Raw genomic sequence first — 115343 nt, 5'->3', positions numbered from 1 at the left:
TTAAAAGCTAAACGTATGAAAATTAAAAATATATTGATATGCGGACTGGTTTTGTTGGGTATGGTTGGATGTGATGATTTCGAAAGCGTAAATACAAATCCCGACTCAACTAACAAAGTAACATCTGCGATGTTGGCAACAGAACTGTTACGTGATATTACCACTTATAAAAATGGGAATGGAAAGGATTTTATCCGGGATGAATTGTTAGCTAAGTATTTGTCGTGGACAGAGGCTAATGATATAGATCTGGCATTCAATTTGTTGGGTGGAGCGAATTATGATGCTTTGAGAGATTTGCGGAATGCCTCGAAGATGATTGATTTTGCGACGAATGATGAGTTGAAAAACTCCTATACGGCATTGTCTCATTTCGTACGGGTTTTCTTTTTCTTCAATTTGACAATGCAAGTGGGGGACATACCTTATTCTGAAGCTTTAAGAGCTGAGGATGAAGAGGTGTATTTCCCGAAATATGACTCTCAAAAAGATGTTTTTCTCGGGTTATTGAATGAATTGGATGAGGCGGACCGTCTCTTTAGTGCTGGCACTAATTTTGAGGGTGATTATATTTATGGAGGGGATGTGACGAAATGGCGTAAGGCTGTGAATGTTATGCAATTGAAGTTGCTTCTTAATTTGTATAAAAAGGTCGATGATCCGGATTTAAAGGTTCGGGAAAGAATCAATGAGATTATCAATAACAGACCTGTTTTTGAGTCGAGTGCGGATAATTTCCAAGTTGTGTACTCTAATAAGGCTGGACAGAAATATCCTTATTTTAAGGAAATTAATAGTTTTGTGAATAATGACAGGATGACTAATCTTTTTGTTGATAAATTGAAAGCCTTGAAAGATTATCGTTTATTTTATTATGCGAAACCGACACCGAGCTCAGAAGAGGCCAAGTTGGATCCCTCGGAATGGGATGCTTATGGTGGAGTTGACCCGACCTTACCGGAGTCTGAGATCTTGACTTTTGTGAGTGGGGGAACTGTTTCTCAAATAAATGATCGCTACGAGGAACTGCCGGAGGGCGAGCCTGTATTTTTCTTGAGTTATCAAGAACAAAATTTTATACTGGCTGAGATGGCTCTGAGAGGTTTTATCTCAAAAAGTCCCAAAGAGTATTATGAGGAAGGCGTTCGTTCTTCAATGCGGTTTGTGGCGGATAATACACCCGATGATGTTATGTTCCATCATAATCGAAAAATAACAGATGTCTATATTCAAGAATATCTCGGAAACCAAGGCGTTAAGTTCGCTAGTGATTTTCAAGAACAGTTGAGTCAGATTATTTGGCAAAAGTACATATTGACGTTTCTTCAAACACCTTACAATGCTTTCTTTGAATATCGTAGGACAGGTGTACCGAATATTCCGATAAATCCGAAATCGAATAGGAATATACCTTCTGATAAAATGCCGTTAAGATGGATGTATCCATCGGAAGAGTTGGATTACAATATGGATAATGTCTCAAAATCAATTAGCGACCAGTATGGAGGGTCGGATGACTATATGGGTGTCATGTGGATTTTGAAATGAGAATGTCATGCATATAATTTTCCGGGTCATTTCAAAGGAAAAAAGTGCTCTTTTTTTGTTATTTCTATAAAGATATTTACCTTTGTCTCTATGTTAAGGATAATAACACATATTGAACGCTTGTTGTTGACGCACGATTGTGTGATCTTGCCGAAGTTTGGTGGTTTCGTGCTGCAAACTTTGCCGGCGACGTATCAGGAAGAGGAACATTTGTTCCGGCCGATGCGTAAAGAGGTTATGTTTAATGTCACGCTACAGCATACAGACGGCTTGCTTTGCGAGTCATATATGCAGACGTATGGCGTTGATTACCGGAAAGCTCAGTTGATGCTGGAAGAGGATATCGAGGCTTTGAATGTTTCTTTGGAACAAGACAAGCGGATAACATTGGGGAGAATCGGGACTTTCTCTATAGGAGAGGAAGGGCAGACCATTTTTACGCCGGGCGATTCTGGGGTATTCAATGCGGATTCGTATGGTTTATCATCGTTTCATTTTCCGGTTTTGCGATCGTTGGAGGAAGAGCGGGAAGAGGTTACTTTACTTACGGGTAAGAAAAAGAAAGATGTGTTCTATATCCCGGTTAGTCGTAAGTTGATCCGGGTTGTCGCGGCATCAGCTGCTGCTGTCGCATTATTCTTTGTGGTTTCAACTCCGGTGAAAGAAGTAAACCTGTCCGCTTATACAGCTAGTTTTGTTCCTACGGAGATGATAAATTATAGGTTCGAGGAACCTATTTCTCAGCCGGAGGAAATTCAAATATCTCAAGTGGACGAGATGGTAGCGGAGGTAACTCCCAAAATAGAAGCGACTAAGGAGACTGAGATTGCCAAAGCGCCTTCTGCCCCTGAGGTAAGGAAAGAAGTCGCTGTCCCCGCTCCGAAAGCGGAACTCGTGGCGACGAAAAAGATGTATCATATCGTAATAGCGAGTTTCCCGACAGAGGAGCAGGCGAATGAGTATATATCCGGTGTAGACCGCACGCAATGTAAGAATGTAAGCAAGGTGGTTCGTGATGGTAAATATCGTATTTATGCGGATAAGTTTAATAACCGGGCGGATGCCGAGAGCTACATGGCGACACTTCGAAAAATAGAAAAGTATAAAGATGCTTGGCTGTTCATTAGCCGTTAATAAAAAAGCCTGATCGAAAGATCAGGCTTTTTTTATGACTTGTCGTCGTTTTGTGGCCGGGGCAGTCTTTTCTTCTTCAACCGTCCTGCCTTTCGTAAGGCTTGGTCCAGAATGTACTGGATTTGGCCATTGGTGCTGCGAAATTCGTCCGCAGCCCAAGCTTCGATAGCTTCCATCATATCAGCGTCCACCCGAAGGATGAAGCTTTTGACAGTATTATCTTTTTTGGCCATATACTAGTATTAATATTAAATTCTTACATTAATGATGTAGGGTCCCGGTATTTACGACAGGTTGCGCTGCCTCGTCAGCGCAAAGGACAACCAACAGGTTGCTAACCATTGCGGCCTTCCGTTCCTCATCCAATTCCACAACATTGTCTTGATCCAGTTTGTTCAAGGCGAGTCGAACCATGCTGACCGCTCCCTCCACGATCCGTTCTCTTGCGGCGATAATGGCTTCCGCTTGCTGGCGGCGTAACATGACTCCGGCGATCTCGGAAGCATACGCTAAGTAATTGATACGAGCTTCCAATACCTCAATGCCTGCTATTGCCAAACGACTGTTTAATTCCTCCTCCAGTTTTTGAGCGACCTCCCCGTCATCGGATCGTAAGGTGACGGGATCTTTGCTCTCGTTATAATCATAGGCATACATGCCAGCTATCTTACGGATGGCGGCGTCACTTTGTATCTGCACGAAATTCTCATAATTCTGCATTCGTTGGGATAATTCAGAGGATTCTCCCAGTGATATGAATGATTTATTCGAGGAGATACTAATGGACGAAGAATCGATGTCGAACATCGCTTTATAAGTATCCTTGACTTTCCATACCATCACGGCCCCGATCATAACCGGATTACCGACCTTATCGTTAACCTTGATAGGAGGGACATCTAAGTTACGGGCACGTAACGTGATTTTCTTTTTGCTGTAAAGTGGATTGACCCAGAAAAATCCGTTATCAGTAATTGTCCCTTTATATTTTCCGAAAAAGAGCATTACTCGGGCATTGTTGGGTTCGATTTCCATGAATCCCAATAAACAAACCACTAACAGGCAGAGTCCGACGATGCCGGTGATTACGCTCCAAGTCTCGTTGGTGCCTGCGATTAAATAGCAGCAGAGACCCGATAGAGCCAATAGGAGAAAAAGGGCAATAAACCCCGAGATTCTCAGTCCGTTGAATGTCTTTTCGGTTGCTTTCATGATGATTTGTTTTTGATATTAATTTGATATCACAAAATAAGTGATTTTTATGGAGACTGCCAAATATTTTGAGGGATATTATTAGAGTGATCTGTAAATATTTTCATAGCTTTGTCTCATCTAAAAATTATATACTTGGACTTTCAGTTAGACACGAACAATAAGGAGTTTCAGGATGCCTTGCAACTGATCACCCACACTCGCCAGTCTGTTTTCCTGACAGGGAAAGCAGGGACCGGCAAGTCTACTTTTTTGAAGTATATTTGCAATCATACGAAGAAAAAGTATGTGGTGCTGGCTCCTACCGGAATAGCGGCCATAAATGCGGGCGGCGTTACCTTGCATTCCTTTTTCAAGCTCCCTTTTCGGCCGATGTTGCCGGATGATCCGGATTTAAGTTTGTCTCATGGTCGTATCTTTGAGTTTTTCAAGTATCCGAAGGAGAAACGGAAAATTATCGCGGAGGTCGATTTGATCATCATTGACGAGATATCGATGGTGAGGGCGGATATTATTGATTGTGTAGATCGTATCTTGAGGGTCTATTCCGGTAATATGCGATTGCCTTTTGGCGGAAAGCAGCTATTGTTCGTGGGAGATGTCTTCCAGTTGGAACCGGTTGTTCCGTCGGATCAAAAAGAGATATTGAGTTTGTTCTATGCGAGCCCTTTCTTTTTCTCGGCTCGTGTGTTCAAGGACATTAATTTAGTGCCGATCGAGTTGCAAAAAGTGTATCGCCAGACCGATTCTGTTTTTATCAATATATTGGATCGGATTCGTAATAATGCCGCTAGAAAACAAGAGTTGGATACGTTGAACGGTCGTTATTTTCCGTCTTTCGAGCCTCAGAATGAGGATATGTATATCACGTTGGCCACTCGCCGGGATCAGGTTGATTTTATCAATGAGAAGAAGTTGGCCGAGCTTCCCGGAGAAGAGTACGTCTCCGTGGGAAAGATCGAGGGGGATTTTCCGGAATCCTCACTACCTACCCAGCTGAATTTATCCATCAAGGAACAGGCGCAGGTTATTTTTATCGATAATGATTATGAGCGTCGTTGGGTGAACGGGACGATCGGTATGGTATCGGGTATCGATGAGAATGGAAATGTTTATGTCTTGCTGGAGAGCGGTGTAGAGCATTTGGTCGAACCTACCTCATGGCGAAATTATAAATACAAATATAACGAGAAAGAGAAACGGATCGAGGAAGAGATTGTCGGTACGTTCGAACAATTGCCGATTCGTTTGGCTTGGGCGATCACGGTGCATAAGAGTCAAGGCTTGACTTTTAGCCGGGTGGTAGTTGATTTGACCGGAGGGGTATTCGCCGGGGGACAAACCTATGTGGCGTTGAGTCGTTGTACTTCATTGGAAGGATTGGTGCTAAAAAGCAAGATCTCTTCCCGGGATATCTTTATCCGGAAAGAGATCGTAGAATTCAGCCAAATATTCAATAACCAAGCATTAATAGAGAAAAGTATCAAAGAGAGCGAGGCGGAATTGCAATATGGTCGGGCGGCTCAGGGTTTTCGGCAGGGTAATATGAAAGAGGCGGTCGAGGCTTTTGCCGCCGCCGTATCTAAACGGAATGAATTGGATAATCCGATGGTGCAACGGCTGCTTCGTTTGAAATTGCAAGCGTTGAATAGTCAAAAGGCACAGATTAAGGCTCTGAGGGAAGAATTGCATTTGCTTCGTGAGACCCAGAAAGAGTATGCGCATGAATATTACTTGATGGGTAACGAGTGCATAACGAAGGCCCATGACGCGAATGCCGCTATTCGTTGTTTTGATAAAGCCTTGAATTTGAATCCGAATTATGTGGAAGCTTGGGTACGCAAAGGGGTTACTTTATTGGATATAGGTGAGGACTACGACGCTCAGGTTTGTTTAAACAAAGCGGTAAAATTAAGTCCGAAATCTTTTAAGGCCCGCTATAACCGTGGAAAATGCCTATTGAAGCTCAAATATTACGATGAAGCTATTCTGGATTTCCAGCAGGCGATAAGTATCAAGCCTAAACATGCGGCTTCCCACGAATATCTGGCGGAGGGTTTCCGGGCGATCGGAGAGGACGAATTAGCCCAGCGGCATCAAGATATAGCGGATGCCTTGCGAGGAGGAGAGGATATATGATGAAATAGAAAAGGCGGGAAAATTTGTTCCCCGCCTTTTTTATGGAGTTATATCTCTTGATTAATTAAAGATGTAACGGATACCAACCTGCATTTTCCAGCATTCAGTATAGATACGGTTATAAGAATAAGTCTCGGTCGGATATTCACCATTGATCTTATACATGGAGAAAATTGGAGTCTTATTATCATCCATACCTTCATATTTCAAGATACGGCAACCGTTGGAAGAAGATGCGTTCTTCATTACACCCCATTTCGAGTTGATCATATTACCGATATTCATGAAATCAAGGCTCAATTGGAAATGATGTTCGGTTTTACCTGCCTTGAATGAGAAATCTTCCGTTATACGAAGGTCGAAACGATGTACCCAAGGTGCACGTGCGGCATAAGCCTCAGCGTATTCTCCCTTGTGATTCTTTAAATAAGAATCTTGGTCTACGAAGTTCCAGAAAGCGGTTCTATCTGCTTCATTCTTGAATTTGATTTCACTATCATCTTTCGGGATATACATCATATCATTATTGATACCGTCACCATTCATATCATTTGTATAAGCGAAGCTATATCCGGAAGCGGAATAACCGGAATAGAACAGATTTAAGCTTGTTTTTCTGAGCAGACCTTTATGGCGGAAGGGTAGATTGTAATTGACCGCTGCGATTACCTTGTCGGGCACTACATACCGTGAACGTTGTACGGTCGCGAAATTCGGTCCGTCTATCGTTAACATTCCCTGCCATGTAGATACAGGGTCGCTACCCGGAAGACCGGAAATTTCTTTGGATTCCGTGTGCGTATAAGCCAACATCATGTTCAAATCCTCTACGGGTTGAGCGTTAACCGTAACATTGGCGGTATAACCATGTCCTTTGGATGTGTTAGTTAATACAACCGCATTCTTACCGGATACATACGTATAATCAGATGGATAAATCAAACGGTTATCTGCTCCGTTAAAATGTTCCCAATTTGACGGGTCCTTGATGTTGATATTCTCAAGGGTTACGGCATTGATGTTCTTGTTATAGATGAACTCGCCGGTTACGGATAATGGGAAGGAAGTTGGGAGCTGATAATCTACAGCCAAGGAGGTTTTCCATATTTGTGGCATCTTGAAGTTGTCCTTTACGCCAGAGATCTTAGAACCGGCAACCGGATTCTCTATCGTGGTAGGAAGGCCGAATTTCTTGATCGCATCGTCTACATTCGTAATCATGCCGCCAGCCAATTGATCCAGACGGGAATCATGACTTACCGCAATTCCATTCTCATATTTTGTGCCGAATACTACGGCATTTTGTACCATATTCGAGTTTGTCGGCATATTCGTAAAGAATACCAAGGGTAAACGTCCGGTAAATATACCTGTACCACCACGTACTTTTAAGGAATTATCCTTGAACACATCCCAAACGAAACCTACACGAGGGGATATTTGCATTCTAGACTTAGGCCATTTACCGGTGTCGATATGTTTGCCTCCGAAATCAAGATCGTAGATTGCGTCGTTTCTTTGAAGATCGCTATTGTCGAAAATTAAATCATCGAAACGTATACCATAAGTTAACTTCACGTTCGGGCGAATGTTCCACTCATCCTGTGCGTAGAATCCGATCTGGTTAAAAGTAACCTGAGCTTTCGGGTCGGAAACACCGTTGTAACCGTATGTCCATGCGAACGTTTCAGGAGCGGCACCGTTCAAGAAATCATCTAAGCTGCTGTAACGATAATATCCCGTGCCGTTGCGCATATAAGCATTGCTAGCAAGTTGGTGCTCGAAACTGATACCAGCTGTGATCTTATGGTCGCCGGCAAAGTAAGTGAAGTTATCGATAACACTTGTGATCTTGTTCTTCACGCCGTTGTTGTAAGTAAATAATTCATATCCGGCACTCATATAAGGCTCCATGATTTGGTTACCTTCCGCATCTTTACCTGCCAAGATATCAATGAAGGGGAAAGGGGAAGAGTTGGTTCCGCGCATATCCTCGATATCCGTATAAGTGAAAAGTAACTGATTGGAAATCTTATCCGAGAAGCGACTGTTCAAATCAGCGGATACGGAAGACACTTTATTGTCTTGGGAATACATGCTGTTGGCAAAAGACATGGATTGGTAACCTACACGGCTTGTATTATACAGACGAGAGCCGGAACCACCATCCATAGAGTTAGCGTTGGGAGCGTTCCATGCGGTATTCTTTGTATAGTTGTACCGTACGCTCAATTTATGGCCATTCGTGATATTCCAGTCGATACGACCTAGCAATTTCAAATTCTTTTCGTCTGCGGGGAAGTTCGTGGCTGATCCTGTATCATAACCATATTTATCTCTTAAGAAATCGGATACCTTTTGCATGTCGGAGAGTGTAGTGCGAGATATGTAGTTATTCTCGTCCGGTTGCTCTCCTTCAGTACGAGCTCTCCATTTGATCACTTGTTGTGGTTGTTTTTCCACTTCTACATTGGCGAAGAAGAATAATTTATTCTTGATGATCGGACCGCCGAACGTAGCTCCGTAAATCGTTTTGGATTCCTTAGCACGTGCGCCCAAGTCTTCTCCATCGATTGAGTTTCCTCGCATATTCTGGTTCTGGAAGTAAGTGTAAGCGGAACCTTTGAATGTGTTTGTACCGGATTTGGTGATAGCGTTGATACCGCCACCAATGAAGTTTGTCTGGCGGACATCGAACGGGGCGATTACCACTTGTACTTCCTCGATAGCGTCCATGGAGATCGGGTTACCGCCTCCGGGAAGATTATCCGAAAGGCCGAAGTTGTTATTAAAGTTCGCTCCATCTACCGTAAAGTTCGTGGAACGGCCATCGCCACCGGCAAAACTCATGTCGGAGGCATAAGGAGAAAGGCGTGCGATATCGGAGATACTACGGTTAATGGTGGGTAAAGAGGTGATCTGTGACGAGGAGATATTGGTTGTCGCACCCGTCTTTTCCGTATTGAACTTCGTTTTCGCCGCTGTGATTACGATCTCGTCCAAGGTCTCGGAAGATTCTTTCAACTTAACATTCAAGTTGTAGTTCTCTCCCAATTGCAGGGTAATGCCGGAATAAACGGCAGATTGATAACCAACGTAAGAGATCGTAACTTTGTATGGACCTCCTGTACGCATACCTTGTAAGGAAAAGCGTCCGTCAACGTTTGTGATCGTACCATAATTTGTCCCAGAAGGTTCGTGAACCGCCAAAACGGTCGCACCAATAACGGGTTCATCTTGAAACATAACTGTTCCACTCATACTGGCTGTTGTTACCTGCGCTTGTGTCGGGATGACAAACAAGAAACTCAGTACAGCTAAAAGGAATAGCGTCTGTAAATGTCTGCTCATAATTTAAAATAGTTAATGTAATAAAAACTTTCGCAAAGTTATGGGTTATTTTTTAATATCATTATATGTTTCTTATTTAATACTTGTTTCATATTCATGAAGTTGCTGTGACGGGGCGGAATTGAGTAATATCCTTATTCGGAGATGGATGGCTTGTATTGGCAAAACAAGAGGGCTCTTTATGAAATTTTTAATTTGATGATTCTTAACTAATATTCCCTGTTGGGCGGTGATTTAAAAGAGTTATAGACGCTTTTCCTGCATATTGTTGGATTATGGATGTGGTTGGTTGAAAATAATAATCTGGAGATCTGTGTGAGGAATGTTAATGCTATGAATATTATATATAGTTTGTGACAAAAAGAGATATCTAATCCCTATCTTTGCGGCGATATACAAAAATGTTATAATTATTTTAAATATAAATACTTCTTGTATGAGGAAAACTTATCTACTTTTAACGTTACTTTTGTTGTGCGTGGGAATATCCATACATGCTCAGGTGACGACGGCGAGTATGAGTGGTAAAGTCACGGATACATCATCGGAAGCGATGATCGGAGTGAATATCAAGGCTACGCATACGCCAACGGGTACCGAATACTACACGATTACCCAGCCGAATGGTTCTTATTCTTTTAACAACCTTCGTATCGGAGGCCCTTATGTGGTAGAGTTCTCTTATATTGGATACAATACGGAGAGCCGGACAGGAATAAACTTGGTTTTGGGTGAGGATCTGAAACTGAAAGTAGTAATGCGGGAAGATACCCAAGCTCTCGACGAGGTAGTCGTGGTTGCGGATAAGAACCCCATTATTTCAGGAAGTCGTACAGGTGCGCAGGAAATCATCACTCGTGAGAAGATGGATAAGCTGCCTACGATTAACCGTTCTTTGGATGATTTCGTGAAATTAACTCCGATGAGTAGCGGTAAGAATTTTGGCGGTGTCTCTTACCGTTTTAATAATGTAACGGTGGACGGTGCTTCCTTTAATAACTCGTTTGGTCTGGCTTCTGCTCTTGGAGCTTCCGGTACGGAACCGATTTCTTTGGAGGCGCTCGAGCAGGTACAGGTGATGATCGCTCCTTTTGATGTTCGAAATGGAGGATTCACGGGTGCGGGTATTAACTCCGTAACGAAATCCGGTTCGAATGAGTTTCATGCTTCTGTATATATGTACACGAAGAGTCCGTCTATGATGGGATATCGTGTGAAGGATGAGACGATTGGTGTTTCAGAGTTCTCTAACCACCAATACGGTATCAGTTTATCCGGTCCGATCATTAAGAATAAGTTATTCTTTTTCATCAATGGTGAGATGGATCGCCAGGAGGAACCGATTTCTTATACGACCGCTAATTCAGCGGCTGATGCGACCGTCTTGCAGGGTTTATCTGATTTCTTAGGTGATGAGCTTGGGTATAATCCGGGTAAATTCGACGTGAATAAGACAAATACTCAAGCGGATCGAATCACGGCTCGTTTAGACTGGAATATCAACTCAAATAATGTGTTGAGCTTAAAATATTATTATTTGAAATCGTTTAATACGAATAACCCTTCTACTTCCGGTGCGCCGAATAACGGACGTGGACCGAATGCGTTCGCTATTCCGTTCTCTTCTTCTTTCTACCGGACGAATAATAACTTCAATATTTGGATGGCCGACTTGAATACGACCATTAATGACCGTATGTCTAACTATTTGAAGATCGGTTATTCCCGTTTGCGTGATTATCGCGATATGGATGGCGGTTACTTCCCGCAAGTGGATATCTTGGATGGTGGTAACAATGCTTATACGACTTTCGGAACCGAGGCAAACTCCTATAATAACCAGTTGAACACTGATATCTGGCAGATACAGGATAATTTCTTGATGAATTTTGGCAAACATCAGATTACGGTTGGAACGCAAAGTGACTATCGTGCCTTTAAGAATGGTTTCGCTCAAAACTATCCGGGTTCTTGGGTGTTTAACTCTGTCGATGATTTCAAGTTCAACGTATTGGCTACAAAACAATACATGGCCGCTCATAACGGAAGTGTACAAGGGTTTGATATCCGTGAGTTTAATCCGAAAGATTTTGGATTTGGTTCCAATGTGACGGGTATTACGAATTCTTCTTCTACGGGGTACCAGTACTATGCGCAAAGATATTCGATGACGGATGATTTTCCATTCGCCGAGATAAATGTATTCCAGTTAGGTTTGTATGCCCAAGATAAGTGGACGGTAAGTGATAAATTGAACTTGACGTTAGGTTTACGTATCGATGTTCCGTTCTTTATGACTGATTTGCAGTCAAATGATAAAGTCGCCGCCGAGACCTATCGGGATGGCATCAAGATCGATGTTTCTAAATATCCGAACGCCAAACCTCAGTTCTCTCCTCGGTTCGGTTTTAATTACAAACCGTTTGACGATGAGAATGGAAGCTTGCAGATACGTGGTGGTACGGGACTCTTCACAGGTACTCCTCCTTATGTATGGATCAGTAATCAAGCCGGCAACAATGGTGTTTTGTTTGGTGACCTAAATGTTCGGGCGGTAAAGGATAAAAATGACAATATCATTAGCGACGGCAGACCTTCACTAGGTTTTACCGGAAATATGGATACTTATAAACCGGCTGAAGGTAGCGCTACCCGTTCGGATATAGCGATTACGGATCCGGACTTTAAATATCCGAGCTTATGGAAAAGTAATATCGCTGCCGATTATAAGTTTGGTGATGGCTGGGTAGCTACCGTAGAGTTGCTGTACTCAAAAGACATTAACGCTATTTATCATGACAATATCGGATTGTATCGGACCGAGCAATTTGTAAATGACGGTGGAGCGGGTAACGCACGTCCATATTATAATGGCTATTATAGCGATAGGGAAGGAAATCAAAAGGCCGCGAATCATGTCGTGATGCTGCGTAATACCAGCAAAGGACATTCGCTTTATACGACCTTCCAGTTGCAGAAAAACTTTGTTGATGGAATCCTGAAGGGATTGTATTTGAATGGATCTTACTCTTTCGGGCAGTCTAGAGGTGTAACAGACGGAACATCGTCTGTGGCGACTTCCGCTTGGAAGTACCGTGCGGCCTTGGACGGAAATGCGGAAGAAGTAGGTTATACGGCAGGTTCTTTTGATGGTCGTTTGTTATTGTCCGCTTCTTATACGGCTAATTGGAGTAAGTATGCGGCAACAAGTTTTGGTTTGATCTATCAGCGTTATCGTCCGTTCCGTTATTCTTATTGTTATAATGGTGATGCGAATGGCGATTCTCAGTTCTCCAATGACTTGATGTATATCCCCGCGAATTTTGACGAGGTAAAAGATCATTTGTTACCGGGCGATTTCGATAGCCAAGAAGATGCATGGAAAGCGATGAATGCCTTTATCGAGCAAGATCCTTATTTGAGCAAACATAGAGGTGAGTATGCCGAACGTAACGGTGCTATCGCTCCGTTCGCGAATCAATTGGATTTGAGCGTTTCTCATGATATAAAGATTTACCAGAAGAATGGTCGCTCACATACCTTGCGCTTTAGTTTCAATATCGCTAACTTCTTGAATTTGTTGAATCGTAATTGGGGTGTGGTACAAACAACCGTTTTGGGTAATCAGCAATATCAGTTCTTGACGATCCCGAAAGGACAAGGCCCGAGTGCGGCGAACAACTATACGTTGAAGTATACGATGGCGAAAGATTTGGATGAGACCTTCAAGGATAATTTGAACGATGTGTCTCGTTGGCAGATGCAATTCGGTATCAAGTATATCTTCTAAAAGAAAAATCTTTCATTAGATAAAATTTAATAATTAGAAGAGGTTCACTATCTTTGTGGACCTCTTTTTTAATTTAATGATATGTGGAATAATCGTATTGAGTTCTTACTCGTTAGTTTCTTTTGTATTTGTTCATTGGCTTTTACCGGTTGCCAAACGAAAAAACAATCGGATCGTTATGTCGTAGTTTTATCAATGGACGGTTTCCGCTCTGATTATCCCTCACGTGCTCATACTCCGACGTTGGATTCTTTGGCGAATGTAGGGGTTCGCTCCACGTTTCGCCCGTGTTATCCCAGCGTGACTTTCCCGAATCATTATAGCATGGCTACCGGATTGCATCCGGATCACCATGGTTTGGTAAATAATTTCTTTTATGACGCGGAGCTTGATAGCTCATACCGGATGGGAAATCTTGATCCGCAATTTTATGGTGGAGAACCTATTTGGAATACGGCGGAACGCCAAGGGGTTCGTACCGCCTCGTTCTATTGGGTAGGTAGTGAGGTGCCTTTAGAGAGTGGCCAGCCTTCAATATGGAAGCCGTTTGATAAATCGGTTCCTTTTTCAGATCGTGCTGATTCCGTGATCTCTTGGCTGAAGTTGCCGGAAGATGTGCGTCCTCATTTGATTATGTGGTATATGGAAGAACCGGATGCGATAGGTCATTCCGCTACCCCGGATTCGTCGGCGACCTTGGATGTGGTGGAGAACTTGGATAAAGTCTTGAATCATTTCTTCACGGAAGCCCGTCAGTTGGATATTTTCGATAAGATCGATTTTATCGTTCTTTCGGATCATGGAATGGCCACCTATTATCCCGAGAAATATGTGAACTTGAATGATTATCTACCCCGGGATAGTTTCGATTGTGTTTTTGATGGCGTTCCTACATTATTATATCCCAAGAAAACCTATGTGGATACTGCCTATGCGATTTTACAGAAAGTGCCGAATATAACCGTATGGAAGAAAAACGAGATTCCTGAGAAATTTGTTTACGGAAAGAATCCTCGAGTTAGTGACTTAGTTGTTTCTCCACATATTGGAACGTATGTAGAATTCCGAGAGAAATCATCTCCCCGTTATGCGGCGACACATGGTTACGATAATTTTACGCCGGAGATGGAGGCCATATTCTATGCGGCAGGTCCCTCGTTCAAGAGACATGAGGAGGTCCCGCAAATGGCGAACGTGAACCTTTACTTGATGATTGCCCGTTTATTGAATATACAACCTGCTCCGAATGACGGGGATAGCGCTGTCGTTCAGCAGCTATTTAAATGATAAGATTGATGCTACCATCTCATTTGACATGACATTACTGCAACCGCCGTGCGGTAATACTGCGGCGGTCTTGCGGTAATTGATGCTTTATTGATATTCGCGTGCCATCTTACGCATGAAGGCGAGACTGCCTTTGGCTAAGGCATCGGCATTGTATTTAGACGGACGCCACAAAGATACGGCTTCCGCCATACCGGGAACAGAATTGGAGAAATTCTCCAAAACTAAATTCCCATTGAAATCGATTTCCTGTAGTCCCCGGAACAAATCATCCCAGCGTACGTTTCCCTCACCCAGCATTCCCCGGTCACTTTCAGTCATGTGAATATGGCGAAGCCGGTTGCCAGCCGCAATAACCGGTTCATAAAAACTCGTCTCTTCTATATTCATATGGAAAGTATCCAGATGCAAAGACAAATTCGGTGCGTTTACGCGTTTGATAAAGCGCAGGACTTCCTCCGCAGAGGTACACATATAACTTTCATAGCGATTGATCGGCTCGATACCGATCGTGATTCCAGATCGGGCGGCGTATTCGGCAACCTCCGCCCATACCTCACAAAGCGTATTCTCTTCTTCCCGTGTTCGCTGTTTGCCGGAAAAGACCCCAATGCCGGAATGTAAGACACCTCCCAAGTAATCAACCTCCAGTTCGCTCGCTTTATCCAGCGCCTCCTTGATCAGACAAGTCGCTTTCTTGGGATAAAAAGGAATATGCGCTTCTTTGGGAAGATTGAGAGAACAAGTCGCCTTCAATCCGTGTTGTTTCAATTGTCGCTTTACGGTTGGAGCATCGAACTCCATGGAAGGAGGCAACAAAATTTCCAGTAAATCAAAACCGGCGGCAGATGCTTGCTGGATAGCGAAAAGACCGCCTTCTGGTGTCCACATAGGTGGTATCCAAGAAAGAATGGAAGCTCCGAAAGTAGGATTCATAATCGTATTGTTTTTATTTCGTTAGGGTTACAAAGTAAGTGTTTTTTTGAAGATTTCATTGCGAAGAAAGTGAAATCCTTCGCAATGAAATATCATAAATGTCATTTAAAAATAAAAGTTGGTACCCGGACAGAAGATAGGGTGGCTGCTGGTATTATCAATTTCAATCTTATTTTCTCTAGCGAGCCAACCGATAGCGGACCATAGATCCGCATCTGTTAGAGCGGATTTTGCTCTCAACGCCTCAAAACTCCAATGTTGGCCATCTGAAAGCAAATTCCAGATAGCTCCTGCATTTAATCCGATCGATCCTTTTGTCATGATAAAATCTGTTTTTATGTTTATGGTATATAGTGCTTATCTTGTTATAACAGATAATATCCGGTAAAAGTATGTTGCGTTGAGATAAATAATCTAAAAAACAAAAATCTCTTGATGCGTTGAATTTTATTCCTTGAAGTCAGTGAATATGGATTCATCATATACATTGTGTTCCTTTTTATCGTGGAATGGATACCATACTTGGGCAAAGAACGGATTTCCTTTAGCGATCTCGTCGTAATTCCAAGGGAGAGGTAAACATTCCGGGCACCAATGGCCTCCTAATAATACTAATGTGGGAGAGGCCTTAAAACGGTGACCGAATTGGCATTCCCAATCGAGTGGAGTCGATAAATCTCCTTTTGTCATGACCGGTGACAAGCATTTTCCTCCCCTGAATTCCGCGGCTTTACGCATATCCTCGATATCCCATTCCGATTTAGGCTTACTTTCATCATAACCATGATCCAGAAAGACGGGTGTTTCGGAGGGGCGTTCTGTCCGGATCTTATCCCAACCCGGGATTGCTTGCCAATCCTCATACGAGCCAAAATATGCGGATATACGATCTTGGTGTCTGTTCTTGATCCAGTTACGAGTTCCCAGTCCCGGCTTTTTAGCGATGGCTCCCATACCCAGTTTTATGAAGATAGGAGGGACGATCTTTGCTAGGTGGAAATACCAAGGGACTTGGCTGGCCATCCATTTAAAATAATCGTCGCAAGTTTGGTTACTGCGGAAATGCAGATATCCTTCCAATAGATCTGAATCGGTATACCATTGTCCGTGGAAATTACGGATAGCGAACCAGTTCGGTTCGAATATTTTCTCTGGGGCGGGACAGCCAATCGCTTTTAACAATTTACTCTCAAACTCATAATTCGTCAGGCGGAAAGACGGGCCGCTACTAATATTATAGAAACGGTTCCAAAACTCATCCGGCACCTCCTCCTCGCATACATTCGCTAGTAAGCGACCGGAATCCTCGGCGGTAGCCCATTCCAGCACGCCGTCTAGCGGTACGTGGAATGTGATTGGGTCCGAACCCTTGAATAATAATTCGGGGCATAAGATACCGGTTTGGCGAAGGCACGCCCAATGTTTAATACCCGACTCCACGAAAATACGTTCGGCTATTGTCTTTGAGATGGCATAATGATCATAGACACTTATATTGATCGGATCTCCCGTACGTCCCCAATGAACCGGTGCGTTACGGTGGCCGGTTTGCGCCACGGAGCCGATATAGACTACCTTGATCTGATCTGCGTTCGGTTGCGCTTTTACGGCATCCACGATGTGTTGAGCGGCGGTCGTGTTTACTTTCAAGGTCTTTTTAGGGAAATAATCCGCCGCCGGCGAAACCATTCCACCTACGTGTAATACGTAGTCCGCCCCCGTTACTCCATTTAAGACATCTTGATAACTCGTCAAGTCTCCCCAAACGATACGGATCCCTTCCATAGCCTCATAGGTGGCCAACTTCTCTTTATTGATTTTGCTCGGACGAGCCAAGAGTGTTATATTAAAACGATCTAGCCGCTTGGACAACTCGACCAATCCGGCATGGCCCATCGTCCCGGTGGCTCCGGTCAGAAAGACGGTCTTTTTACTTTTCATGATATAATTTAAGTGTATAATAAAAATCTTAGGATACTATCGGGTAGCGAAGGTATATAAAAAAAAACTCCCAACCAATAGGTTGAGAGCTTTTGTAGTGGATACGAGAATCGAACTCGTATTACATGCGTGAGAGGCATGTGTCCTAACCGTTAGACGAATCCACCATTTAGATGTCATTGTTTTTGTTTGACGATGCAAAGGTAGATATATTTTTTAATTCTGCAATAGTTGGACTGAGTTTTTTTGAAGAAAAAGTGTGTTTTTTATCAAAATGCCAAGAAAACGGGGAGAATACCACTAAAAGGCGTTAAAAGTAGTTGCGATTTCATTGTTTTTTCATTGTCGGTACTGTTTATTTATTCTACCTTTGCCATCTGTAATTGAACAAAATAGTATTGAACATTACTAATACCAGTTTAATAAACAACTAATATTATGGCAGAACTTAAAGAAAAACTTTTCTCAGAATTCGCACCTGTGTCTACTGAAGAGTGGATGGCGAAGATAACGGCCGACCTGAAAGGGGTACCGTTTGAGAAAAAGCTTGTTTGGAAGACAGGCGAAGGATTTAATGTAAATCCTTTCTATCGTGCAGAAGACATCGAGGGTTTAAAGACTACAGAGTCTCTTCCCGGTGAATTCCCTTATGTTCGTGGAACGAAGAAAGACAACGATTGGAAGGTACGCCAGAACATTGAAGTTTGCTGCTTCAAGGGTGCTAACGAGAAAGCACTAGACCTTTTGACGAAAGGTGTTACTTCTCTTGGGTTCATCATCAAAGGTGATGAGGTGAACGAGGAGAACATAGCTACTTTATTAGAGGGTATTTGTCCGGCTTCCGTAGAATTGAACTTCAACACTTGCAACTGCAAAGCGGAGAAGTTGATCGGTATCTTGGCTGACTACTTCAAAGGCAAGGGTGTCGACGCAGAGAAGTGCTACGGTTCTGTAAACTATGACGCTTTCAAGAAACCTTTAGTAAAAGGTAAAGAAAACAGTGAGTGGGTAGAAGGTGCCGCAGCTGTGCTCAAAGCTGGACAGGCTTTGCCTAACTACCGTGTATTGGCTGTAAATGCGTTCCTTTTCAACAATGCTGGCGCTTACATTTCTCAGGAATTAGGTTACGCCTTGGCTTGGGGTAACGAATTGATGGCAAAACTTACCGAGGCTGGTTTCACCGCTGACGAGGTTGCCAAGAAAATCAAATTCAATTTTGGTATCAGCTCTAACTACTTCATGGAAATCGCTAAGTTCCGTGCGGCTCGTTGGTTGTGGGCCGAGATCGTAGCCGCTTATAAGCCGGCCTGCGAATGCGCTTGCAAGATGGTTGCTCACGCACAGACTTCAGAGTGGAACATGACGGTTTACGATGCTCACGTAAACTTGCTTCGTTCTCAAACTGAGGCTATGTCTGCCGCTCTTGCCGGCGTAGACTCTATCACGGTTCGCCCGTTTGATAAGATTTACCAGACTCCAGACGATTTCTCTGAGCGTATCGCACGTAACCAACAATTATTATTGAAGGAAGAGTGCCACTTGGATAAGGTCGTTGACCCGTCTGCCGGTTCTTATTATGTAGAGGTATTGACGAATTCCTTGGCTGATGTCGCTTGGAAGTTGTTCTTGGAGGTTGAGGAAAAAGGAGGATTCTCCGTTGCCGTGAACGCAGGTGAGATCCAGAATGCCGTTAACGCTTCGAATGTAGCTCGTAAGAAAGCGGTTGCTACCCGTCGTGAGATCTTGTTGGGTTCTAACCAGTATCCTAACTTCACGGAAGTAGCTGCCGATAAGATTCAAGAAAAAGGTTCTTGCTGTTGTGGCGGTGGTCATTGCGGTGAGGCAACGATCCCGGCTCTTGATTTCTCTCGCGGCGCTTCTGAATTCGAGGCTTTGCGTATGACGACAGAGAAGAGTGGCAAGACTCCGAAGGTATTTATGTTGACGATAGGTAACTTGGCGATGCGTTTGGCTCGTTCACAGTTCTCCGCTAACTTCTTCGGTTGTGCCGGATATAAGATAATTGATAACTTAGGCTTCGATACGGTTGAGGCTGGTGTTGAGGCTGCTGTCAAGGCTGGTGCCGAGATCGTGGTTCTTTGCTCTAGTGATGACGAGTATGCTGAATTCGCTCCTGCTGCTTACAAGGCTTTGGCCGGACGTGCCGAATTCGTTGTAGCCGGAGCTCCTGCTTGCGCGGACGACTTGAAGGCTCAAGGTATCGACCAGTTCGTAAATGTAAAGAGCAATGTGCTTGAGACATTGAAAGCATTCAACGCTAAATTAGGAATCGCTTAAGTATAAACAATTATGAGACCAAATTTTAAAAACATAGATATAAAGAATGCCGGATTCGCAGCCACAAACGCTGCCGAATGGGCAAAAGCCAATGGCATCGAGCCCAATTGGAAAACACCCGAGCATATCGAGGTGAAACCTGTATATACAAAAGAAGACTTGGAGGGTATGGAGCACTTGAACTATGCTTCCGGTTTGCCTCCTTATCTACGTGGCCCGTACAGCGGTATGTACGCTATGCGTCCTTGGACAATCCGTCAGTACGCAGGTTTCTCTACCGCTGAGGAGTCTAACGCTTTCTATCGCCGTAACTTGGCTTCCGGTCAGAAAGGTTTGTCCGTTGCGTTCGACCTTCCGACTCACCGTGGTTACGATGCCGACAACGAACGTGTGGTTGGTGATGTAGGTAAAGCGGGTGTATCTATCTGTTCCTTGGAGAACATGAAAGTGTTGTTCGATGGTATTCCTTTGAACAAGATGTCTGTTTCCATGACCATGAATGGTGGTGTGCTTCCGGTATTGGCATTCTATATCAACGCAGGTTTGGAGCAAGGTGCTAAGTTGGAGGAAATGGCCGGTACGATCCAGAACGATATATTGAAAGAGTTCATGGTACGTAATACCTATATCTATCCGCCTGAGTTCTCCATGAAGATTATCGCTGATATCTTCGAGTACACCTCTCAGAAGATGCCGAAGTTCAACTCTATCTCTATCTCCGGTTATCATATGCAGGAGGCTGGTGCTACGGCTGATATCGAGATGGCTTATACGTTGTGTGACGGTATGGAATATCTTCGTGCCGGTATCAACGCCGGTATCGATGTGGATGCGTTCGCTCCCCGTTTGTCATTCTTCTGGGCTATCGGTGTAAATCACTTCATGGAGATCGCCAAGATGCGTGCGGCTCGTATGTTGTGGGCGAAGATCGTGAAGAGCTTCGGCGCTAAGAACCCGAAATCATTGGCATTGCGTACACATAGCCAGACTTCCGGTTGGTCATTGACCGAGCAAGATCCGTTCAATAACGTAGGACGTACTTGTATCGAGGCTATGGCCGCTACATTAGGACATACACAATCTTTGCATACGAACGCATTGGATGAGGCGATCGCTTTGCCGACCGATTTCTCCGCTCGTATCGCTCGTAATACACAGATTTACATTCAGGAAGAGACTAAGATCTGTAAGGAGATCGACCCGTGGGCTGGTTCTTACTATGTAGAGTCTTTGACGAATGAGTTGGTACATAAAGGTTGGGCATTGATCCAAGAGATCGAGAGCATGGGTGGTATGGCGAAAGCCATCGAGACTGGTCTTCCTAAGATGCGTATCGAGGAAGCTGCCGCTCGTACACAGGCTCGTATCGACTCTGGTGTTCAGACCATCGTTGGTGTTAACAAATATCGTTTGCCGAAGGAAGATCCGATCGATATCCTTGAGATCGATAATACAGCCGTACGTAACGAGCAGATCGCCGCTTTGAAGGAGTTGCGTGCTAACCGTGACGAAGCCGCTGTTCAAAAAGCTTTGGCTGATATCACGGAGTGCGTGAAGACGAAGAAGGGCAACTTATTAGAGTTGGCTGTTAAGGCTGCCGGCTTGCGTGCGTCATTGGGAGAGATCTCCGATGCTTGCGAGGTGGTTGTAGGTCGTTATAAAGCAATCATTAGAACTATTTCAGGCGTGTATTCATCAGAAACTAAGAAAGACGCAGACTTCCAGAAAGCTTGCGAGCTTTGCGAGCAATTCGCTAAGAAAGAAGGCCGTCAGCCTCGTATCATGATCGCTAAGATGGGTCAGGACGGACACGACCGTGGCGCTAAGGTTGTCGCTACTGGTTATGCGGACTGTGGTTTCGACGTAGATATGGGACCGTTGTTCCAGACTCCGGCCGAGGCTGCCCGTCAAGCTGTGGAGAACGACGTTCACGTAATGGGCGTTTCTTCTTTGGCCGCTGGTCATAAGACGTTGGTTCCGCAGGTTATCGAGGAGTTGAAGAAACTAGGTCGTGAGGACATCATCGTTATTGCTGGAGGTGTAATCCCGGCTCAAGACTATGATTTCTTGTATAAGGCTGGCGTTGCCGCTATCTTTGGCCCGGGTACTTCCGTATCGAAGGCAGCTTGCCAGATCCTTGAGATCTTGTTAGGCGAATAAATAGAGTTTAGGCCTTACGGTTTTTAAATAAAGAGAGGCTGGACAATTGATTTTGTCCGGCCTTTTTTAGTATTGTATGCGGGTTTATGTACTTTTGTAGCGATTATTCAATTAAAAAGGGAAAGAATCATGGGAATCGTTATAGGTATAGATGTGGGAGGTAGCACGACCAAGATCGTCGGCGTGGAGGATAAGAAGATCAAGAACCCGATGTTCGTGAAAGCTACCGATCCGGTAACCTCTTTATTCGGGGCCTTCGGTAAATATATTTATGATAATAACATCTCGCTCTCGAATATAGAGAAAGTGATCTTGACAGGTGTAGGTAGCGCTTATATCGATCAACCTTTATATGGCTTACCAACCGCGAAGACGGATGAGTTCCTTGCGAATGGGCTAGGGGCGCAATATAATACGGGACTGGACAGTCTATTGGTGGTCAGCATGGGAACGGGTACCTCCTTTGTCAAGGTACAAGGCTCCACGATCGAGCATATCGGGGGATTGGGTATCGGTGGCGGAACAATCCTCGGCTTGTCTAAGCTATTATTGAAAACGCATGACTTTCACCAAATAGCGTCTTTGGCCGAGCACGGTTCCTTGAATGATATCGACTTGCATATCCGGGATATTACGCCGCATCCGCTACCCGGCCTGCCGCTGGACGTGACAGCCTCTATTTTCGGAAAAGCGGACGCGAACGCTAAGGTTGAGGATATCGCTCTCGGTATCGTTCATATGGTCTTGCAGACCATCGGGCAAGGAGCTGTTTTCGCCTCGTTAAATGGCGATATCAAGAATATCGTATTGATCGGTAACCTGACTCGCTTGCCACAATGCCCGGATATTTTCCCCCGTCTGGAGGAGATGTGCGATGTCCATTTCAAGATACCGGAGTATGCCGAGTATCGCACGGCTATCGGGGCGGCTTTATGCTATATCAGGAACCGGGAATATAAGGATATTTTTTGTGGAAAGTGTTAGGCTACATCAAAACTTTATGTATCTTTGCTACATGCTTTGTTCCCTTTCGGCAATCGCCGGATAGGGATTAAAAGGGAATCGGGTGAGAATCCCGGACAGTCCCGCTGCTGTAAGCTTCATAAACGGGTTGAGCAATACTGTTGCCACTGTTCATTCAAGTGAATGGGAAGGCGCTTAAGACCGGAAGTAAGTCAGAAGACCTGCAAGGCGTGTATATTTTCGACGGCTTCGAGGAAAGGCCGGAAGAGAACGCAAGAATCGTATCCGGTTTTTACTATTCTTTATCCAAGGTTTTCTTATCAAGTCGTCTCATGGTTTCGGATAATTATTTTGCCATAATAATTAGGGAAAGAAGCATGAATCTGACCGACGGGATGAGCTCCGTGTGTAAGATGCATGCTTTCTTTGCGTTTAAAGGACTGGGGTATTCCGTGAACACTCTATAGAGAATATTTGTTTATTATTAGAAAAGTGCGTTTATTTGCAACGAGTAATTAACAAAAGAAGTATGAATATGAAGAAAATTGTGGGATTTCTTATGGTTGCCTTGCTAGCGTTGATGGCGCTTCCGGCGAACGCTCAGCTTAAATTCGGTATCAAGGGAGGTGTGAATATATCGTCTGTTCATTTCAACTCGGACGTGTTGAAAGCGGATAACGTAACCGGCTTCCAAGTGGGTCCGATGATCGAGACGACCTTACCGTTGGTGGGTGTCGGGATCGATGCGGCGGTGTTGTATTCGCAAAAGGGTTTGGAAACGACCTCGGCTGGCGGGGTGAAGACTTCGATGAAGACGGATTATATCGATGTTCCGGTCAACTTGAAATGGAAATTCGGCTTACCGATCGTCAAGGCGTATCTGGCAGCCGGTCCGTATATCGGTTTCCGTGTAGGCGGTGATAAGTTTTGGGATATCCCGGGTTCCGTAGCGGATCAGGTGAAGGCGAAGAATTTCAGCGCAGGTCTTAACTTCGGTGCCGGCGTGGAGTTGATCAGCCACTTGCAGGTGGGTTTCAATTATGGTCTGGGACTGACTGATAACTATAGCATTGAGAAGGTGAACCTCTCCGACGGTGCCGGAAAGAACCGTGGATGGTCTATCACGGCAGCGATCTTGTTCTAAATAGGTGAAAATAAAATGAGAGAGGCTGGGCTTTAGAAGTCCGGCCTTTTTTGTTATTTTTGGGCTCGTAATGAAACACCTGTTTGAATGAAATACGCGGACGTCATACTTCCCCTTCCTTTGGAGAATAGCTATACCTATCGGATACCCGAAGATCTGGAGAGAGCCGTGACTCCCGGTTGCCGGGTGATCGTGCATTTCGGGAAGAAACGATATTATACGGCTATCGTCATGGAGGTACACGACCGGGAACCGGTATCCGATTTTGAGACGAAGGAGATCTACGCTTTGCTGGATGCCACGCCGGTGCTCCGCCGTCCGCAACTCCGTTTCTGGAAATGGATATCTTCTTATTATATATGTAAGCTGGGCGATGTGTATAAGGCGGCCTTGCCTTCCGGCTTAAAGTTGGAAAGCGAGACGGCGGTTACTTATAATGAGGATTTCGAGGCCACCGCCCCCTTGCGCCCGAACGAGCAAGCGGTACTGGATGCCTTTAGCGGGGTTTTGAAATTGACGATCTCGGAGTTGGAGAAGAAGACCGGTCTCCGAAATGTTGTCCCGATCGTCTCTTCCTTGATGGTGAAAGGGGCGGTCGAGGTGAGCGAGGAGCTAAAGCGAGGATTCGTTCCCAAGACACAGGCGTTTATCCGTTTGGCCGAGGCTTACCGGGATGAGACGAAATTACAGGCGGTGTTCGAGGATTTGAAACGAGCGAAGAAGCAAGAGCTTTTGCTGGTCAGCTTCTTGGATTTAAGCCATACCTTGAATCCCGCTTTATCGAAGGAGCTTTCCAAGAAAGAGCTATTGGAACGCAGTGGTTATACCTCTGCGGTATTGGAGGGTCTGCTGAAACGGGGTATCTTGGAGAGTTACGAGAAAGAGGTGGGTCGTTTGCAAGTATCCGTCTGCCGCTTGCAAGAGCCGAATCCGCTCAGTCCGGCGCAAGAGAAAGCCTATGGAGAGATCCATGAGGCTTTCAAGACGAAGGAGGTCTGCTTGCTTCATGGCGTGACTTCCAGTGGTAAGACCGAGATATACGTCCGTTTGATCCATGAGGTCTTGCGGCTGGGGCGGCAGGTTTTATATATGTTGCCGGAGATCGCTATCACGACCCAGATCACGGAACGGCTGGCGAAATTATTCGGGGATAAGCTATTGGTCTACCACTCTAAGTTCTCGGATAACGAGCGGGTGGAAGTTTGGAATAAGCTATTGCATAACGACGAGCCTATGCTGGTATTGGGGGTTCGTTCTTCCCTCTTCCTTCCGTTTAAGGACTTGGGCTTAATTATCGTGGACGAGGAGCATGAGAATACGTATAAGCAGCAGGACCCGGCACCCCGTTACCATGCCCGTAACGCTGCCATCGTCTTGGCGGGTATGCACGGCGGTAAGACCTTATTGGGTTCCGCCACTCCCTCCATCGATTCTTATTTCAACGCTACGGCGGGGAAATACGGTCTGGTTGAGTTATCTACCCGCTACGGTGATTGCTTGATGCCGGAGATTATTACGGTGGACGTGAAGGAGCTAAAGCGCAAGAAGATCATGAAAGATACCCTTTTCTCCCCTCTGTTGGTGGAGAAGGTGCGGGAGGCCCTATCCCGGGGCGAGCAGGCGATCCTATTCCAGAACCGCCGGGGATTCGCCCCGATGATCGAGTGCCGAGGGTGCGGGTGGGTGCCTCGTTGCGTGAATTGCGACGTTAGCCTTACCTACCACAAGGCGCATAATCAGCTGGTTTGCCATTATTGCGGTTATACCTACCGCTTGCCGCAGGTATGTCCAGAGTGTAAGGGGACGGAGTTCAAGATGCAAGGCTTCGGTACGGAGAAGGTAGAGGAGGAGATCGCTGGGCAATTCCCAGCGGCAAAGGTGGAGCGGCTGGATTTCGATACGGCCCGTACCCGCACGGCTTACGAGCGGATCATCTCGGATTTCGAGAAGGGGAAGACACAAATCTTGATTGGTACCCAGATGTTGTCGAAGGGATTGGATTTCGGGAATGTCAGCGTGGTCGGAATTCTGAGTGCCGATAGCCTGATGAATTTCCCAGACTTCCGGGCGCACGAGCGGGCTTACCAGTTGATGGTACAGGTTAGCGGACGTGCCGGCAGGCGGGATAAGCGGGGTACGGTGATCTTGCAGACTACCCAGCCGGAGCATCCTTTGATCCGTATGGTGCAGCGTTTCGCTTACAAGGAAATGGTGAGCTTGCAACTGAGCGAGCGTAGTATGTTCCGTTACCCGCCTTACTACCGTTTGATCGTCTTGATCCTTCGGAGTCGGAATGAGGAGGCTTTGCAGGAAATGTCCGCTATATACGCCGAGAAACTTCGTGCTCGTTTAGGTGAGCGGGTGTTGGGGCCGGTTACGCCGCCTATCACCCGGGTACAGACGCTTCATATCAAGAAGATCGTCTTGAAGATCGAGATATCCGCCGGGATCGCTCCGCTTCGTGAGATATTGGAGGGTATTCATACTGAGATGCAAGGATATGTACCGTTTAAGCAGTTGCTTGTTCATTATGATGTGGACCCGGCTTGAGAATTGAAAATGGAGAATTGAAAATTAATGGAAAGGAGCTTAGTGATGAAGGAGGAGAAGGTACGGTTATTGTTTGTGTGCTTGGGGAATATATGTCGCTCTCCGTCGGCGGAGGCAGTAATGAAGAGGTTGGTGAAGGATGCGGGATTGGGAGATCGGATTGAGATCGATTCCGCCGGGATAGCCGGGTATCATGAGGGAGACCGGGCGGATTCACGGATGCGGGCGCATGCGGCCCGTAGGGGATATGTGTTGGATTCGATCTCCCGTCCGGTACGTCAGTGGGACTTCCATGACTTCGATTTGATTATCGGCATGGACGACCAAAATATAACGGACTTGAAACGGATGGCTCCCGATCTGGAATCCGTCGCTAAGATACATCAGATGACAGAGTTCTCCCGGAATAAGTTGTACGATCACGTCCCGGATCCTTATTATAGCGGTGCCGAAGGTTTCGAGTTGGTCTTGGATCTATTGGAAGATGCTTGCGCCGGGTTGTTGGAATATTGTAAGGATCGTATCCTGTGAGTTTACTCTGATAGGCTACCTTAATCCGTTTTTATGAAGCAGTCTCTCTATTTCGTGTGTGCTGATGGAGGGACGATCCGCTTTATCATAGATATAAAGGAGATTAATTTCGCTTTCTTCCATCGATACAATAACAGTAAAAGTGATGACCCTTGCGCCACCACTTTTACCCTTTCCTTTGGAGGTGATCTGCATACGAATTTTGCGGAGACCACTTCCAAGGTCGATACCGAGTCGGGGATTTTGTGCCAGTTCATCAAGGAGTGCGGCATAGTCATTTGCGATGGATGCGTAGTGTTTACCAAGCCGCTTGATTTCTTTATCGAAAGATTTGGTTGTTTTTATTCTATAATTCATGACGTAACTCCTCTAATAACTCATTCGCTGGCCGTGTTCTGCCGGCTATCATGTCTTTCAGTCCGGCATCTATTCCCTCCAGTACCTCTTCCTTACTAATATATTCAGTCTCTTCAGTCTGTGCTTCCTTTTGCTGCGCAAGACGGCGGATGGCTTCTACGGCTTTGCGCATCAAGGTCTCATCTTCGGCGATGATACTGAGTTGGCGGAATAATTCTGCGTTGAGTTCTAATGCTGTCATATCTTTATCCTTCTTTTGTCTCTGGTTTTCAATGGCAAATATACGAAATAGAATCAGTTAGACAATGCTTCGGTAGTTTATTCTTGTGACTGTCTTTATTCTATTCCCGTCCCGGATCCTTATTATAGCGGCGCCGAAGGCTTCGAGCTGGTCTTGGACTTATTGGAACGCTAAAAACGACCTCTTTTATCCTATCCTGATTACGATGCCTATCGTAAGGTTGCTAGAATGCCCATTGTAAGATGCTTATAACTGCGATTATAAGAACCTAACAATGGGCATTCTAACAACCTCTTTTTGTGAGAGCGGCGATGACAGCCGCTCTCACTCGTGAAACCTTGCCTATCGGATTATCACTTTCTTCGTTATCTCATTGGATAGGCGGACGATATAGATACCGCTAGCCAAGCCATCTACACGACTGTCTCCGGCGGGAAGCCGTACCGTGCGGACTACGTTTCCGGTGAGGGCGATCACCTGCGCTGTCACGGAGACTGGCGTACGGATCAGCAAGGCTCCGCTCTCGGCACGGATCAAGGTAGCGTTTTCCACTTGCTCGATACCGGTTGTGGTATTTCTCACGATACCGGTGATCGCTACGGTCAGGTTGGCGGAAATATCGGCGATCGTGTACTTGCCGCTTGCGTCGGGGGTGAGGGCGTTTCCGTTCACGGTCACTACGGGGACGGACTGGTCATAGTCTGCGTCCAAGGTGAGGGTGAAGGAGAAGCCGTCGCCTTCGGTTACCATATGCGCTCCGGCTGCAGGGGTGGTGGAGGCTCCTACCAAGGCAGGGAGGGTTACGGTATAGGTAGCGGGCTGTGGCGTAGGAGGCGTTATGGGAGTTACGGGAGTTACGGGAGCCGGGGGCGTGGCGAGCGTCGTGGTCGTGGGCGTGCCGTTTACGTTTACGGTTACCTCTGCGGTAACTAGGCAACGATACTGGCCTACGGTTCTCGTCCTGTAGGTATTCGAGGCGTTGCGCAGCTGCGAGTCATCCGGGGCGGTAGACCATGTGCCGGCCTGTGCGTTGAAAATCTGCCATAGATACGTCAAATCCATGGCGGTGCCTTCGGGGGCGGTTATGCCGGCCTTAAGCTCCGCGTAGCTGTCAGTGGATGGTATCGGGGTACTTGCCGCCGGGTCTATCCGTTCGAGGGTGATGTTGCCGGGGAGTGTCACGGTGGGCACTCGTGCGGTAAGATCCGTGAAATGGCCCTTGTTGGTGACCGCGGTGTTGACAAGGTCGCCGACATTCTCGCCGGGGGTGAGCGTCAATTCGTTGCCGGACTCGATCGTGACTGCGCCCAAGCTGTTCGTGCCGCTCAAGGTGAGGTTGGTCTTCCCAGTCCCGGTCCCGTTGATGAGGGTGGTCGCGGAGGTTATCCCGTTGAGCTTTATTGTCATATCGGTATCGGCGGGAGGGGTGAGGGTGAGTTTGTTTATGGTCTTGCCCTCCTCACCGTTGATCTCTCCGTTGAAGTAGTTGTCGGTACCACCGTCTTGCTGGAACTTGTTCTCGGCCGTTATCGTGATCTCGCCGTTGTCTTCCGGTGTGATAGGGGGAGCTTCGAGGTAGACCTGCGTGGTGCCGTTCATCACGTACCCATTGCCTTTCACGCCATCAGGCAGCGGTGTGGCTGTCCATTCGAAGGGGTTCTTCTTGCCGGGCGTGAGGTCGAGGGTAGCGCCGTCTTTCAGTTTCCACGAGATCGGGCTATCTATCACGTCGCCTCTGTCGGTGGTGAAGGTGAGCTTGGGCCATGTGGCGGCAAGATCGGCCAGTATCTCATCGGCGGTCATGGTGGTGGTGGTGATCCGGGTCTCGGTCGGCTGTCCTACCGCCTCTGCCAGCTCGCTCTCTTTCCATTGGGCGGTGAGGGAGAGATCGCCGGTGGAGCCTTTCGCCACGGTCGCTACCGTATTCCCGTCGGCGTCTTTCCAGCCCTCGAAGGAGAGGTAGGTATTGGCGTGTGTGGGCTTAGGGAGGGTGAGATCGTCCGATACTATGGTATATTGGGTGGGGCTGCCCTGCGGGAGGGTGCCGCCGGCCGGATCGTAGGCGATCGTGTAGCGGATAAGCTCGGCCTCGGCGGTAACCGTCACCGGCTGGGCGGGCATCGTGAAGCTACGCTGTGCGGTGTAGCCCTTGTCGTTCGGTGCCAGGGTCTCCGCTGTCGTAGCGTTGCCGTTGTAGGTGATGGAGCCTTCCGTCAGTCGGTAGCCTTCCTGCGGGGCGAAGAAGAGGTCTACCTTGGTCCCGTTGTAGACGGTCTGGCCGGAGGATACGGCGGTGTACGTGCCGGCAGCGTTCATGATCATTACGTCCAGCGTCGCTCCCTCGGCGGGTTGCTGGATGGTGAGGAGGTATGGGAAGACTGGGTCGGAAGGTTGCGCCTTCGTGCTCGTCTCCGGGGCTTGCGCCATCGCCGGCTGCGCCAGCAGGACGAGCGTAGCGGCTAGCAAGGATAGGATATATCTGAATGTTCTCATATTTGTATCTGTTTTAGTGTATATAATATAATGTATGCTCTACAGGACGACCTTGATCGTTGTACCGCCTTGGCGGACGAGATAGATGCCGGAAGGAAGGGCGATCGTCGTCTCGCCGCGCAAGAGCGGCAGATAGCACTTCAAGGTCCCGCTGACGTGGTATACGGCCACCTTCTCGGCATGGTCGGTGCTAAGGTGCAAACGTCCGTCGGCGGTCCAAGCGCGGAAGCTGTTGTCCGCCGGGATCTCGGCCAGCTCCGTACCCGTGACGATACCGTCCAAGCGGAGGCTCTTCAGCAGGGCTTGGGTGGCGGCATTGGCCACGACATAGCTCTCAAAGGGTCGCAGGGTAACCCGGTCCTTCAGCTCGAAGCGGCTGCCGTCGTCGCTGAGGACGTATATGTTTCGCATCTCCACATTGTACGAGGCCCGATTGCCCTTGAAGAGGAACACGCCCGTGTTGAGCGGCTCGGCGGGGCTGGTGGGCTCGACGGGGGAGTCGGGGCTGTCCTTGAAGAGGTAGGTATTGCCGTAATTGAGGCGCAGCGTGTCTGTCTCCGGGCCTTCGCCGGCGATCAGCACGGGGTCACCCGCGGCGAACTGCATATACAGGTTGTCGGGATCCGCCGGCTGCCAAGTCTGGTCGGTGGCGTCGGGATATCCGGTACGTACGTAGCAAGGGGTTCCCGCATCGCCGGCTAATTTGTCGGCATTATCGGCCGCTAGCGTGGTAGCCCGCCATTGGTTGCGGTTGGGGAAGAGGTGGGTGAAGCGGGCCGCTACGAGTCCTAGCACGCCGTCATCGGCGAACCGGATCTGCCCGCCGTCCTGCAGCTCGAGATCATTCACCAGTGGAAATACTCCATTTTCTCCTATCTTCCCTACCGTAAGGACACCCTTCTCGGTGACGCGCAGCCATTGGCCCGGCATGCTCGCGTCGAAGGCCGTCTCCTTGTCGATCACGATCCATGCGGGCGTGATTTCGCGCAATCCCGTGTAGCTTGTCAGCCCGTCGGGATGGGCGGCGGGGAAGGTGCTGAGGTAGGTTTGCTCCGGGTCGTCGGAGCGGTAGCCTTCCTGTTTCAAGCCCGGCGACTGACTTTTTAGGCAGAAGGAGAGCGGGTAGTTCGTGGCTATGCTCTTCATGCCTGTAAGAGCGAAGGTCGGACCATACGGATACTCCGCCGGTTCCGCCGATTCGAGGTAGATGTTGTAAGACGGAGATTCCGGCCATGTGAATTGGACAAGGCCCTTCACGGTTCCGCCGCCTTCGGGGTGGATGGCCTGCTCGGCGGCTGTCAGCGCCAAGGTGTTATCTGGGTCGGCGGGCGGCGAGATGAGGCAGGTGGCTCCCGTCTCTACCCGGAGCGCGTGGGTTCCGGACAGGAGGGCGTTGTAGGTGTTGTTTTGGAGCGTCACCGTCCCGCTCGCTACCGTGAGGGCCGTGCCCGTCGGGAGCTGGAAATTTACCTTGTCCAGCGTAAGCGTAGCCTCGCCCTCGGCATGGATGGTGGCGGGGATGTTGATGTAGGATGAGCTGCCGTTTGTCGTCACCGTCCCGTCGAACATCTTCTCGTCGCAGTACCATCCGTCCGCGGGGTCGAAGAAGAGGTCGATGCCGGTGCGGGTGCTGCCGTAGCCGTAGTCCTTGGAAAGGTCGAGCGGCTGCGGGGTGGGGCGGGTGGCGGTGGCGCCTTGGTATCGGCAGTATGCCCCGTCTGTCCGGAAGAAGGGGTAGTCTCCGTCTTTATAGGAAGACCCGCTGTAACGCCTGCCGGCATATAGCCGCTCGCCGTCGAGGGAGGCGGTATACCGCGTATCGGCTGCGGCGAGGAAGGCGTAACTCACGCAGGTCCCGTCGGTCGCGAAGGTGGCCGCCGGCTGGGTATCGCCTGCCGGGGTGACGGACAGCGTCCGGCCATCGGTCGGGGCGGTATCGAAATCCAGTTCGATAAAGCCGCGTGCATCGGTGCAGAGCCCGTTCGCTTGCAGGTGGATCCGTGCGTTATCCCCGAACGTGATCGCGTCCGGCGAGGTATTGCTGTTTGTAAAGGCTGAGGCACCCTGTGTTTTATTGATGACATGTATCTCTCCGTCCAGATGCATCCGGCTGGCCCCGTAGTTTCGGATGCTGCCGATGCTGAGCGGCGCTTGGGCATAGACCGTGAGCGTACCCGTGCCCGTGGGAGATCCGTTTAGGATACCTTGGCTTATCTCCTGCGCGTCGGCTACGGTCAGGGTGAGCGTGCCTAAGTTATAGATGAGGTCGCTCATGATCTCGATCCGGTTCTCCCCCTCGATCCGGAGGGTCTGTTCCGCGTCGGCCTTGATATAGAAGAGCTGGTTGGAATTTGAGGTTATGACGGCGTCTTTCAGCGTCAGCGCCGGTGGGTTGCCGCTGTCGGGATCGGTGGAGGGGTGTATGACGAACTGCCGGCCTGCCTCGGGCATCGTGCCGGTGATGGTACCGTTGAAGGGGGTGCCGGTGGTCGGGGCCTGCGTGTAGGATGCCCCTACTTTGTACACCCACGTGCCGTTTAGGTACGCGAGGTTGATGTAGTAGTCATTGTTCATTAGGGTGCCCGGCAGGGTGGCCATGTCGAGCGCCCCGGGAGGTTCCGCTTGCGCGCGGGCCGCTGTCGGGAGGGTGGGGATCAGTGTCGCGACACTGATCAGCAAGGCGAATATTCGCCTTGCCGATAGGTGGATGTCATGTAATGATGTTCTCATGTTCTATGTGTATAATAGGGTTTATAAATCGGTTGTTTTTTCCGGCAGGTCCGGTAGCCCCTGTCCGGCAGGCTTGGCAGCCATTGTCCTCGATGCTTGGCAGCCGTTGTCCGGACATGCCGGACAACGTTGTCCTCAGATCTCGTCCGGACTCTCGCTATCGCCCCCACCGCCTTCTCCTACGATAAGGATGATGGGGAAGGTGTAGGTGCGGGGCTCTTTTACGTTACGGCTTCCGCTGTATTGCGTGGTGAGGCTCACGGTGTACTGCCCGTCGGCCAGCGTCGGCATCTGCACGATCACCTGCGAGGGCGAGTTGGCGATCACCACGGGTGCCTTCATCGGTGCGGCCCCTTCGGTGGTGGGGGTGAGGTAGACACCGATGGAGGGATCGTCGCCCTGTATCTTCAGGTTCACGCCGCCCAGCACGAGGGCTCCGCCGGAGCTGAGCTGCCCGTTGATGGCCTTGGAGGTGGAGTCGGTCACGGTATTGATCACCGGACCTACGGCCGCCACGCCGTTCACCACCACCTTCACCAGCTTGAGGGTCTCGCGCAAGAGCTTGCCCATGGTGTAGGTGATGCCGAGGGCGTGCTTCCCGGGTTCGAACTGCGCCTTCTCGCCCTCGAAGGCCCCCTGCACGTTGACGAGGTATTGGCCCACGCCGTCCACCACGCTCTTGCCCTCGGCGATGGCCTGCACCTTATGGCTGTCGGCCATGTCGAGGATGTTGAGGATCGTGCCGTGTTGGTACTCGGTACGTGCGGCCACGATGCGTGCGGCGATGTCCGTGTTATACAATGTCCCGGTGATGCGCGGCTTGGCGGTGTAGTCGCCCTTGCGCTCGGTGAGCAGGTTATCGTACAAGTCTGTGTTGAGAATGATTTGTTCTGCCATGGTATTCCTTTATTAAGTGATTACTGCCGGCAAAGAACGGGCTTCGGGGTAAGAATGAGAGGACAAATCCGGGAAAAAAGAGGACAGATTTGGGAAAAATGATACCTTTGTGGGGTATCAACAACAAAAAAGGATGAAAATGGAAAGAACGGTATTTAGCGCGGCTCAATTGGAGATATTGGACTTGATGTCGTATGTGGAGAGCGATGATACCTTGAACGAGATCAAGGATATGCTCTCGGCGTATTTCGCCCGGAAGGCAGAGATAGCGATCGATAAGCTGTGGGATAGCGGCAAGCTAAACGACCAAGTGATAGATCAATGGAAGAATGAGCATATGCGTATCCCTTATAACGGACAGCGATGAGGCGGGTAGTGTTGGATACGAATTGCCTCTTGATCTCCTTGTCTAGGCGGGGGGCCTATTATACGGTGTGGAAAGAGTTCTTCTCGGAGAAGTACATCTTGTGCTATACCAATGAGATCCTATCAGAATACGAGGAGATCCTATCGCAAAAGATGGGTGGGGATATCGCCGGCAATGTTATCAAGGCGATAATCTCCCGGAAAAATACGGTAAGGCTTGACGTGCACTTTCGTTTTAACTTGATACAGGCGGATCCGGATGATAATAAGTTCGTGGATTGCGCCATCGCTGCGAACGCTTCCTTTATAGTCAGTCAAGATCATCATTTTGATGTGCTTCATGCGATTGATTTCCCGAAAGTGGAACTTATCGGTATCGATGAGTTCGTGTCGTTATTGACAGTCGACGGCGAGGGTGGTAAGTGAAAATGCTCATTGTTGCGCCTGCCGCCGGTATTGGGCGGGGGTGACTCCCAGTATTTTCTGGAAGATACGCGAGAAGGTGCGGGAGCTGGTGAAGCCCGCGCCGACAGCGATCTCTTCCATGCTCCGGCTGTCGCCCGGCATCAACAGCTCGGTACGGGCGTGGTTGACCCGGTAGCGGTCGATGTATTCCTTGAGCGTGATGTTCAGCTTGTCCTTGATGGAGGTGGAGAGATACTTCTCGTTAGTACCGAGGGCACGTACTAGGTCTTGCCGGCTGAAATTCGGGTTGAGGAAGGGTGAGGAACTGGCCATATAGTTTTGCGCTTGCTGGAACAACTCGTCCTCCTCGATTTCCAGCAACCCGCCGATCAGATCCTCTAGGTCCATCCGGTTGGGATCGGTATCGGCGTTGGCTTGCGGGGCGAGGTTGAGCCGCAGGTATAGTTGGTCGTACGTGTAATGGTAGTTGGCGTAGTGGATCGATACCGAGGCGTAGAAGAGGGCGAACACGAAGTTGACCGCCGTGTTATAGTAATTATTCGGGAAGAAACAGAGGCTCACGGCGGCGATGCCGATACCCAGCGCCCATAGGAAGGCACGGGTTACCCAGCGCAATTCCAGTCGCTCGGGTGATTGGGGTATCTGTTTCAGGTTACCTAGATAGATCGCCCGCTCCCGGAAGAAAAAATGCGTATAGCCCCCTAGCTGGACAAGGTATACGAGGCACGTGAGCGTACGTATCAGCAGGGGCGGGTTCCCAATATTATCCCACCATACGTCGAAACGATACGTATGGACATCCTCCCGGAAGAGACAAGCGATCGTGTAGGCTACGGTAAGCGCGATCGTAGGCATGGCGTGGAGGAGGATATTCCTCCGGGTCACGTTCTTTCCCCTGAATAAGAGGGTGAGCAGGAACGTGAACAGCAACGCTTGCGAGGCACTGATCAGCAGGATGGGGAAGTAGAACAACTCCATGATGGTTCGCTCGTCCGTGCCGGAGGACAAGATGAAGATATGCCCTATGCCTACCAATGCCGAGGCCAAGGCGAGATACTTGCAGGCCGTCCGGTACTTGGGGATCGTGCTTTCCCGCAAGGTCTTCAGCGACAACAGCAGTCCGCTGACCAGAAGGCAGGTAAAGGCTACGATCCCTGTCGAGGCTAAGTAGAGTAGGTGGTCGTTCATGCTGGTTCGCTATTGTTTTTTCAAGTCCGGATAGCTGATCCGGGTATGGAACATCGTTTTCAGTTTGTCTACGAATACGCTCTTTATGGTCTCCACATCCTTGAAGGTTAAGGGAGCGCTCTTTAGCAAGCCGTCGGCGATCTGCCCGTCGATGATCTTGTTCACCAAGGCGTTGATACTCTCTTCGGTATGTTCCTTCAAGCTGCGGGAGGCGGCTTCCACGGAATCGGCCATCATCAGTACGGCGGTCTCCTTCGAGAAAGGGTCCGGACCGGGGTAGGTGAATAGCTCGTCGTTAATTGGCTTGTCCGGGTATTGATTCTTGAAAGAGTTGTAGAAATACTTCGCTTTGCCACGTCCGTGGTGGGTACGGATGAAACTGATAACCGCCTTGGGTAGCATGGCCTTCTCGGCGATCTTCACGCCCTCGGTGACGTGGCTGATGATGATCTGCGCGCTCTGGTCGAATGCCAGCTGGTTATGCGGGTTCACGCTTGTCTGGTTCTCGGTGAAGAAGACAGGGTTGCTCATCTTTCCGATGTCATGGTAAAGGGCGCCGGTACGGACCAATTGCGAGTTCGCACCGATCTTGGCGGCCGCCTCGGAGGCTAGGATGGATACCTGTAAGGAGTGCTGGAACGTACCCGGGCAAGTCTCGCTAAGCTTCTTCAAGATCGGGTTGTTGATGTTGGACAGTTCCACCAGCGTGATGCTGGACACGTATCCGAACGTCTTCTCCAACATATATACCAATACGTAGGTGAACATCAGCAGGATGAAGTTGATACCGAAATAAAGCATCATCATCCAGTTGATCTTGTTTAAGTTCGCCTCTTGATACAACGTGAGACTGAGGTAGCAGGCGGCGTAGGAGAGGAAGATGAAGACGGCGCAACGGATCAGTTGCGAACGTTCGCTCAACTCCTTCAAGCTGAACGTCACTACCATACCCGCCACGATTTGCAACAACAGGAACTCATGCGGGAAAGGTACCATCAACGAGCAGATCAGCACGATAATAAGGTGCGTGAAAAGCGCCGTCCGGGAATCGAAGAAGGTACGTACTACGATCGGTACGATGGCGAACGGCAATATATATACGTTGAATAATGCGTAGGTAACACATAGTTCCGTAAGGATGCAACTCACGAATATGCAGAGGATCAAGAATAGTACGTTCTTCCGGTTATGGAATATCTTCAAGCGGAAAGACCATAGGTAGAGCCAGAAACAGAACATCAGTCCGAAGACGAGCACGAATTGCCCGGCCAGTATGATGCCTTGTGTCTGCGTGCCCCCCGTCTTGGCCTCGTGTATGGCCTTTAGGGAACGGAGCACGTTGTAGGTATGGTTGTCGATGATCTCGCCCCGGTCTACGATACGCTCTCCGGCTTGTACCATACCGTTAGCGATAGATACGCTCTGTAGCATATCCTCCTTGATCTTGTCGGACATGTCGGCGGCATAGGATATGTTCTCGGTGAGGTAGTTATTGATGTCACACGATTGCAGGATCGATTTGTCCAGCCGCGGCGGGCAGTTGTTGATAATGAACTCGTAGGCGGTGCGCACGGTGAAGAAGTCGCTCACGTAGCGAGGCTGTGCGACGGCGTTCTCCAAGAGGTTGACACGGGAGTATTCCTCTTTCCGTAGCTCGTCCAGATCCTGCGACGAGATGATACCGTTCTTGTATAAGTTGATCAGGCTGCTCTCTATATACTGCATGTAAGCGGGGGATACTTTGCTTCGCAGGTTATTGCCGTTATTGTAGTTGGCACGCAGTTTCTCGACCTCTTGCTTCTGGATGTCGGGGTTCATGCGGTAATAAGGCTCGAACTTACGGAGTACGCTGTCTTTCTCCGCTTTTACCTCGTCGTCGGTCTTGTAGATCGGGAAATCGCTCGGGGCGGTGAGTAATCCATATCTCCAAGGCTTGCCCTCATAGAACTGATAACGGAATTTTCCCTCCCGGGGGAAGAAGTAGGCGATAAGTAACGCGGTCACCACGAAGTAGACCACGGTCGGTATATTGTAATTCTTCTGTTTCATATAGATTCCTTTTTGCGTCCGAAATATACGTAAAAAACTTCACTAAGCGGAAAAAAAGGCGTACTTTTGCCGCATTATTATAGAATGTAAGTATTATGACTCAAAGAAAAGTAAGAGTACGCTTCGCACCTAGTCCTACGGGGGCGCTGCATATCGGAGGTGTCCGCACGGCTTTATACAACTATTTATTCGCTAAACAGAATGGCGGTGATATGATTCTCCGTATCGAGGATACGGATTCCCAACGCTTCGTTCCCGGGGCGGAAGACTATATCATCGAGGCCTTGACTTGGCTGGGTATCAAGTTCGACGAGGGCGTGAGCTTCGGCGGCAACTACGGTCCGTATCGCCAGAGCGAGCGTCGTGAGATCTACAAGAAGTATGTCGATCAATTGCTGAACGATGGCCATGCTTATATAGCGTTCGATACGCCTGCCGAGTTGGAGGAGAAACGGAAGGAGATCGCCAATTTCCAATACGACGCCTCTACCCGTTCGCAAATGCGCAACTCGTTGACGCTTTCTCCGGAAGAGGTTCAGAGCCTGATCGAGTCAGGTCATCAGTACGTAGTTCGTGCCAAGATCGAGCCGAATGAGGATATCCACGTGAACGACTTGATCCGTGGCGAGGTCGTTATCAACTCCTCTATCTTGGATGATAAGGTATTATATAAATCGGCCGACCAATTGCCTACTTACCACTTGGCGAATATCGTTGACGACCATTTGATGGAGGTTACCCATGTGATCCGTGGTGAGGAGTGGTTGCCGAGCGCGCCGCTTCACGTATTATTATATCGTTTCTTCGGTTGGGAAGATACGATGCCTAGTTTCGCCCATCTGTCGTTGCTGTTGAAACCGGAAGGTAACGGTAAGTTGAGCAAGCGTGACGGCGATCGTCTGGGCTTCCCTGTATTCCCCTTGGAATGGCACGATCCGAAGACGGGTGATGTTTCATCGGGCTATCGTGAGAGTGGCTACTTCCCCGAGGCTGTCGTAAACTTCCTCGCTTTGCTGGGCTGGAACCCGGGTAATGACCAAGAGGTGATGAGCATGGATGATTTGATCCGTTTGTTCGACCTGTCTCGTTGCAGCAAGAGCGGCGCTAAGTTTGATTATGAGAAAGGCAGATGGTTTAACCACCACTATTTGCTGGAGAAGAGTAATACGGAGATCGCTGACCTATTCTTGCCGATCGTGGAAAGCCACGGTATCCAGACTACCCATGCTTATGTAGAGAAAGTAGTCGGCATGATGAAAGGCCGTGTCAATTTCGTGAGTGAGTTATGGGATCTTTGCTCTTTCTTCTTTATCGCCCCGACGGAGTACGATGAGAAGACTCGCAAGAAACGCTGGAAGGAAGATTCGGCTGTTCAATTGGGGGAGTTTATCGAGCAACTGCGTGCCCGTGAGCCGTTCGACGTAGAAGGTACCGAGAACGAGTGCAAGGCTTGGATCGAGAGCAAGGGATATCATTTGGGGAATATCATGAACGCCGCCCGTCTGGCCTTGGTTGGCGAGGGCAAGGGCCCCGGCATCTTTGATATTACCGAGGCTTTAGGTAAAGAGGAGTCTATCCGCCGTATCCAACGGGCTATCGAGATATTAAAATAATCATGTACAGTTTAGCAATACATCTCTACGCTTTTGTAGTCGCTTTGATCTCGCCTTTCCATAAAAAGGCGAGACTGATGCGATTCGGGCAATGGAAAACAAATTCCATACTTCGTGAGAAGATCGACCGGAACGCTAAATACATCTGGTTCCATGCCTCCTCGCTGGGCGAGTTCGAGCAAGGGCGTCCTATGATCGAGAAGATCAAGGCGGAACATCCGGAGTATAAGGTGTTGCTGACTTTCTTTTCTCCCTCTGGCTATGAGGTACGGAAGAATTACAAGGGAGCGGACGTGATCTGCTATCTTCCTTTCGATACGCCTTTCCGGGTGAAGAAGTTCCTGAATTTGGCGAACCCGGCGATCGCCATATTTATCAAGTACGAGTTTTGGGGGAACTATTTGCGTGAGTTGCGGAAGCGGGGAATACCGGTTTATATCATTTCCGCTATATTCCGCCCCGACCAGCTATTTTTCCAATGGTTCGGAAAGCCGTACCGGAAGATGCTATCTTATTTTAATCATCTTTTTGTTCAGGACGAGCGTTCGATGAAACTCTTGAACGAGTTCGGTATCACGAATGTGACGGTGACCGGCGATACCCGTTTTGATCGGGTGTTGGATGTCCGTAAGCAAGCTCGTGAGCTTCCGTTTATCGAACGTTTCTTGGAAAGCAAGGAGGGTAAGAGGCCGATCGTGATGGTGGCCGGCAGTTCATGGCCTCAAGACGAGGCGATCTTTATCCCTTATTTCCATGAGCATCCGGAGATGAAGTTGATTATCGCCCCGCATGAGATTCACCGGGAACATCTCCTTTCTATCGAGGCGATGCTAAAACGTCCGTCCGTCCGTCTATCGGAGGCGCATGAGGATGATCTGGCCGATAAGGATTGCTTGATCATCGACAGTTTCGGACTCTTATCTTCCATTTATCGCTATGGACAGATCGCTTATATCGGTGGTGGTTTCGGAGCGGGTATCCACAACACGTTGGAAGCCGCCGTTTATGGGATGCCGGTCTTATTCGGCCCGAGATACCATAAGTTTAAGGAGGCGAAGGATCTGATCGCCGTAGGTGGTGGTTTCTCCATCACAGACGATTCCTCTTTCCGAACGAAGATGGACGAGTTATTGACCGACCCGACAGCCTTGGAAACCTCCGGGCAAGCTGCCGGTGATTTTGTGAAAAACAGTGTAGGAGCGACGGATCAAATCTTGCGACAAATCCATATCCGTTAATAGATAAAGCCGGGTTTGCTATTCGAGTGATTGTATGCCCAGACTCTTTTGATATAGCAATGGAATACGGATGAGATAGATGTACGGATTGGTAATTGAACGATTCGCGTTGTCTATCTCATCCGTATTTTATTTTAATCCTCTTCAGCGAACATCGGGTCCCAAGCGGGAAGACGAGTCGGTGTTTGTTTCAAGATCTCTTTTACTTGATCCGTGATGTACTTTTTGTTGACTACCAGACGGAACATATACTCATTAAACCATTGGTCTGTCATGATGAGGTGGCCGGCGTTCGCTCCGGGACCCCAACTATTCTCAACCATCCATTTCTTCGGCTTTCCATTCGCGTCGAGATCAACAGCCATCAAGGTCATGGCGTGTGAGGAACCGCTGGCGAATGTCTGGATACGTTGTTTCTTATCCATGCCGAAAGTCGTACCCATCAATGAACCGTAATCGTAGAAGTTTACATCCAGAATACCTCTGTCACGATCGAAGAACTTGCCCACGTCGCAAGAGAAATACATCATGGTACTGTCCTTGATGGAAGCGATAGCCATTTGTTTGATATCCTCGATCGGAAGGTTTACGTAAGTCCAGTTCTTCCCATCGTAAGCGTGGCGGTCGTAATCGATCTCATACAACTTATAATAATCGCGGCTCGGATCGTTCATCAACATGACATAGTTGTTTTTCAAATCGTCCCCGATATATTCTTGGAAGAAGGACTGAGGCGTATATTCCTTCGTCTCTACCGGATTCCCTTTAGCGTCTTTGCGAGTCCACGTGAATTTCGTAGGCGGCTCTCCCAAGTTCAATACGAGCATACGGTAAATCGTACCTAGCATCTCGGTCTTCTTTTTCTCCAGATCCGCTACGGTCGTGCCTTTGGTCGTAGACAGGTCGCGAAGTTGCAAGCCGTATTCTTTCAGCTTTAATCCGATCAGGTTGCTCATGCGTCCGGTACTGTTGCTGCTGTTGGTCTCTACCATGACCTCGGCGGGAACCACACCATACTTGGTCAAGATATCGGAGACACCCGTGAACTGCCCTCCGTCTCCGATCGGGTTCTTGAATAACCATTCCACCATCTTGTCGTCCATTGGTTTCAGACGAGTATCGATGATGCCCTGTAAGAAAAGGTTCGCTTTCTCCAATTGATCCCAGAAGAAAGAATAATTCTGGGAGAATTGGAATTCACCCATGTCGTATTTATGGATCGCCTGTGCACGGAATACGTTCAATCCCGTGAAAAGCCAGCAACGGCCCGAGGAACGTTGGTTGGAGATCCCTTTGCTCTCTACCTTATTGGAGAAGTAAGTATCCAAATTGTTCTTGCTCTCCCCATTAACGGCAAGTTTGTTGATGTCGTTATTGGTGATCGCATTACGGATCGCCTTATCGGCCGGCGTTCCCTGATAAGACTGTTTGATTTGCTGCAACATCGTGGGTGAGATGCCTCCACCGCTTTGTTGTCCGTGAGCCGATAGCGTGATGCCTAAAGCCAAGGCCGCTATCCATAAATTGTTTTGTTTCATGATATGTAAGTTGATTAATAAATTATGTTATTTCTTTTTAGGCCATACCAGACCGTCTTGCCGGATATTCCATACCGTACCGTCCGATGTGGGTAGCGATATCTCGTACATAGAAGGTGTCGTATGTATTTCCAGTTGATTGGCGATCTCTTGCGGGCATAGCTCGTTTGCCTTCAAGTCGTTGATGTTATCGGCATAATGCCCGAAGGTTGCGGCGAACTCATTCTGACGGTAATATAAATTACGCAAGATCCATTTCGTCTCCTCCGAAGGATGTTTTACGAAAGGAGTCTCACCTTCTCCCGCAATCTTATCCGATATTTGTACATAACCCCAGTATTCGGGCATATGGATATTGATTACCCCGGTAGGCGCCCATACCCAGTTGTACTCGCGAATCTTATCCTCTCCTTGGATAGGGACTTTCACGTATTTACCGTCTTTCACGTCCGTTGTCCATTCCACACGGGAGAAGTTCACACGGATCTGCTCGCCGATTTCCGGCTTTTCTTTTCCTCTGTCCATTTGGAATACGGAAGTCCAAGGAATGAATACCTCTACGCTCCATGATTTATCCGTGTCTTTCGGGTTATTCAGCGTACCGTCCACATAAACAGCGGATTTCATTCCGGCGAACTCCCAGTTATTCAATACTTGCGGATTATCCCGGTAGGGGCGGGTTAAGAACAAGTCCCATTCCGTACCCAAGGCGTTCACCTCGTACTCCAGATAATTATGGGTGTCGTTCGTAGGATTCAGGAAGATCTCGAAGTCGTTGTCATGGAAGATCACGGCGTCGTGTTCCGTGATGGTCGCCCATACGTGCGGCTCCTCCATAAGGACGGCGAAGTACATTCCGTTATCATCGTAAGTCATCTTGGCCCGGGTCTGGAAGTGAGGGGCTGGGCGTTTGTCGCCTTCGATATCCACAAAGTCGCTGGTCCAAGGTATCGCGTCCCATTCCCCGGGAGAAAGCTTTCCGTCGATCTTGATAGGAGCGGGGGCCTTGTAGCAAACATACGTCGGCGGATTGAACGGTGGTTGCGGCATATACGTGATGTCCGGCTTTTGCGTACTGGGTTTCTGTGCGCAAGAAAGCAATAGGAGTGCCGCCAATGGCGCTGTCGTTAAAATCGTTTTTCTCATGTGCGTTTATTTTTAGATCGTTTGATAAATAGATTCTTATTGAAGTAAGTCCATCGCCGCGTCCAACCATGTATTTATATCGTCCGGATAATATTGGTCGGCGGTATAAGTATCGCTGCGTTTGTGCCCGAGTCTTACGATCACGGCGTTCTTTTCCGGGAGCGTGAAGACGTATTGCCCCAAGATTCCTCTCATATAAGGGATCTTCATCCCTTTGTAATCGAGAATCCAGTATTGGAATCCGTAACAATGGTTGGGTTTGCCGAGATCCTTATAGACAAGACGGGTATCGGGGCTTGTCGCTTCCGCCAGATAAGCGGGAGAGATCAATTGCCGGTCATCCCATTGGCCGTTGTTGAGTAATAATTGTCCGAAGCGGGCGAAATCACGGGCGTTACTGTTGAAACAGCAATAGGCTTTTTCCATGCCGTCCTTCCGGTCGAGGCTCCAAAGGGCGCTTTCCTCGGCGTGCATCGGAGTCCATAGTTTGCGGGATACATAATCGCTGAGTTTCTCGCCGGTAGCCTTCTCCACGATAAAGCCCAGCAGTTGTGTCACGCCGCTTTGGTAGATAAAGTTTACGCCGGGCTCGTCGATCTCTTTCATCCCGAAGGCAATTTCCTGTAGGTCATCGCCATAATACAACTGGGTGGTAGGAGAGAAAGGAGAGCTGTAAGCCTCGTCGAAATCCACGCCGGCGCTCATGGTCAGCAAATGGCGAAGCGTTAGGGCCTTTCCGTCGTATCCCTTGAATTCCGGGAAAAAGTCGCTTACCGGTTGATCGACATTGCGGATAAATCCATCGTCGATAGCACAGCCGATCGCTAACGAGACGATGCTTTTCGCCATCGAGAAGGAATTGCTATGCGATTCCGGGGAATAATCTTCCCAATATTGCTCGAATAGCAGTCGATTGTCTTGGATGATTACATAGGCAACCGTACCCAGTTCCTCAAACCGGGGAAGATAACGCTCTGGAATACTTTTCGTATTGTAAGCTTCCGATAGTTCCCAAGGGCGGGGCGAACCTGCTTTTACGACCCGGTTCTCGAAAATCGGATATTGATCGATCTTGGGTAATAAATGAGTAAGCGCTCTGCGCAAATAATAATTGGAGGGTAACGTTAGATACCCTCCGATTCCTACTATAAAAATAAACACTATCCATCTCACGCTTCGAGACAAATAGTGTTTATTGTTTTGAATTCCTTTATTTGAATTATTTTTCATGTAACCACTTTTTGCCTGAAGGGGTATACGTGTAAATTAAGCCTATTAGGCAAATAATCCCGACAACTCCAAGAAAGATTACTAACTCCATATTATTGTCCCTTTTTTCATAGATACAAATATATGGTTTATAATTCAAATAATCAAATACATGCTATTATTCTTTATACCAAGAAGAATACATATGATAGTTCTTGGCTATCTTTTGGTTGATCTCCTTCGCTTGCTCGGGATCTACCTTCTTGACGAACTTAGCGGGAACTCCGGCGTAGATGCTGCCCGGCTCGACGATCGTCTTGCTTAATACTACGGAACCTGCGGCGATGATCGCTCCCTCGCCTACTACGGCGTGATCCAATACCACGGAGCCCATTCCGATCAAGGCGCCATTGCAAATCTTCGCCCCGTGGATCGTTACGTTATGGCCGATGGATACATCATCGCCGATCTCGATCGTCGATTTCTCATATAAGGTGTGAAGGACGGAACCATCCTGTACGTTTACGCCGTTGCCGATGCGAATCGAGTTCACGTCGCCGCGAAGCACGGTGCCAAACCAGATACTGCAACCTTCACCGATCTCTACGTCACCTATAATCGTGGCGTTGTCTGCTAAAAAAGTGTCTTTACCGATCTTCGGGGTAAAGCCACGAACGGATTTAATTAATGCCATTTTTAGTTGTTTAAATTTCTGTTGTTTTCTCTTTCAGCCAAGCTTTCTCCTCCTCGTTCAAGAACGGGCTGATCTTGTCGTAGACCATTTGGTGGTACTTGTTCAGCCAAGCGTGCTCACGGACAGAGAGCATGGGGATGATAATCAAGCTCGTGTCGATGAAACAAAGCGTCAGCGTATCGAATCCTAGGAATTTCCCGAATTCCGTTTCGCTGTCCTCACGTACCAAGATCATGTTCTCCGTACGGATACCGTATTCGCCGGTACGATACATGGCCGGCTCGTCGCTGATTACCATTCCGGGCTTCAAGGTCACCGGGTTCTCCTCCATGCGGATGCTTTGGGGGCCTTCGTGTACGTTTAGGCAATGGCCGATACCGTGACCGGTTCCGTGCAAGTAATTGATTCCGGAATCCCATAGCGCTTTACGGGCAAGGATATCGATCTGGGAACCTCGTGTTCCGGCGGGAAACTTGCTTTTCGCCAAGCTGATCGTACCTTTCAACACACGGGTGAAATCCTTTTTCATCTGCTCCGTCGGCTCTCCAAGGGCGATCGTGCGGGTGATATCCGTCGTACCGTCCAGATATTGCGCGCCGGAATCGATCAAAAGTAATCCTTCCGGTTTCAAGGTCGCGTCCGTCTCCGGCGTAGCGGAGTAATGAACGATCGCTCCATGCTCGGCGTAGCCGCAGATCGTGCCGAAGCTATCCATGATGTATTGCGGTTGTTCCGCACGTAAGGCTGTCAGCTTCTCGGCGGCGCTGATCTCTGTAACTTGGGCTCCTTCCGCCATTTGTTTCTCCAGCCAGATATAGAATTTTGTCAAGGCGACACCATCTTTTACCACGGCGTTTTGGAATCCCTTGATCTCGGTCTCGTTCTTGATGCTCTTCAAGTGGTTGGCGGGGGAGATCCCTTCCACGATCGTACAGCTTCCCGGGATCGCGTCGTATAAGGAGACGTTCGTCTTGTTCATATCCACGAATACCCGGCTGTTTTCCGGTAGGCGGGATAGATACCTCTGGATCATGGAGTATTCGGCCAGCGTAACCCCTTCTTTCTTCAAATGCTCGGTGATCTCGGCGGTCAGCTTCTCCGGCTTGATGAATAGCACGCTCTCATCCTCCGATACGAAGGCGTAGCTGACTACGACCGGGTTATAGGTCACGTCCGTACCCCGGATATTGAATGTCCACGCGATCTCGTCCAAGGCGGCGAGGATCAAGCAATCGGCGCCCTCGCTCCGCAGCTGGTTATTGATTAGGTCTAGTTTCTCGTGCACGGAGGCTCCGCTTAATGCCTCCGGCATCTCGAATATCGGGTTTCCGGGAACGGCGGGACGGTCCTTCCAGATACCCTCGATCAGGTCGGCCGAGGTATCCAGCTTGATTTCTTTACGGCTTAGTTTATTTGCCAAGGCACTCGCTTCGGCGGCGCTATAGGTTTGCCCGTCCAGCCCAACGGCCTGTCCGGCGTGTAACTCATGCAAGAGGAATTCCGTGATAGACGGTGTCTCCGGAAGCGCCAACTTATAGAGTTCGATACCGGAACCTTCCAGTTGGCTGGCCGCTTGCAGGAAATACCGGGAATCAGTCCATAAGCCCGCCTTGTCCGCGGTGACCACGATCGTTCCCGCCGAGCCGGTGAAGCCGGATATCCATTCTCTCGATTTCCAGCGATCGGCCGGATACTCGCTTAGATGCGGGTCGGAACTGGGTATGATGTAAGCGTCAACCTTCTGTTGCCTCATAGCCTCCCGTAGGGCGGCGATACGTTCAGGAATGTTTGTTTTCATCGCATTTTATTTTAGTCAACATTAATACTCGCAAAGTTAATGAATTATTTTGGATTTGTCTCGCCGGAAACCGGCTCTTCTACCTTATAATATAGATGGGAAGTACCCAGCTTTTCCCACCGCAGTTTCCCTTCCTCTACCAGCCGCCGCAAGTCGAGGGAAGCCTTACTTCTGGAGCATCCGCAGAGCGACATATACTTCTTCTGGTGGATAAAAGGGTTCGTCTCCAGATAACGGAATACCTCTTGCTCGCATTCCTTGGCGGAGGGATATGCGGGATCGCTAACCGTGTACTCGTCACGAAACACCGGCATGGTCTTCAGCCGGTCTCTTAGTTCCTTGGACGATCTGAACTTCACGTCCTTGAAATGGATGGATTCCGCCCGGATCTCATTCTTTTCCATCACGGGCCGGCTTTTCAGTGAGACGCTGAAAGTACCGATCCCCTCTAGCTCCACGTTATAACCGAACATGAGGAAGTCCACCATCATGTCTTGGAAAAGCTGCAAGATCCCTTTCATATCCGCGGGAGAGAAAGAAGACCGGGACTTCGCTCTGCTGATGAACTCATCCGTATGTATCGTCCCGCAAGAGACCAAACGAGGATGTAGGGGTAATGACTTCCCGGATTCCTCTGGATTCGGGTTGGGATTTCTGACTAACTTGTAATTTGCTGACATCTGTGCTGTGTTTAAATGGTTATAGATCTTTTGTCCGATTTTTCTAGATCGCTTACTCGTTTTTATAGGCGAGCTTAGCGGTTTCTTCAAGAAGAATTCATCTTTCAACAGCCGTTGCATGATCATGCACCAACTGTTGGACGATCATCTACCATCTGTTGGATGATTGTCCAACAGATGGTAGATGATGAATACTTCAGCTTCAAAGGTACAATATATAAAAGAGAAAAGGGTAAGGATTCCGGATAAAAGAGCTAAAGGTTATGATAAACGTGTATGGGCTCACAGCCTTGTGGTCCACAACCTTGTGAACCGATCCCTTTAAATCAAGTTAAAGATAAGGCACCCAATAGATATCAAGGAATAATTTGCTAACTTTGTAGAAACAAATAAGAAGTGCCATGAGGAATCTGCTTTATCTTTTTGTCTTTGCGGCTCTGCTTCTCGGCTTGAGCGCATGTTCTTCTTATTATTATTCGATGTTGAACTCGAATGACCCCGTTGGGGAGAAGAATGAGAGAGGTGATTTTGTGCAGGAAAACGATACGGTACGTATCTCTTATCGTTTCTGGGGAGAGAACGCCCCGGTTACTATTACCATTTATAATAAATTGGATGAACCCTTGTATGTGGATTGGGGGCGGTCGGCGCTGATTATCGATGACGTGGCTACCACCTACGATCCGAAAGTGGCCTCGGTGAGAGGCGAGAGCTCTAGCGTGGCATCCGGTAGCTCCTTTCATTGGAGCGATAGGAGCAGCAGCGGGTGGAGCTACTCGGAAGGTTCCTTCTCCGGTGATGTGAGTTTGCCGAAGGGCGTTGAGTTTATCCCGCCGCATTCCAAATTAGTCAATACGCCTTTGCAATTAGCCAACTTCCCGTTTAACGAGATCCCGAAGGAAGAGTATGTAAAGGAGCAAATGACAACGAAAGCAAACACCACCGTAAATATCCGAGTGAAGGATTTTACGGAAGAAGATTCTCCGCTGAGATTCCGTAGCTACCTGACGTTGTTCGCCGGAGGGACCAATGGGAAGCCCTTGAAGCATTCCTCTTTTGAGCGGAACTTCTATCTGGCGAAATTGATCAAGGTCGGCGACGTGGCTCCCCAGTATTTCGATGAGGGACAGCAGCAATCCGGCGATTTCTTTTACGTGAAAGAGACTCATGGGGCTACGGCAGGCCTTGTCGTAGGGGCGATAGCGGTTACCGCCGCAGGGGTGGCGATAGAAGCTACGCTGGGTCCCGTGAACTATTAATATATTCATATCGAATGATACAAACTCTATCTGATTTAAAGACCGTGCGTTTCAACGAGCAAGCGGACGGTGTGATCATTTTGGACCAAACTCTGCTGCCGGGTAAGGAAGCGTATCTGACCCTTACCACTGCCGAGGAGATATGGGACGCTATCTATAAATTAAAGGTACGTGGAGCACCTGCTATCGGGGTAGCGGCCGCTTATGGTATCTATGTCTGCGCCCGTCGGATCGATACGGCGGAGAAATCCGTTTTCGTGAATGAGTTTCGGAAGATCAAGGAGTATCTGGCCGGTTCCCGTCCGACAGCGGTGAATCTGGTGGCGGCGCTGAACCGGATGGAGCGGGTATTGGTCGCTCATCCAACCTTGTCTGTCCCGGAATGGAAAGAGCTATTATATAAGGAAGCGATCGCGATCCGGGAGGAAGACGCCGCCGCTTGCCGGCAGATCGGCGAGAACTGTCTGGAGCTACTCCGTCCCGGGATGGGAATCCTTACGCATTGCAACGCCGGACATCTGGCGGTCTCGGAGTATGGCACCGCCTTGGCGCCGATTTATCTGGGGCAGGAGAGAGGTTATGGTTTCAAGGTCTTCGCCGACGAGACCCGTCCTTTGTTGCAAGGCGCCCGGCTCACGGCCTATGAGCTAAGCAGGGCCGGCGTGGACGTGACGCTGATTTGCGATAATATGGCCTCCGTCGTCATGCGGAAAGGCTGGGTGCATGCCGTGGTCGTAGGTTGCGACCGTGTAGCCGCCAATGGCGACGTGGCGAATAAGATCGGCACGTCTGGAGTGGCTATCTTGGCCCGGCATTACAAGATCCCCTTCTATGTATTAGGCCCGACATCCACCATCGATGGCTCGTGCCCGGACGGCGATTCCATTGTAATAGAGGAACGTAACCCCGATGAGGTCACCGAGATGTGGTATTCAAGGCGTATGGCCCCGAAAGACGTGAAAGTCTACAACCCCGCCTTCGACATTACTCCCCACGAGCTAATCACGGCTATAATTACGGAGAAAGGCATCTTTTATAAAAATAATCGCTGAAAGTTTTGCTAATCCCGAAACAATCAGTAATTTTGCCGCTCAATTTGAGGATATAAATAATTAAACAATATAACAATTTAAATTATGATCGTAGTTCCATTAAAAGAAGGCGAAAACATCGAGAAGGCGCTTAAGAAATTCAAGAGAAAGTTCGAGAAAACAGGTGTAGTCAAGGAATTGAGAGGCCGTCAGGCTTTCGAGAAACCGTCTGTTACGAAGAGAAAGCAGACTATGCGTGCTATCTACGTACAGCATTTGCAACAAGTAGAAGAATAATTATAGCTTCCGGGCTTGTTTTATTGAATTCTTATTCCTATTTTCGTTGCATGAATGTTGATGCAACGAGAATATGCTGATCGATGACTTTCTAAACTATCTCCGGTATGAGCGGAACTATTCCAATTATACGATTGGTGCCTATTCGAAAGATTTGGACCAATTCCAGAGGTATGTAAGAGAGCATCGAGAAGGTGTATTCAACCCCGGGGAAATCGACTCGGATTTCGTGAGAAGCTGGATCGTCAGTTTGATGGACGAGAAGCTTTCTCCCGTATCGGTAAACCGGAAATTAAGTTCTTTGAAATCTTTTTTTAAGTTTCTCATGAAACGGGGGATTGTCTCCGCGAATCCGTTGAGATTGGTGAGCGGTCCGAAAACGAAGAAACCCTTACCTTATTTTATTAAGGATAGCGAGTTGGAGGCGTTGTTGGACGGGGACGGATTTGATGAGGATTTTGAAGGTGTGAGGAATCGGTTGGTCATTGAGATGCTATACGATACCGGGATGCGCCGCTCAGAGTTAATCGGCATACGAAACGTGGATGTGGATTATGAGGCGATGCAGGTCAAGGTAACCGGAAAGCGGAACAAGCAGCGGTTGATTCCTTTTGCGGAGGGTTTAAAAAACTTAATGCTTGCATACACGGAAGTCCGTGATCGTGAGGTTGAGGCAGCCGGTGAATGGTTTTTCGTTCGAAAGAACGGGAATCAGTTGTCGACGGGGATTGTTTATAATATAGTAAAAAAGCAATTGTCGGAGATACCCATGCTGGCGAAACGAAGTCCACACGTGTTACGACATTCATTTGCAACGAGTATGTTAAACAACGGAGCCGAGCTGAACGCTGTGAAAGATTTATTAGGTCATAGCAGTTTAGCGTCTACCAGTGTTTACACGCATACAACCTTTGAGGAATTAAAAAAAGTGTATCATGCTCATCCAAGAGCAAAAAAAGAAGGAGGTTATTATGGACGTTAGAATTCAAGCAATTCATTTCGACGCAACTGCACAGTTGGAGGCGTTTATTCAGAAGAAAGTTTCTAAATTGGAGCAATACTTCGATGGTATTATATTGGCAGAGGTTACATTGAAGGTGGTTAAGCCTGAGACGGTGAAGAACAAGCAGGCCAGTATAATGTTGTCCGTGAAGAACGGGGAATGTTTCGCTGATAAAATAAACGATACTTTCGAAGGGGCGATAGACGATTGTGTTGAGGCTTTGGAGAAGCAACTGGTTAAATTCAAAGAAAAAATCAGAGCCAAATAAAAAAAACGGTAGATAAATTTGGTATGTAAGAAATAATATCTAAATTTGCAGCCGTTTCGCCGTGGTGACGAAACGGCTGCTTTTAGAAGTATCGCCTCTTTAGCTCAGTTGGCCAGAGCACGTGATTTGTAATCTCGGGGTCGTTGGTTCGAATCCGACAAGAGGCTCAAAAGAATGTATTGGAATGGGCAGTTACCAGAGTGGCCAAATGGGGCTGACTGTAACTCAGCTGGCTTTCGCCTTCGGTGGTTCGAATCCATCACTGCCCACACGAATGAAACAAAGGAGAGAATCGGTTGGTTCATTCGGTCTTGCGGAAGTAGCTCAGTTGATAGAGCATTAGCCTTCCAAGCTGAGGGTCGCGGGTTTGAGCCCCGTCTTCCGCTCTTATAAGTTGCCTGTGTAGCTCAGCGGTAGAGCACTTCCTTGGTAAGGAAGAGGTCCCGAGTTCAAGTCTCGGCACCGGCTCAATTGAAAATTGAACATGATCATTAATCAAATAAAGAACAATTAAGTTATGGCAAAAGAGAAATTTGACAGATCGAAACCACATGTGAACATTGGTACGATTGGTCACGTTGACCACGGTAAAACAACTTTGACAGCTGCTATCACAACAGTATTGGCAAAGAAAGGTCTTTCAGAGTTGCGTTCATTCGATTCTATCGACAACGCTCCTGAAGAAAAAGAGAGAGGTATCACAATCAACACTTCTCACGTAGAGTATCAGACTGCAAACCGTCACTATGCTCACGTAGACTGTCCGGGTCACGCCGACTACGTAAAGAACATGGTAACTGGTGCTGCTCAGATGGACGGTGCTATCATCGTAGTTGCTGCTACTGATGGTCCTATGCCTCAAACTCGCGAGCACATCCTTTTGGCTCGTCAGGTAAACGTTCCGAGATTGGTTGTATTCATGAACAAGTGTGACATGGTTGACGACGAGGAAATGTTGGAATTGGTTGAGATGGAGATGAGAGAATTACTTTCATTCTATCAATTCGACGGTGACAACACTCCGATCATCCGTGGTTCTGCTCTTGGTGCATTGAACGGTGATGCTCAATGGGAAGATAAAGTAATGGAGTTGATGGAAGCTTGTGATACTTGGATTCCTCTGCCTCCGCGCGAAATCGACAAGCCGTTCTTGATGCCGGTTGAGGACGTATTCTCAATTACAGGTCGTGGTACTGTTGCTACAGGTCGTATCGAGACAGGTATCGTTAAGGTAGGTGAGGAAGTTCAAATCATCGGTCTTGGCGCTGCTGGTAAGAAATCTGTTGTTACAGGTGTTGAAATGTTCCGTAAGTTATTGGATCAAGGTGAGGCTGGTGACAACGTTGGTTTGTTGCTTCGCGGTATCGATAAAAATGAGATCAAGCGTGGTATGGTAATCTGCCACCCGGGTCAGGTTAAAGAGCATTCTAAGTTCAAGGCTGAGGTTTATATCTTGAAGAAAGAGGAAGGTGGTCGTCACACTCCGTTCCACAACAAATATCGTCCTCAGTTCTACATCCGTACATTGGATGTAACTGGTGAGATCACTTTGCCGGAAGGAACTGAAATGGTAATGCCGGGTGATAACGTAACGATCGAGGTTGAGTTGATCTATCCGGTAGCATGTAGCGTAGGTCTTCGTTTCGCTATCCGCGAGGGTGGACGTACAGTAGGTGCAGGCCAGATCACAGAATTAGAGAACTAATTCAAGCATTAGATAATGTTATAGCCAGTCTTTTTAAGGGCTGGCTATTTCTACGGAAGTAGCTCAGTTGGTAGAGCACTGGTCTCCAAAACCAGGTGTCGGGAGTTCGAGCCTCTCCTTCCGTGCTAAAATCTATAGATTCGATGAAAAAGATAATTACTTATATTAAGGAATCTTATAACGAACTTGTTTATAAAGTTTCTTGGCCTACGAGAGCAGAGCTTTCCAATAGTGCGGTTGTTGTTATGTTTGCTTCCCTTATCATCGCCGCATTGATCTTTGTTGTTGACGGGGCCTTCGAGGCTGTTATGCGTTTCTTCTACAACCAAATTTTCTAATCAGTTAAGGTATGTCTGATATCCAAAAGAAATTTTATGTTCTGCGTGCCATCAGTGGCAAGGAGAACAAGGTGCGGGAATATCTAGAGGCTGAGCTGAAGAATACGGATCTGGGAGAATATGTATCTCAAGTCTTGATTCCGACCGAGAAAACCTTTACGGTACGAAACGGTAAGAAGGTCATGAAAGAAAGAGCTTACTTGCCGGGTTATGTACTGGTTGAGGCCGCTTTGGTCGGTGAGGTTGCTCATCGATTGCGGAACATTCCGAACGTGATTGGTTTCTTGGGTGGTTCTGATACCCCCGTGCCATTACGTCCTGCGGAAGTGAATCGTATCTTAGGTACGGTTGACGAGTTGCAGGAACAACAAGAGGATCTGGATATCCAGTTCTATGTTGGCGAGAGTGTGAAGATTACTTTTGGACCGTTCAGCGGTTTCACGGGTATAATCGAAGAGGTCAACGCCGAGAAAAAGAAACTTAAGGTGATGGTTAAGGTCTTCGGACGCAAGACTCCCCTTGAGTTGGGTTATATGCAAGTTGAGAAAGAATAGTACTCTGGTTACGAAAAGTGCTACCTTTCTGTTATTGATGTTATATATCTAAAAAATTTTAGAAACAATGGCTAAAGAAGTTGCTGGACAAATCAAATTGCAGATTAAAGGAGGAGCAGCAAACCCTTCTCCCCCAGTAGGACCTGCTTTGGGTTCTAAGGGTATTAACATTATGGAGTTTTGCAAGCAATTTAATGCCAAGACCCAAGACAAGGCTGGTAAGATATTACCTGTTGTAATTACTTACTATGCCGATAAGTCTTTCGACTTTGTCGTTAAAACTCCTCCTGTGGCAATCCAGTTGTTGGAAGCTACTAAGAAGAAGAGCGGTTCCGCTCAACCTAACCGTGCTAAGATCGCTGAGATCACATGGGAGCAGGTGAAAGCTATCGCTGAAGACAAATTAGTCGATCTAAACTGCTTTACTGTCGAGTCAGCCATGAGAATGGTTGCGGGAACAGCCAGAAGTATGGGTATCACTGTTAAAGGGACATTCCCGGGTAATAATTAATAAACTTCAATTGAGATGAGTAAACTTACAAAGAATCAAAAGTTGGCTTTGGGCAAGATTGAAGCTGGGAAAGCATATACATTGAAAGAAGCTTCAGCTTTAGTGAAGGAAATTACTACAACTAAGTTTGACGCATCCGTAGATGTTGATGTCCGTTTAGGTGTTGACCCCCGTAAGGCCAATCAAATGGTGAGAGGCGTGGTTTCATTGCCTCACGGAACTGGTAAGCAGGTTAGGGTTCTCGCATTATGTACTCCGGACAAGGAAGCTGAAGCTACTGCCGCTGGAGCTGACTATGTTGGATTGGATGAGTATATTAATAAGATTAAAGGCGGTTGGACTGACATTGATGTTATCATCACTATGCCTTCTATCATGGGTAAGATCGGTGCTCTTGGTCGCGTATTAGGCCCTCGTGGTTTGATGCCTAATCCAAAGAGCGGTACGGTTACCAATGAGATCGGAAATGCGGTGAAGGAGGTTAAGCAAGGTAAGATCGACTTTAAGGTAGATAAGAGCGGTATCGTTCACACATCTGTTGGTAAGGTGTCTTTCACTCCGGAACAGATTCGTGACAATGCTAAGGAGTTTATTTCAACTTTGATCAAGTTGAAACCTACTGCGGCTAAAGGTGCGTATATAAAGAGTATTTATCTTTCTAGTACTATGAGTGCGGGTATTAAAATTGACCCCAAATCAGTTGAAGAAAACTAAAAAACAATTGAACAATGAGAAAGGAAGATAAAGGAACTGTTATAGGTCAATTAACTGAAACATTAAAGGAATATCCTAATTTCTATTTGACGGATATCGAGGCGTTGGACGCTGAGAAAACCAGCAAATTGAGAAGAGAGTGTTTCAAGCGTGAGGTTAAGTTAGTCGTTGTAAAGAATAACTTGCTTAAGAAAGCGTTGGAGAACATTGAAGGTGACTTCTCTGATCTTAACGTGGCTTTGAAAGGCAATACGGCTGTGATGTTCTCACAAGTCGCTAATGCTCCCGCTCGCCTGATTAAGGATTTTACTAAGGACGCTAAAAAAGGTGTAGTCGTTAAACCGGCTTTGAAGGCTGCTTACGTACAAGAAAGCTTCTATGTAGGTGCTGAGAATCTTGAGGCATTAGTAAATATCAAGAGCAAAAACGAACTTATTGCCGATGTTATCGCATTGTTGGAATCTCCGGCGAAGAACGTTATCTCTGCTCTTCAGTCATCAGGACAAACTATCCATGGTCTGTTGAAGACTTTGGAAGAAAGATAATTTTTCATTAAAACATTACACAGATAAATAATCATTTAAATCATACAAAAATGGCAGATTTGAAAGCTTTTGCAGAACAATTAGTAAACTTGACCGTTAAAGAAGTTAGCGAATTAGCTACTATCCTTAAAGAAGAGTACGGTATCGAACCTGCTGCTGCAGCTGTTGCTGTTGCTGGTCCTGCTGCTGGTGGTGCTGCTGCCGCTGCAGAAGAGAAGACTTCTTTCGATGTTGTATTGAAAGCAGCTGGTGCTAATAAATTAGCTATCGTTAAGTTAGTTAAAGAATTAACAGGTCTTGGCTTGAAAGAGGCTAAGGATATGGTAGATAGCGCTCCTAGTGCAATCAAGGAAGGTATCGCTAAAGCTGATGCTGAGGCATTGAAGAAACAGTTGGAAGAGGCTGGAGCTGAAGTTGAGCTTAAATAGTATTTATAACCTGGTTTCCAGGTGATTTGGTTAAGAGTCTCCGACTACGAAGACTCTTAACCTTTTTGTGTCTATAATTTCAATAAGTTCAATAAATTCCTTACTAGATGTCTTCAACAGCTGAAAACCAAAGAGTTAATTTTGCTTCGATAAAGAATCAGTTCCCGTATCCGGACTTTCTCGAAGTTCAATTGAAGTCGTTCCAAGACTTTCTTCAACTTGACACTCCTCCTGAAAAGAGAAAGAAGGAGGGATTGTATAAGGTATTTGCCGAGAATTTCCCGATTGCGGATACCCGTAACAATTTTGTGTTGGAGTTCTTAGATTACTATATAGATCCGCCTCGTTACTGTATCGATGAGTGTATCGCTCGCGGGTTAACCTATAGCGTGCCTTTAAAAGCGAAGTTAAAACTGTACTGTACGGACCCGGATCATGAGGACTTCGATACGGTGATCCAAGATGTATACTTGGGTCCGATTCCGTATATGACGGACAGAGGTACTTTCGTGATCAACGGCGCCGAGCGTGTTGTCGTGTCTCAGCTGCACCGTTCTCCGGGCGTATTCTTCGGACAAAGCACGCACGCAAACGGAACGAAGTTGTACTCCGCACGTATTATCCCGTTTAAGGGGTCATGGATCGAGTTCGCTACGGACATCAACAATGTGATGTACGCTTACATCGACCGTAAAAAGAAATTGCCTGTAACTACTCTTTTGAGAGCTATTGGTTTTGAAAGCGATAGAGATATTCTTGAAATCTTCAACCTTGCGGAAGAGGTTAAGGTAACGAAAGCAAACCTGAAGAAGTTTATCGGACGTAAGCTGGCCGCTCGTGTTTTGAAGACTTGGGTGGAGGATTTCGTAGATGAGGATACCGGTGAGGTGGTTTCTATTGAACGTAACGATGTTATCATCGACCGTGAGTCTGTACTGGATAGCGACAATATCGAGGCTATCTTGGATTCAGGCACGCAAAATATCTTGTTGCATCGTGAGGACCAGAATCTGTCTGACTATGCTATCATATATAATACGCTCCAGAAAGACCCGAGTAACTCCGAGAAGGAAGCTGTGTTGTATATCTACAGACAGTTGAGAAATGCGGAACCGGCTGATGAGGCTAGCGCACGCGAGGTTATCACGAACCTGTTCTTCTCAGAGAAACGTTATGATCTGGGTGAGGTGGGACGTTACAGGATCAACAAGAAGTTAGGCCTTACTACAAGCGCTGATGTTAAGGTTTTGACTAAAGAAGATATTATCGAGATCATCAAGTACCTGATCGAGTTGATCAACTCGAAGGCTATCGTGGATGATATCGACCACTTAAGCAACCGTCGTGTACGTACGGTTGGCGAGCAATTGTATAACCAGTTCGGTATTGGTTTGGCTCGTATGTCACGTACAGTTCGTGAACGTATGAACGTTCGCGATAATGAGGTGTTTACTCCGATTGATTTGATCAATGCGAAGACGATTTCTTCCGTGGTTAACTCTTTCTTCGGAACGAATGCCTTGTCTCAGTTCATGGACCAGACGAACCCGTTGGCGGAGATCACGCACAAGCGTCGTTTATCAGCCCTAGGTCCGGGAGGTTTGTCTAGAGAGCGTGCCGGATTCGAGGTTCGTGATGTTCACTATACGCACTATGGTCGTCTTTGTCCGATTGAGACCCCGGAAGGTCCGAACATCGGTTTGATCTCTTCTTTATGTGTATACGCTAAGATCAACGATCTTGGTTTCATCTCGACTCCGTACCGTAAGGTGGCAGATGGAAAGGTCGACTTCTCTGAGGAAGGCTTGCAATACTACACGGCGGAGGAAGAGGAAGAGTTGACAATCGCTCAAGGTAACGCTCCATTGGATGATAACGGTAAGTTTATTCGTGATAAGGTGAAGGCTCGTTTCGAGGCTGACTTTCCGGTTGTTCCTCCTTCTGAGCTTGACTTGATGGACGTGGCTCCGCAGCAGATCGCTTCTATCGCAGCTTCTTTGATCCCATTCTTGGAACACGATGACGCTAACCGTGCGTTGATGGGATCTAACATGATGCGTCAGGCAGTTCCTTTGTTGCGTACGGACGCTCCGATTGTTGGTACCGGTATTGAGGCGCAGGTTGCCCGTGACTCCCGTACTCAGATTATGGCTGAGCGTGAGGGCGAGGTTGTGTTCGTTGATGCTACTTGTATCAAGATTAAATATGACCGCACGGAGGACGAGGAATTCGTTAGCTTCGAGGATGCGGTTAAGACATATAATATCCCGAAATGGCGTAAGACCAACCAAAGTACGACAGTCGATTTGAAACCGACCTGTCATCGCGGACAACGTGTGAAAGCCGGCGATATCCTTACCGAGGGTTACTCAACCCAGAAAGGCGAGCTTGCTTTGGGACGTAACGTGAAGGTGGCTTACATGCCTTGGAAGGGTTATAACTATGAGGATGCTATCGTGTTGAACGAGCGTATGGTTCGTGAGGACTTCTTTACGTCTGTCCACGTTGACGAATACATCCTTGAGGTACGTGAGACAAAGCGTGGTATGGAGGAATTGACTTCCGATATCCCTAACGTCAGCGAAGAGGCTACCAAGGATTTGGATGAGAGAGGTATCGTTCGTGTAGGTGCTCGCATCGAGCCGGGTGATATCTTGATTGGTAAGATCACTCCGAAAGGTGAGTCTGATCCATCTCCGGAGGAAAAGTTGTTGCGTGCTATCTTCGGTGATAAGGCGGGTGATGTGAAGGATGCTTCCTTGAAGGCTACTCCGTCTTTGCGCGGTGTGGTTATCGAGACCGCTTTGTTCTCGAAGGCTGTCAAGAAACGTAAATCCAGATTGACTGATAAGGCGATCTTGCCGAAGTTGGACGAGGAATACGAAGAAAAGATGGCTAGCTTGAAGACTTTGTTAGTTGATAAGTTGTTAGTGCTTACAAACGGCAAGGTTTCTCAAGGTGTTAAAGACTATATGAATACGGAGATTATCGCTAAGGGTGCTAAGTTTACCCGCAAATCTCTGGAAGAATTGGATTATAACTCCATCCAAGTAAGCAAGTGGACGGCAGACGCTCAGAAGAATGAGTTGATCAAACAGGTTATCTTGAATTATTTGAAGAAGTACAAGGAGCTTGACGCTGAGTTGAGACGTAAGAAGTTCGACTTGACGATCGGTGATGAGCTGCCGACAGGTATCGTACAGATGGCTAAGGTTTATATCGCCAAGAAACGTAAGATTCAGGTAGGTGATAAGATGGCGGGTCGCCACGGTAACAAGGGTATCGTATCAAAGATCGTTCGTCAGGAGGATATGCCGTTCTTGGAAGACGGTACTCCGGTGGATATCTGCTTGAACCCGCTGGGTGTGCCTTCTCGTATGAACTTGGGACAGATTTTCGAGGCCGTGTTGGGTTGGGCCGGACGTGAGTTGGACGTTAAGTTCGCTACTCCGATCTTCGATGGCGCGACTTTGGATGATTTGAATGAATGGACAGACAAGGCTGGTATTCCTCGCTACGGTAAGTCTTACTTGTATGATGGTGGTACTGGTGAGCGTTTCGACCAACCTGCTACGGTGGGTGTGACTTACTTCTTGAAGTTGGGCCACATGGTTGACGATAAGATGCATGCCCGTTCAATCGGTCCGTACTCTTTGATTACGCAACAGCCGTTAGGTGGTAAGGCACAGTTCGGTGGTCAACGTTTCGGAGAGATGGAGGTTTGGGCACTGGAAGCCTTCGGTGCCGCTCATGTTCTTCAGGAAATTCTTACGATTAAGTCTGATGACGTTGTAGGACGTTCCAAGGCTTATGAGGCGATCGTGAAGGGTGATCCGATGCCACAGCCGGGTATCCCTGAATCTCTGAATGTATTATTGCACGAGTTGAGAGGACTTGGTTTGAGTTTCACTCTGGATTAATTCAATAACAATAAAGAAGTAGGTGGGCTACGGCCCGTCTACTTTATCTATTGATAACTCTTTATAAATAAATAATATGGCCTTTAGAAAAGAAAACAAGATAAAGAGTAACTTTTCAAAAATAACCATCGGTCTGGCATCCCCTGAGGAGATCCTAGAGAACTCCAGCGGTGAGGTTTTGAAACCGGAAACAATTAACTATCGTACGTATAAGCCTGAGCGTGACGGTTTGTTCTGTGAGCGTATCTTTGGTCCGATCAAGGACTATGAGTGCCATTGCGGTAAGTACAAGCGTATCCGTTACAAAGGTATTGTCTGCGATCGTTGTGGAGTGGAAGTTACGGAAAAGAAAGTTCGTCGTGAACGTATGGGACACATCCATTTGGTGGTTCCTGTTGCCCATATTTGGTATTTCCGTTCTTTGCCTAATAAAATCGGTTACTTGCTAGGTCTTCCTACCAAGAAACTGGATTCCATCATCTATTACGAACGCTACGTCGTGATCCAGCCGGGTTGCGTAGACACGGCCGGTGAGTTAGACCTATTATCTGAGGAGGAATATCTGGATATTTTGGATAGCCTTCCAAGAGAAAATCAATTGCTAGAGGATACGGATCCGAATAAGTTCATCGCTAAGATCGGCGCTGAGGCTGTTTATGATCTGTTGGCTCGCTTGGACTTGGATTCTCTTTCTTATGAGTTGCGTCACCGTGCGAACACGGACACATCTCAACAGAGAAAGAACGAGGCCTTGAAACGCCTTCAGGTGGTTGAGTCTTTTCGTGCGTCCAGAGGTCGTAACAAACCGGAATGGATGATCATGAAGGTGATCCCGGTGATCCCTCCCGAACTGCGTCCGTTGGTTCCGTTGGACGGTGGCCGTTTCGCTACTTCTGACTTGAATGATTTATATCGTCGTGTTATTATCCGTAATAACCGTTTGAAACGATTGATCGATATTAAGGCTCCGGAAGTGATCTTACGTAATGAGAAACGTATGCTTCAGGAGGCCGTGGACTCTTTGTTTGACAACTCTCGTAAATCGAGCGCTGTTAAGACAGACGCCAATCGTCCGTTGAAGTCCTTGTCCGACAGTTTGAAAGGTAAACAAGGTCGTTTCCGTCAGAACTTGTTGGGTAAGCGTGTTGACTACTCCGCTCGTTCGGTTATTGTCGTAGGTCCGGAATTAAAGATGCACGAGTGCGGTTTGCCGAAGAATATGGCTGCCGAGCTTTATAAGCCTTTCGTTATCCGTAAATTGATCGAACGCGGTATCGTGAAGACGGTGAAATCTGCCAAGAAGATCGTTGACCGTAAGGAACCGGTTGTTTGGGATATTTTGGAGTACGTAATGAAAGGTCACCCGGTATTATTGAACCGTGCCCCGACATTGCACCGTTTGGGTATCCAAGCGTTCCAGCCGAAATTGATCGAGGGTAAGGCTATCCAGTTGCACCCGTTGGCATGTACGGCATTCAACGCCGACTTCGACGGTGACCAGATGGCTGTTCACTTGCCGTTAGGTAATGAGGCTGTTTTGGAAGCTCAAATGTTGATGTTGGCTTCACACAATATCTTGAACCCCGCGAATGGTGCTCCTATTACCGTACCTTCTCAGGATATGGTGCTTGGTTTGTATTATATTACCAAGTTGCGCAAGGGTACACAAGGCGAAGGTTTGACTTTCTATGGTCCGGAAGAGGCTACGATCGCTTACAATGAGAAGAAGTTGGATATCCATGCTCCGATCCATGTTTACGTGGAGGATTTGGATGCGAACGGTAACTTGGTGAAGACGATGGTAGAGACTTCTGTAGGTCGTTTGATGGTAAATGAGTTTGTTCCGAAAGAGATTGGTTATGTAAACGAGGTGTTGGGTAAGAAGTCTCTTCGCGACATCATCGGTCGGGTAATCAAGGCTTGTGGCGTAGCTCGTACCGCTCAGTTCTTGGATGATATCAAGAACTTGGGTTACTATATGGCATTTAAGGGTGGTCTGTCTTTCAACTTGGCCGATGTGCTTATTCCTGCTGAAAAAGATGCGTTGGTTCAGAAGGGATATGAGGAGGTTGAGCAGATCATGGCTAACTATAATATGGGTTTCATTACCAACAACGAGCGTTATAACCAGATCATTGATACTTGGACACACGTTAATAGTAACTTGTCTAATATCTTGATTAAGCAATTAACGGCGGATAACGATGGATTCAACTCAATCTACATGATGATGGATTCCGGTGCCCGTGGTTCTAAGGAGCAGATTCGTCAGTTGTCCGGTATGCGTGGTTTGATGGCGAAACCGCAGAAGAGTGGTGCAGAAGGTGGTCAGATTATCGAGAACCCGATCCTTTCTAACTTTAAGGAAGGTTTGTCCGTGTTGGAGTACTTTATCTCTACTCACGGTGCTCGTAAAGGTTTGGCTGATACCGCTTTGAAGACTGCCGACGCCGGTTACTTGACTCGTCGTTTGGTTGACGTCTCTCACGACGTGATCGTAAACGAGGAAGACTGTGGTACATTGCGTGGCTTGGTTTGTACGGAATTGAAGAATAACGAGGAGGTGATCGCTTCCTTGTATGAGAGAATCTTAGGTCGTGTATCTGTTCACGATGTGATCCATCCGATTACGGGCGAGGTTATCGTTCGTTCCGGTGAGGAAATCCGTGAGGATGCCGCTAAGGCAATCCAAGACTCTCCGATCGAGAGCGTCGAGATTCGTTCCGTATTGACTTGTGAGTCTAAGAAGGGTGTCTGCGCTAAGTGCTATGGACGTAACTTGGCTACGAACCGCATGGTTCAGAAGGGTGAGGTTGTCGGTGTAATTGCCGCGCAGTCTATCGGTGAGCCGGGTACACAGTTGACGTTGCGTACATTCCACGTCGGTGGTATCGCATCCAACATCGCAACAGAGAATAGTATTACATCTAAATATGATGGTATTTTAGAGATCGACGAGCTTCGTGCTGTTGAGGCGGTAGACGAGGTGAGCGGAAAGAAACATTTGGTAGTAGTAAGCCGTTTGGCTGAAATGCGCATTGTTGATCCGAACACGAAGATCGTGTTGTTGACTCATAATATACCTTATGGTTCTAAGTTGTTCTTCAACAACGGTGACTCAATTAAGAAGGGTGACGTGATCATCGAGTGGGACCCGTTCAATGCCGTAATCGTATCAGAGGTTTCCGGTAAGATCGAGTTCGAGAGTTTGCTAGAGAACGTAACTTACAAGGTTGAGAGTGATGAGACTACCGGTTTGAAGGAGAAGATCATCATCGAGTCTAAGGATAAGACGAAGGCTCCGGCCGCTCATATCGTGGATGAGAATGGTAATTACTTGAAGAACTACTCTTTGCCATTGGGCGCTCACGTCGTGAAAGACAATGGTGATGTAGTGAAAGCTGGTGAGGTTTTGGTTAAGATCCCTCGTGCCGTAGGTAAGGCCGGTGATATCACCGGTGGTCTTCCTCGTGTAACCGAGTTGTTCGAGGCTCGTAACCCGTCTAACCCTGCTGTCGTATCTGAGATCGACGGAGAGGTAGGATTCGGTAAGATCAAACGTGGTAACCGTGAGATCACCGTAACGTCTAAGTTGGGTGAGGTTAAGAAATATATGGTTCCTCTGTCTAAACAATTATTGGTTCAGGAGAACGACTATATCCGTGCGGGTATGCCGCTATCAGACGGTGCTACCACTCCTTCGGATATCTTGGCGATCAAAGGTCCGACGGCTGTGCAGGAATATATCGTGAATGAGGTTCAGGATGTATACCGTCTACAGGGTGTGAAGATCAACGATAAGCACTTCGAGGTTATCGTTCGTCAGATGATGCGTAAGGTAGAGGTGGTTGATCCGGGAGATACTCGCTTCTTGGAGCAGCAGATTGTTGATAAGTTGGAGGTAATGGACGAGAACGATCGTATCTGGGGCAAGAAAGTTGTTACCGATCCGGGAGATTCTCAGACATTGCAGGCCGGACAGATCGTGACTGCGCGTAAGTTGAGAGATGAGAATAGTATGTTGAAACGCCGTGACCTTAAGTTGGTCGAGGTACGTGACGCTATTCCGGCTACAGCCAACCAGATCCTTCAAGGTATCACACGTGCCGCTTTGCAGACGAACAGCTTTATGTCCGCCGCATCTTTCCAAGAGACGACGAAAGTATTGAACGAGGCTGCTATCAACGGAAAGGTAGACCGTTTGGAAGGTTTGAAAGAGAACGTTATCTGTGGTCACTTGATTCCTGCCGGTACCGGTCAGCGTGAGTTTGATAAGCTGATCGTAGGCGCAAAGGATGAGTTCGATCGTATCTTCGCTAATCGCAAGAACGTGGTTGATTTCAATGCCATGGACAAAGATGATGAAGAATAGGAACGTTTAATAAACTATAAAGAAAGGCCGGCAGAGCAATCTGTCGGCCTTTTTTGTTCTTCCTTATTTGCTTAATAAATGGATAAACTTTATTTTTGCGAGGTAACAAAGACCATAGATAAATACTGAGACATATAAGAAACATATAATAATCAATATCATGAAGAGAATTTTACTTTGTTTAATGGTGGCTTTATTTGCCACTGGCTGCTTATTCGCTAAAAACAACGATGAGAAAATGAATGTAATGTCTTATAACATCCGTTACGATAATTCGGGTGATAAGGATAATCAATGGAAATTCAGAAGAGATTTCGCTGCTGATTTAGTGAAATTCCATGAGGCGGATGTGTTCGGTGCGCAAGAGGTCTTGAATAATCAGCTGAATGATTTGCTTGATCGTTTACCGGAATACGCTTATGTGGGTGTTGGTCGTGAGGATGGCAAGACGAAAGGGGAGTACGCTCCGATTTTCTATCGTAAGGATCGTTTCTCCGTTGAGAAAAACGGTAATTTCTGGTTAGCCGAAGATATAAATGCCGTTGGTAAGAAAGGTTGGGACGCCGCATGCGAGCGTGTAGCTACTTGGGCGATCTTGAAAGATAAGAATACAGGAAAGAAATTCTTCTTCTTGAATACGCACTTGGATCATATGGGGAAAGTGGCTCGTCATGAAGGAGCTTCTTTGGTGCTGGAGCAAGCGAAGAAATTATCCGAGAATTTACCTATAATCGTGACTGGCGATTTCAATGCCGTGCCTTCTGATGAGCCGATACAAGTATTGACTAATCCGAGTGATCCTCGTCATTTGACTCATTCCCGCACGATCGCAGGGTTTACTTACGGCCCGGAATGGACATTCCATGATTTTGGAAAGATCCCTTACGACAAGCGTGAATGGATCGATTATATCTTCGTGAAAGGGAATATCAAGGTATTGCGTCATGGTGTATTGACTGAAACGTTGAATAATCTGTTCCCATCCGACCATTGCCCGGTAATCAGTACGTTGATACTCGAATAAAAAAGCTTTGTGTGTATGGGGAAAGTAGACGTATTGAAGGAAACTACCCCGCTTTCATCAGAGGATTGCTTCTTGGTCATGCAACGCCCGAAATCGGGGTTTAATTTTCCGTTACATGTACACATGGAATTTGAGTTGAACTATCTGGAGAATGCCGCTGGCGCTATCCGGATAGTTGGCGATTCGGTCGAGGAAATCGATGATCTGGATTTGGTGTTGATCGCGGGAGGAACGAAGCATGCTTACTCGAACCATAAGTGTCCGTGTAATGGGATCTTTGAGATAACGATACAATTTCATAAATCGTTATTTGATAGCTTAATCAATAGACGGCATTTCAAGACCATGAAGGATATGTTTGATAACGCTTCCAGTGGTCTTGTTTTCAGCCGGGAAATGATACTTGGCATTCAAGATAAATTAAGAATGTTGTCGAACGATAACAAGCCGGATTCTTTCAAGAACCTGTTGCGTTTGGTCGAGATTCTTAAGATTCTATCTTTGGATAAAGCAGCCCGTCGGTTGAATGCCGTGAACACGGTAAAGAACTATAATAATAACGATACCGATCGTTTAGATAGTATCATGTTATATTTACACGAAAATTATCAAAAACGTATCACCTTGTCGGAAGTGGCTAAGTTAACAAATATGAGCGATGCCTCATTGATGCGTTTCTTGAAGAAGTGGACGGGAAAGACATTTATCGATAACTTGAATGAGATCCGGGTAGCCGAGGCGGTATGCCGTTTGACCGATACAAGTGACAGTATTTCTGAAATATGTTACAGGTGCGGTTTTAATAATCTATCGAATTTCAACCGGGTATTCAAACGGCGTAGGGGGAGTACCCCTACAGAGTACAGGGAGAAATATTCCCGTTCGAGGTTTATAATTTAAAACATGATTTAAAGCATGTTTACATTGATTTGTGTCAAGTGTTGATGATATAGTATTATTTATTGCACATATAGTATTTGGTGGTCTTTGCTAAAGCCCTTACTTTTGTAAAGTTCAAGTGAAAGAGATTAGCACTTAGACAAAACAAACCTTAACTAAAACGCCAAAACCAATTATATCAAACACAAAAGGTATTTTTACATTGGTCTAAAGAATTGAGAATTAAAAACACAACTAGAAAACGACTGCCTGAGAAGGTGGTCGTTTTTGCATTTATAGTCTTCAACCCCTTTGTAACCCGGAATAAATATGTATATTTGTCTTCGCAATTTTTAATCACCATAAATTTAAAAGAAGAAAGTATGGAAAACAACAAACCTGCCAATAACGAGATTCAGATCGAGTTATCTGAAGAGATGGCACAAGGAACTTACGCCAATTTGGCTATTATATCTCATTCAAGCTCTGAATTTATCCTAGATTTCATCCGGGTGGTTCCGGGAGCTCCTAAGGCACAAGTAAAAAGCCGCGTAATCTTAACTCCGGATAACGCTCAACGTTTGTTATTCGCTTTGCAAGACAATATCAAGAAATTTGGGGAGCAACTTCAAGCAGGAAATAATAATAACAAAACAGCTAATTTTGAGGACTTCGCAGGTCCGACAGGAGAGGCTTAATAGATTTGTTTTCAGCCATAGAAAGAGTACTTTTCTACAAGAGTAGGGGAGTACTCTTTTATTGTTGGGATGGCTCGTTTACATTGAAAAACCTTGATGCCTATTCTTAGATGCTTACAATGGGCATTCTAAGGTGTTAAGAATGCCTGTTATAAACACCTAAGAATGCCCATCGTAAAGAATACCCTATCTCTCTATCCTAAAGATTAGATAATCCCATCAATATTTTTTTCAATACGGTTTGTGCGGAGATCTCACGGTTTGCCGCCTCGGGGATTACGATACTTTGCGGGCTCTCTATCACATCATCGGAAACGATCATATTGCGGCGAACCGGCAAGCAATGCATGAAATAAGCGTTATTCGTAAGCGCCATTTTCTCTGCGTCTACGGTCCAGCTACGATCAGTGCTGATTACTTGTCCGTAATTCGGATCTTTATAAGCGGACCAGTTCTTTGCGTAAATGAAATCCGCTCCTTCAAAAGCCTTCTTCTGATCGTATTCCACTTTAGCGTTGCCTACGAATCTAGGATCAAGCTCATAACCTTCCGGATGAGTGATAACAAACTCATAATCTGTAGCGTTCATCCATTCGGCAAAGCTGTTTGGTACGGCTTGCGGCAATGATTTCGGATGAGGAGCCCAAGTCATGACTACCTTCGGACGAGCTGTTTTCTTATATTCCTCTATCGTGATCAAGTCGGCGAAACTTTGCAACGGATGGCGTGTCGCCGCTTCCATGCTAAATACCGGCCGGCCGGAATGCTCGATGAACTGACTCAATATCTTTTCGTTATAATCATCTTCTTTATTCTCAAAGCGTGCGAAAGAACGGACCCCGATCACATCGCAGTAACAGCCCATTACAGGAACAGCTTCCAGCAAATGCTCCGGTTTATCACCATCCATGATAACACCTCGCTCTGTTTCCAGCTTCCATGCACCTTGGTTAACGTCCAAAACGATCGTGTTCATACCTAAGTTCATGGCAGCCTTTTGGGTGCTTAAGCGGGTACGTAGGCTTGAGTTGAAAAATATCATCAACAACGTCTTGTTTTTTCCCAGTTCACTAAACTGGAAACGATCTTTCTTGATCTCGAAAGCTTCATTAAGCGCTTGTTTCAAGTCACCTAAATCCTGTACGCAAGTGAAATGTCTCATATCTGTTACAATAATATTTTGTTAAAGGCAAAGATAATGACTACTTGTCAATTATCCTTTAGAAAGACCAAGGAATTGTTTAAGAGATCGTATCCGGAGGTGTTATGGGTAGTTTGAAACTGAAGGTAGAACCTTTCCCTTCCTCCGAGTTCACCCAAATGGTACCTCCCATGGCGGTGACCAGACCTTTACAGATTGAAAGTCCCAATCCGGTACCCGGTTCAAATTCGTTCAATTGCAGGAATCGCTCGAAGATGTGCCCTAGTTTGTCCTTCGGGATGCCGTTGCCTGTATCGGACACGTAAAATTGCACGCTGACCGGATACAACGATTGGTATCCGAAATGAATTTCTCCTTTCTCCGTATATCGGAGGGCGTTAGAAAGTAGTTTTTTCAAGATAAGCATAAGCTTATGTTTATCCGTGTGAAGAGATACGTTTGGAGAATCATCCAAGATTAACCGTACGTTTTCGGATATGCGGGGAGAGGCGTATTCGTATACATCGTGCATGATAGCGAGCGGATTTACATCCTCATATGACCAATTGATCGTATTGGACTCGATTCTGGACATCTCGAGTGTGTCATTGATTAATTCGAGCAAAGCCGTGTTATTTTCTTTAATCATGGAAATATACTGTTCACGCATTTCCGGATCATCTTCCAGTCCTAACATATCGGAGAAGCCGACGATGGCATTTAACGGAGTCCGGATCTCGTGCGTCATATTTGCCAGAAACGTAGATTTCAATAGGGAAAGATCCTTGGATTTCTGATGATTCGCGATAGCTAGCTCGTCGTTTTCCTTTTCGATAATGCTACCTATAATGACATGTGGGGTGCCGCTTTCATCAATATCCATGCTTTTACCCGATATTTCATACATCTTATAAGTCCCGTCTTGATTCTTCAGGTGGAAGGTGACGTTGTGAGACGATAATTTCTCGTCCCGGATTTTATTGAACAGATAGAAGAAATCCAAACTATCCTCGGGCTTACGTACGGATGATAAAGCCCTACATATAAACCTGTTTTTATCTAATAGAGTATTGGTCGTGCCGTAGAATTGAAAACAGCGGTTACAATGCTTTTTGTCGCAAGTGGAGAAACGGTCGAAGCTGAATGAGTAAGCGGCTAATTTACCGTCTTCCAACGCTTGCCGCATCAATATCCGGCTCTCGTTCAATTGTCCCATCAATAGTTTATTTTCCCTGTCAGTTTCTTTTTCTCCCTGCTGCGTAAGCCAAAGCGTATACCCGCTAAGCCCCTGTTCATCGGTATAGATGGGTTCTACTTTAAACGTGACGGGCTCTTCGCATATAATTGCGTCACCTTTTCTTAAAGATGACTTCAAGGAATCGGTTAGTACGATATTATTAAATAGATGTTCTATAATAAAGTCATGCTTATCCGCCAAGGAAAAATGAGCGAACATCGCCTTATTCAAGTCTATCAGATTTCCTTCCGTATCATAGATAGCCCCTCCTAAAGGACAGGAATAGAATGTATTTGAAACTAAAGTATTGAAAATATTTGAATCTATTACTGTTGACATTATTCGTTTAGATTTAAGTGTTGTTCTAGAAGAAAGAGACAGGCGAGTTCCTATATTCTCGTCTGCCCGTCTCCTTCTATGATGTATTTATAAGTCGTTAATTCAGGAAGCGCCATCGGTCCCCGGGCATGTAGCTTTTGGGTACTGATTCCGATCTCCGCCCCGAATCCGAATTGGGCCCCATCAGTAAAGGCGGTAGATACATTTGCGTATACGCAAGCGGCATCTACCAATTGCTGGAAGCGCCGGATAGTTTCCGGATCTTCGCTGATTATGCTTTCGCTATGTTTTGAACTGTACCGGGCGATATGTGATAGAGCCTCGTCTAAAGAGGATACGGTACGGATACTCATTTTGTAATCGAGGAACTCGGTACCGAAACTGTTTTCGTTAGCCTGTTGTAAAAGCGTCTCCGGATAATGTTCGGATAGAGCGGCATAAGCCGGTTCGTCCGCATAAATGATTACGTTGCTGTCCGGAAGCTTTCCACAGATATACGGAAGATCAGATAGACGTTCTCGGTGGATGATTAAGCAATCCAAGGCATTACATACGCTGACCCTCCGTGTCTTTGCGTTATTTACGATCTCACGTCCCTTGCCTTTATCTCCGGAGCGATCAAAATAGGTATGACAGATACCAGCGCCAGTCTCGATCACCGGAACTTTCGCGTGTTCCCGGACGAAGTGAATCAAGGAACTGCTTCCACGAGGAATGATTAAGTCAACCAAGCCGACCGCTCCCAGTAATTCCGCCGTAGCCTCTCGATCCGGAGGTAGTAAAGTGCATACAGCCGGATTTATACCCTGACGCTCTAATACAGAATGGATGATGCGTACCAAGGCTCGGTTAGAGAAGTCCGCATCCGATCCACCCTTTAGCACGCAAACATTACCGCTTCGGAAACATAAGGAAAAAACATCGAAGGTAACATTCGGACGAGCCTCATAGATCACACCGATCACCCCGAAAGGCACGGTTACTTTTCGGATAACCATTCCGTTCGGGCGGGTAGTCTCGCTCAAGACCTTATTTAATGGAGAAGGTAATGTCGATACATTCTCCATATCGGCGGCGATACCTTGTAGCCTTTCCTCTGTCAATTTCAGCCGGTCGTATTTCGGGTTCGCTGGGTCCATACGTTCCAAATCTTGGCGATTCGCGGCGAGTACCTCCTCCGTATGAGTCCGTAGAACCTGCGCTGTCTCCTTTAAGATCCCGATAATCGTTTGATCCGATAGCGTTATCAATTGTTTAGCCGCATCCGATGCCTGTCGCAGCATATCTTTTACATTCATACTTTTTAATCCAAATATAGATAATCATAATGTATAAGCGGTTTTAAATCCCGTTGCCCTATTTGCTTACGTGCTTCCTCGCTGTCATAGGCGGTACAGCCTACGCCGATTTGCACGCCTTCCTCATTCATTATCTTTACGATATCATCTTTTTCGAAATCACCCTCGATGCGGGTTACTCCAACCAATAATACGCTAGTCGCTTTCGGGGCGGTCAATGCTTTCTCGGCTCCTTTATTGATATGTATTTCCCCTTTGGCGAAACCCTCGGAGTGGGCGATCCATTTCTTTACGCTGCTGACGGGTTTCGAGGCCGGAATGAAACGGGTGCAGACCGTGTCGCTATCCACCGCCAATAACATCGGAAGGATATTATCCTTTTTGCCGTTGGCGATGATAACCGCAATACCTTCGTCTGCCACTTTTTGGGCGATATGACATTTCGTCAACATACCTCCCCGTCCAAAGGATGATTTGCTAGTCTGTACATATTCCGACAAATCTGTTTTCCCACATTCGATTTCCCGGATCACGGAACTATCCGGGTCCGACGGATTTCCATTGTAAATCCCGTCTATATTACTAAGAATCACCAAGGCATCCATTCCCATCATCGTAGCGATCAAGCCGGATAACTCATCATTATCCGTGAACATCAGCTCGGTTACGGATATCGTATCATTCTCATTCACGATGGGGATCACCTTGTTTTCAAGCATTACCTCCATGCAATGCTTCTGGTTCAGGTAATGCGTACGACTCCCGAAATTCTCTTTTGTAGTAAGCACTTGCCCGCAAGTCATGCCATGCTCCCGGAATAACTCGTAATACCGGTTGATCAACTTGGCCTGTCCTACCGCCGAATACAGTTGCCGGGCTGATACGGGATCCAGCTTTTTGCCGGCCTTTATCTCGCTTCGTCCGGAAGCCACGGCACCGGAGGAGATCAAGACGATCTCCATACCTTGCCGATGCAAGTCCGCTACTTGGTCAACCAACGCGGACATGCGGGTGATATCTAGCGTCCCATCCTTGCGGGTCAGGACATTACTTCCTATTTTTACAGCGATCCTTTTCAAGAAAGTTATGATTTATTATTTATTATCTTTATCCCGGATCTCTACCCGTCGGATCTTTCCGCTGATTGTTTTCGGCAGTTCGTCCACGAATTCGACAACACGGGGATATTTGTAAGGAGCGGTGACACGTTTCACGTGATTTTGCAATTCTTTGATCAAGGCATCATCCGCTTTATCCTTATAATCCTTCGCCAATACGATCGTGGCCTTTACTACCTGTCCGCGGATCTCGTCGGGGACACCGGTGATAGCACATTCCACTACCGCCGGGTGAGTCATCAAGGCACTTTCCACCTCGAACGGCCCGATACGGTAGCCGGAACTCTTGATCACGTCGTCCGCGCGGCCAACGAACCATAAGTAACCATCCTCGTCACGCCAAGCCACGTCTCCCGTGTAATACAGGCCATCGTGCCAAGCTTCCCGGGTACGTTCCGCGTCCCGGTAATATTCCTTGAATAACCCGATAGGCTTGCCATTTGTTGTGTGTATCACGATCTGTCCTTGCTCGCCATCCTCCGCACGGCTTCCGTCCGGACGCAATAAATCGACATCGTACTGCGGGTTGGGAACACCCATAGAGCCCGGTTTCGGCTCCATCCACGGGAAAGTGGCGACTGTCAGAGTAGTCTCTGTCTGGCCGAAGCCTTCCATCAATTTAATGCCGGTCAGTTTATAGAACATATCGAATACGGCAGGATTCAAAGCCTCGCCGGCGATCGTACAATATTGTAAGGATGATAAATCGTATTTAGTCATATCCTCACGAATTAAGAAACGGAAGATCGTAGGAGGAGCGCAAAGCGAGGTGATCCGGTAATCCTGTATCATCTGCAACATATCAGCAGGCGTGAATTTCTCGTGGTCGTAAACAAATACGGTCGCTCCGGCGATCCATTGCCCATATAGCTTACCCCAAACCGCCTTGCCCCAGCCTGTATCCGCGATCGTCAGGTGAAGGCTGTCCTTATGCAAGTTGTGCCAGAAACTGCCAGTCACGATATGCCCCAGCGGATACGTAAAGTCGTGGGCCACCATCTTGGGGTTTCCGGTCGTACCGGAGGTGAAATACATCAAAGAGATATCGTCATTGCTATTCGGGTGAGACGGGCGGACGAAAGGAGCGGCGTTTTGGATACCCTGTTGGAAATCCTCGAAACCTTCCGGTATTTCCGGCCCTACGGATACGACTCTTTTTACGGTCGGTGAGTCCGGCAAAGCCTCTATGATATGTTTCGTTATCACTTCCTCTCCGGCGCAAACGATCATCTTGATATCGGCGGCATTCGCACGATAAACGATATCTTTCTTGGTCAGTAAGTGTGTAGCCGGTATCACGACAGCCCCTAATTTATGCAACGCGATGATAGAGAACCAGAACTCATAACGGCGTTTGAGTATCAGCATCACCATATCGCCATGTCCGATCCCCAAGGATTGGAAATAAGAAGCCGTCTGGTCCGTATACCGTTTCAAGTCGGCAAACGTAAAATCAATATGCTCTCCATGATCGTTTGTCCAACATAACGCTTTCTTATCCGGTTCTTCCTCTGCCCAAGCGTCTACCACATCATATCCGAAGTTGAAGTTCTCCGGTACCTTGATCTTGAAGTTTTTAATAAAATCCTCTTGCGACTCAAACGTCGTTTTATCTATAAATCTTTCTAACATGCTGTTGATCGTTTATAAAATGACGGCCAAGAAACTGACCTTTTCCCCATCCAGCGCTTTCATACCGTGAGGAAGCTCTGAGTTAAAATAAATACTATCACCTTCTTCTAAGATAAGATCTTTATTGTTGATCTGTAGTAACAGACGTCCTTTTAATACCATATTGTATTCTTGTCCCGGATGGGAATTGAGATACATCGGCTCATCCTCTGGTTTGGGATGTACGGTTACCAAGAAGGGGTCCGCTTTACGTCCGACGAAACCGGCGGCCAATGATTGGTACTTATAGGCTTTCGTACGCTCTACGGCAACACCTTTTCCATTACGAGTAATAAAGTACGTACTCATTTTAGGCTCGTCGCCAAACATCAACGTGGTTAATTCTACGCCATAAGCCTGTGAGATCTGGTGCAATACGCTAACGGAAATATCAACCGTGCCGCTTTCCAGCAGCAAATATTGCTCAGTCGTGAGGTTGCAGACCTTTGCCATTTCTTCCGGCGTAATCTCCAGTGCGTCCCGTAGTCCGGCCAGACGCTCCGCGATTTGTTGTATCTGTTCGTTCATTTTGCTGAAGTTATTGTATTATGTCGCTCCAAAGATAGGAATAAAAAGCAAAAAGAAGGTGAAAGCCCTTGTTTTCTTTTCTAATTAACAGGTATGGCTTGTTTTTAATACAAATGACGCAGATAATACGGATAAGAATAGCAAATCCGTGTCATCTGCGTCTGAAAGATAAGCATCTAATACTTATTCAGCATTTTTCTTTAGCCATTCTAACCGGCGCTGATCCGGGAGGTGTTTTACCTTGAAATGCTCGAATGTCACATTAAATCCTTTCCCGTCGGGACAAGCGGCCATAAACCCGACTTGTACGGGGATATTGTCTTGTAGCCAAGCGTTACGCATAAGGGTGTATTCCTTATCATCGAATGAGTAGAAGATCTCCACGGCGTCCAATCTCCGGACAGCTTTTATCCATACATAAGGGATCGCTTTGTCTAAGGTGATAACGCTCCAATCGGAAGTTTTATGCGTAACGACCGCACTTAGGTTGTATTTACCATCCACGAACTCTATACCGGCTTTTATATAATTTTCATGATTGATACGAAGCATCAGGCCGGCTTGGTCAAAACGCTGCTTATAATCGCCGGTTATCTTGACTTTCACTTCGAATTCACCCCCATAAGTAGCATAATAAAAAGGAGCGTCATCTACCGTAAACCCGTAATGGGAAATCCTCCAATAGTCGCTTTGGGGAGTGACCTGCATGGAAAGCGACTTATCTTTAATCTCCCATTGCTCCGGCTCGTTGAACCATTGCATCTTATCTAATGATTGCGCCCCGCAAAATTGCAAAGAGGCGACAATAACAAAACTCAGTAATACTAATTTTCTCATTTTACTTCTTATTTCTTATTTTGATTCTTTCTATTCCCGTAAGAGGTTAATGTTATTAACCTTACCTCCGCAAAGGTAACGTGTTATTATAGATCGCGCAATGATTCTGAGATTTTATCTAGGAAGGAAAAGTAAGGGTTAATGTGTTTTTGTCTATTCGTATTTGATGACCTCGACCGGACAGCTTTCGGCAGCCTCTTTAATACCCGCCTCGAAATCATCGAAATTAACTCCTTCGTTTACACGTGAACGATCTGTAACAGTGAATACTTCCGGGCAAATGCCCTCGCATGTACCGCAAGCGATGCAATCCTCCTCAATCCAAACTCTTTTAATTGCCATAATTTTATTCCTTTAAGATGATTAATATGTTAATGTAACAAACAACTTTCGCGGATTGTTTTCGGGAGAGGCCTTTTAGATCATTGTATAGACCGTGGAATGAGCTTATCTTTGGTTGATATATATTAACGTTTATACGCCACTGTTTTAAAATAAATTTGCTACGTTTACAGCAGAAAGTTTCATTGAATAACCATTTAAAAAATCTGAAGTATTATGGATAATGCTATTTTTAGATTTCCTAAACCCATTAATGAGCCGGTAAAAGCGTATGCTCCCGGATCAAGTGAAAAAGCATCCTTAAAGAAAGCGTTAGCGCAGATAAGTTCCGAGGAATGGGATATTCCTCTGGTAATTGGCGGAAAAGAGATCCGTACGGGTAATACCGGTAAGGTCGTTATGCCTCATGATCATCATCATGTATTGGCTACTTATCATAAGGCGGGCGAGAAAGAAGTACAAATGGCTATCGACGCCGCCATGAAAGCGCATAAGGAATGGTCAGAACTTCCATGGGTGGAACGTGCGTCTATTATGCTTCGTGTAGCTGAGTTGTTGGCTACGAAATATCGTTATATCCTGAACGCTTCGGTTATGTTGGGACAGAGCAAGAATCCGTTCCAAGCGGAGATCGACGCTCCCTGCGAATTGATCGATTTCTTGCGTTTCAGTACCTTCTACGCTAGTCAAGTATATGCCGATCAACCCTATTCCGAGACGGGTATATTGAATCGTATGGAATACCGAGCCTTGGAAGGTTTCGTGTTCTCGCTCACGCCGTTTAACTTTACGTCAATCGCTTCCAACCTGAATATGGCTCCGGCTATGATGGGTAACGTGGCGGTATGGAAACCGTCTACTACGGCGATCCATTCGAACTATTTCTTGATGAAGGTTTTCCAAGAGGCCGGTTTGCCCGATGGCGTAGTGAATTTCATCCCGGGACAGGGTAGCGTGATCGGTAAGGTGATTACGGGTAGCCGTGATTTGGCAGGATTCCATTTTACAGGCTCTACCTCTACGTTCAATACCTTATGGCGTCAGATCGGAGAGAACTTGGGGCATTATAAATCTTATCCAAAAATCGTAGGCGAGACAGGTGGCAAGAACTTTATCTTCGCTCATCCTTCCGCTCCGGCGTTGGATGTAGCTACCGCTATCGTACGCGGTGCGTTCGAGTATCAAGGGCAGAAGTGCTCGGCGGGTTCTCGGGCCTATATCCCGGCTTCTCTCTGGAAAGAGGTGAAAGATTACGTGGGCGATATGCTGAAAGAGATCAAGATGGGTGACGTGCAGGATTTCACGAACTTTGTCAATGCCGTGATCGATGAGGCTTCGTTCGATAACATCATGAGTTATATCGATTATGCGAAACAGTCTCCGGACGCGGAGGTTCTTTTTGGTGGTAACGGGGACAAATCGGTTGGTTATTTCGTGGAGCCAACGGTTATCCAGACCACGGACCCGATGTTCAAGAGCATGGTAGAGGAAATCTTCGGGCCGGTGATTACGATCTACGTATATGACGACGCTAAATATGAGGAGACTTTGGAACTTTGTGATCGAACTTCTCCGTACGGATTGACGGGTTCTATTTTCGCCCGTGATCGCTATGCGATCGATAAGGCATTCAATACCTTGCGCTATTCGGCCGGTAATTTCTATATCAATGATAAACCGACCGGCGCCGTGATCGCCCAGCAACCGTTCGGCGGTTCCCGTGCGTCCGGAACGAATGACAAGGCCGGTGGCCCGCTGAACTTGATTCGTTGGACGAATCCTCGTTGTATCAAGGAATGTTTGGTTCCTCCGACGAGCTACGGGTATCCGTTCTTAGGTGAGAAATAATTGTCATAATTAAGAAATACCAACTGATTGTGGGGGAGACGGGGCGTGCCCCGTCTCTACGCTATGACGTTACCTTTATCTACATACAATATGTTAGACTTTAACAATACCGAGATCGCTTTCTCGTCGAAGTCGCGGGGAGAACTACAAAATGCTTACTGGCTTTTTAATACGATAAAATATCCTTGGTTGGTAAAATGCGCTAAAGTAGCCACGAGTATAGCCTTGAAAATACATTTCCCGCTGGCTTGGGCGGTGAAGCCTACCTTATATAAACAGTTCGTTGGGGGAGAAACTTTACAAGACTGTTCCGCAGCCATCAACCACTTGATGAAATACAACGTGAAATCGACGCTCGATTATTCGGCGGAGAGCGAGCAGACCCCGGAGGGCATACAGGCGACTTTCGAGGAAACCTTGCGCTCGATAGATTTTGCGAAAGGAAATACGAATCTGGCCTATGCCGTATTCAAACCATCCACGATCACGACCGATGAGTTACTGGCCAAAGCTTCCGAGAAACGGGAAGAGCTTACGATAGACGATGTCCGGCATTTCCGCGAGTTCCGCGAGCGTTTTATGGCGCTTTGCCAACGGGCTTACGATAACGACGTACGTATTTTAGTGGATGCGGAGGATTATTGTTTCCAAGATGCCATTGATGCGTTGACCGATGAGGCGATGCGTAAGTTCAACAAGAAACGTGCGATCGTATTCGCTACCTTGCAAATGTATCGTCATGACCGGATGCCTTATCTGCGTCGTATCTACGATGACGCCGTGGCGAAAGGTTATATTGCGGGCGTGAAATTCGTGCGCGGGGCTTATATGGAAGCGGAGCGTGCCCGTGCGGCGGCGTTGGATTATCCCGATCCGATTTGTAAAGATAAGCAGGCCACGGACGAGAATTATGATGCGGCGGTCCGTTTCACCATGGATCATTTAGATCGTTTTGAGATGTTTATGGGAACTCATAATGAGGAGAGTAATTATAAGTTGGCGAAATTGATGGACGAGAAGGGGATCGCCCGCGATGACTCCCGTGTTTTCTTTGCGCAGCTATTGGGAATGAGCGATAATATTTCCTTCAATTTAGCCCATGCGGGATATAACGTAACCAAATACGTACCGTACGCCTCGGTAAGGGATGTACTGCCGTATTTGATCCGGCGTGCGGAAGAGAATACTTCTGTCGCGGGGCAGACCAGCCGGGAACTCCGGATGTTGGAGATGGAAATGACTAGGCGGAAAGAACATAAACCTGCCGAGGGCAGGTAAAGTAGTTTGTCAGCATATTTCGGGGCGTATTGGTGCTGGCAAACTACTTTGTCTGCCTATTTTTATTTACTGGCCTTCAGTCCCCGGATCACGGAAGAGGTAAAACCGGAAAGTTCCATCTCATTTAGACCCTTGATCGTGATTCCGCCCGGAGTTGTTACCTTATCGATTTCCATCTCCGGGTTACTTTTGTTCTCGAGCAATAAATCAACGGCGCCTTTCACGGTATGCACCACGATCTCTTGCGCTTGTTTCGGATAGAAACCCAATTCCACGCCGCCTTCTATCGCCGCGCGGATATAACGCAAGGCGAAAGCGATGCCGCTGGAAGCCAATGCTGTTCCTGCGCCCATCAACCGTTCTTCTACCAACATGGCGTTGCCAAGCTCGTTGAAGATATGGATGATTAGATCCGTTTGCTCCTTGGAGGCGTTGCGGGCGGAAACGAAAGTCATGCTGCTCATCACCTCGATAGCCGTGTTGGGCATGATCCGGAAGATCGTGGGAGTAGCCAGACAATCGAAGTCTGTATTCTTGGTCAAATAAGTATTCAACAGGTCGAAAGTCACGCCAGCCGCTACGGATACGATGATTTGTTTCTCGAAGTCGAGCACCGACTTAATCTCATCTATAATCATTTCTACACGCCAAGGTTTAACGGCGATTATAATGATATCAGCGTTTCGTGCCGCTTCCACGTTATCATGGGTCAAGATAAAGTCCGGATCGATCTTTCTCATCTTCTCCAAGGTCTCATCCGATTGGGCGGTACAAGTGATATCAGAGGCTTTGAACATGGTTCCTTTCGCTAAACCTCGGGCGATCGCTCCACCGATATTACCCGAACCGATAATAGATATTCTCATTTTGCAGATAATTAGTTATATATTATGTTTCCTGAGGAGGCAAACTTAGATAAAATATCTCAAATACGTACGACTTTGTAGAGTTAGCTACGGATAAAAAACTTACATTTGCGGTCGATACGGACTTAATACTAATATAAATATATAAAATTACATGAAAAAGACAATTCTAGTTTCAAGCATGCTATTCGCTCTGACTATGTCCGCTACGATCCAAGCGCAAGACACGGAGAAGAAGGAGAGTGAGGAGGGATTCGTGTTCACGACCGTGAAAGAGAACCCCATTACATCTGTTAAGAACCAAAATCGTGCGGGTACGTGCTGGTGCTACTCCTCGTACTCTTTCTTGGAGTCGGAGTTGCTTCGTATGGGAAAGGGCGAGTATGACTTATCCGAGATGTTTACGGTATATAACACCTATCTGGATCGTGCCGATGCTGCTGTGCGTACGCATGGGGATGTTTCGTTCTCGCAAGGTGGATCTTTCTATGATGCGCTTTATGGAATGGAAACATTCGGCTTGGTTCCGGAAGAGGAGATGCGCCCGGGCGTGATGTATGCCGATACGTTGAGTAACCATACCGAGCTTTCCGCCTTGACGGATGCTATGGTGGCCGCTATCGCCAAGGGAAAGTTACGCAAATTGCAGTCTGATGAGAATAACGCCATGTTATGGAAGAAGGCGGTCGCTGCGGTACATCAGATCTACTTGGGAGTTCCTCCTGAGAAATTCACGTATAAAGGGAAGGAATATACACCGAAATCTTTCTTCGAGTCTACAGGTTTGAAGGCTTCGGATTATGTATCATTGACTTCTTATACGCATCATCCGTTCTATACCCAGTTCCCGCTAGAGATTCAGGATAACTGGCGTCACGGTATGTCGTATAACTTGCCGCTGGATGAGTTTATGGAGGTCTTTGATAACGCGATTAATACGGGGTATACGATCGCTTGGGGTTCCGACGTGAGCGAATCTGGTTTTACTCGTGACGGAGTGGCCGTTATGCCTGATGATGAGAAGGTACAGGAGTTGAGCGGTTCCGATATGGCTCATTGGTTGAAATTGAAACCGGAGGAAAAGAAGCTGAACACAAAACCGCAACCTCAGAAATGGTGTACGCAAGCAGAGCGCCAGTTGGCTTATGATAATTATGAGACGACCGACGACCATGGTATGCAGATCTACGGTATCGCCAAAGATCAAGAAGGTAACGAGTATTATATGGTGAAGAACTCGTGGGGAACCAACAACAAGTATAACGGTATTTGGTATGCTTCCAAAGCATTTGTCCGTTATAAGACCATGAATATCGTGGTTCATAAAGATGCCCTGCCTAAAGCGATCAAAGCCAAGTTAGGTATCAAATAATCGGTCCGCTAAGGATGGTTTAAATAAAAACTAAACCCCGATAGCTTCCGGCGATCCGGTAAGACTATCGGGGTGATCTATATATACAAAGATGTGCTGCCTATATTATTGAACAAGTTTTAGTGTGTAGTTAAGATCTGCCGCCGCTTTTTGCAACGCATCGTTCATCAAGGTCAAGTTATCCCCTTCTACTAGGAAATAAATGACGGGTTCGCCATCACTAGGAATCAACTCGTAGATTACTGCGCTAGCGTCATCGGGAGCTCCGTGCTTTACTTTTTGTTTACCGGTTGTAATGGCTTTCTGAGGAGCTTTCTTCGCCGCTCCGGTGCTTGAGGCTACTGCTTCCGGTACGGTATAAAGAGCATCCAACTCGAATACGCCTTCCTCGTCTGCGTTATCTTGTTGATAATACAAGGTTAAGTCATAATCTACATTCACGCTATCCGGAGAAGTCAGGGTTCCCTTATACTTTTTTTGGATAACCGGTCCCTTTTTAGGATCAGCCTTCAAGGAATCTCTCATATTCACGGGTTTTGCCGGTTGAGTCGCCTTAACAGAATGGATCAGTGGCAGAGACGGAGCGTCCGGAGCCGCCGACATTATGGCGAATTCTTCTTCCTCTACTTCTACGGGTACATCCTTTTGGGCTTGTTTCCCGCTACATGCGGCCAAAAATGCCATAGCCGCTACTGCGATAAAATACTTTTTCATTACCATTATTTATTTTATTAGTGACGTTTGGACATATAACATAAAATCCCCCACGATTTGTTTCGTGAGGGATCATTTTTAACTATTTACCGTGAAATATTTATTTCTTTGAAGGCTCTACCCTGTCATCCAGATAGGGAGAGGCCGGGATCGTGGAAGCGCTTCCGTCTCGTCCGGCGAAATAGTGCGGTGACATGATCTCTACGCCAGCCTCATTGAATACGTCCTGTATGTTTTGATGCAGGTCGGAATAGATATCCCCGAGTTTATCGGCGTCCTTTATATAAGCGTTGATTTGATAACAGGGATAGTAATCGCTTAGTTCGGTCTCCAATACGAAAGGCTTCGGCTCTGGCAATACCCCGGTGGTCTGGCGGGCGGCATTGATCAATAATTGATGAACTTGCCGCCAAGGTACGTCGTAGCCGATCGTAACCGTGCTGTGGATGATTAATCCGTATTGCCGTGCGGATACGCTATAATTTGTTGTATGGGAGGACATGATAAAGGAGTTCGGGATGGTCACTACCTCATTCTTAGGGGTACGTAAACGGGTGACAAACGGAGTCTTCTCGATCACGTTGCCAGTCGTCTCGTTTAGTTGGATACGGTCACCCAATTTAAAGGGCCTCATATAAGTAATGACCAGCCCTGCGATGATATTTCCGATCACCGTACTGGAACCCAACGATATGATCAAACCGACAAATACGGATATGCCTTGAAATACCCCCGAGTCCGATCCCGGCAGATAAGGATAGATCATGGCGATCATAAAGGCGTATAGCAGGAAACGGATGATATTAAACGTCGGTTGCGCCCAATCCGGGTAAAAACCTGATATTTTCAGGTTCTCGCTCTCTATCTCGTTGGCTATGTATTGGATTCCTTTTACGATGTATTTGATACAGTAATAGATCACCAAGATGATAAACAAGTTCGGAATATAGGAAGCTACCGATTTAAAGATCATCTTTACCGGCTCCAACAAGTAGGAGAATATCTTCAAGGCTAGATCTTCTGTTTGCGGGAAGATAGCGAAAAGGATCGGTACACTGATGGTTAATTGGATTAGTAACACGATCCATCGTATTACGTTGGTGAAAAACATCAATACACGCCCTTGGCGATGTGTGTTGAGAAATTCATAATCCCGGATGGTAATAGATCTGAGTCGGTTCTGCTTTAACCAGATAATTTTCCTGCGTAGTTTCTTAAACAGATAGTTGGTCAGCTTAAACAGGAAATATTGGATGATAATTACGAGGATGAACAATAATACCCGTTTCGCTATCTGTAAGATACTATGTTGCTCCCTTAGCTCTTGTATCTTGTTTTGGATAATCGGTTGATATTGTTCTGCGAGGGCTATACGACTGAGATTTTGCCATAGGGCATCTTGATCGGTGATACTTAGGATAACCTTATCTCCGTACATGATATCCGTTACGTATTCGCTGTCATAGATATAGATGGAATCCTTCTTCAAGGAATGCGAGGTCCCGATCTTTACCATGATATTGAGGATGTCCTCAGCCCGGTCAACCGGGGTGCGGCCTCCGCGCTTGGCGTAAAGGTGAAATAAGGTATCCCCCTCTACGACTACAGGTACGCCGGGAGTCAGTGCCCGAAGGGAATCGATACGGTTTCGTTGCTCGGCCCTTTTTAGGGAGTCGGCGGTAGCGTTGCTGTTTTTCGTGCTTTCCAGCTCGTCTTTCAGTAAGATCTCGTTTAGTTTCATCTCTTGCAACTGGAGGGCTAGCTCCTGCATCTTGATGGAATCCTTCCGGTGCTGCTCATCGAGCGAAAGCGTATCGGTTGGGGTAACTGGTTCCTCCGGATCATTGCCTAATGTCGTAGACAATAGTTCTTCGGCCTTTTCCCTTAATTGGGCGTTGGACACCGTTGGCAGGAAACTGATTCCTGCCAAGATCACTAATCGCAATAAAAATTGTTTCATTGAATCGTGGATTAACTATTTACCACCGGCCGGAAGATGCTCCAGCCAGTATTTAGCCATTGTCTTACGTAGGTGAAGAGTCGTTCCTTCCCTTTCGTTGATGCTATGGCTACGCATCGGGTAACTGATTTGCGTAAACATCTTTCCGTTCTTGATCAACTTGTTCACCAGCATCTCGCAATTTTGGTAATGCACGTTATCATCTCCCGTACCATGAATAAGCAGCAGATTACCTTCCAGTCCCTCGGCATAGGTAATCGGGGAACCTTTGCGGTAGCCTTCCGGATTGTTCTGCGGAGTATTCATGTAACGTTCTTGGTAGATCGTGTCGTATAGGCGCTGGTCAGCGACAAAAGCGATCGCTATACCGGTATGGAATACTTTCGGATAACGGAACATGCAGTTCAAGGTTTGACTGCCGCCGCCGCTCCATCCGGTAATGCCGATCCGGCTGGCATCGATAAACGGATATTGACGGGCCATATCTAAAATACCCCTGCTTTGATCCTCGGAGGAGAAAGTGCCCACTTCCCCGTAAATACATTTACGCCATTCACGCCCACGAGGAGTATTCGCGCCCCGGTTCTCTATACTCACCACGATATAGCCTTGGTTCGCCATATATTGTTGCCATAAATCTCCGTTACCCCATACATCTTGTACGGTGGCGCTCGCCGGCTCGCCGTATACCTCTATGATAACCGGGTATTTCTTGGATGCGTCGAAATCGACAGGTTTTATCATCCATGCGTCCAAGGTTAGATTGCCGGACTTGACCTTGATAAATTCTTTCGGGTTTAATCCTAAGGCGGCGTATTGATCCTTGGCTTGGGCATTATCCTCAAGCATGCGTACGGATTGATGTTTCGGGAAAGAAACCATGTCGATAACGGATGGGGTAGAGGCGTTACTATACGTATGTATAGCCCATTTGCCGGTGGGTGACATGTTGTAGCGGTGCTGTCCGGATTGTTCCATGGGGCTTACACGCTCCACTTCTCCATTGCCGAATGCTTTAGCCCGGTACAAGTAGCGTTGGGTGAAATTGTCCGGGGAGGCTATGAAATAGACCCAGCCCTTTTGTAGATCGGTCCCGACCGGCGAGATATAATCAAAATCACCTTTGGTGATGGGTTGTATCTCTTTTCCGTCACGGCTTATCCGGTATAAATGCCGCCAGCCACTACGCTCGCTTTCCCATGTGAAATAGTGGTTGTCCTTTAACCATTGTATGTTATCATTCGTGTCCAGCCATGCGGCATCCGTATCGGTGAAGATATTATTCAGCGAGTTATCGGATATCTTGGCGATCCATACCTTATTTGTATTCTGCGGGCGGTTTAGTTGCTGTATGAACAACTCGTCGCTTTCGGGGATGAATTCCATACGGGGCAGGTAGTTGTTCCGGGGATCTCCGGGTATGGCGATCCAAGTGGTGTTCCCGCCGGTAGAGGAAACGTAGCCTACTTTTACGGCTGAATTGGTGGTTCCTGCCTTGGGGTATGGGAAATGAATTACCTTTGCGTAGATGGAGTCTACATTATTAATAATGTCGAACACTCCCGTTCCTTTCGTATCGCTTTGCCAATAGGCGATATGCTTTCCGTCCGGGCTCCAGCGGAAACCATCCCGGCAACTGAACTCCTCCTCATATACCCAATCGAAGGTTCCGTTGACAATCGTATCGCTTCCGTCTTTTGTTAGCTGCGTGATTTTCCCGGAGTCTATATCTTCTACATATATATTATTATTGGAAACGTAGGCTACACGTGTGCCATCCGGAGAGAATTTAGCGAACATCATGGAGGATTCCGGCATTCCTTTTCCCAATTGACGTAAAGCGCCGTCCTTTAGGTTTAATACCCAATAGTCACCCCGTGTATCATAACGCCATACCCGTTGGGTATTGTTATAAATCAAGACTTTCTCATTATCCGCACTCCAAGAGATGCTACGTACGGGGATAGGCTTTCCGGTAGATTTGTCCGTCAATAGGGATGAGGGGATAATGACTTCACGGGAGTTATCTTTCGCTCGATAGGCGACGATATCCGTGCCTCCGGTTTGCTTATTATTTTCCAAGCAGCTATAACGTTCACCGTCTTTTAGCCAAGTCATGCTTCCGATGCCTTTCGTTTGTATGACGTTACCGGCAACGATATCCTCAAGATTCAACGCTTTTTGTGCCATGCTTATACCTCCCGACAGAAGGCTGATCGTGGCGATCGCTATTAATTTATTTAGTTTCATGTTGTATTAGTTGGTTACTACTATATTTATGCAAAGAACGGAAAGTTAGTTGATATAACAAAATGGATTTGTATATTCGCGCCTCGGAAATCAAGAATAATCATAATTTAATTTTATATAGAAATCGGAATGAAAGCACTTTCAATGTATGTATGGTCACTTTTAGTGATCATGATGATGGGATTTACTTCTTGTGGGGATGATGAGCTTCAATTCTCGGAAGAGCAATTGGCTTATATCAACAAAAACAAGGAATACATCTGGGAAAAGAAAACAGAGAAAGATGAGAAGGGTGAATTAAGATATAAGCAAGTTGTTCTAGGGGGTGATACCGCCTTATACCGGATCATTCGGAAAGAGAATGAATGGACAACGACACCTTCCGCAATCTCAGTGGTTTATTTACTTGATCTGGAAGGGAAGTATATTGACGGGCAAGTCTTTCAAAAGAAACTGGATAGATCAAGTTTTTCTATGAACGGCATTATCCCGGGCTTAAGCGGTGTCTTATTGAATATCCATCTGGATGAGACCGTGGAGGCGATTATCCCGGCTTCGCTAGGTTATGGATATGGAGATTATAGCGGTATCCCCGGAGGTTCTACTTTAATATTTACTTTTACCTTGGATAAGGTCGAATGAATAATGCCTTGATGAATAATACCTTGATGGATAAGCCTATCTTCTTTATTCGCCGCCGCTGAACGAACATTCAGCGGCGGCGAATAAAGAAGATATCGGGTTGCGGGAGGTTTTATATAGTACTGGGAGAACATTTTATTCGGTTTGATCTGATTTTTATCTTTATAAGATTTAGCACGGTTACTTAATTCCGCCAACGGGTTAATAGTATAAGTAGGTGTGGTGCAATTGCTTTATTTTTAGTGTACATACGATTTATTCGTAAATATTCGATAGCTTCGTTGCTTATCTCCTTTTTTCTTTTTAATTTGGCGGATTATAAACATAATCTTGATATTATGAAGACTGCCATTGTTCCTTTCTTGTTGCTTCTGAATATTCTTGTCGCTGTAAATGCACAGACTAAGGATTCTGTTATCTTGGTGAAAGATAGTATTACGGTAAAATTGCCGGATGTCTACGTTACTTCCGAGCGTCCTTTGGTTACGGTTACGGACGATGCCTTATCTTTCGACGTGCCTAACTTGATCAGGGCCAAACCGGTGAATACTGCATTTGATATTTTAGGAGAGATTCCCGGATTGGTGAAAGAAGGGGACAACGTTAGTATCATCGGCGTCCCTACTACGAACATTATTATTAACGGACGTAGAAGTTCAATGTCATTGTCCCAGATTGTAGAGCTTCTGAAATCTACCTCGGCCAGCAAAGTAAAGAGTATAGAGCTTTTGTATAGCTCTCCTCCAAAATATGGCGTAAAAGGAGGTAGTATAAATATCATTATGGAGAAGAAAGTGAATGAGGATTTAAGTGCCGATATCTCTTTGACCGGAAAGCAAGCTTTCTACTTCTCGCCAACCGGGTTAGTGAATTTATCTTACTCCAAAAAGAAATATAGTCTGGATCTATCTTATTCCGCTAATTATAACCATTCCCGTTCAACCGAGGATATGAACGCCTATCCCATCGTGAAGGATCGTCCTTATGAGATCCTGCAAGAAAATACGGCAGTAGGTCATTCCATGAACCATACGATTGGGGCAAGTGCCAGTTGGTTTATGGATAAGGGGCGTGAGGTGGATATTTCTTATTATGCCAAGATAACGGATTCTAATTCCAAACGATATTCGAACACTCTATTTGTGGGTATTGAGAATGCGGAAAGTAATAATAAGTTATCGGGCCCGAAGAATCTTCAAAATGTACGGTTGAATTATGCACATTCCAAGAACTTGAACGCAGGGGTGGATTATACCTATTATAAGGATCGCAGGGATCAATATATGATCTCGGATTATCCCGATACGAAACAAGAGGTGGAGGCTACCTCCCGGCAAAATATCCATTTGGCGAATGTATTCGTTAACTACGAACGGGTATTAGGAAAAGGATGGAAAATTAACGTAGGCACGAATGTGCAGTTATCCTTTACGGATAATAGCTCCTTTACCTACCAAGATAAACAGGAGGATCTGTCAGCTACGTTTGCCCAAAAAGAAAAAGAGTATACGGCGGGATTGTATGCCGGTTTCTCTAAGCGTTTTGGCAAGAAACTGGTGTTGAGCGTTTCTCTTTCGGCGGAGTATAATAAGGTGGTGATTGATTCGGTGGGCCGGAAATGGACTTTATGGTCTGGGGTAAATCTCTATCCACAATTGAACTTGAGTTATACGATCGATCCATCGAATATGCTTCAAGTCAATTTCTCCAGCGATAAGAAGTATCCGGCGTATTGGGCCATGAGCTCGAATGTTTCTTATTTGAATGTGTATAGTCAGGTACGGGGAAATCCTTATTTGGAACCGGAACGTATTTATATGGCTAGGGCTAATTATATCTTGAAAAAGAAATATGTTTTTGGACTATTCGCCAATCATCATGTGAATTATATTCGCCAATTGTATTATCAAGATACGAAAGCGTTGAGAGCCTATTACCAATCGGTTAATTTCGATAAGCATAATACTTTCGGGGCGATGGCAGTTATCCCGTTTCGGATCGGTGGGGTGGTTAGCTCACGGTTCGTGGCATCGGGCTTCTTGATTCAAGATGAGGGAGTGTTTATCGATATTTCGTTTGATCGGAAAAAGTTGTTCGGGCAGTTGATGTTGTTCAATACGTTTACTTTATCAAGGAAAAAGAACTTATCGTTAGAAGTTAACGCTCGCTATAGTGCGCCTTCGGTACAAGGTATCTATGATGTGGATGGTAATTATAATGTATCGGCGGGTCTTGTCTGGAATCCGATACCGAAAAAGTTAAGTGTAATGCTGCGAGGTGAGGATTTGTTAAAGGGCTTACGTGCGAAAACGCATATTGATTATCCCAGCCAGAAGAGTGATATGACGATCTATTCGGATACTCGTTCTGTATCGCTCACCTTAAAGTATACATTGGGCAAGATGAACCGGAAGAATAAGAAAGAGATCGATTCTTCACGGTTTGGCCAATAATGTTCTTATGGAATCCATTCGATAACGCCTGTGACTGGATGTTGTTTTTTCCAGTCCTCTAATTCCGCATACGTACGCACGCCGTCTTGAATGACTGCTTGGTAATATTCCACGCCCATGATTTTCGCTGTATCCGGTGTCTCATATTTCAGTTTTAAGATGGCCTGCCGGGTCTCGTCAGTCAGTACGGCGGTTATACGTTCGGCCATTTTCTCGAAATAACCGTCATAACGGGAACCTTTTACGATATGGATCATATCAATTTGCCAGAGTTCGTTATCCGGGTCTTGGAACCATGCTGCCACTCTACGCATTGTTCTTCCGTATCGAGCGAATTTCCGTATTCGATCCGTTTAATGAGCGGGTTCTCCGCTAGTCGGGCCATCGCTAGGAAGCTGTCGGATATACGGAAAGGAGAAGTGTAAATATGAAAGTCGATATCCTTATGTTTCATGAGTAGTCCCATATTCAAGGAGCCTACTAGGTTTATTTCCGCCCCGACGGATTTCCATATATTTATAATGTCGGTTTGCCGGATCACTTCCCAAGCTCTTTCTTGGTTTCTTTTCGCTAATTCTAATAGATGTTTCATTATTTAAATAATTTGAGGTGTGAAGTTAAGACACGAAGCGGGATAAGGAAATAGCTATTTATAGCTAGGTTGGTTTTAATATATCATACGGGTACACTATTTCCGGTTGTAGGGACGGGGCACGCCCCGTCCCTATAAGTTGGACAATATATATTTATCTTTTGAATAACCGGAATAACTCACCGATCCATAAAACCAGAGAGGAAGATCCGATAATGATTGCCCAGTCTTTCAAGGACAACGGTATTACGCTGAACATCTCGCCTCCAAAAGTGACGATCAAGTATTGACCAATCAAAATCAGTAAAGCGACCAGCAAGAAGCTTTTACTATCCTTTAAATTGGCAAAAGCGGAACGTCCTTCCATAAATGCCTTTGCGTTAAACATATTCCAGAACTGTAGCATCACGAAGAAGCTGAAGAACCACGATAAATCATGCGGCGTTAAACCGTCTTGCGCATGGAAATAGAACAACAAGCCCATCAAGATTACAACAAAAGCGAATCCGACACCGAAAATATTGTAAGCCATCGGGCGGGTGATAATGAAATCTCCATCCTTACCGCTCCGGCGAGGTTTATCTTTCATCACTCGCTCATTCGGTGGGAGAGAAGCCAACGCTCCGGCAGCGAATGTATCCATGATCAAGTTTACCCATAACATCTGCGTGATGGTCAAAGGCGATTCCGTACCTAATAAGGAACCCAATAGCACGATCAAACAAGCGGCTACATTGATGGTCAATTGGAATAACAGGAATTTCTGGATATTTCGGTACAAGGAACGTCCCCACATCACCGCACGGGTAATGCTACTGAATGAGTTATCGATAATCGTGATGTCGCTGGCTTCCTTGGCAACGGAAGTACCGTCTCCCATAGAGAGGCCTACTTGTGCCGCTTTCAAGGCGGGGGCATCGTTTGTCCCGTCGCCGGTAACCGCTACCACGGCGCCTTTCTGTTGTAATAATTGTACCAAACGCTGTTTGTCCGTAGGACGGGCACGGCACATGATCTTCAAGTCTAAGACACGATCCAAGGCCTCTTGATCGCTAAGCGCCTCGAATGCGGGACCCGTGATAATGTTCCGGTCGGTATCATTCGCTTTCCACGTACCGATCTGTCGTCCGATTTCTTTAGCAGTACCCGGTGTATCTCCGGTGACGATCTTCACGTCGATACCTGCGTCCAAGCAACTTTGAACAGCGGGGGGCACATCCGCACGTACCGGATCGGAGATAGCGACGATACCTAGGTACGTTAAATCCGTATCATGTAAACGACCCTCAACGAAGAAGGTCTCATCCATTCCATCCTCGATTATCTGGTAAGCGAAGCCAAGCGTACGCATCGCTTGGTTCTGGTAATCCAATAATTGTTTTTCGATGCCGGCTTTACATTCCGCCACCGGTTTGTAAGTTCCGTCTATCGCCACCCGGTTACTGTTGGCCAGTACGATTTCGGGAGCACCTTTCACGTAAAGTACCTTCTTGCCGAGTAACGGTGATTGTACGATTGTAGCCATATATTTCCGTTCCGTAGAGAAGGTCAATTGATCTAGGATCGTAGCGTTCTCTCTTAATTCCAGATAATTTTGGTGTTGTCCGTTCAACCAGAGTAAAAGGGCGGCCTCCGTCGGGTTTCCAAGGGTTTTTACTTTTTCTTCCGAGAAATCGAGGAATGCCGTGGAGTTCGTGGAGATACCTTCTTTGATCAGGTTACTTAACTCATCCTCCCCGAGCTTTTGGTCTTTCAGGTTGTAGAAATTCGTTTGGTAGACTTGCATTTGGTTCTGCGTCAACGTTCCGGTCTTGTCCGTACAAATTACGGTAGTCGCTCCCATAGTCTCACAGGCGTGCATTTTGCGGACAAGATTATTCGTCTTCAACATACGGTTCATGCTGAGGGCCAAACTTAACGTGACACTCATCGGTAATCCTTCCGGAACGGATACCACGATCAACGTAACCGCTACCATAAAGTAGTTGAGGATATGGGCGATGATGTCCATCGCCGGCATCCCGGGGAAACTATCTGATAAAAGGAATTTTACGGTCAAGGCGATGAACGTCACTCCGGCGATCGTATATCCGGCTTTGCTGATCACTCCGGCCAAGCCTTTCAACTGTATTTGTAAAGGAGTCTCTACATCGCTCTCGATTTGCGAGCCTTCGTAGACCTTACCGTATCCGGTAGCGTCACCCACCTTTTCTACTTGCATTACGCCATGTCCGTCCACGACCGTCGTTCCTCGCATGACTACATTGGACGGATAAGTCGCTTCCGTATCGAAATCCGCCTCGTTTGTTGTCTTGCTGATAATCGGTTCACCGGTTAGTGTGGATTCGTTGATCTGTAGGGAGATGGCTTCAAGCAAATGTCCATCCGCAGGAATTTCCTCACCTGTCTCCAAAACAACGATATCGCCTACGACGACCTCTTTTTTCGGTATTTGGCAGATATTCCCGTCACGGATTACCTTTACTAAAATATCATCATTGACTGTATTCAAGATATCGAATGCCTTGTTCGCTTTCACCTCGAAGAAAAAGCCCACGCAACTGGCAAGCATGATCGCGAAGAAAATGCCGATCGGCTCCAAGAAGGCCGTAAAACCTTTCGCCTCAGGTCCCCAGCAATGTACGCCAGCGATTATCATGGACAAGAGCCATGCCACTAATAATATACGAATAATAGGATCTTCGAATTTCTCCAAGAATTGGCTCCATAACGAAGCTTTCTCGGGCGGGGTAAGTACATTCTCGCCGTGAAGGCGCCTGCTCTCTTCTACTTCTTGTTTGGTTAATCCTCGGTACTGATGTTTTTTCTCCATAAATTTATTAATCTGATTAAGAAAATAGGATAGCAAATTACGTAAAGTTATACGACATATACAAGGGTTTAACCTTTTTGCATATATTTGTGTTGTATAACGAATTAATTTTTAATTAGAAGATGAAGAAAGTACTATTCATGTTATTGGTTATGTTCGCTTTGAGCGCCTGCCAATCAAAGGATTCATATGTGAAGGAGTTTAGTGATTTTGTAGATAAGGTGGAAATGGAGGCCGCTGATTATACCGATAAGGACTGGAAGAAGGCGGATCTGAAATTCTCGGATCTATCCACGGATCTTTACGCCAAGTTCGAGGAAGAGTTAAACGCTGATGAGAAAGCGGAGATCATTAAATTGCAAGCGACATACGCCGGATTGAAAATGAAAGCGGGCGTGAAAGACGCTGCCAAGAAAGTGGATAAGTTCTTGGATGGTTTGAAGGAAGGAACAAAATAACCTCTAATACGAAAATAAGATGAACAGAAATTGGGTGTATTCGCTATTTGCTTTATGGATCGTCTGTTCGTTCGCCTGTACGCAGCCTAAACCTGTGGCGAATGTGGAAGTTCAAAAAGAGAATTTTGTATTCTCTATAAAAGGGACAGATACATTGTCCTTGGACAAGTATGAGTTGACTTCTATGTCGCCCGCCTCAAAAAAGCCTGTGATGATTTTTGCTTTTGGCGGTGGGTTTAAAGGGGGAGATAAGGCGGATAAAGGATATGTTCCCTATTTCGAGTTCCTCGCCCGAAACGGATTTGTGGTCGTTTCTACGGATTATCGTACCACCTTGAAGAATCTGGATCCTTCTAAAGTCTCTTCTCCAATGGACTTTATCGCAGCCTTGCAGCATGCGATCGATACGGCGGTAGAGGATTTTTATGATGCTACCGGTTTCGTGATCAACCAAAGCTCGGATTGGAACATCGATGTGGAGCAGATCGTAGCGAGCGGTTCGAGTGCCGGGGCGATTACGGTATTGCAGGCAGAGTATGATTTATGTAACGGACATGAGTTGGCGAAAAGGCTACCGGCAGGTTTCAACTATGCCGGTGTGATCTCATATGCCGGTGCGGTCTCTGGTGTGTTTCCTCCACATTGGGAAAAGATGCCTTGTCCGATTATGCTATTCCATGGCGATGCGGATAAAACCGTTCCTTTTGAACAAGCCGCTATGGAGAACATCGGCGGTTTATGGGGATCATCCGCTGTAGCGAAAAGTCTGGAAAATCTTCAAGCTTCCTATTATTTTTATAAGGTAGAGAATGCGGGGCACGAGATCTCTGGGCTTCCTATGTCCCGGAACCAATACGATATCATGAGCTTCTTGAGCCGTCAAGTCTTAGGCGATGAGAATTTAGCGATCACGACAGACGAACGTGTTCCCGGTGATACGATCGTACGGAAAGATTTTACCGTACAGGATTATATCTTGGATAATTTGCGTTAATATGATAATGAAATATAAACAGCCTTAATTTGATCTTTTTAGATTAAACTATTCACCCGAAGGATTGTCTATACTATATAGAGTGATTAATAGTGTGTTTAGTTTATTAAGGTTATGAGATTAACAAGGTTAGTTGGATTTTTAGGGATTGTCCTTTTTTGTGCGGGGCAATCCCTTTTTGCTCAAAGTAAGCAAGAGCGGAAGGAGCAAAAAGAGAGAGTAGTGAGGGAGATCGTGGATAGCGGTCGTATTAAGATCGATGTGGATCGTGCCGTACCGATGGCCGGGAAATCCGTCAATCTTACTTCCCCCTACTCATTGGAAATACATGGTGACTCGATCCTGTCTTATCTTCCTTACTTTGGACGTGCTTACTCTGCTCCTTATGGTGGTGGAGAGGGCTTGACGTTTAAAGAAGTGGCGACAGAGAAGGAGCAAATCTCTAAAAAGAAAGGCAGTTCCGAAATCAAGTTCCGTGTAAAGACCAAAGAGGATGTATACATATTTCGGGTGGAAGTCTATCCGAATGGCTCGGTGACAATCAATGTGACACCCGTGAATAAACAGGCTATTACCTTTTATGGTGATGTTGCCTTAGACTTGAAATAGTCGTCCTTGCCATGTATCTCTTTCCTCGATCCGCTTATTTACCTTAGCGGTAAATTCGAAATTCTTTAAACCCCAATCCGGTGCGATCAGTAGCTCTTTGGGGGATTGTGATACGAACCTCTCTACTACGATAGAGGGGTTCAGTCGTTCTATGAAGTCAATCACTAATTCGATATATTCATCAGCCGTATATAAATGGAAATCAGAAGGATCTTCCTTGAACTCTTTCGCCATGCGGGTATTCTTGATTAGCTGCAATTGGTGCAGTTTAAGTGTCGTGATCGGGAGGCGTGATAAGACATCCGCATGGTGTAATATTTCATCCCTACTTTCTCCCGGTAGTCCGAGTATCAGGTGTGCCCCGGTGTAAATACCTTTTGCCGCCGTACGACGGATAGCGGATTCCGATTCTTCATGGGTATGCCCTCTGTTTATGCGGACTAAGGTCTTATCAAGCGTACTTTCCAATCCATATTCAATCATGACGAATTTTCGCAGGGAAAGCTCCGCAAAATAATCCAATAAACCTTCCGGCATACAGTCCGGACGAGTGCCGACAATCAATCCTTCTACTCCGGGATAGGCAAGCGCTTCCTCATATTTGAGAATAAGAGAGTCTAATCGGTCGTATGTATTCGTGTAGGCTTGGAAGTAGGCCAGATACCGCATATCCGGATATTTGCGGGAAAAAAAACGTACGCCTTCCTCTAATTGCTCGGTAACGCTTTTCTCCGTATGACAGTATTCTGGACTGAATGTTTGGTTATTACAATAGGTGCAACCGCCCCATCCTTTAGACCCGTCTCGGTTCGGGCAGGTGAAGCCTGCGTTTATGGAAATCTTCTGAACCTTGAATTTGAATAGATCCCGTAGAAAATCCCCAAATTCATAATATCGTTTAGTTTTTTTCATAAGACAAAGATACGATTTCTCGCAATTTGAATCACTTTTTTATGCTAACTTCGCGTTTCAATCTGAAATAAAGAGTATAAATGAAACGATTAGGTTTTAGTTTATTGCTTTCGTTGGCCGTATTCGGAAGTGTGGCCGCACAAACCGGAAGCAAGCATGTTGACTTAAAAGAAATAACCGATGGGAAATTTCGTCAAGTGACGGCTATCGGAGAGATGCGATCCCTGCCGGATGGAGAACACTACACAGCCATGAACGCCGATAAGAGTATGATCATTAAATATTCCTATCGTACGGGAAATCCTGTGGATACATTGTTTAATGCCCGTAAAGCTCGTGAATGTACCTTTACGGATTTTGATGGATATACAATCAGCAGCACCGGGCATCATATCTTGGTTTGGAGGGATACGGAGTCTATTTATCGTCGCTCTACCAAGGCTGTGGTTTATGATTATGACGTACGTCGTAATTATGTGAAGCCTATTTCCGATGCCAAGGGTAAGCAAATGATCCCGACATTCTCGCCGGATGGTCGTATGTGCGCTTATGTACGGGATAATAATATTTGGATACGTAAGTTTAATTTTGATACCGAGGTACAAGTTACCAAGGACGGTGAGTTGAATAAGATATTGAATGGTATCACGGATTGGGTGTATGAGGAAGAATTCGCGGTGACAAATCTAATGGCGTGGTCTCCCGATAGCGAGTATCTGGCCTTTGTCCGTTTTGACGAGTCCGAGGTGCCCGAATATTCTATGCAGATGTATGGTGAGGGACTTTATCCGGGGTATTACGAATATAAATATCCGAAGGCCGGGCAGAAGAATTCAAAGGTCTCCGTACATTCTTATAGCGTAGTCACCAAAGACACGAAAGAGATGAAGGTCCCGGTAGAAGGCGACTTCTATATTCCCCGCATTACTTTCACGCAGAATCCGGATCAGTTGGCTATCATGACATTGAACCGCCAGCAGAATGTATTCAATATGTATTATGCAAATCCGAAGAGCGGTGTGTTCCGTTTGATCTTGCGTGAGGAAAATAAATGCTACGTGGATTCTGATTGGTTGACTTCCATCCAGTTCTTGAACAATGGGTTTACCTATGTGAGTGAACAAGATGGCTATTCCCATATTTATTTGTATTCCCCGACAGGTGTTATGCAACGTCAGGTAACTCAAGGGAACTGGGATGTCACGGCCTTTCTAGGTGTGGATGAGAATACGAAGACTTTCTATTACGAGTCTGCCGAGGAAAGCCCGATCCGCCGCTCTATCTATAAGATTGACGCGAAAGGCGTGAAGACAAAACTCTCCACGGAAGAGGGTATGAACAAGGCGGTCTTTAGTGACAATTTCGCTTATTTCGTGAATACCTATTCCAATGCGAATACCCCGGCGAAGATTACGGTGAATGAGACGAAGACCAAAAAGGAACTACGTGTTCTGCAAGATAACGCCGCATTGAAGAGTAAGCTGAAGGAATATGTTTTTGCTAAGAAGGAATTTATGAAGGTACATACGGCTTCGGATTATGAGTTCAACGCTTGGATCGTAAAACCCGCTGATTTTGACCCGTCGAAGAAATATCCGGTGATGATGACGCAATATAGTGGCCCTAACTCCCAGCAAGTATTGGATCAATACGGTTTCGATTGGGAGCAATATCTGGCCTCAAATGGTATTATCGTGGTATGTGTGGATGGTCGTGGAACCGGTGCCCGTGGTGAGGCATTCCGTAAATGTACTTATTTGAGAATGGGCGAGCTGGAATCCAGAGACCAAGTGGAGGCTGCGCAAGCGTTAGGCAAGTTACCTTATATCGATAAGGATCGTATCGCGATCTGGGGTTGGAGTTTCGGAGGTTATAACACGTTGATGGCCTTGAGTGCCGGAAACGGAACGTTTAAGGTGGGTATCGCTGTAGCTCCTCCGACGGACTGGAAATATTATGACTCCGTTTATACGGAGCGTTTCATGCGTACCCCGCAAGAGAATTTCGAGGGCTATGCGGCTACCTCTCCGTTACGCCGGGTGAAAGACTTACAAGGCAAGTTATTGCTGGTTCATGGAACCGCCGATGATAATGTTCATTTTATGCAAACAATGGAATATGCCGAGGCTTTGGTTCAAGCCAATAAGCAGTTCGATATGCATGTTTATAAAGATCGGAATCATAGCATATATGGTGGTAATACCCGTTACCATTTGTATACGAAGATGGCTAATTATTTATTCAATAATTTGTAAGACATGGCGCAGCATTTAAGAAAGCCGGATTGGTTGAAGATCCGGCTTGGCGGAAATGAGCAATTCACGAAGACAAAAAGTATTGTTGAATCTCATTGCCTTCACACAATATGCACAAGTGGTAAATGCCCGAATATGGGTGAATGTTGGAGCCGGGGAACAGCTACATTCATGATCGGTGGTGAGATCTGTACTCGCTCTTGTCGTTTTTGTAATACGCTAACGGGTAAACCTCTTCCGTTGGACCCGAAAGAGCCTGCGAATGTAGCGGAGAGCATCCGTTTAATGAATCTCAAGCATGCGGTGATCACGTCCGTTGATCGTGATGACTTACCAGACTTAGGCGCTTCTCATTGGGTAAATACGATCCGTACGATCAAAGAGGTGAATCCTCAAACGACCGTGGAAGTCTTAATCCCGGATTTTCAAGGACGATTGGATCTGGTTGATCAGGTCGTGGATGCGGCGCCTGAGATTATCTCCCATAATATGGAGACTGTACGCCGTATCAGTCCGCAAGTGCGTAGCGCCGCTAAGTATGACGTGAGCTTATCCGTTTTGCGACGAATCGCTGAGCGGGGTGTGGTAGCCAAGACTGGTATCATGGTCGGACTGGGTGAGACCGAGGATGAGGTGCTTGAATTAATGGATGATGTTTTGCAGGCGGGTGTTTCTGTTTTGACAATCGGGCAGTATTTACAGCCCTCTCGCAAGAATATTCCCGTCTCTGAATATGTGACTCCTGAACGCTTTGAATATTATAGACAACAGGCCGTTAACAAAGGTTTTAAGAAAGTAGAGAGCGCTCCGCTGGTGCGCTCGTCGTACCATGCGGAAAAGCATATATGATTCATGAACTTTTGACAATCTTTGTTGTTATTAATATAAAAGTGGACTAAGGGGGGGAAGGAATGAACAGAGTAAAGAAAGGTCTAGATAATCAGGCGATAGGTTTATTGCCATTGTTGTTATTCATGTTTTTGGATAACTATTTTTCTTATTTATTATCTTTTATAATTGGGGTTACTTTCTGTTTTGTTTGTATTTTTTTGTTTCAGGTGTTGAGCAAGGATAAGGTATACCAATTTATGCTTCTGCCATCGGCGGGCACATTGGTCTTATATTCCGTATTTCTTTGTCTCAAGCTTGAACCAGTGTTGTTTATATACTCTCCTCTTATCACGGAAGTATTACTGGTCGTGGCGTTAGCGATCGTGGGGTTCACGAGGAGAACGGTCATACAACGTATACGCGATTCGAAACGTCCCTCTTTTAAACGTACTTTGCTTCGTACTACCTTGAACGAATTTTATTTCCTCGCTCAGTTGGTACAGAACCTGTACACGTTGCATCTTTTCATCATCTTGTTATATAGTATCTTGCCGGAAACGATGCAGAATATGCGTACCGAACGTTTCTTATACCGGGAGTTGGGATTGGTAATCGGTGTTTTGGTCATTGTTTATGAGCAAATACGTTTGTCCTTGATGCAAGGTAGCTTGAAAAAGGAAATGTGGCTTCCCGTATTGAATGACAATGGGAAGGTGATCGGTTGTATCGCACGTTCGGTCAGCCGCTCTTTACCGAAGAAATACTATCATCCGATCGTGCGTATCGCAGTTGTTTATAATGGTATGTTATATCTGGTGAGACGAAGTAAGGATGAGTTTGTCTCTCCGGATACGATGGATTATCCGTTCCATAATTACGTGCTCTTCCGACATAGTATAGATAGCACGGTCAAAGAGACTCTCGGAAGTTTGGCGCAAGATAAATCAATTGCTCCACGCTTCCTGATCCGTTATACATTTGAGAACGAGAAGGTGAAACATTTGGTATCTCTCTATGTTATTTGTTTACGTACGGAAGAGCAATTAAATCAATGTAAGCGCCGTAGCGGAAAGCTTTGGACAGCGAAACAAATCGAGGAGAACTTGAGCTCCGGGGTGTTTAGCGAATATTTTGAGAAAGAGTTCGCTTATTTGCAAAATACGATTCTTTTCGCCGAGAGTTTCTGTTGCGGTAACTAATCATCTTATAATGCCCGATTCCCTAGCTCTATAACTTCCAAATCTTTGATATCCTTTTCCGCAATAACGAAACGTAATAAGGTACGTACTTGATGAAAGCCACTTTTTCCAGCCGCTCCCGGATTCATATGCAGACACTTCAAGCTTCGATCGAATACTACTTTCAGGATATGCGAATGTCCGGAGATGAATAGATTTGGCCGTGTATCGTATAATTCTTTGCGGATCTCGGGATTGTAGCGGCCCGGATAACCTCCGATATGAGTCATCATAACGTTCACGTCTTCTACCTTGAAATGAGCTACTTTAGGATATTGCAGGCGAATGGCTTGTCCGTCTATATTTCCGTATACGGCCCTGAAAGGTTTCAATGCCTCGAATTTCGCAGCCAAAAGATCGGAGCCTATATCGCCCGCATGCCAGATTTCATCGCAATCTTTAAAATATTCGGCGTACTTATCATCCCAGTACGCATGGGTGTCTGAAAGCAATCCAACTTTAATCATAACAATTTCTTTTATTGCTCGAAAGTATCTATATTTACACGCCTAAGATAAGAATATTATGGAGAATTCATATCAATATTTTAAACGGGACTTAAGCTGGTTGTCGTTTAACTACCGTGTCTTGCTGGAAGCGGAAGATGATACGCTGCCTATTTATGAGCGTATTAAGTTCCTTTCTATCTATTCCTCGAATCTAGAAGAATTTTATGAGATCCGGGTTGCGGAACACCGGGGGGTAATCTTGAAAAAGAATTATTCGGAGGAGAGCGCAGCTGAGGCGGAAGAGACCTTGGCGGCTATCACCCGGGAGGTTAACCGCCAGCAACGGGACTATTACCGTATTTTCTCGGAGAAGATATTGCCGGAATTGAATCGCCAGAATGTTTACTTATACCAGAATGAGAAGCCGGAACCTTTCCATGAAGAGTTTGTCCATAATTTCTTTAATGAGGAGGTTTTCCCATTCCTGTCGCCAGTCATGATTCAAGCCGGTGATATACGTACGTTCATCCGGGATCGTCGGCTTTACCTTGTGATCCGTATGATTAAGCGGAGCAAGCGGATGAATGAGCCGGGCTTCGTACCCGAGTATCATTATGCGTTGATGAAGATTCCTTATGCGAAAGTTCCCCGTTTTATCGAGTTGCCTCCGCATGACGGGAAATATTATATCATGTTTATCGACGACATTATCCGTGCGAATTTACAGAATGTTTTTCCCGGTTATATTATTGATGGCTGTTACAGCATCAAGATTTCCCGGGATGCGGATATTTATTTGGATGATGAGAGCCGGGCGAATATCGTGGAGAATATCCGTAAGAAGGTAAAGAAACGCAAGATCGGAGCCTTGAGCCGTTTTATGTATGATCAAGCGATGCCGGATGATTTTCTGGCTTTTGTTTGCGATGCCTTTGGTATTACGTCGGAGGACTTGGTGTTAGGTGGACGATATAATAATTTGCAGGACTTGATGAAATTGCCGAATCCGGCGGGAAAGCATTTGGAGCAGCAGCCACCGGTGCCTATGCGTGTGCCTTTCCTCGATGAGATGGGGTCGGTATTCAAGGCCGTGAAGAAGCGGGATATCTTATTGCATTTCCCTTATGAGTCGTTCGATTATTTGATCCGCTTTTTGATGGAGGCGGCCTTTGATCCGAAGGTGGATGAGATCAAGATTACCCAGTATCGAGTGGCAGAGAATTCGGCCGTGATTAATACGCTGGTCAGCGCTGCCCAGAATGGTAAGAAAGTGACGGTATTCGTGGAATTGAAAGCCCGTTTCGACGAGGAGAATAATATGAGTACGGCAGAGCGTATGGAGCAGGCCGGTATTCGTATCATTTATAGTATTCCGGGCTTGAAAGTACATGCGAAGGTCGCGGTCATTCTTCGGAAGGATACGTCCGAGGGACTTAAACGGCGTGATTTTGCCTATTTGAGTACCGGTAATTTCAATGAGAAGACGGCCAAGATCTATTCGGATATGGCGTTATTGACTTCGAATACGGAGATTATTACGGATATCAATAAAGTATTCGCTGTTTTGGAAGGGCGTATGAAAGAACCTACTTTCCGCCATTTGTTGGTGGCCCGTTTCAATATGGTCTCGGAATTGACTGGTAGGATTCGGCGGGAGATCGAGCATGTGCGGGAAGGTCGAAAAGGACGGATCATATTAAAGATGAACGGACTGCATGACCAACATATGATCGAGGAACTCTATCATGCGAGTGAGGCGGGGGTAGAAATCGATCTGATTGTCCGGGGGATTTGTTGCTTGGTACCGAACCAACCTTATAGCGCTAACATCCGGGTTACTCGTATCGTGGATATGTTTTTGGAGCATTCCCGGGTTTGGTATTTTCTGAATGATGGTCAGGAGGATCTTTTCCTTACCTCGGCTGATTGGATGCGTCGGAATTTGAACCGACGGATCGAGACGGCTTTCCCGATCCTTGATCCGGATCTGAAGAGGGAGATAATCGATATCTTGAATATCCAGCTAAGTGACAACGTGAAAGCTTGTTATTTGGATGGCGAGTTACGTAATAATTTTAAGTGTGATGATAATCCGGTAAAAGTGCGTTCGCAATTGGCTATCTATGATTATCTGAGAAATAAATCCATGCGGTAACCGGGATGGGGGAGTTTTGGGGATTTGTTGATTGGGGGGCTGGTTGCTTAGCCTTGATCGTGGCGGTGGTATTTAGCTTTTTGTTGGGAGTACGTACGGGACGTATCCGGGAGAGAAATGAATCTGTCCGTTCTCGCATTCGGCAGAATAAAGCGAATATGTATCGCTATAAACAACAATTAGCCTCCTATCAAGAGCAAGTCGTACGCTTGGAGCGGGAACGGGATTCTCTGGTCATCCGCTCGGAGGCTTATGACCGGATCGAGACGGAGCTGACGGCCTATCGCCAGAAGATGGAGCAGTTGGAGAGAGAGATCCTTGTTCTTTCCGGCGATAATAACTTATTGGACAATGCTACCGGAAAAGTAGATGTGGATGTACCTAAGCTTTTATGTGCGCTTAAAGATGATCCTCTCCATGTGAATCCAAGTAAAGAGGAATGGGCTGAGATTATTAGTATGACCGATCTTCTGTTTAATAACTTCTTAACCGATCTGAGAAATAAATACAGTATTACCCGCCATGAGCAGGAAATATGTTGCTTGATCAAATGGAATTTCTCCCGAAAGGAGCAACTAGCCGTGTTTAATAATACTCCGGATGCGTTAACCAAATCGAAAGGCCGTTTAAAAAAACGTCTAGGCTTGGATGAAAAGACGGATTTGGATGCCTATGTCCGTTTATTATAAAGCTTAAAGTTATTTTGATTGTCGTGATTGTCCGGCAATATTATCCGTTTATCTCCCATTGTGTGGTTTATATGTGTGATTATTAGTTGTTTGATGTTCGCTTGTTTTGTCCGGTACCATTTCTTTCCTCTTTACGATCCTTCCTGTACTTTTGCGGTGTGTGATTTAATTTTTAAGAACGAATAATCAGGAATGCTATGAGAACACAAACTGTACTACTATGGATCTGCCTTAGCCTAATGGTGGGGCTTTCCGCTTGTGATTGGACTTCGTCCTCTCCGGTGGCCTCGCTACGGCGGGCTACCGGATGGCCTTTCGAGGTGGTGGTTGTAATGGATCGAGACGCATGGAATGGTGAGGTGGGGGAGTTGCTGCAAGAACAATTGCGAGCGCCGATTCCTGCTTTGCCTCAAGCGGAAGCATCTATGCGTGTCACCTATTCGGAGCCATCGGGCTTTTCCGGTTTATTACGATACGTACGAAATATCTTGATCGTATCTGTAGATCCTAACCGGTATACGAAAGCTGGAACAAGAGAGAGTCCCGATGAATGGGCCAGCGGTCAGAATGTTGTGACTCTGTATGCTCCGACTACCGCTGCTTTAACCGAGTTCCTTTTATTAAATGAAGGACGGTTGGTCAACCATTTCAATCGAGTGGAAAGGGAACGTTGGATAGTTGGACTTTCTAAGAGCCATAGCAGTTGGATCAATGAGAAGTTGAAGTCCCGTTTCGGTATCTCGCTGTTCGTGCCGGAAGATATGTCGGCCTATAAGGAAGAGACCGATTTCTTTTGGGGTTCGAATAACGCAAATCGGGGACGGACTGATATCTTGGTATATAGTTTTCCCTATACGACTCAAGAGGCATTTACCGAAGATTATCTGGTCGCTATGCGTGATTCTGTAGTGAAGCGGAACGTACCGGGCTCTTTCCCGAATTCTTATATGAAGACAGAGAAGCGCTTCGAGCTTTCTTACGAGCCGATCACCTATCGTGGCGAATACCGCGGCGTATTGCGTGGTCTTTGGCGTATGGAAGGAGATAAGATGGGCGGCCCGTTCGTCAGCCATGCCCTGCTCGACAAGAAAAAAGGGCAGGTTATCGTAGCGGAAAGCTTTGTCTATGCCCCGGAATCAAAAAAGGCGAACTTGATCCGCCGGATGGAGGCCGCCTTGTTTACGTTGCGATTCGTGGATTAGGATTGATTCTCTCACGTATATAGGCGTAACCTCATGCGTATATACGCATCGGCCTACACGTACGTAAGTGTGGTCTTATACGTATATACGTGTGGCTTTATGCCTATATAGTGGTCTTATCGTCCTAAAAATAGTTTGATTTCCTCCGGAATATATCCCGTCCGTATACGCCACTCTTGCGGATACAGGTTATTGGCCCGGTTGCCAAGGTTCTTTACAAAACCTAGCGGAAGTCTTTGGTAGCGTACCAACACATATCCTTTATCTATGCCGGAGGGTAAGACGAGCGCCTCTTTCTTTAAGAATTTAATAGCGTCTTCCCATTCCAGTTCCACGGATGGAAATGCGTTGGGAGTTAAGGCAGTACTTAAAGCCAGCTCTTGAGACGGGATAAAGTCTTTCCCTTTCGCTTCTCCTAGGCAAATACCGGCGGAAAGTACCCGTAAAGGCTTGGCATTGATGAGTGAAAATAGATCCGAATGGGCTTTGGGATACGCTCGAAGGAAACTGTCGTTCCATTCGAGAGAAAATGAAGTTTCATCCGAAAGGAACAGACGGGCCTCCTGTGGGATGGACGGAGCGGCTTTTCCCCGCTCTTTTTTCCCTTTGGACTTGACACGAATCTCCTCGATCTCGCCTTCCGCTTTCCGGAGGGCGGCGAGGAAAAAGCCTTCGCCCCGTGTCTTATGCGGGAAGAAGCGGTAAACCGGATGTTCAAACCGGAGGGCGCCGGTGATCTGCCATTCCTCTTGGGTAGGGATAGGCAATGCCTCGGCTCCCAACTCCTCTATTATATAATGTATGTTCTCCTCATCCTCTTCCGTATTATAGGTACATGTACTGTATATCAAGATACCTCCGGGTTTCAAGGCGTTCCAGATATCATGGATGATGCGCCGCCCACGGGAGGCGCAAAGCCGTACGTTATCTACGCTCCATTCGCCTGTGCTATCCGTATCTTTCCGGAACATGCCCTCACCGGAACAAGGTACGTCGGTGACGATCACGTCGAACAGATGAGGCAATGCCTCGCCGATCTCCTCCGGGTCATTATTGATAACGATCGTGTCCGGGCGGCCCCATTTAGCGATATTCTCGGCCAATACATAACTCCGGCTGCGGATCACCTCATTGCTCACTAACAGGCTTCCATCCGGCAATAAGCTCGCCAGATGCGTGGACTTGCCACCCGGGGCGGCGCATAAATCCAAGCAACGTACCGGCTCTTTCACGTATGCCTTGATCGCTTGTTCCAGAAACATGGAAGACGCTTCCTGCACGTAATAGGCCCCCGCATGGAATAGAGGATCGAAGGTGAAAGACAACCGTTCCGGCAAATAAAAACCGCTCTCGCACCAAGCGACTGGAGCACCTGCTTTGGGAGCGGGAGTCCCTTTCTTCGGGTTGATACGGATACTTACGGGAACATCAGCGCTTAACGCTGCCTCTAAACGATCGAACTCCTCGCCAAGTAAAGCCCGTGTACGGGTAATAAAATCAATAGGAAGTGCCATGATTATTCTGTTAGTTTGCGGCAAAAGTACTACTTTCGCGGAAAACAAACAGTATGCGAGCATCTCTTTTCCTTATACCAGTTACCTTGGGCGATACGGAACATCGCCGTGTTTTACCAGAGTACAACCGTGACGTGATCTTATCTATCCGGCATTTTATCGTGGAAAACGTGCGTACGGCACGCCGTTTCTTGAAAAAGGTGGAGCCGGGGATCGTGATCGATGACTTGACATTTTATGAACTGAATAAACATACCTCACCGGAACAAGTAGCTGGTTATCTGGCTCCTTTGGCGAAAGGCGAGAGCGTAGGCGTGATCTCGGAGGCGGGTTGTCCGGCGATCGCTGATCCGGGTGCTGACGTAGTGGCTATCGCCCAACGGAAGGATTATCCGGTGGTACCGTTGGTGGGGCCTTCGTCTATCTTGATGTCGGTGATGGGATCGGGCTTTAACGGACAGAGTTTCGCTTTTCACGGTTATCTGCCGATTGATGCTTCCGAGCGAACGAACACGATCAAGAAATTGGAGGGAAGAATTTATTCCGAGCATCAGACACAATTGTTTATCGAGACTCCTTACCGGAATAATAAACTGGCCGAGGAGTTGATCCGTACGTGCCGTCCGTCTACGAAACTGTGTATCGCCTCGAATATAACCTGTGAGGATGAGTATATCCATACTCGCCCGGTCAAGGAATGGGCGGGTAAAGTTCCCGATCTGAGCAAGAAGCCTACTATTTTCCTAATCTATAAATAAGAGGATTGATATGAGTTATCAAGCGCACGAGACAGCGGTAATCGATGCCGGTTGTGAGATCGGGGAAGGAACCCATATCTGGCATTTTTCCCATATCATGACGGGATGCGTGATTGGCAGGGCGTGTAATATCGGCCAGAATGTAGTCGTATCGCCGGGCGTGGTCTTAGGGAATAACGTGAAGGTACAGAACAATGTGTCTATTTATACGGGGGTGATTTGCGAGGATGATGTGTTCTTGGGGCCTAGTTGCGTGTTTACAAATGTAACCAATCCGCGTAGCGCTATCTCTCGGAAAGACCAGTATAAGGAGACGGTGATTGGCAAGGGGGCCTCGATCGGAGCTAACGCTACGATTATTTGTGGACATACGGTCGGGCGGTATGCCATGATCGGTGCCGGGGCGGTGGTAACGAAGGATGTTCCGGCTTATGCGCTGGTCGTAGGAAATCCATCCCGCCAGATCGGTTGGGTAAGCGAGTACGGCCATCGCCTTGTATTTGACTCCGAAGGATTCGCTACTTGTCCGGAAAGCGGCCAACGTTACCGCCTACACAATCACCAAGTTGTAGAGACAGGGCGTGCCCCGTCTCCCACAGACTGATAATATCTTAAATTACTATTTTGCAGGGATGAGACGGGGCACGCCCCGTCTCTACAATACAGACAATATTAATATTCTATACAAACATGAAAACATCTTTTTTCAAGCAAGGGTTCTTAGCGATAGGGATAGCCTGCTGCATGCAGCTTTCCGCCGTGGAGAATCCTGTAGACTACGTGAATACGTTAGTCGGTACCCAATCCAAGTACGAATTATCTACCGGAAATACCTATCCGGCCACGGCCATGCCTTGGGGTATGAACTTCTGGACTCCCCAGACCGGCGAGATGGGGAATGGCTGGACCTATCGTTACGACGCGGATAAGATCCTGGGATTCAAGCAAACCCATCAACCGAGCCCGTGGATGAACGATTACGGGCAGTTCTCCATTATGCCTACTACCGAAGGCTTGGTCTTCGACGAGGAGAAACGGGCTAGCTGGTTCTCTCACAAAGGGGAAGTAGCTACACCTTATTATTATAGGGTCTATCTAGCCGATCATGACGTGACTACCGAGTTGGTTCCGACGGAACGTGCGGCTAAGTTCCGCTTTACATTCCCGGAAACCAAGAAAGCGTATATCGTCATCGACGCTTTCGATAAAGGCTCTTATATAAAGGTATTGCCTGCGGAACGTAAGATCATCGGTTATTCCACGAAGAACACGGGCGGTGTTCCCCGTAACTTCAAGAATTATTTCGTGATCCAATTCGATAAGCCATTCACGTTCTCCTCTACGGTTAAGAACGGGGCGATCCAGTTGGATGAGTCGGAGGTGAAGACAAACCATGCCGGCGCTATCATCGGTTTTGAGACAAAGGCCGGCGAGGTGGTGCATGCCAACGTGGCTTCTTCTTTCATCAGCACCGAGCAGGCCGAGTTAAACTTGCGTGAGGTGGGAGATACTGGTTTCGATCAGCTAGTGACCAAAGGTAAGGAAATCTGGAACCGGGAATTAGGTAAGATCGAGGTAGAGGATACGAACATCGATAACTTGCGTACTTTCTATTCTTGCTTGTATCGTTCCTTGCTTTTCCCTCGTAGCTTCTATGAGATCGACGCCAAAGGGCAAGTCATGCATTATAGCCCTTATAACGGTGAGGTCTTGCCGGGCTATATGTTTACCGATACCGGTTTCTGGGATACGTTCCGTTGTCTTTTCCCCTTCTTGAACCTGATGTATCCGGAGATGAACCAAAAGATGCAGGAAGGTTTGGTGAACGCTTATAAAGAGAGCGGTTTCTTGCCGGAATGGGCAAGTCCGGGCCACCGGGATTGCATGGTCGGCAATAACTCCGCTTCCGTGGTAGCCGATGCTTATATCAAAGGCTTGAGAGGATACGATATCGAGACGCTTTGGGAAGCTTTGAAGCATGACGCGAATAGCCAACTGCCGAGAACGGCTTCCGGTCGTGTCGCTTACGAGGAGTATAATAAACTGGGTTATGTACCGAATAATATCGGTATCGGACAAAACGTGGCTCGTACCTTGGAATATGCTTATAATGACTGGACGATTTATACCTTGGGCAAAAAACTTGGCAAGCCGGCAAGCGAGATCGATATCTTCAAGCAACGGGCTAACAACTATAAGAATGTGTACGACCCAAAATATAAGTTGATGGTCGGACGCTCTGATAAGGGCGAGTTCAATCCGACTTTTAAAGGTACGGACTGGAGCCGTGATTTCTGCGAGGGAAACAGCTGGCATTGGAGTTTCTGTGTTTTCCACGACCCGCAAGGTCTTATCGACTTAATGGGAGGAAAGAAGGAATTCAACCACATGATGGACTCCGTCTTCAAGATGCCTAGTCGTTTGGGTATGGATAGCCGCGGTATGATCCATGAGATGCGTGAGATGCAAGTAATGAATATGGGACAATACGCCCACGGAAACCAACCCATCCAGCATATGGTATATCTATACAACTATTCCGGCGAGCCTTGGAAAGCCCAATACTGGGTGCGCGAGATCATGCACAAACTTTATACCGCTGAGGCGGATGGCTATTGCGGCGATGAGGATAACGGACAGACTTCCGCATGGTATGTGTTCTCTGCCTTAGGCTTCTATACCGTATGTCCGGGCACCGACCAATATGTATTAGGTACTCCTCTGTTCAAATCCGTAAAACTCCATCTGGATAACGGAAAGCAGGTGTTGATCCAAGCGGACAAGGCTGATCGGGAGAACCGTTACATCAAGGCTATGAAAGTAAACGGCAAGACTTACACCCGCAATTTCTTGACACACGAGCAGTTGCTAGGTGGTGCGAAAATTCAATACCAAATGAGTGATACCCCTAATAAACAGCGAGGTACGCAGGATAGTGATCGCCCCTATTCATTCTCTTTGGAATAAGAAAACCTTGATGCCCATTGTAAGCATGTTACAATAGGCATTCTAATCACCTTACGATGCCCATTGTAAAGACCTTACGATGGGCATTGTTATTTTATGTGAATTCCGGTTTGAAATAATGATGGAGAGAGTTGCGTTTTACCTTAGGGTTGTTACCTTTGCGATGACTAATCAGTTTTTCTATCCTCTTTGTTTATCCTTTTAATTTAGATGTATGGCAAACTCAAAAGAGATGACGAGGGGTGCTGTATTCCCTCTTCTATTCAGTTTCACGATGCCATTGTTATTAGGGAATCTGCTTCAGCAGACTTATTCTTTGATCGATGCCGCTATCGTTGGTAAATTTCTAGGTATTAATTCGCTGGCTGCCGTAGGAGCCAGTACCTCGGTGATTTTCTTGATTCTGGGATTCTGTAACGGATGTTGCGCCGGTTTTGGCATCCCGGTAGCCCAGAAGTTCGGGGCGAGGGATTACGCCACGATGCGCCGTTACGTGGCGGTGGGGTTGCAATTGGCTACGGTGATGTCCGTGGTGATCGCCGCTATCTCCGGTTTCTATTGCCGGGATATCTTGCGGGGGATGCAGACACCCGGGAATATCTTCGATGGGGCCTATGATTATTTGTTTGTTACTTTTATTGGTATTCCTTGTACATTCTTCTATAATTTGTTGGCAAGTATCATGCGGGCTTTGGGAGATAGCAAGACTCCATTCTGGTTCTTGCTGTTCTCTACGGTCTTGAATGTTTTCTTGGATTTATTCTGCATCTTGGTACTAGGATGGGGCGTGATGGGAGCGGCTATCGCTACGGTTTTCTCGCAAGGGCTTTCCGCCATTTTATGTTATTTATATATGCTTCGGAAATTTCCGATCTTACGGGCTACTTCTTCCGAGGATCGAAGGTTTCATGCCGGGCTGGCCCGTACCTTATTGGCGATGGGGGTTCCGATGGGATTGCAATTTTCTATTACCGCTATTGGCAGTATCATGTTGCAGAGCGCCAATAACGCGTTAGGTACGGCCTGTGTCGCCGCCTTTACTTCCGCCGCCCGTATCAAGATGTTCTTCATTTGTGCTTTTGAGAGTTTAGGTATCGCCATGGCTACGTATTGCGGACAGAATTATGGGGCGGGAAAGCCAGAGCGTATTTTGCAGGGAATTAAAGTGAGTTCGTTGATGATGCTTACGTATGCCGCCGCTACATGGATGATCTTGATGCTGGGGTCTCGTTGGCTGGCCTTGTTGTTTGTGGCTCCATCTGAGGTCGAGATACTGGACTATACGGAGCAGTTTTTGCATATTTCTTGCTGGTTCTTCCCGGCTGTCGGGCTACTGTGTATCTTGCGTTACGCGATACAAGGGGTAGGTTTCAGCAACCTTGCGATGCTCTCGGGTGTTTCAGAGATGATCGCACGTATCTTGGTGAGCTTGTATGCGGTTCCCGCTTTTGGGTTCTTAGGCGTTTGTTTCGGTGATCCGTTGGCTTGGGTTGCCGCTGACTTATTCTTGATACCTGCGTTTTTGTATGTTTATAAAAAGATAAAGAAAAGATTAGATGATGAGAAAGTATCGGTGTCCGCAGTGTGATATCCCTTCTATGTATGTAAAGAATGCGGACGGGGAACGTCTTTTAGTGTATGTTTACGAGAATGGGGAGGTTGTTCCCAAAGATCCTGCCGCGGATCTGTCCGGATTTGACTTGACAGAGGTATTTTGCCTAGGATGCTCATGGCATGGAGCGCCTAGGAAATGCCGGTGATTTTTGTATCTCTATCCTCTCGGAAGTGATAGGATGCGTGAATGCTAGATATTCAGCGTGCAGATAGAGCCGTTCCGCCTTTCGTCCGTAAAGCTCGTCGCCAAGGATGGGGCAATGAAGGCCTTGGGGATGGGCGGCGTGTACCCGTAGCTGGTGGGTACGTCCGGTTTGGGGATAAAAGGCGATAAGGGTTTTTCCGGAAGTCCGTTCCAATACCCGGTAGTGCGTGAGGGCAGGTTTCCCGAATTCTTCGCTTACGATTTGCCGGGGTCTGTCCAAAGGATCGGGACATAGCGGGAGACGGATCTCACCCTCATCTTGGGGAACTTCACCCTCTAATAAGGCGATATACCTTTTCTGGATGGTTCGGTTTTTGAATTGGGCTTGTAGGTTCTGATGCGCTTCTTTGGTCTTGGCGGCGAGTAGCAAGCCGGATGTCGCCATATCCAGACGATGCACGATAATCGGGCCGGTGGCATCCGGATAAAGGATATGCAGCCTGTGATAGACGGAGTCCGCGTCTCCCTTGCCGGGGACGGAGAGCATACCCGCCGGTTTATTGACGATCAACAAATAGTCATCCTCATAAAGGATATCCAGCTTCGTCTCCCGGTGAGAGTCCGCCAATAACGGATTTTCATCTACCCGCAATCCCTGTAGCATATGATGGAGGATCGGCTCGCATTTTCCTTTGCAAGCCGGATAATAATATCCATGGTGCCGAATCTCCGTCTTGGGAGAATCGCCCCACCAGAACTCAGCCATGGCGATCGGTTCCAACTGATGCTGGTAGGTGTATTGCAAGAGTTTAGGGGCGGCGCACTCACCCGCTCCGGCAGGCGGCGCACCTTGGTAGGTAGGGGCGAACAATTCGCATAAGTCCTTCACCTCGCCCCGGGCGTTCAGGATTCGGAATTGTTCGAACAACTTGCGTTGCAAGGCCGCCGACCGTCGCTTGCGTTCTTGCTTCAGTTGCTCGATCTCCTGCTCAAGCCGATCCACCTTGGCTTGATCCTCCTCCAGTATAGACCGCAATGATTTCTTGGTTAGCTTGTGAGCGGCTTTCATGTGTTGGCTCTCTTTAATAAGAAGTGCGGTCTCTTCTTCCGTGAGAGGGAACTGCCGAAGTCGGTCGCGCTCCTCTTTCCTCTTTTTCATCAAGTCTTTTGCGGCCTGTAATACGAAATCGCAGTATTCGATCGTGCTTTGTAACCTCGACCGTGCGTCTTCGAGAGCTGGAGAGGCTTGCAGGGTTCGGATACGGGCATTGATCTCATTGATCCGCTCCTCCTCTTGCCGGAAGAAACCATCCGGTTGTAATAGGTCATAGATCGGGGGGACGAAGAAAGGATGTACATTCTTCCCCGCTAGGTTACCGGAGAACGCGGCCAGATAGCCGACCTCTCCGGCGGGAGTACGAACCACCAATACGCCGAACATTTTTCCGGTTTGTAACTCTTCCCGCCATTCGGTTCGTTCTTTCAGGTATGCCTGCGTCTCCTCAGCCGCTATTACGCATAGAGGATGCGGTGTATAGTGAAAAGGATACGTGAATCGTTCCGGTAAGGGGATCGATTGTATTGGTTGGGCAAACGTGTGAAACTTAGATTCCATCATTCATTTTTTAATAGACAATAAGCGTAAATGGCCGATGCCGTAGGATCTCCCTCTTGATACAATCCCGGACGGGAGATACGATCCCATTGGATCAACGACCGGGTCTCTTTCGCGGAGAGAGCTTCGCCGACGATCTCGTTCCATGCTTGTCCGTCCTTACTCCAGTAGAACGTGCTATGCGTACCGTTGGTCACTTTCATCCGTAGATATAAAGGCGAGGCGGGAAGAGGAAGATCGGCCAATGGATGTTCTTTCCCCTCTAGGATATATTTCAATATCAAACGGTCTCCTACGCATCCGCAGGTGATTAGGTTATTTGCGTCTCCGTACATCGTGATTCCTTTCCAACTGTCATTCCGGTTTACGATCGCTGTTTCCAACGTGTAATCCGGGGAGGTTGGGCGTAAACAAAGTGCCGCTCCGGTCTTTACGCCGGGTTTCGGTGTTCCGGATAGAGATAGTTTACCGTTCTTGATCTCGGTCTTGACATCCGTGTAAGGATAGTTCCAACTCCATTCGGGACGCAAGGTAGCACCGGTGAAATCATCCGAGAAATCGAATACCGGCACTTGTGCGGACTCGGCAAATGGCATGGGTTGCGTGCGGCTCGCATATTCCCCGGTTACGAAGTGAGGCCAATGATCCTCGCCCATTCTCACCTCTTGCAGATAAGGTTGGCGACCTTGGTAGAAGCCGCTTCCTGGCTGGTAAGCGTGGCATAGGTAATACATGCGTCCGTCCGGTGTAGTCGTAATCGTTCCGTGACCGATGGAGAGAACCTCCTTGCTTCCGTGCAAGATCGGGTTTCCTTGGTATTTCTCGTAAGGACCTTCCAGCTTTTTCGAGCGAGCCACGGATACGGCGTAATCGCTCTGCGGGCCGCAACAGCCTCTCACGGAGTAGATGATATAGTAATATCCGTCTTTCTTGAACCAATGCTGACCTTCCATACCTTGACGCTCATCGTCACGCAGCAGGCTGAAAGGCTTTCCGTCTAGGCGAAGCCCATCGTCCGTCAACTTACAGGCCAATAACTCTATGGGTTGGTTATCCAATCCATAAGCCTTCCAACTGATGTAAAGTTTGCCTTTGTCCTCCAAGATAAATGCGTCTATCGCTTCCTTCCCAAACTCTACCACCGGGCCGTAATCCTTGAACTTGCCCGTAGGTGAATCCGCCACGGCGACACCGATGCACGAGATGTTATCCGATTGCTTCCGGGCCGTATAATAGACATATACCTTCCCTTTATGCTGATACCATTCCGGAGCCCAGAATGAGGATTTAGTCCATTCCGGCTTCTCGTCGAATACATGTCCGGTTTGCTGCCAGTTCACCAAATCGGTAGAGGTGAAAACCGGATAATAAGGGGCCCATTCCGAGGAGGTGCCAGTGATATAGTAAGTCTGGTCGATCCGGATAATGGAAGGATCGGCTACGTCACCGTGGATCACGGGATTGGTAAAATAGGATTCTTGTTGCGCTAGTCCTGTGGCCAAGGAGGCGGCACAGAAGAATAGTGTGAAAATCTTTCTCATGTTTTATCGTATTTTTTTTAAGATGTTCTTACGTACGGTTCGCAAAGAGATTTGTAGTAAATCGGGTTCCGCCAGATCGAGTAGTGTCTTATATTCCTGTAATAGCTCTGGAATGGGACGGCATAACTCATATCCCAGTTTCATGCAAAGCGTTTGCACACCGGGTAATTCCTTCGCTGAAAGCATCCGGTCCAGGCAGAAGTTTAGGAAATCTACCCGTGGGGGATTCGCCTGGGGCTGTCGTACAAGCAAGTTCAAGAGAATGCGTCGTTTACCGGAGTGCTCACAGTTAAGCACCTCATTTATCAGCTCATCCTGTTTATCATATAGCCATTCGTTTTCCTTGGTCGAGAAATGGCTACAGACCCATAACGCTTGATAACTAACGGCATCATCCGGATCGAATATCAGATCGTATAGCTCTGCTTTCCGTTCTTGGTTCCCTTGTACATAAAATAATATCTCATGGATATCCTCTATATGACAGCGGCTTGATAGTCTCTCTTTTAGGTCCATTCTCAATCTTTGTTGTTGTCTCTTTATCTTTTCTGCCGTAAAGTTATAGTCTTTTTAGCAAAGTTTCCCTAGTTCGCTTACTTTTGTGCCCCATTGATAAAAGAATGGATAGATATGCGATATATGAATTTATTAAATGATTTAACAATTGATTGTAAAAATAACGGAGGGTGTTACCGAGTAAAGGATCAGTTGAAGAAGGTTAAGTATTTATTAAAATAGTATCTTGTGCTCCACAAGAAACAGTCTTGGGGCGAATGGTGACGGTTGGCTTGCGTTGTGATTTGTTTTTAAATTAGTATCTTTGATCCATTGGAAACAGCCACACGCTGGCCGTTCACATAACCCGTGTCGTTGTGGTTTGCTTTC

Annotated in this window: 90 protein-coding genes, 6 tRNA genes, 2 pseudogenes and 1 riboswitch (1 of these 99 running past the window's edge); of the genes and pseudogenes, 58 read left to right on the top strand and 40 right to left on the bottom strand. The window is 46.8% G+C overall.

The window, feature by feature from the left end; all coding sequences use genetic code 11:
* From D7V92_RS02075 to D7V92_RS02065, 3 genes are all read left to right on the top strand, one after another.
* Positions 1-4: the final stretch of a SusC/RagA family TonB-linked outer membrane protein gene (locus tag D7V92_RS02075; protein ID WP_121772231.1), read on the top strand. It extends 3374 nt beyond the left edge of the window; the window shows 4 of its 3378 coding nt (coding positions 3375-3378); the start codon falls outside the window, past its left edge; its stop codon occupies positions 2-4.
* An 11-nt stretch (positions 5-15) separates the two neighbouring features.
* Positions 16-1548, top strand: coding sequence for a SusD/RagB family nutrient-binding outer membrane lipoprotein (locus D7V92_RS02070; protein WP_121772167.1), 1533 nt, complete (start codon positions 16-18; stop codon positions 1546-1548).
* 90 nt (positions 1549-1638) lie between these two features.
* Positions 1639-2682, top strand: a complete 1044-nt coding sequence (locus tag D7V92_RS02065) for an SPOR domain-containing protein (protein WP_121772166.1) — start codon at positions 1639-1641, stop codon at positions 2680-2682.
* Between the two features lie 32 nt (positions 2683-2714).
* Here the strand turns inward: D7V92_RS02065 and D7V92_RS02060 are convergent, their stop codons facing one another.
* A complete protein-coding gene (locus D7V92_RS02060; protein ID WP_005854106.1) occupies positions 2715-2915 on the bottom strand; it encodes an Arc family DNA-binding protein in 201 nt (66 codons plus the stop codon).
* Positions 2916-2943: 28 nt separating this feature from the next.
* Positions 2944-3894 (bottom strand): SPFH domain-containing protein, encoded by a 951-nt coding sequence (locus D7V92_RS02055; protein WP_057326318.1) that lies wholly within the window; start codon positions 3892-3894, stop codon positions 2944-2946.
* A gap of 135 nt (positions 3895-4029) precedes the next feature.
* Between D7V92_RS02055 and D7V92_RS02050 the strand changes: the two genes are divergently transcribed.
* A complete protein-coding gene (locus D7V92_RS02050; protein ID WP_087342467.1) occupies positions 4030-6033 on the top strand; it encodes a tetratricopeptide repeat protein in 2004 nt (667 codons plus the stop codon).
* A gap of 60 nt (positions 6034-6093) precedes the next feature.
* On the opposite strand, the gene D7V92_RS02045 is transcribed toward D7V92_RS02050, so the two are convergent.
* A complete protein-coding gene (locus D7V92_RS02045; protein ID WP_005867207.1) occupies positions 6094-9384 on the bottom strand; it encodes a TonB-dependent receptor domain-containing protein in 3291 nt (1096 codons plus the stop codon).
* Positions 9385-9820: 436 nt separating this feature from the next.
* Between D7V92_RS02045 and D7V92_RS02040 the strand changes: the two genes are divergently transcribed.
* Together D7V92_RS02040 and D7V92_RS02035 are read left to right on the top strand one after the other, a co-directional pair.
* Positions 9821-13174 (top strand): carboxypeptidase regulatory-like domain-containing protein, encoded by a 3354-nt coding sequence (locus D7V92_RS02040; protein ID WP_121772165.1) that lies wholly within the window; start codon positions 9821-9823, stop codon positions 13172-13174.
* 81 nt (positions 13175-13255) lie between these two features.
* Complete coding sequence (locus D7V92_RS02035; protein ID WP_121772164.1) at positions 13256-14461, top strand: ectonucleotide pyrophosphatase/phosphodiesterase; 1206 nt, start codon at positions 13256-13258, stop codon at positions 14459-14461.
* An 87-nt stretch (positions 14462-14548) separates the two neighbouring features.
* Here D7V92_RS02035 and D7V92_RS02030 read toward each other — a convergent pair whose 3' ends face one another.
* From D7V92_RS02030 to D7V92_RS02015, 4 genes are all read right to left on the bottom strand, one after another.
* A complete protein-coding gene (locus D7V92_RS02030) occupies positions 14549-15397 on the bottom strand; it encodes a sugar phosphate isomerase/epimerase (RefSeq protein WP_121772163.1) in 849 nt (282 codons plus the stop codon).
* Between the two features lie 105 nt (positions 15398-15502).
* On the bottom strand, positions 15503-15718 hold the full coding sequence (locus D7V92_RS02025) for a winged helix-turn-helix domain-containing protein (protein ID WP_005854120.1): 216 nt from the start codon (positions 15716-15718) through the stop codon (positions 15503-15505).
* A gap of 126 nt (positions 15719-15844) precedes the next feature.
* Positions 15845-17338, bottom strand: coding sequence for an NAD(P)-dependent oxidoreductase (locus D7V92_RS02020; protein WP_121772162.1), 1494 nt, complete (start codon positions 17336-17338; stop codon positions 15845-15847).
* A 95-nt stretch (positions 17339-17433) separates the two neighbouring features.
* Positions 17434-17505, bottom strand: a tRNA-Glu gene (locus tag D7V92_RS02015).
* Between the two features lie 271 nt (positions 17506-17776).
* Between D7V92_RS02015 and mutA the strand changes: the two genes are divergently transcribed.
* From mutA to D7V92_RS01985, 6 genes are all read left to right on the top strand, one after another.
* Entirely contained in the window at positions 17777-19636 is a 1860-nt protein-coding gene (gene mutA, locus D7V92_RS02010; RefSeq protein WP_008773693.1) for a methylmalonyl-CoA mutase small subunit, read from the top strand.
* Positions 19637-19648: 12 nt separating this feature from the next.
* Entirely contained in the window at positions 19649-21796 is a 2148-nt protein-coding gene (gene scpA, locus D7V92_RS02005; protein ID WP_005854126.1) for a methylmalonyl-CoA mutase, read from the top strand.
* Between the two features lie 129 nt (positions 21797-21925).
* Positions 21926-22780: a type II pantothenate kinase gene (gene coaW / locus D7V92_RS02000; protein ID WP_008773692.1), complete on the top strand. Its 855-nt coding sequence runs from the start codon at positions 21926-21928 to the stop codon at positions 22778-22780.
* 19 nt (positions 22781-22799) lie between these two features.
* Positions 22800-23003, top strand: a riboswitch (cobalamin riboswitch).
* Positions 23004-23294: 291 nt separating this feature from the next.
* On the top strand, positions 23295-23903 hold the full coding sequence (locus D7V92_RS01995; RefSeq protein ID WP_121772230.1) for a porin family protein: 609 nt from the start codon (positions 23295-23297) through the stop codon (positions 23901-23903).
* A gap of 87 nt (positions 23904-23990) precedes the next feature.
* Positions 23991-26453, top strand: coding sequence for a primosomal protein N' (priA, locus tag D7V92_RS01990; RefSeq protein ID WP_121772161.1), 2463 nt, complete (start codon positions 23991-23993; stop codon positions 26451-26453).
* Positions 26454-26480: 27 nt separating this feature from the next.
* Positions 26481-26984, top strand: coding sequence for a low molecular weight protein-tyrosine-phosphatase (locus D7V92_RS01985; protein WP_057317391.1), 504 nt, complete (start codon positions 26481-26483; stop codon positions 26982-26984).
* Between the two features lie 15 nt (positions 26985-26999).
* Here the strand turns inward: D7V92_RS01985 and D7V92_RS01980 are convergent, their stop codons facing one another.
* Together D7V92_RS01980 and D7V92_RS01975 are read right to left on the bottom strand one after the other, a co-directional pair.
* Positions 27000-27341 carry a type II toxin-antitoxin system RelE/ParE family toxin gene (locus D7V92_RS01980; RefSeq protein WP_008779978.1) on the bottom strand — a complete coding sequence of 114 codons (342 nt, stop codon included), beginning with the start codon at positions 27339-27341 and terminating at the stop codon, positions 27000-27002.
* Positions 27331-27582, bottom strand: a complete 252-nt coding sequence (locus D7V92_RS01975) for a hypothetical protein (protein ID WP_005854139.1) — start codon at positions 27580-27582, stop codon at positions 27331-27333. Before D7V92_RS01975 ends, D7V92_RS01980 begins: the two co-directional genes overlap by 11 nt.
* A gap of 108 nt (positions 27583-27690) precedes the next feature.
* Between D7V92_RS01975 and D7V92_RS22355 the strand changes: the two are divergent.
* Positions 27691-27756, top strand: a pseudogene (locus D7V92_RS22355) (low molecular weight phosphotyrosine protein phosphatase); the annotation flags it as partial.
* A gap of 168 nt (positions 27757-27924) precedes the next feature.
* On the opposite strand, the gene D7V92_RS01965 reads toward D7V92_RS22355, so the two are convergent.
* The 3 genes from D7V92_RS01965 to D7V92_RS01955 all read right to left on the bottom strand — a co-directional run bounded on the left by D7V92_RS01965 (position 27925) and on the right by D7V92_RS01955 (position 33702).
* Positions 27925-30075, bottom strand: coding sequence for a T9SS type A sorting domain-containing protein (locus D7V92_RS01965; RefSeq protein ID WP_121772160.1), 2151 nt, complete (start codon positions 30073-30075; stop codon positions 27925-27927).
* Between the two features lie 39 nt (positions 30076-30114).
* Complete coding sequence (locus tag D7V92_RS01960) at positions 30115-32805, bottom strand: hypothetical protein (protein WP_121772159.1); 2691 nt, start codon at positions 32803-32805, stop codon at positions 30115-30117.
* Between the two features lie 135 nt (positions 32806-32940).
* Positions 32941-33702 carry a DUF4469 domain-containing protein gene (locus D7V92_RS01955; RefSeq protein ID WP_008773685.1) on the bottom strand — a complete coding sequence of 254 codons (762 nt, stop codon included), beginning with the start codon at positions 33700-33702 and terminating at the stop codon, positions 32941-32943.
* Between the two features lie 139 nt (positions 33703-33841).
* On the opposite strand from D7V92_RS01955, the gene D7V92_RS01950 reads away from it, so the two are divergent.
* Both D7V92_RS01950 and D7V92_RS01945 read left to right on the top strand, forming a co-directional pair.
* Positions 33842-34069: a hypothetical protein gene (locus D7V92_RS01950; protein ID WP_121772158.1), complete on the top strand. Its 228-nt coding sequence runs from the start codon at positions 33842-33844 to the stop codon at positions 34067-34069.
* The gene (locus D7V92_RS01945) at positions 34066-34494 is read left to right on the top strand and encodes a putative toxin-antitoxin system toxin component, PIN family (protein WP_121772157.1); all 429 of its coding nucleotides are present in this window, start codon (positions 34066-34068) and stop codon (positions 34492-34494) included. Before D7V92_RS01950 ends, D7V92_RS01945 begins: the two co-directional genes overlap by 4 nt.
* A gap of 6 nt (positions 34495-34500) precedes the next feature.
* On the opposite strand, the gene D7V92_RS01940 is transcribed toward D7V92_RS01945, so the two are convergent.
* On the bottom strand, positions 34501-35682 hold the full coding sequence (locus D7V92_RS01940; protein WP_121772156.1) for a helix-turn-helix domain-containing protein: 1182 nt from the start codon (positions 35680-35682) through the stop codon (positions 34501-34503).
* 9 nt (positions 35683-35691) lie between these two features.
* Positions 35692-37731, bottom strand: a complete 2040-nt coding sequence (locus D7V92_RS01935; RefSeq protein WP_121772155.1) for an HD family phosphohydrolase — start codon at positions 37729-37731, stop codon at positions 35692-35694.
* A gap of 95 nt (positions 37732-37826) precedes the next feature.
* On the opposite strand from D7V92_RS01935, the gene gltX reads away from it, so the two are divergent.
* Both gltX and D7V92_RS01925 read left to right on the top strand, forming a co-directional pair.
* Positions 37827-39344 carry a glutamate--tRNA ligase gene (gltX, locus tag D7V92_RS01930; RefSeq protein WP_005854152.1) on the top strand — a complete coding sequence of 506 codons (1518 nt, stop codon included), beginning with the start codon at positions 37827-37829 and terminating at the stop codon, positions 39342-39344.
* A gap of 2 nt (positions 39345-39346) precedes the next feature.
* A complete protein-coding gene (locus D7V92_RS01925) occupies positions 39347-40582 on the top strand; it encodes a 3-deoxy-D-manno-octulosonic acid transferase (RefSeq protein ID WP_008773682.1) in 1236 nt (411 codons plus the stop codon).
* Between the two features lie 134 nt (positions 40583-40716).
* Here D7V92_RS01925 and D7V92_RS01920 read toward each other — a convergent pair whose 3' ends face one another.
* The 6 genes from D7V92_RS01920 to D7V92_RS01895 all read right to left on the bottom strand — a co-directional run bounded on the left by D7V92_RS01920 (position 40717) and on the right by D7V92_RS01895 (position 47647).
* A complete protein-coding gene (locus D7V92_RS01920) occupies positions 40717-42120 on the bottom strand; it encodes a C1 family peptidase (protein WP_048927520.1) in 1404 nt (467 codons plus the stop codon).
* A 27-nt stretch (positions 42121-42147) separates the two neighbouring features.
* Positions 42148-43266, bottom strand: a complete 1119-nt coding sequence (locus tag D7V92_RS01915; protein WP_008773681.1) for a carbohydrate-binding family 9-like protein — start codon at positions 43264-43266, stop codon at positions 42148-42150.
* Between the two features lie 36 nt (positions 43267-43302).
* Entirely contained in the window at positions 43303-44496 is a 1194-nt protein-coding gene (locus D7V92_RS01910) for a serine hydrolase (protein ID WP_121772154.1), read from the bottom strand.
* 157 nt (positions 44497-44653) lie between these two features.
* Positions 44654-45169, bottom strand: coding sequence for a gamma carbonic anhydrase family protein (locus D7V92_RS01905; protein WP_005854163.1), 516 nt, complete (start codon positions 45167-45169; stop codon positions 44654-44656).
* Positions 45170-45179: 10 nt separating this feature from the next.
* A complete protein-coding gene (locus D7V92_RS01900) occupies positions 45180-46967 on the bottom strand; it encodes an aminopeptidase P family protein (protein WP_005867236.1) in 1788 nt (595 codons plus the stop codon).
* Positions 46968-47011: 44 nt separating this feature from the next.
* Entirely contained in the window at positions 47012-47647 is a 636-nt protein-coding gene (locus tag D7V92_RS01895) for an HU family DNA-binding protein (protein ID WP_005867237.1), read from the bottom strand.
* A gap of 401 nt (positions 47648-48048) precedes the next feature.
* On the opposite strand from D7V92_RS01895, the gene D7V92_RS01890 reads away from it, so the two are divergent.
* The 22 genes from D7V92_RS01890 to D7V92_RS01785 all read left to right on the top strand — a co-directional run bounded on the left by D7V92_RS01890 (position 48049) and on the right by D7V92_RS01785 (position 67193).
* Positions 48049-48906: a hypothetical protein gene (locus tag D7V92_RS01890; RefSeq protein ID WP_008773678.1), complete on the top strand. Its 858-nt coding sequence runs from the start codon at positions 48049-48051 to the stop codon at positions 48904-48906.
* A 14-nt stretch (positions 48907-48920) separates the two neighbouring features.
* Positions 48921-49958 carry an S-methyl-5-thioribose-1-phosphate isomerase gene (mtnA, locus tag D7V92_RS01885; RefSeq protein WP_005854172.1) on the top strand — a complete coding sequence of 346 codons (1038 nt, stop codon included), beginning with the start codon at positions 48921-48923 and terminating at the stop codon, positions 49956-49958.
* Between the two features lie 84 nt (positions 49959-50042).
* Positions 50043-50234, top strand: coding sequence for a 30S ribosomal protein S21 (rpsU, locus tag D7V92_RS01880; protein ID WP_005854174.1), 192 nt, complete (start codon positions 50043-50045; stop codon positions 50232-50234).
* 73 nt (positions 50235-50307) lie between these two features.
* Positions 50308-51216 carry a tyrosine-type recombinase/integrase gene (locus tag D7V92_RS01875; RefSeq protein WP_005854176.1) on the top strand — a complete coding sequence of 303 codons (909 nt, stop codon included), beginning with the start codon at positions 50308-50310 and terminating at the stop codon, positions 51214-51216.
* On the top strand, positions 51206-51505 hold the full coding sequence (hpf, locus tag D7V92_RS01870; RefSeq protein WP_008778704.1) for a ribosome hibernation-promoting factor, HPF/YfiA family: 300 nt from the start codon (positions 51206-51208) through the stop codon (positions 51503-51505). Before D7V92_RS01875 ends, hpf begins: the two co-directional genes overlap by 11 nt.
* Positions 51506-51598: 93 nt before the next feature.
* Positions 51599-51672 (top strand) — tRNA-Thr (locus D7V92_RS01865).
* Positions 51673-51691: 19 nt separating this feature from the next.
* Positions 51692-51774 (top strand) — tRNA-Tyr (locus D7V92_RS01860).
* 44 nt (positions 51775-51818) lie between these two features.
* Positions 51819-51891, top strand: a tRNA-Gly gene (locus D7V92_RS01855).
* A 10-nt stretch (positions 51892-51901) separates the two neighbouring features.
* Positions 51902-51973 (top strand) — tRNA-Thr (locus D7V92_RS01850).
* Between the two features lie 49 nt (positions 51974-52022).
* Positions 52023-53210: an elongation factor Tu gene (tuf, locus tag D7V92_RS01845; RefSeq protein WP_005854209.1), complete on the top strand. Its 1188-nt coding sequence runs from the start codon at positions 52023-52025 to the stop codon at positions 53208-53210.
* Between the two features lie 52 nt (positions 53211-53262).
* Positions 53263-53335 (top strand) — tRNA-Trp (locus tag D7V92_RS01840).
* An 18-nt stretch (positions 53336-53353) separates the two neighbouring features.
* Positions 53354-53548, top strand: a complete 195-nt coding sequence (secE, locus tag D7V92_RS01835) for a preprotein translocase subunit SecE (protein WP_005854211.1) — start codon at positions 53354-53356, stop codon at positions 53546-53548.
* Positions 53549-53559: 11 nt separating this feature from the next.
* A complete protein-coding gene (gene nusG / locus D7V92_RS01830) occupies positions 53560-54102 on the top strand; it encodes a transcription termination/antitermination protein NusG (protein ID WP_005854213.1) in 543 nt (180 codons plus the stop codon).
* A 67-nt stretch (positions 54103-54169) separates the two neighbouring features.
* Positions 54170-54613: a 50S ribosomal protein L11 gene (rplK, locus tag D7V92_RS01825; protein WP_005867244.1), complete on the top strand. Its 444-nt coding sequence runs from the start codon at positions 54170-54172 to the stop codon at positions 54611-54613.
* Between the two features lie 15 nt (positions 54614-54628).
* The gene (rplA, locus tag D7V92_RS01820) at positions 54629-55327 is read left to right on the top strand and encodes a 50S ribosomal protein L1 (protein WP_005854218.1); all 699 of its coding nucleotides are present in this window, start codon (positions 54629-54631) and stop codon (positions 55325-55327) included.
* Between the two features lie 14 nt (positions 55328-55341).
* Positions 55342-55872 (top strand): 50S ribosomal protein L10, encoded by a 531-nt coding sequence (rplJ, locus tag D7V92_RS01815; protein WP_005867245.1) that lies wholly within the window; start codon positions 55342-55344, stop codon positions 55870-55872.
* Between the two features lie 50 nt (positions 55873-55922).
* Positions 55923-56300, top strand: coding sequence for a 50S ribosomal protein L7/L12 (gene rplL, locus D7V92_RS01810; protein WP_005854220.1), 378 nt, complete (start codon positions 55923-55925; stop codon positions 56298-56300).
* 107 nt (positions 56301-56407) lie between these two features.
* Positions 56408-60220: a DNA-directed RNA polymerase subunit beta gene (gene rpoB / locus D7V92_RS01805; protein ID WP_048927528.1), complete on the top strand. Its 3813-nt coding sequence runs from the start codon at positions 56408-56410 to the stop codon at positions 60218-60220.
* 76 nt (positions 60221-60296) lie between these two features.
* Entirely contained in the window at positions 60297-64592 is a 4296-nt protein-coding gene (gene rpoC, locus D7V92_RS01800; protein WP_121772153.1) for a DNA-directed RNA polymerase subunit beta', read from the top strand.
* Positions 64593-64752: 160 nt separating this feature from the next.
* Positions 64753-65616, top strand: a complete 864-nt coding sequence (locus D7V92_RS01795) for an endonuclease/exonuclease/phosphatase family protein (RefSeq protein ID WP_057319335.1) — start codon at positions 64753-64755, stop codon at positions 65614-65616.
* A gap of 15 nt (positions 65617-65631) precedes the next feature.
* Positions 65632-66516 carry an AraC family transcriptional regulator gene (locus tag D7V92_RS01790; RefSeq protein WP_005854224.1) on the top strand — a complete coding sequence of 295 codons (885 nt, stop codon included), beginning with the start codon at positions 65632-65634 and terminating at the stop codon, positions 66514-66516.
* Between the two features lie 362 nt (positions 66517-66878).
* On the top strand, positions 66879-67193 hold the full coding sequence (locus D7V92_RS01785; RefSeq protein WP_005854225.1) for a DUF3467 domain-containing protein: 315 nt from the start codon (positions 66879-66881) through the stop codon (positions 67191-67193).
* Between the two features lie 199 nt (positions 67194-67392).
* Here the strand turns inward: D7V92_RS01785 and D7V92_RS01780 are convergent, their stop codons facing one another.
* The 8 genes from D7V92_RS01780 to D7V92_RS01745 form a co-directional block, all read right to left on the bottom strand.
* Positions 67393-68355: an N-acetylornithine carbamoyltransferase gene (locus D7V92_RS01780; RefSeq protein WP_005854226.1), complete on the bottom strand. Its 963-nt coding sequence runs from the start codon at positions 68353-68355 to the stop codon at positions 67393-67395.
* A 79-nt stretch (positions 68356-68434) separates the two neighbouring features.
* A complete protein-coding gene (locus tag D7V92_RS01775; RefSeq protein ID WP_005867251.1) occupies positions 68435-69910 on the bottom strand; it encodes a HAMP domain-containing sensor histidine kinase in 1476 nt (491 codons plus the stop codon).
* 50 nt (positions 69911-69960) lie between these two features.
* Positions 69961-71208 (bottom strand): glutamate-5-semialdehyde dehydrogenase, encoded by a 1248-nt coding sequence (locus D7V92_RS01770; protein WP_005867252.1) that lies wholly within the window; start codon positions 71206-71208, stop codon positions 69961-69963.
* Positions 71209-71213: 5 nt separating this feature from the next.
* Positions 71214-72287: a glutamate 5-kinase gene (gene proB / locus D7V92_RS01765; protein ID WP_036618579.1), complete on the bottom strand. Its 1074-nt coding sequence runs from the start codon at positions 72285-72287 to the stop codon at positions 71214-71216.
* A gap of 15 nt (positions 72288-72302) precedes the next feature.
* The gene (locus D7V92_RS01760; protein WP_121772152.1) at positions 72303-73958 is read right to left on the bottom strand and encodes an AMP-binding protein; all 1656 of its coding nucleotides are present in this window, start codon (positions 73956-73958) and stop codon (positions 72303-72305) included.
* Between the two features lie 12 nt (positions 73959-73970).
* The gene (locus tag D7V92_RS01755; RefSeq protein ID WP_005854235.1) at positions 73971-74525 is read right to left on the bottom strand and encodes a helix-turn-helix domain-containing protein; all 555 of its coding nucleotides are present in this window, start codon (positions 74523-74525) and stop codon (positions 73971-73973) included.
* A gap of 183 nt (positions 74526-74708) precedes the next feature.
* Entirely contained in the window at positions 74709-75362 is a 654-nt protein-coding gene (locus D7V92_RS01750) for a DUF1349 domain-containing protein (RefSeq protein WP_005854236.1), read from the bottom strand.
* A gap of 153 nt (positions 75363-75515) precedes the next feature.
* A complete protein-coding gene (locus tag D7V92_RS01745) occupies positions 75516-75704 on the bottom strand; it encodes a ferredoxin (protein ID WP_005854237.1) in 189 nt (62 codons plus the stop codon).
* Between the two features lie 216 nt (positions 75705-75920).
* Here D7V92_RS01745 and pruA point away from each other — a divergent pair, with 216 nt between their 5' ends.
* Both pruA and D7V92_RS01735 read left to right on the top strand, forming a co-directional pair.
* Entirely contained in the window at positions 75921-77552 is a 1632-nt protein-coding gene (gene pruA / locus D7V92_RS01740; RefSeq protein ID WP_005854238.1) for an L-glutamate gamma-semialdehyde dehydrogenase, read from the top strand.
* A 90-nt stretch (positions 77553-77642) separates the two neighbouring features.
* Positions 77643-78830: a proline dehydrogenase family protein gene (locus tag D7V92_RS01735; protein WP_008779995.1), complete on the top strand. Its 1188-nt coding sequence runs from the start codon at positions 77643-77645 to the stop codon at positions 78828-78830.
* 62 nt (positions 78831-78892) lie between these two features.
* Here D7V92_RS01735 and proC read toward each other — a convergent pair whose 3' ends face one another.
* Positions 78893-79696, bottom strand: coding sequence for a pyrroline-5-carboxylate reductase (gene proC / locus D7V92_RS01730; protein WP_005854240.1), 804 nt, complete (start codon positions 79694-79696; stop codon positions 78893-78895).
* 154 nt (positions 79697-79850) lie between these two features.
* Here proC and D7V92_RS01725 point away from each other — a divergent pair, with 154 nt between their 5' ends.
* Positions 79851-81068 (top strand): aminopeptidase C, encoded by a 1218-nt coding sequence (locus D7V92_RS01725; RefSeq protein ID WP_036618522.1) that lies wholly within the window; start codon positions 79851-79853, stop codon positions 81066-81068.
* Between the two features lie 105 nt (positions 81069-81173).
* On the opposite strand, the gene D7V92_RS01720 is transcribed toward D7V92_RS01725, so the two are convergent.
* The 3 genes from D7V92_RS01720 to D7V92_RS01710 form a co-directional block, all read right to left on the bottom strand.
* The gene (locus D7V92_RS01720) at positions 81174-81782 is read right to left on the bottom strand and encodes a hypothetical protein (RefSeq protein ID WP_057328206.1); all 609 of its coding nucleotides are present in this window, start codon (positions 81780-81782) and stop codon (positions 81174-81176) included.
* A gap of 100 nt (positions 81783-81882) precedes the next feature.
* Positions 81883-83742, bottom strand: coding sequence for a mechanosensitive ion channel family protein (locus D7V92_RS01715; RefSeq protein WP_087342521.1), 1860 nt, complete (start codon positions 83740-83742; stop codon positions 81883-81885).
* Between the two features lie 15 nt (positions 83743-83757).
* Positions 83758-85992 (bottom strand): S9 family peptidase, encoded by a 2235-nt coding sequence (locus D7V92_RS01710; RefSeq protein ID WP_121772151.1) that lies wholly within the window; start codon positions 85990-85992, stop codon positions 83758-83760.
* Between the two features lie 129 nt (positions 85993-86121).
* Here D7V92_RS01710 and D7V92_RS01705 point away from each other — a divergent pair, with 129 nt between their 5' ends.
* Together D7V92_RS01705 and D7V92_RS01700 are read left to right on the top strand one after the other, a co-directional pair.
* Positions 86122-86634 carry an FKBP-type peptidyl-prolyl cis-trans isomerase gene (locus tag D7V92_RS01705; RefSeq protein WP_005867264.1) on the top strand — a complete coding sequence of 171 codons (513 nt, stop codon included), beginning with the start codon at positions 86122-86124 and terminating at the stop codon, positions 86632-86634.
* A 338-nt stretch (positions 86635-86972) separates the two neighbouring features.
* Positions 86973-89087 carry an outer membrane beta-barrel family protein gene (locus D7V92_RS01700; protein WP_121772229.1) on the top strand — a complete coding sequence of 705 codons (2115 nt, stop codon included), beginning with the start codon at positions 86973-86975 and terminating at the stop codon, positions 89085-89087.
* Between the two features lie 5 nt (positions 89088-89092).
* Here D7V92_RS01700 and D7V92_RS01695 read toward each other — a convergent pair.
* Positions 89093-89679: pseudogene (locus tag D7V92_RS01695) on the bottom strand (phosphoglycerate mutase family protein).
* A 154-nt stretch (positions 89680-89833) separates the two neighbouring features.
* Positions 89834-92512, bottom strand: a complete 2679-nt coding sequence (locus D7V92_RS01690; RefSeq protein ID WP_057328211.1) for a calcium-translocating P-type ATPase, PMCA-type — start codon at positions 92510-92512, stop codon at positions 89834-89836.
* A 122-nt stretch (positions 92513-92634) separates the two neighbouring features.
* Between D7V92_RS01690 and D7V92_RS01685 the strand changes: the two genes are divergently transcribed.
* The 3 genes from D7V92_RS01685 (at position 92635) to D7V92_RS01675 (ending at position 94573) form a co-directional block, all read left to right on the top strand.
* Positions 92635-92970, top strand: coding sequence for a DUF6565 domain-containing protein (locus D7V92_RS01685; protein WP_008773659.1), 336 nt, complete (start codon positions 92635-92637; stop codon positions 92968-92970).
* Between the two features lie 19 nt (positions 92971-92989).
* Complete coding sequence (locus D7V92_RS01680) at positions 92990-93964, top strand: S9 family peptidase (protein WP_087342536.1); 975 nt, start codon at positions 92990-92992, stop codon at positions 93962-93964.
* 114 nt (positions 93965-94078) lie between these two features.
* Complete coding sequence (locus D7V92_RS01675; RefSeq protein ID WP_057328213.1) at positions 94079-94573, top strand: DUF4251 domain-containing protein; 495 nt, start codon at positions 94079-94081, stop codon at positions 94571-94573.
* Here D7V92_RS01675 and D7V92_RS01670 read toward each other — a convergent pair.
* Positions 94559-95485 (bottom strand): TIGR01212 family radical SAM protein, encoded by a 927-nt coding sequence (locus D7V92_RS01670; protein WP_121772150.1) that lies wholly within the window; start codon positions 95483-95485, stop codon positions 94559-94561. The genes D7V92_RS01675 and D7V92_RS01670 overlap by 15 nt on opposite strands.
* 80 nt (positions 95486-95565) lie before the next feature.
* On the opposite strand from D7V92_RS01670, the gene D7V92_RS01665 reads away from it, so the two are divergent.
* The 3 genes from D7V92_RS01665 to D7V92_RS01655 all read left to right on the top strand — a co-directional run bounded on the left by D7V92_RS01665 (position 95566) and on the right by D7V92_RS01655 (position 99770).
* Positions 95566-97740 (top strand): S9 family peptidase, encoded by a 2175-nt coding sequence (locus D7V92_RS01665; RefSeq protein WP_121772149.1) that lies wholly within the window; start codon positions 95566-95568, stop codon positions 97738-97740.
* A 3-nt stretch (positions 97741-97743) separates the two neighbouring features.
* A complete protein-coding gene (gene lipA / locus D7V92_RS01660; RefSeq protein WP_005854269.1) occupies positions 97744-98589 on the top strand; it encodes a lipoyl synthase in 846 nt (281 codons plus the stop codon).
* 62 nt (positions 98590-98651) lie between these two features.
* Positions 98652-99770, top strand: a complete 1119-nt coding sequence (locus D7V92_RS01655) for a hypothetical protein (protein ID WP_005864231.1) — start codon at positions 98652-98654, stop codon at positions 99768-99770.
* A 5-nt stretch (positions 99771-99775) separates the two neighbouring features.
* Here the strand turns inward: D7V92_RS01655 and D7V92_RS01650 are convergent, their stop codons facing one another.
* Complete coding sequence (locus D7V92_RS01650; RefSeq protein ID WP_044545579.1) at positions 99776-100276, bottom strand: metallophosphoesterase; 501 nt, start codon at positions 100274-100276, stop codon at positions 99776-99778.
* A gap of 58 nt (positions 100277-100334) precedes the next feature.
* Between D7V92_RS01650 and D7V92_RS01645 the strand changes: the two genes are divergently transcribed.
* From D7V92_RS01645 to D7V92_RS01635, 3 genes are all read left to right on the top strand, one after another.
* Entirely contained in the window at positions 100335-102413 is a 2079-nt protein-coding gene (locus D7V92_RS01645; RefSeq protein WP_121772148.1) for an RNA degradosome polyphosphate kinase, read from the top strand.
* A 5-nt stretch (positions 102414-102418) separates the two neighbouring features.
* Positions 102419-103102 carry a hypothetical protein gene (locus D7V92_RS01640; RefSeq protein ID WP_121772147.1) on the top strand — a complete coding sequence of 228 codons (684 nt, stop codon included), beginning with the start codon at positions 102419-102421 and terminating at the stop codon, positions 103100-103102.
* Between the two features lie 197 nt (positions 103103-103299).
* Positions 103300-104304 (top strand): DUF4837 family protein, encoded by a 1005-nt coding sequence (locus D7V92_RS01635; protein ID WP_121772146.1) that lies wholly within the window; start codon positions 103300-103302, stop codon positions 104302-104304.
* A gap of 116 nt (positions 104305-104420) precedes the next feature.
* On the opposite strand, the gene D7V92_RS01630 is transcribed toward D7V92_RS01635, so the two are convergent.
* Positions 104421-105818: an rRNA cytosine-C5-methyltransferase gene (locus D7V92_RS01630; RefSeq protein ID WP_036618501.1), complete on the bottom strand. Its 1398-nt coding sequence runs from the start codon at positions 105816-105818 to the stop codon at positions 104421-104423.
* A 53-nt stretch (positions 105819-105871) separates the two neighbouring features.
* On the opposite strand from D7V92_RS01630, the gene D7V92_RS01625 reads away from it, so the two are divergent.
* The 5 genes from D7V92_RS01625 to D7V92_RS01605 all read left to right on the top strand — a co-directional run bounded on the left by D7V92_RS01625 (position 105872) and on the right by D7V92_RS01605 (position 111303).
* Complete coding sequence (locus D7V92_RS01625; protein WP_005854278.1) at positions 105872-106576, top strand: SAM-dependent methyltransferase; 705 nt, start codon at positions 105872-105874, stop codon at positions 106574-106576.
* A gap of 10 nt (positions 106577-106586) precedes the next feature.
* The gene (locus tag D7V92_RS01620) at positions 106587-107180 is read left to right on the top strand and encodes an acyltransferase (RefSeq protein ID WP_005854280.1); all 594 of its coding nucleotides are present in this window, start codon (positions 106587-106589) and stop codon (positions 107178-107180) included.
* 86 nt (positions 107181-107266) lie between these two features.
* On the top strand, positions 107267-109543 hold the full coding sequence (locus D7V92_RS01615; protein WP_121772145.1) for a GH92 family glycosyl hydrolase: 2277 nt from the start codon (positions 107267-107269) through the stop codon (positions 109541-109543).
* A gap of 214 nt (positions 109544-109757) precedes the next feature.
* Positions 109758-111131 carry an MATE family efflux transporter gene (locus D7V92_RS01610; RefSeq protein WP_121772144.1) on the top strand — a complete coding sequence of 458 codons (1374 nt, stop codon included), beginning with the start codon at positions 109758-109760 and terminating at the stop codon, positions 111129-111131.
* Complete coding sequence (locus tag D7V92_RS01605; RefSeq protein ID WP_008773647.1) at positions 111100-111303, top strand: hypothetical protein; 204 nt, start codon at positions 111100-111102, stop codon at positions 111301-111303. The genes D7V92_RS01610 and D7V92_RS01605 overlap by 32 nt, the downstream gene beginning before the upstream one ends.
* On the opposite strand, the gene D7V92_RS01600 is transcribed toward D7V92_RS01605, so the two are convergent.
* Genes D7V92_RS01600 through D7V92_RS01590 form a run of 3 tightly spaced genes read right to left on the bottom strand, consistent with a single transcriptional unit; the run spans position 111271 to position 114974 of the window.
* The gene (locus D7V92_RS01600; protein ID WP_121772143.1) at positions 111271-112917 is read right to left on the bottom strand and encodes an RluA family pseudouridine synthase; all 1647 of its coding nucleotides are present in this window, start codon (positions 112915-112917) and stop codon (positions 111271-111273) included. The genes D7V92_RS01605 and D7V92_RS01600 overlap by 33 nt on opposite strands.
* The gene (locus tag D7V92_RS01595) at positions 112917-114458 is read right to left on the bottom strand and encodes a family 43 glycosylhydrolase (RefSeq protein ID WP_121772142.1); all 1542 of its coding nucleotides are present in this window, start codon (positions 114456-114458) and stop codon (positions 112917-112919) included. Before D7V92_RS01595 ends, D7V92_RS01600 begins: the two co-directional genes overlap by 1 nt.
* A gap of 3 nt (positions 114459-114461) precedes the next feature.
* Entirely contained in the window at positions 114462-114974 is a 513-nt protein-coding gene (locus tag D7V92_RS01590; protein WP_039848880.1) for a hypothetical protein, read from the bottom strand.
* Between the last annotated feature and the right edge of the window lie 369 nt (positions 114975-115343).

The organism is Parabacteroides sp. CH2-D42-20 (assembly GCF_003670185.1).
GTDB classification, from domain to species: Bacteria; Bacteroidota; Bacteroidia; order Bacteroidales; family Tannerellaceae; genus Parabacteroides; species Parabacteroides distasonis.
Note: the sequence above shows the minus strand (reverse complement) of the source record. Positions and strands in the feature narration are given on the sequence as shown.

Bases quoted from the DNA above. Each gene is read 5' to 3' on its own strand.
- D7V92_RS02070 (WP_121772167.1), top strand. From the start codon at position 16: ATGAAAATTAAAAATATATTGATATGCGGACTGGTTTTGTTGGGTATG.
- D7V92_RS02065 (WP_121772166.1), top strand. From the start codon at position 1,639: ATGTTAAGGATAATAACACATATTGAACGCTTGTTGTTGACGCACGAT.
- D7V92_RS02060 (WP_005854106.1), bottom strand. From the start codon at position 2,915: ATGGCCAAAAAAGATAATACTGTCAAAAGCTTCATCCTTCGGGTGGAC.
- D7V92_RS02055 (WP_057326318.1), bottom strand. From the start codon at position 3,894: ATGAAAGCAACCGAAAAGACATTCAACGGACTGAGAATCTCGGGGTTT.
- D7V92_RS02045 (WP_005867207.1), bottom strand. From the start codon at position 9,384: ATGAGCAGACATTTACAGACGCTATTCCTTTTAGCTGTACTGAGTTTC.
- D7V92_RS02040 (WP_121772165.1), top strand. From the start codon at position 9,821: ATGAGGAAAACTTATCTACTTTTAACGTTACTTTTGTTGTGCGTGGGA.
- D7V92_RS02035 (WP_121772164.1), top strand. From the start codon at position 13,256: ATGTGGAATAATCGTATTGAGTTCTTACTCGTTAGTTTCTTTTGTATT.
- D7V92_RS02030 (WP_121772163.1), bottom strand. From the start codon at position 15,397: ATGAATCCTACTTTCGGAGCTTCCATTCTTTCTTGGATACCACCTATG.
- D7V92_RS02025 (WP_005854120.1), bottom strand. From the start codon at position 15,718: ATGACAAAAGGATCGATCGGATTAAATGCAGGAGCTATCTGGAATTTG.
- D7V92_RS02020 (WP_121772162.1), bottom strand. From the start codon at position 17,338: ATGAAAAGTAAAAAGACCGTCTTTCTGACCGGAGCCACCGGGACGATG.
- mutA (WP_008773693.1), top strand. From the start codon at position 17,777: ATGGCAGAACTTAAAGAAAAACTTTTCTCAGAATTCGCACCTGTGTCT.
- scpA (WP_005854126.1), top strand. From the start codon at position 19,649: ATGAGACCAAATTTTAAAAACATAGATATAAAGAATGCCGGATTCGCA.
- coaW (WP_008773692.1), top strand. From the start codon at position 21,926: ATGGGAATCGTTATAGGTATAGATGTGGGAGGTAGCACGACCAAGATC.
- D7V92_RS01995 (WP_121772230.1), top strand. From the start codon at position 23,295: ATGAAGAAAATTGTGGGATTTCTTATGGTTGCCTTGCTAGCGTTGATG.
- priA (WP_121772161.1), top strand. From the start codon at position 23,991: ATGAAATACGCGGACGTCATACTTCCCCTTCCTTTGGAGAATAGCTAT.
- D7V92_RS01985 (WP_057317391.1), top strand. From the start codon at position 26,481: ATGGAAAGGAGCTTAGTGATGAAGGAGGAGAAGGTACGGTTATTGTTT.
- D7V92_RS01980 (WP_008779978.1), bottom strand. From the start codon at position 27,341: ATGAATTATAGAATAAAAACAACCAAATCTTTCGATAAAGAAATCAAG.
- D7V92_RS01975 (WP_005854139.1), bottom strand. From the start codon at position 27,582: ATGACAGCATTAGAACTCAACGCAGAATTATTCCGCCAACTCAGTATC.
- D7V92_RS01965 (WP_121772160.1), bottom strand. From the start codon at position 30,075: ATGAGAACATTCAGATATATCCTATCCTTGCTAGCCGCTACGCTCGTC.
- D7V92_RS01960 (WP_121772159.1), bottom strand. From the start codon at position 32,805: ATGAGAACATCATTACATGACATCCACCTATCGGCAAGGCGAATATTC.
- D7V92_RS01955 (WP_008773685.1), bottom strand. From the start codon at position 33,702: ATGGCAGAACAAATCATTCTCAACACAGACTTGTACGATAACCTGCTC.
- D7V92_RS01950 (WP_121772158.1), top strand. From the start codon at position 33,842: ATGGAAAGAACGGTATTTAGCGCGGCTCAATTGGAGATATTGGACTTG.
- D7V92_RS01945 (WP_121772157.1), top strand. From the start codon at position 34,066: ATGAGGCGGGTAGTGTTGGATACGAATTGCCTCTTGATCTCCTTGTCT.
- D7V92_RS01940 (WP_121772156.1), bottom strand. From the start codon at position 35,682: ATGAACGACCACCTACTCTACTTAGCCTCGACAGGGATCGTAGCCTTT.
- D7V92_RS01935 (WP_121772155.1), bottom strand. From the start codon at position 37,731: ATGAAACAGAAGAATTACAATATACCGACCGTGGTCTACTTCGTGGTG.
- gltX (WP_005854152.1), top strand. From the start codon at position 37,827: ATGACTCAAAGAAAAGTAAGAGTACGCTTCGCACCTAGTCCTACGGGG.
- D7V92_RS01925 (WP_008773682.1), top strand. From the start codon at position 39,347: ATGTACAGTTTAGCAATACATCTCTACGCTTTTGTAGTCGCTTTGATC.
- D7V92_RS01920 (WP_048927520.1), bottom strand. From the start codon at position 42,120: ATGAAACAAAACAATTTATGGATAGCGGCCTTGGCTTTAGGCATCACG.
- D7V92_RS01915 (WP_008773681.1), bottom strand. From the start codon at position 43,266: ATGAGAAAAACGATTTTAACGACAGCGCCATTGGCGGCACTCCTATTG.
- D7V92_RS01910 (WP_121772154.1), bottom strand. From the start codon at position 44,496: ATGAAAAATAATTCAAATAAAGGAATTCAAAACAATAAACACTATTTG.
- D7V92_RS01905 (WP_005854163.1), bottom strand. From the start codon at position 45,169: ATGGCATTAATTAAATCCGTTCGTGGCTTTACCCCGAAGATCGGTAAA.
- D7V92_RS01900 (WP_005867236.1), bottom strand. From the start codon at position 46,967: ATGAAAACAAACATTCCTGAACGTATCGCCGCCCTACGGGAGGCTATG.
- D7V92_RS01895 (WP_005867237.1), bottom strand. From the start codon at position 47,647: ATGTCAGCAAATTACAAGTTAGTCAGAAATCCCAACCCGAATCCAGAG.
- D7V92_RS01890 (WP_008773678.1), top strand. From the start codon at position 48,049: ATGAGGAATCTGCTTTATCTTTTTGTCTTTGCGGCTCTGCTTCTCGGC.
- mtnA (WP_005854172.1), top strand. From the start codon at position 48,921: ATGATACAAACTCTATCTGATTTAAAGACCGTGCGTTTCAACGAGCAA.
- rpsU (WP_005854174.1), top strand. From the start codon at position 50,043: ATGATCGTAGTTCCATTAAAAGAAGGCGAAAACATCGAGAAGGCGCTT.
- D7V92_RS01875 (WP_005854176.1), top strand. From the start codon at position 50,308: ATGCTGATCGATGACTTTCTAAACTATCTCCGGTATGAGCGGAACTAT.
- hpf (WP_008778704.1), top strand. From the start codon at position 51,206: ATGGACGTTAGAATTCAAGCAATTCATTTCGACGCAACTGCACAGTTG.
- tuf (WP_005854209.1), top strand. From the start codon at position 52,023: ATGGCAAAAGAGAAATTTGACAGATCGAAACCACATGTGAACATTGGT.
- secE (WP_005854211.1), top strand. From the start codon at position 53,354: ATGAAAAAGATAATTACTTATATTAAGGAATCTTATAACGAACTTGTT.
- nusG (WP_005854213.1), top strand. From the start codon at position 53,560: ATGTCTGATATCCAAAAGAAATTTTATGTTCTGCGTGCCATCAGTGGC.
- rplK (WP_005867244.1), top strand. From the start codon at position 54,170: ATGGCTAAAGAAGTTGCTGGACAAATCAAATTGCAGATTAAAGGAGGA.
- rplA (WP_005854218.1), top strand. From the start codon at position 54,629: ATGAGTAAACTTACAAAGAATCAAAAGTTGGCTTTGGGCAAGATTGAA.
- rplJ (WP_005867245.1), top strand. From the start codon at position 55,342: ATGAGAAAGGAAGATAAAGGAACTGTTATAGGTCAATTAACTGAAACA.
- rplL (WP_005854220.1), top strand. From the start codon at position 55,923: ATGGCAGATTTGAAAGCTTTTGCAGAACAATTAGTAAACTTGACCGTT.
- rpoB (WP_048927528.1), top strand. From the start codon at position 56,408: ATGTCTTCAACAGCTGAAAACCAAAGAGTTAATTTTGCTTCGATAAAG.
- rpoC (WP_121772153.1), top strand. From the start codon at position 60,297: ATGGCCTTTAGAAAAGAAAACAAGATAAAGAGTAACTTTTCAAAAATA.
- D7V92_RS01795 (WP_057319335.1), top strand. From the start codon at position 64,753: ATGAAGAGAATTTTACTTTGTTTAATGGTGGCTTTATTTGCCACTGGC.
- D7V92_RS01790 (WP_005854224.1), top strand. From the start codon at position 65,632: ATGGGGAAAGTAGACGTATTGAAGGAAACTACCCCGCTTTCATCAGAG.
- D7V92_RS01785 (WP_005854225.1), top strand. From the start codon at position 66,879: ATGGAAAACAACAAACCTGCCAATAACGAGATTCAGATCGAGTTATCT.
- D7V92_RS01780 (WP_005854226.1), bottom strand. From the start codon at position 68,355: ATGAGACATTTCACTTGCGTACAGGATTTAGGTGACTTGAAACAAGCG.
- D7V92_RS01775 (WP_005867251.1), bottom strand. From the start codon at position 69,910: ATGTCAACAGTAATAGATTCAAATATTTTCAATACTTTAGTTTCAAAT.
- D7V92_RS01770 (WP_005867252.1), bottom strand. From the start codon at position 71,208: ATGAATGTAAAAGATATGCTGCGACAGGCATCGGATGCGGCTAAACAA.
- D7V92_RS01760 (WP_121772152.1), bottom strand. From the start codon at position 73,958: ATGTTAGAAAGATTTATAGATAAAACGACGTTTGAGTCGCAAGAGGAT.
- D7V92_RS01755 (WP_005854235.1), bottom strand. From the start codon at position 74,525: ATGAACGAACAGATACAACAAATCGCGGAGCGTCTGGCCGGACTACGG.
- D7V92_RS01750 (WP_005854236.1), bottom strand. From the start codon at position 75,362: ATGAGAAAATTAGTATTACTGAGTTTTGTTATTGTCGCCTCTTTGCAA.
- D7V92_RS01745 (WP_005854237.1), bottom strand. From the start codon at position 75,704: ATGGCAATTAAAAGAGTTTGGATTGAGGAGGATTGCATCGCTTGCGGT.
- pruA (WP_005854238.1), top strand. From the start codon at position 75,921: ATGGATAATGCTATTTTTAGATTTCCTAAACCCATTAATGAGCCGGTA.
- D7V92_RS01735 (WP_008779995.1), top strand. From the start codon at position 77,643: ATGTTAGACTTTAACAATACCGAGATCGCTTTCTCGTCGAAGTCGCGG.
- proC (WP_005854240.1), bottom strand. From the start codon at position 79,696: ATGAGAATATCTATTATCGGTTCGGGTAATATCGGTGGAGCGATCGCC.
- D7V92_RS01725 (WP_036618522.1), top strand. From the start codon at position 79,851: ATGAAAAAGACAATTCTAGTTTCAAGCATGCTATTCGCTCTGACTATG.
- D7V92_RS01720 (WP_057328206.1), bottom strand. From the start codon at position 81,782: ATGAAAAAGTATTTTATCGCAGTAGCGGCTATGGCATTTTTGGCCGCA.
- D7V92_RS01715 (WP_087342521.1), bottom strand. From the start codon at position 83,742: ATGAAACAATTTTTATTGCGATTAGTGATCTTGGCAGGAATCAGTTTC.
- D7V92_RS01710 (WP_121772151.1), bottom strand. From the start codon at position 85,992: ATGAAACTAAATAAATTAATAGCGATCGCCACGATCAGCCTTCTGTCG.
- D7V92_RS01705 (WP_005867264.1), top strand. From the start codon at position 86,122: ATGAAAGCACTTTCAATGTATGTATGGTCACTTTTAGTGATCATGATG.
- D7V92_RS01700 (WP_121772229.1), top strand. From the start codon at position 86,973: ATGAAGACTGCCATTGTTCCTTTCTTGTTGCTTCTGAATATTCTTGTC.
- D7V92_RS01690 (WP_057328211.1), bottom strand. From the start codon at position 92,512: ATGGAGAAAAAACATCAGTACCGAGGATTAACCAAACAAGAAGTAGAA.
- D7V92_RS01685 (WP_008773659.1), top strand. From the start codon at position 92,635: ATGAAGAAAGTACTATTCATGTTATTGGTTATGTTCGCTTTGAGCGCC.
- D7V92_RS01680 (WP_087342536.1), top strand. From the start codon at position 92,990: ATGAACAGAAATTGGGTGTATTCGCTATTTGCTTTATGGATCGTCTGT.
- D7V92_RS01675 (WP_057328213.1), top strand. From the start codon at position 94,079: ATGAGATTAACAAGGTTAGTTGGATTTTTAGGGATTGTCCTTTTTTGT.
- D7V92_RS01670 (WP_121772150.1), bottom strand. From the start codon at position 95,485: ATGAAAAAAACTAAACGATATTATGAATTTGGGGATTTTCTACGGGAT.
- D7V92_RS01665 (WP_121772149.1), top strand. From the start codon at position 95,566: ATGAAACGATTAGGTTTTAGTTTATTGCTTTCGTTGGCCGTATTCGGA.
- lipA (WP_005854269.1), top strand. From the start codon at position 97,744: ATGGCGCAGCATTTAAGAAAGCCGGATTGGTTGAAGATCCGGCTTGGC.
- D7V92_RS01655 (WP_005864231.1), top strand. From the start codon at position 98,652: ATGAACAGAGTAAAGAAAGGTCTAGATAATCAGGCGATAGGTTTATTG.
- D7V92_RS01650 (WP_044545579.1), bottom strand. From the start codon at position 100,276: ATGATTAAAGTTGGATTGCTTTCAGACACCCATGCGTACTGGGATGAT.
- D7V92_RS01645 (WP_121772148.1), top strand. From the start codon at position 100,335: ATGGAGAATTCATATCAATATTTTAAACGGGACTTAAGCTGGTTGTCG.
- D7V92_RS01640 (WP_121772147.1), top strand. From the start codon at position 102,419: ATGGGGGAGTTTTGGGGATTTGTTGATTGGGGGGCTGGTTGCTTAGCC.
- D7V92_RS01635 (WP_121772146.1), top strand. From the start codon at position 103,300: ATGAGAACACAAACTGTACTACTATGGATCTGCCTTAGCCTAATGGTG.
- D7V92_RS01630 (WP_036618501.1), bottom strand. From the start codon at position 105,818: ATGGCACTTCCTATTGATTTTATTACCCGTACACGGGCTTTACTTGGC.
- D7V92_RS01625 (WP_005854278.1), top strand. From the start codon at position 105,872: ATGCGAGCATCTCTTTTCCTTATACCAGTTACCTTGGGCGATACGGAA.
- D7V92_RS01620 (WP_005854280.1), top strand. From the start codon at position 106,587: ATGAGTTATCAAGCGCACGAGACAGCGGTAATCGATGCCGGTTGTGAG.
- D7V92_RS01615 (WP_121772145.1), top strand. From the start codon at position 107,267: ATGAAAACATCTTTTTTCAAGCAAGGGTTCTTAGCGATAGGGATAGCC.
- D7V92_RS01610 (WP_121772144.1), top strand. From the start codon at position 109,758: ATGGCAAACTCAAAAGAGATGACGAGGGGTGCTGTATTCCCTCTTCTA.
- D7V92_RS01605 (WP_008773647.1), top strand. From the start codon at position 111,100: ATGATGAGAAAGTATCGGTGTCCGCAGTGTGATATCCCTTCTATGTAT.
- D7V92_RS01600 (WP_121772143.1), bottom strand. From the start codon at position 112,917: ATGGAATCTAAGTTTCACACGTTTGCCCAACCAATACAATCGATCCCC.
- D7V92_RS01595 (WP_121772142.1), bottom strand. From the start codon at position 114,458: ATGAGAAAGATTTTCACACTATTCTTCTGTGCCGCCTCCTTGGCCACA.
- D7V92_RS01590 (WP_039848880.1), bottom strand. From the start codon at position 114,974: ATGGACCTAAAAGAGAGACTATCAAGCCGCTGTCATATAGAGGATATC.